This is a genomic window from Streptomyces sp. NPDC060064 (genome assembly GCF_042736455.1).
Classification (GTDB): Bacteria; Actinomycetota; Actinomycetes; order Streptomycetales; family Streptomycetaceae; genus Streptomyces.
The window spans coordinates 168,427-281,695 of sequence record NZ_JBHWWF010000005.1 but is presented as its reverse complement, the minus strand read 5'-3'; the positions used below and the strand labels follow the sequence as shown (position 1 = coordinate 281,695).

General features: G+C 68.2%; 98 protein-coding genes and 14 pseudogenes (1 of these 112 cut by a window edge). 47 read left to right on the top strand and 65 right to left on the bottom strand.

Features of this window, described 5'->3' with window-relative positions; genetic code table 11:
• On the top strand, positions 1-1,320 hold the 3' portion of the coding sequence (locus ACFWDI_RS09375; RefSeq protein WP_385302387.1) for a transglycosylase domain-containing protein. 1,056 nt of this gene lie to the left of the window's left edge; only the last 1,320 of its 2,376 coding nucleotides appear in the window; its start codon lies off the left edge, out of view; it ends in the stop codon at positions 1,318-1,320.
• Positions 1,321-1,362: 42 nt separating this feature from the next.
• Here the strand turns inward: ACFWDI_RS09375 and ACFWDI_RS09370 are convergent.
• The 3 genes and pseudogenes from ACFWDI_RS09370 to ACFWDI_RS09360 all read right to left on the bottom strand — a co-directional run.
• Positions 1,363-1,624 (bottom strand): annotated as a pseudogene (locus tag ACFWDI_RS09370) (transposase); the annotation flags it as partial.
• 207 nt (positions 1,625-1,831) lie between these two features.
• Positions 1,832-2,431 carry a hypothetical protein gene (locus ACFWDI_RS09365; protein WP_385302385.1) on the bottom strand — a complete coding sequence of 200 codons (600 nt, stop codon included), beginning with the start codon at positions 2,429-2,431 and terminating at the stop codon, positions 1,832-1,834.
• 214 nt (positions 2,432-2,645) lie between these two features.
• Positions 2,646-2,774 (bottom strand): hypothetical protein, encoded by a 129-nt coding sequence (locus ACFWDI_RS09360; protein WP_385302382.1) that lies wholly within the window; start codon positions 2,772-2,774, stop codon positions 2,646-2,648.
• A 214-nt stretch (positions 2,775-2,988) separates the two neighbouring features.
• On the opposite strand from ACFWDI_RS09360, the gene ACFWDI_RS09355 reads away from it, so the two are divergent.
• Positions 2,989-3,354, top strand: coding sequence for a hypothetical protein (locus ACFWDI_RS09355; RefSeq protein WP_385302381.1), 366 nt, complete (start codon positions 2,989-2,991; stop codon positions 3,352-3,354).
• A gap of 126 nt (positions 3,355-3,480) precedes the next feature.
• Positions 3,481-3,606: pseudogene (locus ACFWDI_RS09350) on the top strand (transposase); the annotation flags it as partial.
• A gap of 132 nt (positions 3,607-3,738) precedes the next feature.
• On the opposite strand, the gene ACFWDI_RS09345 reads toward ACFWDI_RS09350, so the two are convergent.
• A complete protein-coding gene (locus tag ACFWDI_RS09345; protein WP_385302379.1) occupies positions 3,739-4,173 on the bottom strand; it encodes an Rrf2 family transcriptional regulator in 435 nt (144 codons plus the stop codon).
• Positions 4,174-4,302: 129 nt separating this feature from the next.
• On the opposite strand from ACFWDI_RS09345, the gene ACFWDI_RS09340 reads away from it, so the two are divergent.
• Entirely contained in the window at positions 4,303-5,058 is a 756-nt protein-coding gene (locus ACFWDI_RS09340; protein WP_385302376.1) for an SDR family NAD(P)-dependent oxidoreductase, read from the top strand.
• A gap of 275 nt (positions 5,059-5,333) precedes the next feature.
• On the opposite strand, the gene ACFWDI_RS09335 is transcribed toward ACFWDI_RS09340, so the two are convergent.
• From ACFWDI_RS09335 to ACFWDI_RS09315, 5 genes are all read right to left on the bottom strand, one after another.
• Entirely contained in the window at positions 5,334-5,411 is a 78-nt protein-coding gene (locus ACFWDI_RS09335) for a hypothetical protein (RefSeq protein WP_385302466.1), read from the bottom strand.
• Between the two features lie 40 nt (positions 5,412-5,451).
• Complete coding sequence (locus ACFWDI_RS09330) at positions 5,452-5,682, bottom strand: SDR family NAD(P)-dependent oxidoreductase (protein ID WP_385302374.1); 231 nt, start codon at positions 5,680-5,682, stop codon at positions 5,452-5,454.
• Positions 5,683-5,804: 122 nt separating this feature from the next.
• Complete coding sequence (locus ACFWDI_RS09325) at positions 5,805-6,587, bottom strand: class I SAM-dependent methyltransferase (protein WP_385302373.1); 783 nt, start codon at positions 6,585-6,587, stop codon at positions 5,805-5,807.
• Between the two features lie 339 nt (positions 6,588-6,926).
• A complete protein-coding gene (tnpA, locus tag ACFWDI_RS09320) occupies positions 6,927-7,517 on the bottom strand; it encodes an IS200/IS605 family transposase (RefSeq protein ID WP_385302463.1) in 591 nt (196 codons plus the stop codon).
• A gap of 755 nt (positions 7,518-8,272) precedes the next feature.
• Complete coding sequence (locus ACFWDI_RS09315) at positions 8,273-8,620, bottom strand: transcriptional repressor (protein ID WP_385302370.1); 348 nt, start codon at positions 8,618-8,620, stop codon at positions 8,273-8,275.
• Positions 8,621-8,958: 338 nt separating this feature from the next.
• On the opposite strand from ACFWDI_RS09315, the gene ACFWDI_RS09310 reads away from it, so the two are divergent.
• Positions 8,959-9,333: a VOC family protein gene (locus ACFWDI_RS09310; protein ID WP_385302368.1), complete on the top strand. Its 375-nt coding sequence runs from the start codon at positions 8,959-8,961 to the stop codon at positions 9,331-9,333.
• Positions 9,334-10,013: 680 nt separating this feature from the next.
• Here ACFWDI_RS09310 and ACFWDI_RS09305 read toward each other — a convergent pair.
• From ACFWDI_RS09305 to ACFWDI_RS09295, 3 genes are all read right to left on the bottom strand, one after another.
• Positions 10,014-11,255, bottom strand: a complete 1,242-nt coding sequence (locus ACFWDI_RS09305; protein WP_385302462.1) for a cytochrome P450 — start codon at positions 11,253-11,255, stop codon at positions 10,014-10,016.
• A gap of 784 nt (positions 11,256-12,039) precedes the next feature.
• Positions 12,040-13,242, bottom strand: coding sequence for an IS110 family transposase (locus ACFWDI_RS09300; protein WP_385302367.1), 1,203 nt, complete (start codon positions 13,240-13,242; stop codon positions 12,040-12,042).
• A 458-nt stretch (positions 13,243-13,700) separates the two neighbouring features.
• Positions 13,701-13,886 carry a hypothetical protein gene (locus tag ACFWDI_RS09295; RefSeq protein ID WP_385302366.1) on the bottom strand — a complete coding sequence of 62 codons (186 nt, stop codon included), beginning with the start codon at positions 13,884-13,886 and terminating at the stop codon, positions 13,701-13,703.
• A 379-nt stretch (positions 13,887-14,265) separates the two neighbouring features.
• Between ACFWDI_RS09295 and ACFWDI_RS09290 the strand changes: the two genes are divergently transcribed.
• Positions 14,266-14,970: a DUF6333 family protein gene (locus ACFWDI_RS09290; RefSeq protein WP_385302365.1), complete on the top strand. Its 705-nt coding sequence runs from the start codon at positions 14,266-14,268 to the stop codon at positions 14,968-14,970.
• A gap of 505 nt (positions 14,971-15,475) precedes the next feature.
• Here the strand turns inward: ACFWDI_RS09290 and ACFWDI_RS09285 are convergent.
• Positions 15,476-15,976 (bottom strand): MarR family winged helix-turn-helix transcriptional regulator, encoded by a 501-nt coding sequence (locus tag ACFWDI_RS09285; protein WP_385302363.1) that lies wholly within the window; start codon positions 15,974-15,976, stop codon positions 15,476-15,478.
• A gap of 137 nt (positions 15,977-16,113) precedes the next feature.
• Between ACFWDI_RS09285 and ACFWDI_RS09280 the strand changes: the two genes are divergently transcribed.
• The 3 genes from ACFWDI_RS09280 (at position 16,114) to ACFWDI_RS09270 (ending at position 21,381) form a co-directional block, all read left to right on the top strand.
• The gene (locus ACFWDI_RS09280) at positions 16,114-17,649 is read left to right on the top strand and encodes an MFS transporter (protein ID WP_385302362.1); all 1,536 of its coding nucleotides are present in this window, start codon (positions 16,114-16,116) and stop codon (positions 17,647-17,649) included.
• 1,262 nt (positions 17,650-18,911) lie between these two features.
• Positions 18,912-20,246, top strand: coding sequence for an esterase/lipase family protein (locus ACFWDI_RS09275; protein WP_385302361.1), 1,335 nt, complete (start codon positions 18,912-18,914; stop codon positions 20,244-20,246).
• 481 nt (positions 20,247-20,727) lie between these two features.
• Entirely contained in the window at positions 20,728-21,381 is a 654-nt protein-coding gene (locus ACFWDI_RS09270) for a class I SAM-dependent methyltransferase (RefSeq protein ID WP_385302358.1), read from the top strand.
• 32 nt (positions 21,382-21,413) lie between these two features.
• On the opposite strand, the gene ACFWDI_RS09265 is transcribed toward ACFWDI_RS09270, so the two are convergent.
• From ACFWDI_RS09265 to ACFWDI_RS09255, 3 genes are all read right to left on the bottom strand, one after another.
• A complete protein-coding gene (locus ACFWDI_RS09265) occupies positions 21,414-21,674 on the bottom strand; it encodes a transposase (RefSeq protein ID WP_385302355.1) in 261 nt (86 codons plus the stop codon).
• 305 nt (positions 21,675-21,979) lie between these two features.
• Positions 21,980-22,453, bottom strand: coding sequence for a lamin tail domain-containing protein (locus ACFWDI_RS09260; RefSeq protein WP_385302354.1), 474 nt, complete (start codon positions 22,451-22,453; stop codon positions 21,980-21,982).
• A 788-nt stretch (positions 22,454-23,241) separates the two neighbouring features.
• Positions 23,242-24,279, bottom strand: coding sequence for a serine hydrolase domain-containing protein (locus tag ACFWDI_RS09255; RefSeq protein WP_385302352.1), 1,038 nt, complete (start codon positions 24,277-24,279; stop codon positions 23,242-23,244).
• Positions 24,280-24,526: 247 nt separating this feature from the next.
• Between ACFWDI_RS09255 and ACFWDI_RS09250 the strand changes: the two genes are divergently transcribed.
• On the top strand, positions 24,527-26,227 hold the full coding sequence (locus ACFWDI_RS09250; protein ID WP_385302460.1) for an FAD-dependent monooxygenase: 1,701 nt from the start codon (positions 24,527-24,529) through the stop codon (positions 26,225-26,227).
• Between the two features lie 283 nt (positions 26,228-26,510).
• Positions 26,511-27,338 carry an SDR family oxidoreductase gene (locus ACFWDI_RS09245; protein ID WP_385302350.1) on the top strand — a complete coding sequence of 276 codons (828 nt, stop codon included), beginning with the start codon at positions 26,511-26,513 and terminating at the stop codon, positions 27,336-27,338.
• A 58-nt stretch (positions 27,339-27,396) separates the two neighbouring features.
• On the opposite strand, the gene ACFWDI_RS09240 is transcribed toward ACFWDI_RS09245, so the two are convergent.
• Positions 27,397-28,107: an AAA family ATPase gene (locus tag ACFWDI_RS09240; protein ID WP_385302349.1), complete on the bottom strand. Its 711-nt coding sequence runs from the start codon at positions 28,105-28,107 to the stop codon at positions 27,397-27,399.
• Between the two features lie 451 nt (positions 28,108-28,558).
• Here ACFWDI_RS09240 and ACFWDI_RS09235 point away from each other — a divergent pair, with 451 nt between their 5' ends.
• From ACFWDI_RS09235 to ACFWDI_RS09225, 3 genes and pseudogenes are all read left to right on the top strand, one after another.
• Positions 28,559-28,909, top strand: a complete 351-nt coding sequence (locus ACFWDI_RS09235) for a VOC family protein (protein ID WP_385302346.1) — start codon at positions 28,559-28,561, stop codon at positions 28,907-28,909.
• Between the two features lie 399 nt (positions 28,910-29,308).
• Entirely contained in the window at positions 29,309-29,743 is a 435-nt protein-coding gene (locus tag ACFWDI_RS09230; RefSeq protein WP_385302344.1) for a VOC family protein, read from the top strand.
• A gap of 59 nt (positions 29,744-29,802) precedes the next feature.
• Positions 29,803-30,287 (top strand): annotated as a pseudogene (locus tag ACFWDI_RS09225) (AraC family transcriptional regulator); the annotation flags it as partial.
• Positions 30,288-30,561: 274 nt separating this feature from the next.
• On the opposite strand, the gene ACFWDI_RS09220 reads toward ACFWDI_RS09225, so the two are convergent.
• The 7 genes from ACFWDI_RS09220 to ACFWDI_RS09190 all read right to left on the bottom strand — a co-directional run bounded on the left by ACFWDI_RS09220 (position 30,562) and on the right by ACFWDI_RS09190 (position 39,223).
• The gene (locus tag ACFWDI_RS09220; RefSeq protein WP_385302343.1) at positions 30,562-30,828 is read right to left on the bottom strand and encodes a hypothetical protein; all 267 of its coding nucleotides are present in this window, start codon (positions 30,826-30,828) and stop codon (positions 30,562-30,564) included.
• Positions 30,829-31,848: 1,020 nt separating this feature from the next.
• On the bottom strand, positions 31,849-32,466 hold the full coding sequence (locus ACFWDI_RS09215) for a hypothetical protein (protein WP_385302341.1): 618 nt from the start codon (positions 32,464-32,466) through the stop codon (positions 31,849-31,851).
• Positions 32,467-32,776: 310 nt separating this feature from the next.
• Positions 32,777-34,459, bottom strand: coding sequence for a protein kinase (locus ACFWDI_RS09210; protein ID WP_385302339.1), 1,683 nt, complete (start codon positions 34,457-34,459; stop codon positions 32,777-32,779).
• Positions 34,460-34,980: 521 nt separating this feature from the next.
• Positions 34,981-35,838, bottom strand: coding sequence for a geranyl diphosphate 2-C-methyltransferase (locus ACFWDI_RS09205; protein WP_385302337.1), 858 nt, complete (start codon positions 35,836-35,838; stop codon positions 34,981-34,983).
• Between the two features lie 32 nt (positions 35,839-35,870).
• Positions 35,871-37,121, bottom strand: coding sequence for a family 2 encapsulin nanocompartment cargo protein terpene cyclase (locus tag ACFWDI_RS09200; RefSeq protein WP_385302336.1), 1,251 nt, complete (start codon positions 37,119-37,121; stop codon positions 35,871-35,873).
• A 178-nt stretch (positions 37,122-37,299) separates the two neighbouring features.
• Positions 37,300-38,712: a family 2B encapsulin nanocompartment shell protein gene (locus tag ACFWDI_RS09195; protein WP_385302335.1), complete on the bottom strand. Its 1,413-nt coding sequence runs from the start codon at positions 38,710-38,712 to the stop codon at positions 37,300-37,302.
• A 148-nt stretch (positions 38,713-38,860) separates the two neighbouring features.
• Complete coding sequence (locus ACFWDI_RS09190) at positions 38,861-39,223, bottom strand: hypothetical protein (protein WP_385302334.1); 363 nt, start codon at positions 39,221-39,223, stop codon at positions 38,861-38,863.
• A gap of 302 nt (positions 39,224-39,525) precedes the next feature.
• Here ACFWDI_RS09190 and ACFWDI_RS09185 point away from each other — a divergent pair, with 302 nt between their 5' ends.
• On the top strand, positions 39,526-39,933 hold the full coding sequence (locus ACFWDI_RS09185) for a YciI family protein (protein WP_385302332.1): 408 nt from the start codon (positions 39,526-39,528) through the stop codon (positions 39,931-39,933).
• Between the two features lie 17 nt (positions 39,934-39,950).
• Complete coding sequence (locus ACFWDI_RS09180) at positions 39,951-41,096, top strand: RNA polymerase sigma factor (protein WP_385302458.1); 1,146 nt, start codon at positions 39,951-39,953, stop codon at positions 41,094-41,096.
• Positions 41,097-41,426: 330 nt separating this feature from the next.
• Here the strand turns inward: ACFWDI_RS09180 and ACFWDI_RS09175 are convergent, their stop codons facing one another.
• Positions 41,427-41,756, bottom strand: coding sequence for a hypothetical protein (locus ACFWDI_RS09175; RefSeq protein WP_385302331.1), 330 nt, complete (start codon positions 41,754-41,756; stop codon positions 41,427-41,429).
• A 359-nt stretch (positions 41,757-42,115) separates the two neighbouring features.
• On the opposite strand from ACFWDI_RS09175, the gene ACFWDI_RS09170 reads away from it, so the two are divergent.
• On the top strand, positions 42,116-42,730 hold the full coding sequence (locus ACFWDI_RS09170; protein WP_385302330.1) for a hypothetical protein: 615 nt from the start codon (positions 42,116-42,118) through the stop codon (positions 42,728-42,730).
• A gap of 344 nt (positions 42,731-43,074) precedes the next feature.
• Here the strand turns inward: ACFWDI_RS09170 and ACFWDI_RS09165 are convergent, their stop codons facing one another.
• Positions 43,075-43,491 carry a VOC family protein gene (locus ACFWDI_RS09165; protein WP_385302328.1) on the bottom strand — a complete coding sequence of 139 codons (417 nt, stop codon included), beginning with the start codon at positions 43,489-43,491 and terminating at the stop codon, positions 43,075-43,077.
• A 211-nt stretch (positions 43,492-43,702) separates the two neighbouring features.
• Between ACFWDI_RS09165 and ACFWDI_RS09160 the strand changes: the two are divergent.
• Both ACFWDI_RS09160 and ACFWDI_RS09155 read left to right on the top strand, forming a co-directional pair.
• Positions 43,703-44,248: pseudogene (locus tag ACFWDI_RS09160) on the top strand (AAA family ATPase); the annotation flags it as partial.
• Between the two features lie 221 nt (positions 44,249-44,469).
• The gene (locus tag ACFWDI_RS09155; RefSeq protein ID WP_385302326.1) at positions 44,470-45,195 is read left to right on the top strand and encodes an NAD-dependent epimerase/dehydratase family protein; all 726 of its coding nucleotides are present in this window, start codon (positions 44,470-44,472) and stop codon (positions 45,193-45,195) included.
• 103 nt (positions 45,196-45,298) lie between these two features.
• Here the strand turns inward: ACFWDI_RS09155 and ACFWDI_RS09150 are convergent, their stop codons facing one another.
• On the bottom strand, positions 45,299-45,613 hold the full coding sequence (locus ACFWDI_RS09150) for a hypothetical protein (protein ID WP_385302324.1): 315 nt from the start codon (positions 45,611-45,613) through the stop codon (positions 45,299-45,301).
• A gap of 708 nt (positions 45,614-46,321) precedes the next feature.
• Here ACFWDI_RS09150 and ACFWDI_RS09145 point away from each other — a divergent pair.
• Positions 46,322-48,874, top strand: a complete 2,553-nt coding sequence (locus ACFWDI_RS09145; protein ID WP_385302323.1) for a discoidin domain-containing protein — start codon at positions 46,322-46,324, stop codon at positions 48,872-48,874.
• 369 nt (positions 48,875-49,243) lie between these two features.
• On the opposite strand, the gene ACFWDI_RS09140 is transcribed toward ACFWDI_RS09145, so the two are convergent.
• Positions 49,244-49,690, bottom strand: coding sequence for a hypothetical protein (locus ACFWDI_RS09140; RefSeq protein WP_385302321.1), 447 nt, complete (start codon positions 49,688-49,690; stop codon positions 49,244-49,246).
• Positions 49,691-50,168: 478 nt separating this feature from the next.
• On the opposite strand from ACFWDI_RS09140, the gene ACFWDI_RS09135 reads away from it, so the two are divergent.
• The 4 genes and pseudogenes from ACFWDI_RS09135 to ACFWDI_RS09120 all read left to right on the top strand — a co-directional run bounded on the left by ACFWDI_RS09135 (position 50,169) and on the right by ACFWDI_RS09120 (position 52,318).
• Entirely contained in the window at positions 50,169-50,384 is a 216-nt protein-coding gene (locus ACFWDI_RS09135) for a hypothetical protein (protein ID WP_385302319.1), read from the top strand.
• 261 nt (positions 50,385-50,645) lie between these two features.
• Positions 50,646-51,074 (top strand): VOC family protein, encoded by a 429-nt coding sequence (locus ACFWDI_RS09130; RefSeq protein ID WP_385302316.1) that lies wholly within the window; start codon positions 50,646-50,648, stop codon positions 51,072-51,074.
• Between the two features lie 460 nt (positions 51,075-51,534).
• Positions 51,535-51,708, top strand: a pseudogene (locus ACFWDI_RS09125) (IS5/IS1182 family transposase); the annotation flags it as partial.
• Between the two features lie 27 nt (positions 51,709-51,735).
• A pseudogene (locus ACFWDI_RS09120) lies at positions 51,736-52,318 on the top strand (hypothetical protein).
• A 368-nt stretch (positions 52,319-52,686) separates the two neighbouring features.
• Here the strand turns inward: ACFWDI_RS09120 and ACFWDI_RS09115 are convergent.
• Positions 52,687-53,133, bottom strand: a complete 447-nt coding sequence (locus ACFWDI_RS09115) for a GNAT family N-acetyltransferase (RefSeq protein ID WP_385302456.1) — start codon at positions 53,131-53,133, stop codon at positions 52,687-52,689.
• 378 nt (positions 53,134-53,511) lie between these two features.
• Here ACFWDI_RS09115 and ACFWDI_RS09110 point away from each other — a divergent pair, with 378 nt between their 5' ends.
• Positions 53,512-54,360 carry a YwqG family protein gene (locus ACFWDI_RS09110; RefSeq protein WP_385302314.1) on the top strand — a complete coding sequence of 283 codons (849 nt, stop codon included), beginning with the start codon at positions 53,512-53,514 and terminating at the stop codon, positions 54,358-54,360.
• A gap of 518 nt (positions 54,361-54,878) precedes the next feature.
• Complete coding sequence (locus tag ACFWDI_RS09105; RefSeq protein ID WP_385302312.1) at positions 54,879-55,256, top strand: cupin domain-containing protein; 378 nt, start codon at positions 54,879-54,881, stop codon at positions 55,254-55,256.
• A gap of 566 nt (positions 55,257-55,822) precedes the next feature.
• Here the strand turns inward: ACFWDI_RS09105 and ACFWDI_RS09100 are convergent.
• Positions 55,823-56,740 (bottom strand): alpha/beta fold hydrolase, encoded by a 918-nt coding sequence (locus ACFWDI_RS09100; RefSeq protein WP_385302309.1) that lies wholly within the window; start codon positions 56,738-56,740, stop codon positions 55,823-55,825.
• Positions 56,741-56,866: 126 nt separating this feature from the next.
• Here ACFWDI_RS09100 and ACFWDI_RS09095 point away from each other — a divergent pair, with 126 nt between their 5' ends.
• Positions 56,867-57,481, top strand: coding sequence for a TetR/AcrR family transcriptional regulator (locus tag ACFWDI_RS09095; protein WP_385302307.1), 615 nt, complete (start codon positions 56,867-56,869; stop codon positions 57,479-57,481).
• 243 nt (positions 57,482-57,724) lie between these two features.
• On the opposite strand, the gene ACFWDI_RS09090 is transcribed toward ACFWDI_RS09095, so the two are convergent.
• The 14 genes and pseudogenes from ACFWDI_RS09090 to ACFWDI_RS09025 all read right to left on the bottom strand — a co-directional run bounded on the left by ACFWDI_RS09090 (position 57,725) and on the right by ACFWDI_RS09025 (position 72,254).
• Positions 57,725-58,060: a hypothetical protein gene (locus ACFWDI_RS09090; protein WP_385302305.1), complete on the bottom strand. Its 336-nt coding sequence runs from the start codon at positions 58,058-58,060 to the stop codon at positions 57,725-57,727.
• Between the two features lie 139 nt (positions 58,061-58,199).
• Positions 58,200-58,931, bottom strand: a complete 732-nt coding sequence (locus ACFWDI_RS09085; protein ID WP_385302303.1) for a GntR family transcriptional regulator — start codon at positions 58,929-58,931, stop codon at positions 58,200-58,202.
• A gap of 103 nt (positions 58,932-59,034) precedes the next feature.
• Entirely contained in the window at positions 59,035-59,685 is a 651-nt protein-coding gene (locus ACFWDI_RS09080; protein WP_385302301.1) for a cytochrome P450, read from the bottom strand.
• A 309-nt stretch (positions 59,686-59,994) separates the two neighbouring features.
• Positions 59,995-61,260, bottom strand: coding sequence for an ABC transporter substrate-binding protein (locus ACFWDI_RS09075; RefSeq protein ID WP_385302300.1), 1,266 nt, complete (start codon positions 61,258-61,260; stop codon positions 59,995-59,997).
• A 57-nt stretch (positions 61,261-61,317) separates the two neighbouring features.
• The gene (locus ACFWDI_RS09070; RefSeq protein ID WP_385302297.1) at positions 61,318-63,639 is read right to left on the bottom strand and encodes a nitrate- and nitrite sensing domain-containing protein; all 2,322 of its coding nucleotides are present in this window, start codon (positions 63,637-63,639) and stop codon (positions 61,318-61,320) included.
• Positions 63,636-64,583, bottom strand: coding sequence for a biotin-dependent carboxyltransferase family protein (locus tag ACFWDI_RS09065; protein ID WP_385302295.1), 948 nt, complete (start codon positions 64,581-64,583; stop codon positions 63,636-63,638). Before ACFWDI_RS09065 ends, ACFWDI_RS09070 begins: the two co-directional genes overlap by 4 nt.
• The gene (pxpB, locus tag ACFWDI_RS09060; protein ID WP_385302293.1) at positions 64,580-65,194 is read right to left on the bottom strand and encodes a 5-oxoprolinase subunit PxpB; all 615 of its coding nucleotides are present in this window, start codon (positions 65,192-65,194) and stop codon (positions 64,580-64,582) included. The genes ACFWDI_RS09065 and pxpB overlap by 4 nt, the downstream gene beginning before the upstream one ends.
• 2 nt (positions 65,195-65,196) lie before the next feature.
• On the bottom strand, positions 65,197-65,976 hold the full coding sequence (locus ACFWDI_RS09055) for a LamB/YcsF family protein (RefSeq protein ID WP_385302292.1): 780 nt from the start codon (positions 65,974-65,976) through the stop codon (positions 65,197-65,199).
• A 241-nt stretch (positions 65,977-66,217) separates the two neighbouring features.
• Positions 66,218-67,483: an MFS transporter gene (locus ACFWDI_RS09050; protein ID WP_385302290.1), complete on the bottom strand. Its 1,266-nt coding sequence runs from the start codon at positions 67,481-67,483 to the stop codon at positions 66,218-66,220.
• A 493-nt stretch (positions 67,484-67,976) separates the two neighbouring features.
• Positions 67,977-68,135 carry a hypothetical protein gene (locus ACFWDI_RS09045; protein WP_385302289.1) on the bottom strand — a complete coding sequence of 53 codons (159 nt, stop codon included), beginning with the start codon at positions 68,133-68,135 and terminating at the stop codon, positions 67,977-67,979.
• Between the two features lie 8 nt (positions 68,136-68,143).
• Positions 68,144-68,461 (bottom strand): annotated as a pseudogene (locus ACFWDI_RS09040) (carboxyl transferase domain-containing protein); the annotation flags it as partial.
• Positions 68,462-68,523: 62 nt separating this feature from the next.
• Positions 68,524-68,977, bottom strand: a pseudogene (locus tag ACFWDI_RS09035) (acetyl-/propionyl-CoA carboxylase subunit alpha); the annotation flags it as partial.
• Between the two features lie 69 nt (positions 68,978-69,046).
• Entirely contained in the window at positions 69,047-69,526 is a 480-nt protein-coding gene (locus ACFWDI_RS09030; protein ID WP_385302288.1) for an ATP-binding protein, read from the bottom strand.
• A 928-nt stretch (positions 69,527-70,454) separates the two neighbouring features.
• Positions 70,455-72,254, bottom strand: coding sequence for a VanW family protein (locus ACFWDI_RS09025; protein ID WP_385302287.1), 1,800 nt, complete (start codon positions 72,252-72,254; stop codon positions 70,455-70,457).
• Between the two features lie 163 nt (positions 72,255-72,417).
• On the opposite strand from ACFWDI_RS09025, the gene ACFWDI_RS09020 reads away from it, so the two are divergent.
• Together ACFWDI_RS09020 and ACFWDI_RS09015 are read left to right on the top strand one after the other, a co-directional pair.
• Positions 72,418-72,582 (top strand): hypothetical protein, encoded by a 165-nt coding sequence (locus ACFWDI_RS09020; protein WP_385302284.1) that lies wholly within the window; start codon positions 72,418-72,420, stop codon positions 72,580-72,582.
• A 334-nt stretch (positions 72,583-72,916) separates the two neighbouring features.
• Positions 72,917-73,315, top strand: coding sequence for a DUF6221 family protein (locus ACFWDI_RS09015; RefSeq protein WP_327327992.1), 399 nt, complete (start codon positions 72,917-72,919; stop codon positions 73,313-73,315).
• A 111-nt stretch (positions 73,316-73,426) separates the two neighbouring features.
• Here ACFWDI_RS09015 and ACFWDI_RS09010 read toward each other — a convergent pair whose 3' ends face one another.
• Together ACFWDI_RS09010 and ACFWDI_RS09005 are read right to left on the bottom strand one after the other, a co-directional pair.
• Positions 73,427-74,545: a PP2C family protein-serine/threonine phosphatase gene (locus ACFWDI_RS09010; protein ID WP_385302283.1), complete on the bottom strand. Its 1,119-nt coding sequence runs from the start codon at positions 74,543-74,545 to the stop codon at positions 73,427-73,429.
• 225 nt (positions 74,546-74,770) lie between these two features.
• Complete coding sequence (locus ACFWDI_RS09005; RefSeq protein ID WP_385302281.1) at positions 74,771-75,028, bottom strand: VOC family protein; 258 nt, start codon at positions 75,026-75,028, stop codon at positions 74,771-74,773.
• Positions 75,029-75,032: 4 nt separating this feature from the next.
• Between ACFWDI_RS09005 and ACFWDI_RS09000 the strand changes: the two genes are divergently transcribed.
• A complete protein-coding gene (locus tag ACFWDI_RS09000; RefSeq protein WP_385302278.1) occupies positions 75,033-75,284 on the top strand; it encodes a hypothetical protein in 252 nt (83 codons plus the stop codon).
• A 20-nt stretch (positions 75,285-75,304) separates the two neighbouring features.
• Here ACFWDI_RS09000 and bla read toward each other — a convergent pair whose 3' ends face one another.
• Positions 75,305-76,246, bottom strand: coding sequence for a class A beta-lactamase (gene bla / locus ACFWDI_RS08995; RefSeq protein WP_385302276.1), 942 nt, complete (start codon positions 76,244-76,246; stop codon positions 75,305-75,307).
• Positions 76,247-76,398: 152 nt separating this feature from the next.
• On the opposite strand from bla, the pseudogene ACFWDI_RS08990 reads away from it, so the two are divergent.
• Positions 76,399-76,536 (top strand): annotated as a pseudogene (locus tag ACFWDI_RS08990) (site-specific integrase); the annotation flags it as partial.
• 299 nt (positions 76,537-76,835) lie between these two features.
• Here ACFWDI_RS08990 and ACFWDI_RS08985 read toward each other — a convergent pair.
• A complete protein-coding gene (locus ACFWDI_RS08985; protein ID WP_385302273.1) occupies positions 76,836-77,306 on the bottom strand; it encodes a GNAT family N-acetyltransferase in 471 nt (156 codons plus the stop codon).
• A gap of 159 nt (positions 77,307-77,465) precedes the next feature.
• Between ACFWDI_RS08985 and ACFWDI_RS08980 the strand changes: the two genes are divergently transcribed.
• The gene (locus ACFWDI_RS08980) at positions 77,466-77,759 is read left to right on the top strand and encodes a hypothetical protein (protein WP_385302271.1); all 294 of its coding nucleotides are present in this window, start codon (positions 77,466-77,468) and stop codon (positions 77,757-77,759) included.
• A 314-nt stretch (positions 77,760-78,073) separates the two neighbouring features.
• Positions 78,074-78,478, top strand: coding sequence for a hypothetical protein (locus ACFWDI_RS08975; protein ID WP_385302269.1), 405 nt, complete (start codon positions 78,074-78,076; stop codon positions 78,476-78,478).
• Between the two features lie 348 nt (positions 78,479-78,826).
• On the opposite strand, the gene ACFWDI_RS08970 is transcribed toward ACFWDI_RS08975, so the two are convergent.
• Complete coding sequence (locus ACFWDI_RS08970; protein WP_385302472.1) at positions 78,827-79,276, bottom strand: hypothetical protein; 450 nt, start codon at positions 79,274-79,276, stop codon at positions 78,827-78,829.
• On the opposite strand from ACFWDI_RS08970, the gene ACFWDI_RS08965 reads away from it, so the two are divergent.
• Positions 79,160-79,936 (top strand): AraC family transcriptional regulator, encoded by a 777-nt coding sequence (locus tag ACFWDI_RS08965; protein ID WP_385302268.1) that lies wholly within the window; start codon positions 79,160-79,162, stop codon positions 79,934-79,936. The genes ACFWDI_RS08970 and ACFWDI_RS08965 overlap by 117 nt on opposite strands.
• Positions 79,937-80,657: 721 nt before the next feature.
• Here the strand turns inward: ACFWDI_RS08965 and ACFWDI_RS08960 are convergent.
• Positions 80,658-81,254, bottom strand: coding sequence for a cadmium resistance transporter (locus ACFWDI_RS08960; protein ID WP_385302266.1), 597 nt, complete (start codon positions 81,252-81,254; stop codon positions 80,658-80,660).
• Positions 81,255-81,956: 702 nt separating this feature from the next.
• Here ACFWDI_RS08960 and ACFWDI_RS08955 point away from each other — a divergent pair.
• The 3 genes and pseudogenes from ACFWDI_RS08955 to ACFWDI_RS08945 all read left to right on the top strand — a co-directional run.
• The gene (locus ACFWDI_RS08955; protein ID WP_385302264.1) at positions 81,957-82,565 is read left to right on the top strand and encodes a hypothetical protein; all 609 of its coding nucleotides are present in this window, start codon (positions 81,957-81,959) and stop codon (positions 82,563-82,565) included.
• An 11-nt stretch (positions 82,566-82,576) separates the two neighbouring features.
• Positions 82,577-83,008, top strand: coding sequence for an ankyrin repeat domain-containing protein (locus tag ACFWDI_RS08950; RefSeq protein WP_385302262.1), 432 nt, complete (start codon positions 82,577-82,579; stop codon positions 83,006-83,008).
• A gap of 34 nt (positions 83,009-83,042) precedes the next feature.
• A pseudogene (locus ACFWDI_RS08945) lies at positions 83,043-83,222 on the top strand (IS5/IS1182 family transposase); the annotation flags it as partial.
• A 69-nt stretch (positions 83,223-83,291) separates the two neighbouring features.
• On the opposite strand, the gene ACFWDI_RS08940 reads toward ACFWDI_RS08945, so the two are convergent.
• Together ACFWDI_RS08940 and ACFWDI_RS08935 are read right to left on the bottom strand one after the other, a co-directional pair.
• Entirely contained in the window at positions 83,292-83,867 is a 576-nt protein-coding gene (locus ACFWDI_RS08940; protein ID WP_385302260.1) for a GNAT family N-acetyltransferase, read from the bottom strand.
• A 471-nt stretch (positions 83,868-84,338) separates the two neighbouring features.
• Positions 84,339-86,223: pseudogene (locus tag ACFWDI_RS08935) on the bottom strand (DUF2716 domain-containing protein).
• Positions 86,224-86,673: 450 nt separating this feature from the next.
• Here ACFWDI_RS08935 and ACFWDI_RS08930 point away from each other — a divergent pair.
• Positions 86,674-87,216 (top strand): hypothetical protein, encoded by a 543-nt coding sequence (locus ACFWDI_RS08930; protein ID WP_385302258.1) that lies wholly within the window; start codon positions 86,674-86,676, stop codon positions 87,214-87,216.
• A 483-nt stretch (positions 87,217-87,699) separates the two neighbouring features.
• Here ACFWDI_RS08930 and ACFWDI_RS08925 read toward each other — a convergent pair whose 3' ends face one another.
• Positions 87,700-88,488 carry an alpha/beta fold hydrolase gene (locus ACFWDI_RS08925; protein WP_385302257.1) on the bottom strand — a complete coding sequence of 263 codons (789 nt, stop codon included), beginning with the start codon at positions 88,486-88,488 and terminating at the stop codon, positions 87,700-87,702.
• 983 nt (positions 88,489-89,471) lie between these two features.
• On the opposite strand from ACFWDI_RS08925, the gene ACFWDI_RS08920 reads away from it, so the two are divergent.
• Entirely contained in the window at positions 89,472-89,825 is a 354-nt protein-coding gene (locus ACFWDI_RS08920) for a hypothetical protein (protein ID WP_385302255.1), read from the top strand.
• Between the two features lie 148 nt (positions 89,826-89,973).
• Here the strand turns inward: ACFWDI_RS08920 and ACFWDI_RS08915 are convergent.
• The 5 genes and pseudogenes from ACFWDI_RS08915 to ACFWDI_RS08895 form a co-directional block, all read right to left on the bottom strand.
• Positions 89,974-90,604 (bottom strand): annotated as a pseudogene (locus ACFWDI_RS08915) (NmrA family transcriptional regulator); the annotation flags it as partial.
• 148 nt (positions 90,605-90,752) lie between these two features.
• Positions 90,753-91,823, bottom strand: coding sequence for a 2,3-diaminopropionate biosynthesis protein SbnB (sbnB, locus tag ACFWDI_RS08910; protein WP_385302254.1), 1,071 nt, complete (start codon positions 91,821-91,823; stop codon positions 90,753-90,755).
• Positions 91,820-92,824, bottom strand: a complete 1,005-nt coding sequence (locus ACFWDI_RS08905; RefSeq protein ID WP_385302251.1) for a TauD/TfdA family dioxygenase — start codon at positions 92,822-92,824, stop codon at positions 91,820-91,822. Before ACFWDI_RS08905 ends, sbnB begins: the two co-directional genes overlap by 4 nt.
• A 23-nt stretch (positions 92,825-92,847) precedes the next feature.
• Positions 92,848-95,337: an amino acid adenylation domain-containing protein gene (locus ACFWDI_RS08900; RefSeq protein ID WP_385302455.1), complete on the bottom strand. Its 2,490-nt coding sequence runs from the start codon at positions 95,335-95,337 to the stop codon at positions 92,848-92,850.
• Positions 95,338-95,394: 57 nt separating this feature from the next.
• Positions 95,395-97,977 (bottom strand): Pls/PosA family non-ribosomal peptide synthetase, encoded by a 2,583-nt coding sequence (locus tag ACFWDI_RS08895; protein WP_385302249.1) that lies wholly within the window; start codon positions 97,975-97,977, stop codon positions 95,395-95,397.
• Positions 97,978-98,569: 592 nt separating this feature from the next.
• On the opposite strand from ACFWDI_RS08895, the gene sbnA reads away from it, so the two are divergent.
• The 3 genes from sbnA to ACFWDI_RS08880 all read left to right on the top strand — a co-directional run bounded on the left by sbnA (position 98,570) and on the right by ACFWDI_RS08880 (position 101,206).
• Positions 98,570-99,556, top strand: a complete 987-nt coding sequence (sbnA, locus tag ACFWDI_RS08890) for a 2,3-diaminopropionate biosynthesis protein SbnA (protein WP_385302247.1) — start codon at positions 98,570-98,572, stop codon at positions 99,554-99,556.
• A gap of 448 nt (positions 99,557-100,004) precedes the next feature.
• Entirely contained in the window at positions 100,005-100,469 is a 465-nt protein-coding gene (locus tag ACFWDI_RS08885) for a peptidoglycan-binding protein (protein ID WP_385302245.1), read from the top strand.
• Positions 100,470-100,678: 209 nt separating this feature from the next.
• Positions 100,679-101,206, top strand: a complete 528-nt coding sequence (locus tag ACFWDI_RS08880) for an HAD domain-containing protein (protein ID WP_385302244.1) — start codon at positions 100,679-100,681, stop codon at positions 101,204-101,206.
• Positions 101,207-101,596: 390 nt separating this feature from the next.
• Here ACFWDI_RS08880 and ACFWDI_RS08875 read toward each other — a convergent pair whose 3' ends face one another.
• From ACFWDI_RS08875 to ACFWDI_RS08865, 3 genes are all read right to left on the bottom strand, one after another.
• Positions 101,597-102,625, bottom strand: a complete 1,029-nt coding sequence (locus ACFWDI_RS08875) for a DUF4232 domain-containing protein (RefSeq protein ID WP_385302243.1) — start codon at positions 102,623-102,625, stop codon at positions 101,597-101,599.
• 154 nt (positions 102,626-102,779) lie between these two features.
• Positions 102,780-103,016: a transposase family protein gene (locus tag ACFWDI_RS08870; RefSeq protein WP_385302240.1), complete on the bottom strand. Its 237-nt coding sequence runs from the start codon at positions 103,014-103,016 to the stop codon at positions 102,780-102,782.
• Between the two features lie 193 nt (positions 103,017-103,209).
• Positions 103,210-103,563 carry a VOC family protein gene (locus ACFWDI_RS08865; RefSeq protein WP_385302239.1) on the bottom strand — a complete coding sequence of 118 codons (354 nt, stop codon included), beginning with the start codon at positions 103,561-103,563 and terminating at the stop codon, positions 103,210-103,212.
• A 515-nt stretch (positions 103,564-104,078) separates the two neighbouring features.
• Between ACFWDI_RS08865 and ACFWDI_RS08860 the strand changes: the two genes are divergently transcribed.
• From ACFWDI_RS08860 to ACFWDI_RS08850, 3 genes and pseudogenes are all read left to right on the top strand, one after another.
• Positions 104,079-105,062, top strand: coding sequence for a hypothetical protein (locus tag ACFWDI_RS08860; RefSeq protein ID WP_385302237.1), 984 nt, complete (start codon positions 104,079-104,081; stop codon positions 105,060-105,062).
• Positions 105,063-105,123: 61 nt separating this feature from the next.
• Positions 105,124-105,374, top strand: a pseudogene (locus ACFWDI_RS08855) (transposase family protein); the annotation flags it as partial.
• A 120-nt stretch (positions 105,375-105,494) separates the two neighbouring features.
• Positions 105,495-106,022, top strand: coding sequence for a DinB family protein (locus ACFWDI_RS08850; protein WP_385302453.1), 528 nt, complete (start codon positions 105,495-105,497; stop codon positions 106,020-106,022).
• Between the two features lie 21 nt (positions 106,023-106,043).
• Here the strand turns inward: ACFWDI_RS08850 and ACFWDI_RS08845 are convergent.
• Both ACFWDI_RS08845 and ACFWDI_RS08840 read right to left on the bottom strand, forming a co-directional pair.
• Positions 106,044-106,719, bottom strand: a pseudogene (locus tag ACFWDI_RS08845) (IS5 family transposase); the annotation flags it as partial.
• 205 nt (positions 106,720-106,924) lie between these two features.
• Complete coding sequence (locus ACFWDI_RS08840; protein ID WP_385302235.1) at positions 106,925-107,155, bottom strand: response regulator transcription factor; 231 nt, start codon at positions 107,153-107,155, stop codon at positions 106,925-106,927.
• Between the two features lie 398 nt (positions 107,156-107,553).
• On the opposite strand from ACFWDI_RS08840, the gene ACFWDI_RS08835 reads away from it, so the two are divergent.
• Positions 107,554-109,986: a SpoIIE family protein phosphatase gene (locus ACFWDI_RS08835; protein WP_385302233.1), complete on the top strand. Its 2,433-nt coding sequence runs from the start codon at positions 107,554-107,556 to the stop codon at positions 109,984-109,986.
• 97 nt (positions 109,987-110,083) lie between these two features.
• Here the strand turns inward: ACFWDI_RS08835 and ACFWDI_RS08830 are convergent, their stop codons facing one another.
• Together ACFWDI_RS08830 and ACFWDI_RS08825 are read right to left on the bottom strand one after the other, a co-directional pair.
• A complete protein-coding gene (locus ACFWDI_RS08830) occupies positions 110,084-110,545 on the bottom strand; it encodes a DUF1153 domain-containing protein (RefSeq protein WP_385302232.1) in 462 nt (153 codons plus the stop codon).
• 163 nt (positions 110,546-110,708) lie between these two features.
• A complete protein-coding gene (locus ACFWDI_RS08825; RefSeq protein WP_385302230.1) occupies positions 110,709-111,317 on the bottom strand; it encodes a hypothetical protein in 609 nt (202 codons plus the stop codon).
• Between the two features lie 1,222 nt (positions 111,318-112,539).
• Between ACFWDI_RS08825 and ACFWDI_RS08820 the strand changes: the two genes are divergently transcribed.
• Entirely contained in the window at positions 112,540-113,121 is a 582-nt protein-coding gene (locus tag ACFWDI_RS08820; protein WP_385302228.1) for a hypothetical protein, read from the top strand.
• Positions 113,122-113,269: the final 148 nt, after the last annotated feature.

Genomic DNA, 113,269 nt, shown 5'->3' with positions numbered 1-113,269 from the left:
GAGATGCTCAAAGACGGTCACCTCCCTGCCGCGGAGCGGGTCAAGTACAAGAATGTCCCGATGCCGAGAAGCGCCGCCAAGAACGGGCAACTCAGCGGGCAGATCGGCTATCTGGTAGACCTCGCCAAGTCCTACTTCCTCAGCACCAACGACCAGGGCATCGGCGCCGACGAGCTCGCGCAGGGCGGCTATGAGATTCACACGACCTTCCAGAAGGACAAGGTCGACAAGCTGAAGGCCGCGGTCAACCGGATCAAAGATGTGAGAATCGATCCGAAGAAGCGTCCTGCCACGGACACGCACGTGCAGTTCGGTGGTGCCTCGGTCCACCCGAAGACCGGCGAGATTGTCGCCATCTACGGCGGCGAGGACGCGACCAAGCACTTCACCAACGGCGCCGACGAGACCGGTGCCCAGGTCGGATCGACCTTCAAGCCGTTCGTCCTGGCGGCCGCGATGGAAACCGGTGTGCGTGACCCCCTCAAGGCCGAGGACCAGGGGCTGGATGATCGCAAGCTCGTCGATCCCGACAAGAGCGTCTACAACGGCAAGAACAAGCTCAAGATCAAGAAGTACGACGGTTCCGTCTGGACGAACGAGAAGGGAGAGGAGTGGCTGCAGACCAACGACGGCGGCGAGTCGTACAAGAACATCACCTTGCGTGAAGCCATGGTCCACTCCGCCAACTCACCCTTCGTGCAGCTGGGCATGGACATCGGCATCCCGGAGGTCAGGAGGTCGGCGGTGAAGGCCGGCCTGCTCGAGTCCTCCTTGTCCAAGTCGAACGTTCCGTCCTTCTCGATCGGCATTTCCTCCCCCAGCGCCATCCGCATGGCCGGCGCCTACGCGACGTTCGCGGCCAACGGCAAGCAGCGCGACCCGTTCTCCGTCAAAAAGGTCGAGCATGAGGGCAGGACGGTCTACGAGCATGAGGACAGGACCAAGCAGGCCTTCACCACGGCCGTCGCGAGCAATGTGACCGACGTGCTCAGGTCTGTCGTCGACGAGCCCGAGGGCACCGGCAAGAACGCCCGGCTCCCCGGCCGGCAGGTCGCCGGAAAGACCGGTACGACCGACGGCAACAAGTCGGCCTGGTTCGTCGGCTACACGCCGCAGCTGTCGACCGCCATCGACATGTACCGGCTCGACGACAACGAGAAGAACAAGAAGCGCGAATTCCTCGAGATGTACGGCACCGGTGGCCAGGACAAGATCCACGGAGCGTCGTTCCCGTCCGAGATCTGGCAGACCTACATGTCGGAAGCGCTCAAGGGCCAGCCCGTGATGAACTTCCCGGCCCCCGAGCAGATCCGGCCCTGAGGCCATCTGGGCGGCTTGGACGTCGTTTCGTTGGGTGAGTCGACGGTAGCCGATGAGTGCTGCGGCTATGCCGGCGAAGGCGGAGAAGTGTTCCGCCTTCCGCTCGTAGCGGCGGTGGAGTCGGCGGCAGCCGGCCAGCCACGGACACGGTCCTCTCGACGACCCAGCGATGACAGCCAGGTTGCTTCGAGGACTCGATGCCCTGGCGGGCGATGCGGTGCCGGATGCCGCGCGTGCGGAGCCAGCGGCGCAGGTGGTCGTAGTCATAGCCTTTGTCCGCGTGGAGTTCGGCCGGCCGTCGGCGGCGGGGCAGCCTGAGGTGGCCGCGAAGATGATCGCGGCCAGGGCCTCGCGGTCACCCGCCCGCCGTCGGCCTCCACCTTGCGGAAGCATCACCTCCGTGGGCGGCACCACCCGCCGGAACAGCACCCACAACTCGTTGGGCACCAGCCGCTCAACCAGATCGGCCATGAACTGTTCAACGGCCGCCAGCGCCAAAAGAAGCGACGTCTTACTCCCACCCGACCAGGTACCCCCGGTGCCGTACGCACCCCCCGTCGGCGACCAGCGCCGGCTTCCCCGAGTACCAGTCGGGACGCAGCGACAACTCGATGCCGTGGTCGTTCCTCGCCCGGACCCCCGGCAGGCCGGCTCCCGGCTTGCCCCGTCCGGGGGCGGGGACGTCCTCCACCGTCAGGCCCTGCGCGGACCATTCCTCGCGGAGCGCGTCGACCGCTGCCTCGTATGCGGCGCGGCTCGCTAAGTCGGGCGCCCAGGTGACAGTCGGCTGGTCACGGGTGACGCCCTCGGAGTCGCGACCGAGGTCGTCCTTGCACGAGGCGTTGGCCATCTCCTGCCGGTCCACCAGCGACGCGGGGTCCATCCCCAGCCGCCGCACTGCGCCCTCACCCGCCTCCTGCGTGAGCCTCAGGTGCTCGCGGAACGCCGCTTCCGATTTCACCCCGCCGCCCGCCACCCACGCGCAGCCCTGAGCGAGTGCCGCGAGGAGCAGCACCGGCGCCGCAGCGCCCACGATCAGTGCACCCGTGCTGCGCCGGCGGAGCGGCGCGGGGTCCGGGGAGTGCGTGGCGGGAGAGGAGGTCGGCGTCATGGGCCTATCCCAGCAGGCGGAGGGCGCCGAGCAGCACCGCTCCCGTACTCAGACGCCGGTGAGTACACAGGGCGCTCGCACCGGTCTGCCACGACCTGACGGAGTGAGCGGAAGACTGCGTCACATCCACCACCGGGAAGCAACAAGCGGGCGTTCTCCGGTCACGGTGCGCCGAGCACCTCACGCGGACTTTCCGGAAGCCTCGGCCGGGCTGTCATGGCCGGGCCCAAGCCGCCCTCCGCAACCGCATCCGCATCCGCATCCCGGTGAGCCTGCGTACGACGAGGACCACCAGCACGCCGACGGCGATGTCGAGGACATCGGCGACCACGAACAGTCCCACTGCATCCCTGCAGCCCAGGAGGAATGCCCATCTCGCGGACCACGCCTGCCTCGTGAGGCGACACACCCAGCGCGGGCGGAACCAGAAATCGTGGGCGGCACCCATTATTCGGTCACGATGGGCTCAGTCCGATAACTGACTATTTTCACGTATGGAGGAACGGTATGAATTGTGGAGTTCGCGCATAGAGAACGATGAATCTGGAGGTACCACCATGGTCCGTCTCCGTTCGGCCTCGCTGGCCCTGCTGACCGCCGCCGCATGCGTCGCGCTCCCCGGGCCATCGGCCGCGGCCTCCCCCGGCGACACCGCGACCATGTGCTCGAGCTCCTTGACGCCGTCCGGCTGGGTCGATGTGCAGTGGTGGAACAGCTGGGCGTGCGGCATCACGTTCAACCCCAATATGAAGAAAATCCAGCAGGTCTCCGGCATGCCCATCGGCTCCACCGTGAACGCCTGCGCCTCCACATTGCCCCCGGCGGGCTGGGTGCAGTTGAACCGCTTCTACAGCGGCGCCTGCCAGTACTCAGCAGTGCCCAGCCATGACCCCAACACCTGGACGATCAAACGGGTTTCCTGAGGCCGAAAGTCTCCCTCGAAGGGGAGAACGCCGGGTACACCGGCGACTTGGACAACGTTTCCTTTGGGGCTGGCGGCCGTTGGGGACAGTTCATGGCTGATCTGGTTGAGCGGCTGATGCCGGAGTCCTCAAGGCGGAGGCCCGCGGCGGGCGGGTAACCGCGAGGCCCTGGCCGCGATCATCTTCGTGGCCACCGCAGGCTGCACGTGGCGGCAGCTCACGCCGGTGTTCGGCCCGAGCCGGCAGACCTCATCGGCCACCGTCGACTCACCCAATGAAGCAACGTCATAGTGGCATAACGGTCTTTGGCGTGATTGGTTGCCAGACTGTTCGTTGGCCTGGGCATGGGTGGGGACTTGGTGATGTCAGGGCGTAACAGGGAGGCTAGCGAGGTGCCGCGAGAACGTCCCGGAGTACGTCCTCGAGCGTGACGCGGGCCAGCTCGTGTCTCAGGGTCTCCTCGATGCCCTCATAGATGCCCTGCATCGCCGGCTGGATGCCGTAACCCACCACGCATCCCTGGTCCGGGGTGGCGCGGTGCATCGCGAACAGCGGGCCGGGTTCCACTGCCTCGTACACGTCGAGCAGGGTCATCGACCCCAGCTCGCGCGCCAGCGACCAGCCCGCGCCCACGCCCCGCCGGGACTCCACGAGCCCCGCCCTGCGCAGCTCGCCGAGCAGCCGCCTGATCACCACGGGGTTGGTGTTCGCGCTGGTCGCGATCTGCTCGGAGGTGGCGACCTCATGGCCCTGGCGCTGGTAGAGGCCGATCCAGGCCAGCGCGTGGGCGGCGATGGTCAATCTGCTGTTGGCGCTCATGAACCCCTCCTCCCCGGCCGCAACGCTTCATGTTACGACGACGCAGTCGTAACAGCAAAGGTTGCAACGGACCGTCGTAACCATTAGTGTTTCGACTATCGGGAAGAGTCAATCAACGAGGTGAGAAGAATGAGCAAGCCGCTCACGGGCAAGGTCGCCCTGGTCACCGGAGGGTCGCGCGGACTGGGAGCCGCGACCGTACGACTGCTGGCCGAGCAGGGCGCCGACGTTGCGTTCACCTATGTCAGCTCCGAGAAGCAGGCGCAGGCCGTCGTCGACGAGGTGCACGGCAAGGGAGCGAAGGCCGTCGCCTTCAAGTCCGACCAGGCGGACATGAGTCGCGCGCCGGCGCTGATCGACGACGTGGTCGCGCACTTCGGCGGCCTGGACATCCTCGTCAACAACGCGGCGATCTCGGTGGAGCAGGGCCGCACGGTGGACGACCCGGACGCCGACACCGCCGCACTGGACCGGATGCACGCCACCAACTACCTCGGAGTGATCGCCGTCATCCGGGCTGCCTCCCGCGTGATCCGCGCGGGCGGCCGCATCATCACGGTGAGTTCCGGACTGGGCTCCCGGGTCGGTGCCCCGGGTCTTGCCGACTACTCGGCGACCAAGTCAGGGATCGAGAGGTACACCATGGGGGTCGCCCGGGACCTCGGGCCCCGGGACATCACGGCCAACGTCGTGGAGGCCGGACTGATGGAGAACGGCATGCAACCGCCGGACCCCGAGACCCTCAAGGCCATGGTCAGCTCGCTGTCCCTGCAGCGCGTGGGTCACCCCGACGAAATCGCCGCGGCGATCGCCTTTCTGGCGAGCCCCGCCGCGTCGTACGTCACGGGCGCGGTGCTGGACGCCCACGGCGGCTATAACGCCTGAACCGGAACCCTGCCGCGCCCCCGGAGGATGGCATCGCGCCTTGGGAGCGCGCACCGCCGACGAGCACCACCAGCACCATGGCGCACACCCGGCGTGCGGTGGTCCGCTCGTGCAGCACGACGAAGCCGACCACCACCCCCCACGGCAGAGCTCAGCGCGACCAGGAGCCCGAAGGCCGCGTAGACGCGTGGGCGAGTTTCTCGGCTTCGGCGGCGTCAACGCTCAGGCCGTGCACGGTGTTACTCATGAGTCTTTTCCTCTCAGAGCAGGCAGGTTCAGATGGCGGTGCGGCCGCCGTCGACGGCGACGGTCGCGCCGGTGACGTAGCCGGCCTTCGACGAGACGAGGAACACGACGACCTCTGCGACTCGGCGGGCTCGGCCGCGCGCTTCATCACGGTGGTCTCGGCGAGCGCGCCGAACAGGTCGCGGGCCGCGGCTCCCGGGTGTAGACCGGGCCGGGCGCAACGGTGTTGAAGCGAACGCCACGGCTGCTGTACTTGGCCGTCCAGCCCTGCTTCAGGGACGCCAGCGCGGCCTTGGTCGCGCGGTACGCGGCACCGGCGGCCAGGCCAAGACTGTCGATGTTGATCACGCTGCCCGATCCCCTCGTGTGAGCGGCCACGCAATTCCCCATGTCAGGCCACTTGAGCGTCACGTAATTCCCCACCCTCACGGTCTCGGATCCCCAAGGGGGTGGTGGTCGCGAGTGGTGGCCCGGCGAATGCTGTCGGCCGAGCATCCGTGCTAACCGCTCCGGGCCTCGATGAGGAAGCGCTGCGCGTGGTCCACGAAGGGGCCATGGCGCTCGATGAAATCGTGGAGCGCTGCCAGACGGTCGCGGTACTCATTTGCCGTGAAGCCTGGGACGATCCAGACAACCTTGCGGAGGAAGTGGACCACCGCCGCAATGTCGTGGAACTCCATCCGGAGCGCTTCCTGGCGCAGTGCCACAACGTCAAGACCCGCCGCTTCCGCGCCGGCCGCGGCCGCCATCGGGCTCGCGCCGGCTGTGGTCGCCAGCGAGGGGAGAGACCAATGGGCCGCAGCAGGCTGCGGCCCCATCATGAAGTCGGTCAGTTCACGCACGCTGCCAGAGCCCACGTGCTGGGAAAGGTACGCGCCGTTCGGGCGCAGGACCCGGCGGACCTCGTCCCAGCGGGTTACCACCGGATGACGGCTGACCACCAGGTCGAAGTGATCCGATGGGAACGGCAGGTCAGCCGTATCGTCGGCTTCAACGATGGTGCCGTTGAACTTGGCCAGATTGCGCCGGGCGATCTCCAAGTTCGGCCGCCAGGACTCCGTCGCCGCCAGGACCGGTGGGGCAACAGGGATCGAGGCCAGCACCTCTCCCCCTCCGGTCTGGATGTCGAGCGCTGCCTCGGCCCTCGCCATCCGGTCCGCAAGCAGTTTTGCATAACCCCAGGATGGACGCTGCTCGGTTGCGCGACCGGCAAACCAGGAGAAGTCCCAGCCCTCCGTCGGGACGGCTTCACCTTCGGCGACAAGATCTTCGAACCTGGACATGGGGCGAGAATGGCAGACGGCGAAGGTGCCCGCACCAGGATTTCGATGGCGCCGCGGCAGTACCGCTGCCCAGTGAGCGGTCACGATTTTCCCCATCTGGAGTGGTTTGAGCTCCACTTGATTTCGCATGCTCACTGCGACCCAAGCCGACGATCTCTACGAGCTGGTCAGTGAACGGCAGGCGGACCATCTTGGCTCGGGAGCACTGGAACTGCCCCTGATCGCACGAGCCGTCCTCTACCTTTGACTTTGGCCATCGCTCCGCCATTTACGGCGCAGGTGAAGGCCATCTCGGAACTGCTCTGACCCGAACGTGAGCATGAGTCCGCAGTGTTGTCCTCAGCCAGCAGGGCGCTGTTGGTTCTCGATGGACTGCTTGACGACCGTCAGTGGTGCTCCACCGCAGGACCCGGCGAAGTAGGAGCCGGACCAGAAATGACCGCCCCACAGGTACCGGCGCACATGCGCGTCGTACTCCTGGCGGAGTCTTCGCGAGCTGACGCCCTTGAGGCTATTGACCAGCTTGGAGAGGTGCACTTTGGGCGGGAGACGCACCGCGGTCTCGGTCACATCAAAGTCTTTGGCGACCTGACCGACCGAGCACTCCCCGCGCTCGCACAGCTCAACGATTTCGGCCTTGAACTCCAGCGTGAACGAACGACGAGGACGAGTTCTTCCCGCGCGAGCGGGGGTGGTCCGCGCTGCGAGGCGACATTCCTCGTCTTCAGCGTGGCTCCGTGAGCCAGGTCCCTGTTCTTTGGACCGACCGATCGACCGACCGACTGACGGGCTCAGACTCTGGAACCGTCTACCGTCCCCCTGGGGGACCCGGTGGCCAGGTGCCGGGGGCGGTTTGGGCCCGAGAACCGGCGGATGAGGTCGGCTCGCGAGGTGATGCCCAACTGCTGGAAGACGCGGCGCAGGTGGCACGACGATGCGTGGGCTCAGGCACAGCCGGGCCACCACCTCCTTGTTGGTCGCACCCCCGCGACCACCAGCACGATCTGCCGTTGACGGGGGATCAGATTCGTTGCCCTGCTGTCGGTTTCGCCGGCGTCCTGGTCCGCTGAACTCCCGCGGGCACCGTTGGCACGCAGCCCGGAACGGGCCCGAGCGAGCCACCGTTGTCGCGGTCGGCGGCCGGATGCGGGCGCAGAGCGCGCCGGAACCTACCGCGCGAGCCGGTGCGGAGTGGCGGTTGCCTCGGTCCACTTTCCGGAGGCGATATCGAGCTGGGCCAAGCCCCACAGGCCGAGCGTCGAGGCAAGCCCCACTCCTGGGCTCCCGCTTTGCCAACGCTGCGGGGCGCGTACCGCTGCCCAGGTCCCGGCGTCATCCGCGGGCCTGGCAGCCAGCATCAACTACGTCGCTCACGCCGCTCCCGACACCTGGAAAAATACGAGCCGGGCATGACGTGGCCCGCCCGCCAGGCTGCAAGGGTTCCTCCGGACTCGCCTCCCAGGTGGAGCAGCTCGACGGTGCAATGTGCTACGTCCAGGACCATCACCCAGTCACCGTCGCGATCAGCATCGTGAAACTGGACACTGGTGCCGCCTGCCTCCGCATGGCAGGGGCTCATTAGATGCGAGCGGAAGCGTCCGACGTCATCAGGACGCCACAGCGCTGTCCCGGCAGTCGGGGCACAAGCCCCAGAGGGTCACGGCGGCCTCCTGGGTCTCGTATTCCTACGGCAACTGTGGCTCCATACAGGGAGCCGCACCCACCGTGCACTCGACGTCACGGATGGCGCCGCAGCGACGGCACACGAAGTGGTGGTGGTTGTCGTGCTGCTCGATCTCGTAGCGAGAGGGATGACCGGGAATCTGTCCAGCCTCGTCCGCTGTATCGCTATCTGCGTCGCGCAACGGGAACTCCCGGCATTCGCACCCCGCCCGGAATACGTGCCTTCGCCACCCGCATCCACGCCGTCGCCTGAGGCCAGGCAGCCGCTGGAGCACCGGCAGGCCGGCCGGGCCTGGTCGTACGAGCAGGAGAAGGCATAAAGCCGTGAGCGCGCCGGCGAGCGGTCTCATGCGGCCCAGTTCTTGATGAATCGGGTGGGTACAGGGTTGAGAGCGTCGATGTTGGGCCGCCATCTGGCGGCGACTGTGAGCCACCGGATAGATCTCGAAGAGGGCTTCCTCCCGTGGCGGGATCGGGGGGCATCGTGGAGCGGAAGATCACCTGACGCCGTTGGGGGCCGTTCGAAGGTTTCCGCCACGCTTCCAGGGCCAGGACACCCCGGCGTCCCACTTCACGGAGGAAGAATCCGCACCTGGTGTGAGGCGGTGACCGGTAATCGCTCGACAGTGGTCTGCGGTTCCGACATCCTGCGGAGCGACAACGTGAACAGACCCCAGGGAGAAGGCCGTTGAACCCCATCATCCGCCACATCACCTTCGACTGCACCGGCGAACCGTACGAACTCGCCCAGTTCTGGAGCGCGTTGCTCGGGCGCCCGGTGTCCGACGAGGACAAACCGGGTGATCCGGAGGCACTGATCGAGGACCCGGACGGTGGTCCAGGTCTGCTGTTCGTACGGGTAGAGGAGGGCAAGACGGCCAAGAACCGAGTCCACTTCGACCTGCAGCCTACGGGGCGTAACCGGGCCCAGGAGGTCGAGCGGGCCCTGGAGTTGGGTGCCCGGCAGCTCGCGGACCGCACCCTGCCGGACGGCAGGGGCTGGGTCGTCATGGCCGATCCGGAGGGTAACGAGTTCTGCGTCGAGCGAGGAGAGCTGGGCTGACGCCTGCGCCGGTCGTACATGGCGAAGGCCCGTGCTCTGTTGAGGGAGTATGGGTCTTCCGTCTCTCCAGACCCGCACGTGCGTGGCTCGTGTCACGGGCGAAGAGCCCGGACAGCACCACACGGGAGCATGAACAAGATTCGCTGTCCCGACCAGCTCGTGCGCAGGCGCAGCTGAGCCCATTCCACGCCCAGAACGTGCTTGACTCCACCAGTTCCGCGAGAGGCATCCGCGAGCAGTGCGGCCTTGAGCGGCGCTGCGCCGCGCCTCCATGACCGAGGACAACAGCTCCTGACGCCCCGTCTCCTCCTCTTCGCAGCTGTGCCGCACCACGATGATCAGGCTCGTCATGCAGACCTTCAACGTGCCGATGGAGAAGTACCGCCAGGCCGTGATGCCAGCGATCGAGTTGTTGAGGATCGGGCCGTACAGGGCGCGCGCGGTCCTCGGTCTCCGGCCCGATCCCCTGGTCGAAAGAGCAACGACCGGTGCCGGCGGGTCTGTGCCTCCCTGCTCGACACCGGCCTGCCACCCGCCGTGCCCTGGGCCGTTCTGGCCGCGATACCTCTGCTCGCGGTCGCGCTGCTGCCCTGCCGGCCGTAGGGAGGACGGGTCCGTTCACCGGTCTCGCGAAACAGGACTTCGTCGACGGCAGTTGTCGACGGTTGTTGTCGTCCGAATCAAGCCGGAGCGGCTCGGAGCGGGCTGTCTGGGGTGAACGTGACGGGCAGGCGCTCGGGGCCGCGCAGACCGCCAGGCCGCCAGCGCAGCTCGCCGGGCGCCACGGCCAGAGCGAGGCCAGGAAGGCGGCGCAGGGCGGTGCCGATGGCGACCTGACCCTCCAACCGGGCCAGCGGCGCCCCGAGGCAGTAGTGGATGCCGTGCCCGAATGCGAGGTGGGCCTTGTCTTGCCGGGTGATGTCCAGGCGGTCGGGGTCGGGGAACTTCGCCGGATCGCGGTCGGCGATGGCGGAGGCGATCAGCACGGTCGCGCCGCGTGGAATGGTCACGCCCGCGATGGAGACGTCCTCGCGCGCGAACCGGGCGATGCCGGGGTTGACCGGTCCGTCGTAGCGGAGGAATTCCTCGATCGCGTCCGGCAGCAGCGCCGGATCGTCCCGCAGCTTCTGCAGCTGGTCGGGGTGTGCGAGCAGCGCGGCGATGCCGCCGCCGATCAGGTTGACGGTGGTGATGTATCCGGCTGCCAGCAGCAAGAAGGACATGGCGATCAGCTCGTGCTCGTCCAGCCGCTGCTCCTCGTCCCGGGCGATGATCAGCGCGCTGAGCAGGTCGTCCCCTGGCCGTGCTCGTTTGGCATCGAGCAGCTTGGTCAGGTACGAGCGCATGTGCTGCCACGCCGCGTCCACCACGGCCGGCTCCGGCAGCTCCGCTCGGCGCAGGATCATGTCGTCGGTCCACCGCTGGAAGTCGTGACGGTCGGTCACGGGTACTCCGAGCAGTTCGCTGATGACGGTGACCGGAAGAGGCAGCGCGAAGTCCTCGACGAGGTCGGCGCGACCGGCCGGCACGACGGCGTCGAGCAGTCGGTCGGTGATCGCCTGGACGCGGGGCCGCAGCTCGGCCACCCTCCGCGCGGTGAACGCCTTCGAGACCAGGCGGCGCAGGCGGGTGTGGTCGGGCGGGTCGGAGCGGAGCATGTTGCACAGCAAGGACTCGCGTTCCGGCGCGGGCAGCTGCCGCATGAGCCGGGGATCGGACGCGTCGCGGATGTCGCTGCTCAGCCTCGGGTCGGACAGAGCTGCGAGGCCGTCGTCGTACCGCGTGACCAGCCAGGCTTCGAGGCCCCCGGCGATAACGGCGCGCCGCACGGGGCCATCCTCGCGCAGCTGATGGTAGAGCGGGAAGGGGTCCGCCACGAAGCCCGGGTCAGCGTAGGGCAGAAGGACCGGCTGCTGGCTCATCATGCCTCCCGTAGTACGTCTCATGCCCCGGAAGTAGGTTGCGATCATGTGCGGCGGACTTGCCAAGTTTGATGCTATATATACCAGTGTGTAGATCCCGGGATTTCACCGCAGGAGAGGCGACACGATCGTGGTGGGCGGTGGCCCGCCGGTATGGTCCTCGGCCTACCGCTGGCCCGGGCCGGCGTGGCGGTCACGGTCCTCGAGAAGCGCGGTGACTTCCGGACCAGCCGCATGATCGCAGTCCTGGAGCTGATAGGCGAGCTACAGGTTTCTTCCAACGCCTCCGTCACGCGGCCCGCGAGTCCCACAAGGTGCGGCCGAGTTCCTGACGGGTGAGGAGGGCCTCCAAATGTTCGTGACCCAAGGCTCGCTATGTTCGTGGCCCAAGGCCCGCTCCTGATCAGGCAGGAGTGCGCGCTCCCGGGGGGTGCCCCTATCTCTTTGGTCAAGGTGGATGGGTGCTGTTTTAGGGCGTCTGGAACGATGTGCCCGTGCATGTTGATGATGAGACGGTGGCCGTGGGCGGGAACGGACCGGAGTGGACGGGTGCGGTGAGTCAGCGTCTCCGTTGCTGTGTCTGTGGTGGGTTGACTGATGGCGCCGGGGACTACGTGCTCGTCGAACTGACGGCGCAGTTCTCTGACGCGCGCCAATGGCTGGGTGCGCATGCAGAGCACCTGAACTCCGTCCTTGCAGAGGGGTTCTCCGTGGAGGTTCACGAGATGTAGGGCTGCCGTCATGGGCCTGCACGATCTTGGTTCGCAGGCAGGGCCGGTTGCCCTCACCTCGCTCCGGGTGTCCGGGGTTCGTAGAAGGTTCCGTCGCGGAGCATGGCGAACAGGACGTCGGCTCGTCGTCGGGCGAGGCAGAGTAGGGCTTGGGTGTGGTGCTTGCCCTGGGTGATCTTCTTGTCGTAGTAGGCGCGGGATGCCGGGTCGGCCAGGGCGGCGAATGCGGAGAGGAAGAATGCCCGTTTGAGCTGCTTGTTTCCTCTCCGGGATGGCTGTTCGCCGCGGATCGAGGATCCTGAGCTGCGGGTCGCGGGGGCGAGTCCTGCGTAGGCGGCGAGGTGGCCTGCGGTCGGGAAGGTGCGGCCGTCGCCGACCTCGATCAGGATCCGGGCTCCGGTCCTGACGCCTATGCCCGGCATCGACGTCAGGACCTTCGAAAGAGGGTGGGCCTCCAGGAGTTGCTCGATCCGCCCGGCCAGCAGCTTGCGCTGGTCAAGGACGGCGGTCAGCGATCCGGCCAGGCTCGGGACGATCATCGCGGCAGCCTCTGTCCCCGGAACGGTGACGGTCTGCTCGTCCAGAGCGGTGAAGATGTCCTCGACCAGCCGTTCGGCCATCCGCGGGGCCTTCGGCCGTAACAGGGTGACCAGCCGTCGCCTACCAGCCTGGCGGATCTGGGCGGGTGACCCGAACCGCTCCAGCAGAGCGAGGACCGCCGGGTGTTGCAACCGCCGCCCCAGCACCCGCTCCAGCGACGGATGGATCTGCGTCAGCAGGCCGTGCAGCCGGTTCGCGACCCGGGTGGCCTCGCCGGCCAGGTCGTCGTCGAAGCCAACGATCATCTCCAGCTCGGCGATGGTCTCGTCCTCGCCGTCGATGGCCCGCAGCGTGTGGGGCATCGCCCGGGCGGCGTCCGCGATGATGAACGCGTCCTTCGCATCGGTCTTCGCCTCGCCGGGGTAGAGGTCGGCGATTCGCCGCATCGTCAGGCCGGGCAGATAGGCGACTTCGCAGCCCATGTCGCGGGCGACCGCCAGCGGCAGGGCACCGATCGAGGCCGGCTGGTCGACCACGACCAGCACCGTTCCGTGCTTGGCCTGCAGCTTGGCGAACAGCTCGCGGAGCTTGGGTTCGGTGTTGGGCAGCCGCTTGTCGAAGGCCTTCTTGCCGGCCGGGGTGACGGCGGTGGCGTGGTGTTCGCCCTTGCCGACGTCCAGGCCGAGGAAGACGTCGATGTCGCCGGTGTCGATCACGTGCAGGCCCCTCCATCACGCTTTCGTCCGGCCTTGCCTCGGCACCGAGCTGCCACATCCACGTTACGGAGAGCTCTTCCGGCTCGGGTGAAGCCGGTGCTCAAGCCCCTCATCAGCGGTCCGTCGATGCCTCCGAGCCCGGTGACACCACCCCCCGGATCATGAACCGCAACAAGGGGGGAAGTCATGCCGGACCCGAAGGCCGGAGGCCCCATTGCGGAGCCACGAAGAAGGTAACGGGGGGCGCCGGCTCGGCGTAAGACAGGTGAGCAGCTCGGTACCGGAGTGCTGGAGCAGGTCGAAGGACCAGGTGCGCGGACTGCTCCCGCTCCAGCAACGCGACCGTTCGCGGCTGGCGATTCCTCCAGTGCCGGAGCGCCGAGAAGTCCAGCCGAGCGCCCGTGTAGATCACGGCCTCACCGTCGATGACGACGTCCTCGCCCAGCGCCGCAGCGGCATCAGCGATCTCCGGCAACGCTCCGGTGAGGACACGCCCGTTCCGGGTCCGAGATGAGCTGCGCCTTCTCCTTGCCGCCCCAGCCGGACTTCTCCTCGGGGTAATTCTTGGCGGAGAAGCCGTAGTCCAGGCCCTTGCCCTTGACGGGTGTGCCGACGTAGCGAAGTTCGAGGGTGGTGAAGTCCATGCCGCCCCGGACCCCGTGGGGAGAGCCGGTTGGGGTCGGCGGCGTTCTTCCGGTTCAGGAACTCGCCCATACTCTTGGGGTTGGGACGGGACTCGCGGATCAGGTCGTTCGCGCCGCCGCCCGGGGGCTGCTGCATGTTGGTCGACTTCGCACGCACGCCGCCGCTCGGGGCCTTCTCGACCTTGTCGGAGCGGTAGTTGTACTCCGTGACCCGGTTGGCGCCCGCGTTCTTACGCAGTTCTCCTACGGGGCAGTGTGAGCCCCGTGGCATGACACCGCCAAACCCACACCCTAGGGCTGCAACTCCTGGATGAACCAAGGACTTTGGGGATAGACACGCCGATCGCTGCCTGACAGTGTCCTGACCTAGGCTCCCCCCATGAGCCCGAACCCCCCTATCGCCTGGCGGCAGGCCACCCTCCAGATCACCCGCGTCCACTCGCCCTACCGCGCCGCCTACGACCAGCACACCATCCACCACGCGCCGGCCCACGACCCGGTCCGCGCCCGCGCTGTCGTCGCCGAACTCTCCACCGTCGCCACCGTCACCGAAGAACTCGAGCCCATACTCCGCCGGGACATGCACCACCCCCGGCACATTCGTGACCTCGACTATGTCGCCGTCGGATACTGGGGCAACATCGTCCAGATCAGCGACCCGGCCTTCGGTGAGGACGGCATCCTCTCCGCCAACCTCGACGCCGCATTTGATGCCCAGGTCAAAGCTCACCCCGAGGCCCGCATCACCGCCGTTTGTGAGATGTATTCGGCTGAGAACTACGGCAAGTACCTCGCCCATGTCCCCGGGCAGTCCCACCTCTCCGCTGACGGCTGGGACGACCAGTACGTCACCGGCAACCCCGCGCAGCTCCTGCGGGCGGTCGGCGTCAACCCCGGCGGCTCCGGGGCCGAGTACCTCAACACCGACCAGGACGAGTCCTTCATAGGCGTCGAGTACCTCAACCTCCTCGCCTGCGGCCTGCACTCCATCTACAGCAAAGAGAACCTGATGGTGTCCGTCTTCAAGGTCACCCGCGCCGAGGATGTCCAAGAGGCCATCGACGACGTCTGGCGCCGGGACTGAGGCCGGCAGGCGGCCCGGCCCAAGCGGTGGCTCGGTACGCGTCAGGGTGCCGGGGCGCTGTCGTTTCCGAGGGAGTGGCGATAGGGAAGCTTGCGCCCTCATAAAGATCTTTTAGGGGTTGGCGGCCTTCGTCGTTTCTCATGGCGTGATCGTCCGATGAACCGTGCATTTGAACTGCGGCCCGGCCGACGGGGACTTGCCCGATACGGGGCGCGATCCGGCGGCTGCCGCGTCTTCCGGCCCGGCCGCTGGACGCGACGACGGAGCAGTTGACGGTCGTCCGCACGGACGCCCCGGTAGCCGATCCCTGCGGCCGCGGCACGGGTTGTTCCTGCTGCTCCTGAACCTCCCGGCGCCGGCCTGCCCCTCGCACGGTCCAGGCCGTCGCCCGAGGGGCGAGGGGCGGGTCCCTTGGTCGCCGCCCTGCTGTACAGGGTGATGGTGACCTCGGCGTTCCGGGGAGCGGCGCGTGCCCGGTAACGGCGACCTCGAGTTCCCTGGTGGGTTACGAGTCGTGGGTGGAGCTGGACGCCGCGATGGCCCTGGACTTCGATCCCGCCGTCGTCGCTCTCTCCTTCTCCGTCGTCGGTCGCAAGCGTTCCAGCAGGGCGTAGAGCGTCGCGCTCTCGGCTTCGTCCAGGGCGTCGAGGGCGCCGTGCGTCTCCTGCATCTCCTCGCGCACGCAGCGGATGATCTCGCGGCCCGCGTCGGTCGCGACGACGTTCTTCACGCGGCGGTCTGCGGGGTCGGCTTCACGGCGGACCAGCTCGCGGGCCTCCAAGCGGTCCACGATCCCGGTGACGTTCGACGCGTCGCACACCAGCAGGGCGGCGAGGCCGCGCATCGGCAGCGGGCCGTCGAGCTGGGCGAGGACCTTGGCCTGGGTGGAGGTGAGGCCGTGGTGGGCGGCGGCCGCCGCGAAATCGCGCCACTGGGCGGTGCCGATGGCGGCCAGCAGTTCCAGCAGCTGGAGCTTGGTGGGGGCTTGTGGGGCGGTGGCGCTCATGGTTGGAGCGTACTCAAGATGCTTCACATTATCAATTATTTACTTGACTACCTTAATCATTTAGGTTTACCGTCTGCGCAAGTACTTGATGTCATCAAACATCTGCGATCTGAAGCATTGAGAAGGTCCCCACTCCCATGAGCACCGCCGCGCCCACACCCGTCGCCGACGTCCGGCACAGGAACGAGACGGTCATCGTCTTCGCCCTGAGCCTTGCCGCCATGGTCGTGTCGATGATGCAGACCCTGCCGGTCCCGATCCTGGGCCTGATCCGCAACGACCTCGGCACCTCGACCGCCGGCGTCAGCTGGGTGACCACCGCCACCCTGCTGTCCGCCGCCGTCTTCACCCCGCTGCTCGGCCGCTTCGGCGACCAGCACGGCAAGAAGCCCACCCTGGTGGCCGTCCTCGGCGTCATGGTCGCGGGCTCCGTCATCGCCGCGGTCGCGAGCTCGCTGCCGCTGCTGATCCTGGGCCGGGTGCTCCAGGGTGCCGCTACCGCGATCTTCCCGCTGGCCCTTTCCGTCCTGCGTGAAGAGGTCCGGCCGCAGAAGCTGCCCGGCGCCATGGCACTGGTCAGCGGCACGCTCGCGTTCGGCAGTGGGCTCGCACTCGTCGCCACCGGCCTGCTCACCTCCGGCGACGACGCCGACTACCGCAACGCCTTCTGGATGGCGACCGGCTTCGCGGTCCTCGCCCTGCTCGCCGTCGTCTTCCTGGTCCCCGCGACCCGGCACAAGACCGGCGGCCGCACCGACTTTCTCGGCGCGCTGACCCTCGGCATCGCCCTGCTGCTGCTCCTGCTGCCGATCTCCCAGGGCCACGAGTGGGGCTGGACCTCCGGCCGTACGCTGGGCAGCTTCGCCGGCGCGGCCGTCATGACCGCCGTCTGGGTGCTGGTCGAGCGCAAGGTGCGCGAGCCGCTCGTCGACATGGGGATGTTCGTCCACCGCCCGGTCCTTATGGCCAACCTGGCCGGCATCCTCGTCGGCTTCGGCATGTTCGCGAACTTCCTCGGCGTCTCCTACCTCGTGCAGATGCCCGAGGCGCTCACCGGCTTCGGCTTCGACGCCTCCATCCTGCGCGCATCCGTCCAGTTCCTGCTGCCCGGCGCGATCGTCTCACTGCTCACCTCGCCCGTCGGCGGCCAGCTGGTCCGCCACCGCGGCCCCCGGTACGTGCTCGCCATGGCCGCAGCATTCGGAGCCGTCGGCTTCGGCTGGCTCACCCTCGACCACACCCACACCGCCTCGGTGATCGGCGCCGGCCTCATCGTCGGCGCGGCCGTCAGCTTCGGCTACGCCGCTATGCCCGCCGTCATCATGGCGAGCGTTCCACACCACCAGAGCGGCATCGCCAACGGCATCAACTCGATCTCCCGCTCCACCGGCAGCGCGATCGGCAGCGCGATCGTCACCACGATCCTGGCGTCCAGGACCATCGAGCACCTGCCGGCTGGTGTGCCGCCGCTGCCCGCCGAATCCGGGTTCACCCTCACCTTCGGCATCGGGGCCGTCGCCTTCGCACTGGTCGCGGTGATCAGCTGGCTCGGCCTGCGCGGACAGCACGGCCCCCGGGTCGTCGAGGCGGGCAAGGCAAGCGCGGCGAACGGGCCCAGCGCGCCGAGTGCGCCCGCGGCGCAGCAGGCGCACGTGCCGGCCGACGCCGGCTGACCCCGCCCTTCCGAGGGGAAGCCAGGGCCGGGTTCGGGTGCCGTTTCGGGGTGGACGTGGTGTGCTGACCGTGGGCAGAGGCCGCCACGGCGGCGGGCAGGGCACCGCGCCCCCGCACACGGAGAGAGGCTCGCCATGGCAATCCTCATCCATGCCGTACTCCCGAGCGTCACCACGGAGCAGTACGACGTCTCAACACGAAGTTCCAGCGGCTGCCCGACATCTTCCAGGGGTGCCCCTCCTTGCCTGCGTACCGACCGGCAGCGGCCTGGAGATCTTCGACCTCCGGGAGTCCGAAGAGGACATGGCCCGGTTCGGCGAGACGATGATGCCCATCGCCGGGGAGCTGAGCTTCCCGGCGACACCCGATCAGCCCGAGGTCTCGCAGGCGCACAACTACCGGAATCTTCAGGGACTACCAGTCGTGGCTGACGACCCAGGCGTGCTATCAGTTCGAAACAGCGGTTCCGGACCAACTGAGGCAACATCCGGCATCCACTCCCCCGGGACCAATCAACCGAGATTCCCTGCATCCCCACATCTCAACTGATCTGGTCGTCACAGGTCTTGGCCGAGAGGCCAGATCGTTTGAGACGGGACATCAACCGGCATTACGTCGTAGAGAAGTCGCCTCGTCCCACGTGTCTGGTCGCTACGCGGCCAGGGCGCGGTCCCGATGGTGGGATGGATGTGGGGCCGGGCCGTGCAGGTTGGGGAGGCTCTGCGAGCGCCGCAGGTTCGCACCCAGCCGTGGGGCTCTGGCTGTCGCGATCCCGTGCGTACGGGCGTGCTCAGCGCGGTGAGCACAACCGGTCGGCGGTGCGGGGCCGGATCAGGCCGACTGCCAGGACCTGCTCGCCTCGTACCGGCATTGCGGGGTCGTCGGTGTCCGGCGACGGCCAGCACACGCCGACACGGCTGTCGTCCACAGGTTCCAGAACAGCGCTGAGCGCTCAGCGCCCGTGACGCCGATTTCGGCGACGGTTCCGTGGGCGGTGCGATGACGCCGGCGTTCGGAGTCGGCAGTCCCGGGCGAGACCGAACCGGTGTCCGGGACTCCCGACGACACACCCCCCTGACGGCACACTGAGTTACCTAACTGTTACACTCAGTCACCACGCGGGGATGGAGCCCTGAGTATGTGCCGCGGTTGGCGGCAACTCCAACGCACTGCCCTGCCCGATCGCATGTGGGCGCGGTGCAAACCGCTGTGCACGTCCATTGGCACGTCCATGAGAAGCACCCAAGCAGAGGCGGTAGTCATGGCGCAGGAAGCCAGGATCGACGTCGAGTTGACGGCGAAGCAGGATGAAGGAAAGCCCCCGGCCGAGGCGTCGGCGACGCTCGCCGGGGCGCTGGAGCCAGGCGTATGGTTCGCGAGCCCGGCACGGACGGCACGCGCCGAGGACCGGAAGCCGAAGATCTGGGAGCTGCGGTCCACTCGGCCGTACCGGCGCGAGGTGGCGACCGGCACGGCGGCGGTCTACTTGGCCAACGGGCACAACAGCCTGGAGCGGCCGTTCATCTTCGCGGACGGCTTCAACTACGGCCCCAGTGATCTGCCGGGCCTGTGGGAGCACTTCAACGCGCCCTACAAGAAGGGCAAGCCCGGCTTCCTCGACCAGCTGCTCGCCGCAGGTATCGACGTCGTCCTGGTGGGCTTCGATCAGCGTCACACCTACATCCAGGCGAACGCCGGTGTGGTGATCAGCGCCATCCAGCAGGCCATCGCGGAGCGGCAGGGCAACACCCCGCTGATCGTGGGTGGCGTGAGCATGGGCGGCATGATCACCCGCTATGCCCTCGCCGAGATGGAGCACCACGGCGTGGACCACGAGACGGAGACCTACATCTCCTGGGACACCCCCCACAACGGGGCGTGGATCCCGCTGGTGCTCCAGCAGATGGCCTACTTCTTCGAGTCCTTCCCCACCGGCAACCCCGACGCGCCCAAGCAGGCCGACCTGATCAGGAGCCCCGCAGCCCAGCAGCTGCTGTGGGCCTGGGTCGAAAATGCCAAGTACTCCGGCCCGGTCGCCACCACCAGCGAACCGCGCAAGCAGTTCCTGGCGGAGCTGGAGCAGTACGGCCAGTTCCCGATGCGGCCCCGCAAGCTGGGCGTGGCCAACGGCACCGGAACCGGCACTGGCCGCGACCTGCCGCCCGGCAAGACGGTGTTCGACTGGCGGCTGCCGCTGATCGCCGCCGCGACGGCCCGCTTCCAGCCCAGCGGCGGCGAGCACCAGCCGATCGGCGAAATGAAGGCACTGGGCCAGGTGCGCCGCGGCAACACCTCCCACGTACCCGCCCTCGACGGCGCGCCCGGCGGCAGCCTCGGCTCCTTCGGCATGATCGCCGACGCGCTCAAGGCCGAGATCCCGCAGGAATACCGCAGCGGGTGCTTCGTCCCGGCGGTGAGCGCGGTAGCGCTGGACTTCGACCCGGTCACATGGAACGTGAACCCTTACGAGGACATCGAGTCGCTGCCCGCCGAGAAGAGCATGCTCGACGAGTTCAAGTGCGACGCCGAGAACACCGAGCACAGCCAGGTCACCGAGACGCTGGCCGACTGGATCGTGGAGCGGCTCGCCCGCTGACGCCCCACGCCCGCGCACACTGATGACGAACAGTCAGAACGCGCCCGGCGGTAGCTGACCATCCCGTCCAGCAGTACGTTCATCAACAGGTGCCACGCCCCCAGGGGCGTGGCACCTGCCTCTGTTTTGCGTTACCGGCCGCGCCGTACACGCGCAGGAGGACAGCAGGTCTTCCTTGCCTTTCAGGGCGTCGGCGACGTCCTGCGCGGACGAGAGCACCATCTGCGCGGCGATGATGTCCTGGGTTGTCCATCGCCGTCACCACCGGATCAGCAGGAAGGGTGGGGAGCTTCGCCACTGCCCTTCTGTACGGCGCGGAGAAACTCCTCGATCGCCTCGGTGGACGACCACGCGGGCTCCCAGCCCAACTACTGAACTTGAATTGGTGATGTCGGGGCCGTCAAGCCTGACGGGCCGCTCCAGCCGCCTCCGCCACACGGCAGGGCGATGTTGAGAACCAGCGGGCCGGTAGCCTCCGGCCATGAGTGATCAATTGGCCCCAACCGAGGATGGCATCAGCCCGGCCAGGGGAACCGCTGGGTATGCCGAGACGGCGGACGTGCTGGCCGTCCAGTACGAAGAAGTCACCTTCGACGAAGTCCACCGCGACGTGCTGCAGCTGGTTCCTGCCGAGCCCGGCCGCATCCTGGACGTGGGCGCAGGAACCGGACGCGATGCCGCCGCGTTAGCGGCCCGTGGACACAGCGTCGTGGCTGTCGAGCCGACTACGGAGCTGCGGGCGCATGGACAGCGAATCCATGCAGATAGCGGGATTGATTGGGTCGACGACGTGCTTCCGGACCTGACGCTGAGCCAGCACACGGGCCGGTTCGACGCGGTCTTCGCCACTGCGGTGTGGATGCATCTGGACGCCGAGGAACGCCGACAGTCGATGGCCAGGATCGCCACGTTGCTGGTGCCTGGCGGCCGATTCTTCGTCAATCTACGCCACGGCCCCGTGCCCGATGGCCGCCACATGTTCGACGTGTCCGCTGCTGAGACAGTCGAGCTGGGTGGTAGATACGGCCTGCAGACGGTCCATCGCAGCAAGCGTCCCGATCTTCACGGCCGTGACAGCGTCCGGTGGAGCTGTCTGGTACTTCAGACGCATGAGGCCGCCGACTCACCCAACTGAACGCGAACTCCTGATCTCTGTCTTCTGCGTGGTCAGTCGTCGAGTGTCATGCCGGTGCCGGTGAGGCAGCCGTCGATCAGGTGGAGGCGGTACTGGATCATCTTGAGCTTTCGCTTCACTGCTCGGGTGATCTGGCTGAGGTCGACGGCGGCGAGGTTGCCGATGTCGCGCTTGACCAGGGACCAGATCCCTTCTTGCGGGTTCAGGTCAGGGGCGTAGGTGGGCAGCTGGAAGACGGTGAGCCAGTCGGCGTTCGCGGCGATGAACTCGCGCAGCGGCTTGGTCAGGTGCATGCGGACGTTGTCCCGGGTGTGTGCGAGGTCGTCGAGCTGCGGCCTCGGCGGTGGGCGCCTGACAGGCTTGAGCCGTGGCCTCATCCTCAGTCGATCGAACAGGGCCCTTCACCGCATCAACCACACGTCCCGCCACGGGAGCTGTGCGCTGCTGTTTGCTGAGCGCCGTAGCAGTTTTTCGGTCGGGTCGGTGGTGCGGGCGCTGGACGGCACGTGTGCCCGGGCAGGTCAGGCTGCCCGGGCACACGGTTCACGGAGGGTTGGATCATCCGGTGTCGACGGTCGGACGGCCCTCACCGGTTGGGTCAGTGGTGGTGGCCGCGGCCCCAGGACTCAATGTCGACGGTGCGGCCGCGGTCGTCGCGCAGAGTCGCGGTGTCGGAGCGGTCCCAGACGTAGGTGCGGCGGCCCTGGTAGAGGTCGGTGCGGGTGTCGCGGCCGGCGCCAGAGTGAATGCGGACGGTGGCGCGGCCAGGGAGGCGGACGTCGTGGAAGCGGTAGCGGTTGCCGTCCGCGTCGCGCAGAGTCCAGCCGCCGAGGTCCACGCTGCGACGGGTGTTGTTGGTGATCTCGACCCATTCGGCGTTCAGCGACCGGTTGGTGCCGATGCCGCGTCTGGGACTGTCGGCCTGCACGCCGCTGATCGCGACCTCGGAACGCTGGTGGTGCCGGCCTCGGTCGTTGTCGTCGGCCGAGGCCGGCAGGGCGACGGCGGAGACAACGGCGCCGGCCGCGAGGGCGGTCGCCGCGATACGGCGGGCGGTGCGAGAAGCAGACATAGGTGACGTCTCCTCAAGAACGGTGCTCCACAAGCCGATGAGAGCTGGTGGTGCGGTGCGGGTTCCCGGACCGTGCTGGGCCGAGGACCCAAACTCTGGGGCGCCCGTTGCGGCCGGCGGCAGGCCAACCGGCGCACGTTACCGTTTGCGGACATTTCCGTAACAAGCGCCCGTATCGGTGACGCATACGCGGCGAGCGTGACCCTGACATTCACTGTCCGCTACATCGATCCGTTCAATGATCAAAAGCAAGCCCTTGCATGCTCCGGGGCACCACCGGTTGCGCCACCCGGCACATCACCCGCTCGGCGGACAGAAACTCGGTAACGACGTTTCTGCACGTTTCTTCGCACACGCGAGACGGTGTCGCACGTACACACGACAGGAAATGCCTTCGCTCTGACAGGACCGGGTACACGCTGTTGGAGCCGGGTCCCGCCGGACTCCCGATGAGGGCGACCGAGGCGACGGACACCATTGACTGGTCAAGGGCCATCCGCGACGGCTTGAGGCTGCAATGCGACCGCTCCCGGCGGATCAGCGTGGAAGCGCACCGGCCGGACCCCCGCATGACCGTGGTCAAGCAGCGGCAAGGCCCCTCCAAGAGCGCAGGTCAGAAAGTGCTCTTCCCGCGCGAGCGGGGATGGATCGGAGCAGAGGGCGCCTACGGTTGCGCAGCCAGACCATCGGCACGCCCGGGCCGGGCGTTCCCCACGGTCCCGTCACCCCCACGCCGGGCCGCAGACGACGCGTCACGGATCCAACGACCGGCACCGTGACTGGGATGTTCAGGTATCCCTCAGGCGTGAGAACTTCCTCTGGAGCAGATCAGTGAAGATGCCGATGGGGTCGTCCCAGCCGCTGTTGACCCAGTCGCCGTTGACATTGACGGTGGTCATGTGTTTTCCGTCGCGGGTGCCGTAGGTGTAGGACCACGAACCGAAGAGAGCGCCCCCCCTGCCCCAAATCGTTTCCCCGCCGGGCAGCGTCACTGAGGAGACGCCGAGACCGTAGGTGGCGTTGGAAATCCAGCGGTGGGTCGGCACTGTGGTGAACATGTCGCGTTGCTGGTCTGGCGGCAGTATGCGGCCGCCCAGCAGGGCGCCGAAGAACTGGTTGAGATCGTTGAGGCTGGAGATCATGCCGCCCCCGCCCAGAACATGGTGGAGTCGAACTCGGTCGCGTCGTGGACCGGGGGCGTCGGGTTCGGTTCGGAACAGCTTCGTGTAGTGCCGGGAGTGTGGCCCGTGGATCCTCGGGTCGCTGCCGTGCGGCAGGTACGTCCCGGTCAGGCCGAGCGGGCGGGTGATCCGCTCGGTGATCTCGTCGGCAAGCGCCCGGCCGCCGACCCGTTCGATGATCATGCCTGCAACGACGTAGTTGGTGTTGGAGTACGCCCAGTCCGAACCTGGCACGAAGGTGGCCGGATGCGCCATGGCGATCTGCACCGGTAACTCGGGGCTGTGGGTCTCGTGACGGTTCAGTGCTTCCTGGTCATCGGTGCAGCTGAAGATCCCGCTGGTGTGGTTGAGCAGCATCCTGATCGTCACCTGGCTACCGTCGTGGTTGTGGCCGCGGACCACGCCGGGCAGCCACCGTTCCACGGTGTCGTCCAGGCTCAGCCTGCCTTCGGCCGTCAGTTGCAGCATCACGGTGGCCACGAACGTCTTGCTGATGCTGCCGATGCGGAACCGGTCCTGCGGTGAGCGCTTGCGGCCGGTTGCGGTGTCGGCCACTCCTGCCGTGCCGAACCATCGCTGGTCGCCGTCGCAGATCTCGGCGAAGATGCCGGGAAGGCCGCCTAGTTCACCGCTCTGCTCGCCCAAGAAATGGGGGGCCGGCCGACCGGCGTTCGTCGTCTCACCGGGCCAGGCCGGGGGACGCAGATCGCGGCCATGACCTGCGCGAATGCGGGTGCGTCCCGGCCCCGTCACCACGCTGCCCGCTGACGGCCCACATCCCCCCACCGCGGGCACCCGCGCCCTGGGCCTCGGTGCCCGGCTCGCTGCCCGCGCCCCGCCGGGCGACCATGAGTACGGGACCGGCCCGGGGGCCAGGCACTGGGAGGCACCCGTGGCGCACACCCAAGCAACCGACGTACTGATCGCGGGCGCCGGCCCGGTCGGACTGAGCGCGGCCGCCGAACTCCGCCGCCGCGGGGTGCGCTGCCGTCTCGTCGATCGGCTGCCGGCCCGCCTCCCCTACGCCAAGGCGGTCGGCATCCAGCCGCGCACCATGGAAATCTGGGACCGGATGGGCCTGGCCCGCACCTTTCTGGAAGCCGCCGTTCCGCTGCGCGGCCAGCTGATCTACGTCAACGGCCGGGAGCAGGCGCGGATCGACCTCGCACTGCCGCCCGAGGTGCCCTACGGATTCGCCGCGCTGCCGCAGTACGAGACCGAGCGCCTCCTGGAGGAATACGTCGCGAGCTTGGGCACGGCCATCGAACGCGACACCGAGCTGCTGTCGTTCACCCAGGACGCGGACGGGGTCACCGCCCGGCTGGGCACCGCCTCCGGCGCCGCTGAGGAGGTCCGTGCTCGCTACCTGATCGGCTGCGACGGCGCGCACAGCAGCGTCCGCAAGGGGCTGGGACTCGGCTTCGAGGGCGGGGCCCTCCCCGAGGAGTACATGCTGGCCGACGTCGAGGCCGAATGGGACCTTCCGCACGGATACGGCATACGCTCCAGCCACCGCGCCGACGACGGCTCCACCGACGACCTGCTGGTCTGCATCCCGCTGCCCGGCGCAAGCCGCTACCGCATGTCGATGCTGGTCCCGCCCGAACTCTCCACCCGGGCGACAAACCGGGCGCCCACGCAGGGCGATGGCGTAGCGCACGGCCTGGAGGGCGGCCGCGCCCCGGAGTTGTTCCACATCCAGGCCGTCGTCGACCGCCTGGCCCCCAGTCCGGCCGCCCTCTCCCGAATGCGCTGGTCCTCCGTCTTCCGCATCAGCCACCGGATCGTCGACCGCTACGCCGACGGCCGGGTCTTCGTCGCGGGCGACGCCGCCCACATCCACCCGCCCACCGGCGCCCAGGGCATGAACACCGGTATCCAGGACGCCTGCAACCTGGCCTGGAAACTCGCCCTCGTCGTCCACGGGGAGGCCGGGCCCGCCCTGCTCGCCAGCTACGACGCCGAACGCCGCCCGGTCGGCGAAGAGGTCGTCGGCCGGACCGTCCGGCACGCCACCCACGGCATCGAGACCGACCCCGACGACCCGCGGACCCTGATGCTCCGCGAGGCCCAACTGCTCGTCGGCTACCGGGGCGGCCCGCTTGCCGGCAGCCCGTACGGGCCGGCCGACGCGCCCCAGCCCGGCGACCGGGCCCCGGACTGCGCCGGCCTGACCACCCCCGTCGCCACCTACCCGCTGCGCCTGCTCGACGTCCTGCGCGGCCGCACGGGGCACGTGCTGCTTCTGTACGCGGCCGACACCGCCGACCTGGCCGAGGCCGCCGACGCGGCTGGGGCTGCCTGGGTGCGGCGAGTGCGCGGCGGCAGCCCCGGCACCTCCGACGGCCCGGACCCCGGGACCGGCCTGCAGGCCATCGCCGTCCTCGCCCGCGAAGCCGCACCAACCGCCTCCGGCACCCTGGCCGTACCCGGATACCGCGACGCGGCCGGGGAGTTCGCCCGGCTCTTCCGCCCCGACGGCCCGACCGGCTTCGTCGTCAGCCCGGACGGGCAGCTCGGCGCCCGCTTCCCACTCGCCGGCACCACAGCGGCCCTGTCCGCCTACCTCGTGGCCCTCTCCGCGCCGCCGTGAGCACCGCGGGCTGCCGCGCCGAAGGTCGCCGCGGCTGCCGGCCGCTACTGCGCCGCCGCCCGCGGCGGAACGCAGAAGCCCGTCGGCGCACGAACGTGCCCGGTAGGCAGCCCCGACTCGTCAGGCCCTGACCGTTGAATGGCGCGAATGGGCAAAAAGGGCTACGAGTTGCGTCTGAGCGCTTCAGTTGGCCCTTTAGCGCTTGATGTGGCCCCGCTGAGCGTCGGAGCTGACCCGGTAGCCGGATGACGTGACGAAACGCGGGGCCCTAACGTGGCGGATCATGAACATCCTGATCGTAGGCGGCAGTGGCTTCCTGGGCCGCGAGTTGGCCCAGCAGGCTTTGGCAACCGGACACACCGTGACGGCGACCTTCGCAACCCGCGCCGGCGACATCCCCGGGATCCACTGGCTGCCCATGGACCTACGTCGCAGCGAGGAGATCACATTGGCGCTCAGGGAGTCCCAGCCGGGCGTTGTCATCAATGCGGCGTACCGCAAGGCCGACTGGACAACCACAGCCGACGGCGCCATTTGCCTGGCGATGGCCGCCACTCAGCACGGAGCCCGGCTGGTGCATGTGTCCAGTGACGCCGTCTTCTCCGGCGCCGACGTCCGCTACGACGAATCCGCCACGCCGGATCCGATCACCCCATACGGGGCTGCGAAGGCTGCGGCCGAAACGGCGATCCGCCTGTTCGCCCCGGCCGCCGTCATCGCTCGCACCTCGCTGATCATCGGCAGCGGTGGCTCCGCGCACGAGGCATTCACCCACGATCTGGCCACCGGGCGACGAAGTGGCGTGCTGTTCACCGATGACATCCGGTGCCCCGTTCATGTCGCCGACCTCGCCCTGGCCATTCTTGAGCTGACCGTCTCCGATCATGAAGGCGTGTGCCACCTTGCAGGATCAGATGCAGTCAGCCGTCATGAGCTCGGTGTCCTGATCGCCGACCGCGATGAATTGGACGCCTCGATGCTGACCGCGGGTCGCCGCGCCGATACGGGTTCCCCGGGAGCGCTGGACGTCCGCTTGGACAGCACTCGGACGCAACGCACATTGCGTACCAACCTGCGCGGCGCCCGCGACTTCCTACGTCGCAAGCGCTGACTGGTACCTCTTTCGCCCCGACGGCATTGCACCGGCGGGCGACAGCTGAAGGCGCCGCCTACGGCTCCACGATGTGCCGCAGGTAGGCGTGCGGGTCGGCGAGATAGCGGCGCCAGTGGTCCACGACACCGAGCTCCCGCCAGGCGACCCTCCGCATGCCGTGCTCGCCGACCTCGATGATGTCCGCGCCCGGCAGGGCGGTCAGCAGCGGGGAGTGCGTGGCACAGATGACCTGGCCGCCCTCCTTCGTCAACCGGTCGATGTGCCCGATCAGTTCGAGGCACGAAGAGAACGAGAGCGCCGCCTCCGGCTCGTCCAGGACATAGAGCCCGGTGTGGAGGAACTTCCCGCGGAACGCCGCGAGGAAGCCCTCACCATGGCTGACCGATTCCGGCGAAAACCCCTCCCTGCCCAGGGCGTCCAGCGCGGTCTCGGCCCGCAGGAAGAAGCCCTTGCGGGCCGACCAGCTGGTTGCCATACGGCGCCCGCGCGCGGCCGCGTCGAACCTCATCCGCTCGCCGAGCACCGACTTGCCACGCGAGGAGGCGTAGCGCCAGTCGTGGGAGCCGCCGTAGGAGTCCAGACCGAACCCCTCCGCCAGCGCCTCGACCAAAGTCGACTTCCCCGAGCCGTTCTCACCGACCAGAAAGGTCACCGGCTCGGTGAAGCGCAGCCCTTCGTCAAGCAGCTGCCGGACGCAGGGCACCGACCAAGGCCAGGCGTTTTCGTCGTACGAGGAGAGATGGGCATACGCGCGTTCGACAATCACCCGACCAGTGTCGCCCAGGACTCAGAAGACGTACGGCTCTGCGCCCCGGCGGCCGAGCCGGCAGTCGCTCTCATCGCAGAAGACCCGGCGCACGCGGAGACGGGCGACCATCCTGAATCCACCGACGGGGAGTCGGCTGTCTGACGCCAGTACCGGCGGTGAACCCGCGCGGCAGTATGCCCTGGGCGCCCAAGCAGCCTCGGCAACGCCGCCGACCGGCGGCACAACCCACGAACAGCCGGATGTGGGGGTGCTGTGGAAGCTTCGCTCAGCGGACCGCCTGAACGCTAGAGGCCAACTGAAAAGGCCAGCGGGCCCTACAGTTGGCGGGCTGTCCGTTGTCATGCAACTCAGTCGTCGTGTCATCCAATGGAGTCGAAGGCCCTTGTACCTGAGCGTGCCAGGATGCCGGGGACACGACCGCCAGCACGTCGACGGGCAGGAGCCAGCCATGATCAGCGGTGCACATGTCATCCTCTACAGCCAGGACGCCGAGGCGGACCGTGCCTTCATCCGTGACGTCCTCGACTTTCCCGGCGTCGACGCGGGCGGCGGCTGGCTCATCTTCAAGCTGCCCCCGGTCGAGGTGGCCGTGCACCCGACCGACGGCCCGCCCCAGCAAGAGCTCTTCCTGATGTGCGATGACCTTGATTCCCAGCTCGGCGAGTTCCGCGCGCAGGGCGTCGAGATCACCCGCGCGGTCACCGAACAGCGCTGGGGCAAACTGACTGCGATCCGGCTCCCCAGCGGCGCCGAACTCCCGCTGTACGAACCGCTGCACCCCATCGCCCACAGCCTGTGACCCCACAGCACTCAGCTCAGCATGACGAATCTCAGGGTGGCCGCGGACCGTCGGTGGCGCCGCCACAACAGGGAGGCCGTCCACATCGGAATCGCTCGTAGCGGTTCGTAACAGTTCGGCCCGTCGCTCGACGCTCGGTCGTCGTGTCGTCGTGTCGTCGTATCGTCGAACATAGTCGCTGCAGGTCAAGGGCGCCGCGACCGACTGACTGACTTCGATGACACCGGTTACTCATGCGGCGAGGCCGAGAGGCCGGGGCAGATGTCCCGTCTCATGCGAATTGGCCCCTGTCTCGGGTGATCTGGTCCGTTGGCGCTACTCATGTCACGCGAGACCTCGACCCGCACAGCGATGAAACCCGGGTTCTCCGTGAACAGCACGCCCCACTACGGTGGACCGATGACGTCGATCAAGAAGTTCCAAGTCACCTTCGACTGCGCAGAACCTGAGCGACTCGCTCGTTTCTGGTGCGAGGTGTTGGGGTACGTCGTACCACCGCCACCGGAGCCTTTTGCCACTTGGGACGATTTCAAGCGCTCGCAGCCACCTGAGCAGCGGGATTCATGGTTCGCCTGCAGTGATCCCTCAGGTGTGGGCCCGCGCCTGTACTTCCAGCGCGTCCCCGAAGGCAAGGCCGCCAAGAACCGGCTGCATCTTGACGTGCGGGTCGGCACCGGACTCGTGGGTAAAGAGCGCCTCGCCGCACTTGAAGCCGAATGCGCACGACTGGTCCCGCTCGGCGCGGTACACGTGCAAACGCTGTATGCCGATGGCGTCAACGAGTCGTGCATCCCGATGCAGGACATCGAGGGCAACGAGTTCTGTATCGACTGAGGGCCGCGAACCTGTCCTCGTTCCGGCCCCATGAGCCGAGATGAAGAACCGCCCCCGCCCTGTCAGGGCGCTGTGGCACAGATCGCCGGACCAGGCGCTCGGGACGGGCGAGCCGTCCGGCCGGTTCGACAGACTACGACAAGTTCGATGATCTGGTCCTGGGTGACCGGCCGCCGGATGTGGTCTCAGGTGATCTGGTCCGGCTCCGCCAAGTGGACACGCTGCTGGTGCCCGGCGCGGTTGACATGACCGACGACGGCCCCACCGCCCGCATAGACACCGATGTCGTGGCCTGGGTTAAGGAGACCGCCCCGCACGCCCGGCGGGTGGCGTCGGTTTGTGTGGGCGCGCACCTGCTGGCGGCGGCCGGCTGTGGACCGGGGCCGGGATCAGCGCCTGCCTGGACCTGGCTCTGGCTCTGGTGGCCGAGGACCTGGGCGGGGACGTAGCCCTGTCAGTGGCGCGGCAGTTGGTGATGTACCTCAGACGCCAGGGCGGCCAGAGCCAGGTCTCCGTCCCCCTCAGTCGGCCGCGCTGTCTTCGCTGCGAGGCCCGGATCACCTCGGGGAACCGCTCGAAGGCGTCGTCGCCGATCCGGGTGCGGGTGGAACCCGGCGCGACGGCGTTGACGCGATGCCCCGCTTGCTGAACTCCTTGGCCATGTACGTCTTCTTCCGTGCCGATGGCGACGGCCTCGAGGTTTGTCGGCATCGTCCCGGCGGTCGCGTTCGTTCTGGTGGCACAGGTGACGCGACGCCGGGACAGGACGCCGGTGCCGCTCGGCGCGTCAGCCCCTGGGACCGCAAGCCCTCGGAAGGTCAGCGGATGTCGCCCCGCCAGTCCCAATGCCTCACGTCATCGGCGCGTGGCCCGTACGTCGCTCGCCCGCCGGGCCCGAAGGCACTGATTTCGGTGGGAAGAGCCGCGCCGGCGGCCAGTTGTGCCGCGCTCCATCCGGTCACATCCAGCAGCAGCCCGTCCAGCGGTCCACCCACCAGCTCCCGGTAGACGTGGCCCGGCTGGGGACCCGGATCGGGGTCCTCATGGTCCGCCCCGTACACCCGGCCCCGCATCAACTCGTCCATGCCCACCATCATCCCGACCACCACTGACAACAAGCCCCGGGAAGGCTCCCGCTCCAGCGCACGCGAGGTAAGCCGGTGCAGCCGGTTCTGGCACAGTGCCGGTATCCGCGGTACAGCGCTCTGGCCGCGGGCATCCACACATCGCGGTTTCACGCTGCCGGTCAAGGTGTGCGTGGAGTGTTCCGCGTGGCAGACGGCTGACCGGCACCGTCCGACCGGACGGCCGTCGGGTCGGCGACGCACCGCGCGGGATTCCAACTCGTGGACGCCGGCAGGTGCTGACCTCGGCGCGGCGGGGAAGTCATCATGTTGTCGACATCACCCTGTGACCTCCTCGAACGGACGGCTGCGCGTGAGCACTACCTCCACTGAGACCCCTACCGGGCGTATGCAGGGCCGCACCTGGACGGTACGGCTGACCGGCCATGCCGACCGGACGGCCACCGTGTCCTGCTCGACGGGTGCCTGCACCATGCCTGCACGGTCACGGGACGTGGCCGGGCTGCGCCGGTTCGCCGCCCTGCACGCCGCCTCGCACGCCAAGGCCGCGAGGGTACGGGCCTACGCCTCATGTCAGTGCCGCGCGGCGGAGTGTGCCGCCCACGAGGGCATGCGGGTCCACTGCTCGGGCGGAACGGTGCTGGTACTGCGACATGATCCAGCCGTGGGCCGCGTGTGGCACCTCGCTGAAGTGTGCACTGTGTGTGCGCCGTTGATGACCCACACGCGCGTCGTCGGCCTCCCCGCCCCCATGGCGCGCCCGGCCGCATCAGAATCGTTGAAGCGGCCCGAGCGGGCCGGGCAGCGTGTTCCGTCGCCCGCCGCACCGGCTGCTGTGGCAGTCGGGTTCTCCTCCCCCACCCCCGCCGGCGGGGACGATGACCCGCGTCGTGCACCTGGTCAGGCCCGGCGCGCCCAGCGGCGCTCTCCCCGGGGCGGGCAGCGGCGTTGACACCCCGGGCCCGGCGGTGATCTGCCGCCTGCCGGGCCCCGATGCCCTGCGGGAGCGGGAGCCTTGGATCAGGAGGCAGCTGCGGTGGTCTCCTCGGCGGGCCCAGGCGCAGTCTCGGTCTTGATGGCCGTGTAGTAAACGGTCGAGCCCTGCTTGGCCCGCTCGACCCGACTGCGGGCCACCAGACGCTCGGTGGTGGTGCGTACGAGGTTGTCGCTGATGTTGCGGGTCGGGTGCGTCTCGGCGAGTGCTGTGGCGATCTCGCGTGCAGTACGCGGCTCGCTCTGGCCGCTGAGGTGCTGGTGGATCAGGTCGGTGAGCGGCGGGACCGTGTCCGCGGGCTTCTGTACGGCCGTCTTCGCCGCGGACTTCTTCGCGGCGGTCTTCGTCACGGCGGTCTTCCTGGCCGCTGCGGCGGTCTTCGTCACGGTCGTCTTCTTGGCCGGTGTGGTACCGGCCGTCTTCCTGCCGCGGCGGGGTGCGGGCACGGCGGCTGCGGTCTCGTCGCCCAGGGCTGCGCTCATGCTCTCCAGAAGAGCGTGATCGGACTCCAGGGTGGCCAGTTGGGCCTGCAGTGTCTCGATCTCCGCGCGGATGCGCTCCTGTTCCGAACGGTTCCTCTCCAGATCGGCGCGCACCTTGTCGGCGTACTCGGTTTTGAGGGTGGTGTTCTCCTGTGCGGGCATGAGGGGCTCCTGACGTGTGCGTGGGGTGTTGGGGACGGACTCTACTCACCTGTCGTGAGGAATGTGTGGGGGCGACCCCACAGAATTCTCCGACGCCCGGAACGGCACACCGAAGGGTGATCCACTTGAACTATCCGCACGAAGTCGGAACTCGGGTTCGGCAGCGCGAGATTGCTGAGCCTCGACCTGTTGACCCGCATCAAGCCAGTCAACAAGGGAAGTTGTACCGGCCGGTGGCCGGCAAGGACGTAACTCCCGGGGCCTGGGCCGCGCTTGTCGGCCACTCCGCCTGCGCGTAGCCGACGGCGGGTCAGCTCTCGGCCGGCATCACCCGCGTCACCTTGCCCTTGAGATCGGCGTCCAGGTAGCCCGTGGCGTAGTCGTCGGCGAGGTAGACCGCCAGGCCGAGAGGGGTGTGGAAGGTTTCGTCGGCGGGCCGGACCACGAGGTAGCGCATGGTCGGCTTCTTCACGTTCAGGTCCTTCTCCGCCCTTCTCAGCAGGGCGGGGACGACGTCCCAGTCGAAATCGTCCAGGCTGAACGGGCGGTCGCCGCCCGACAGCGTGCTGCTGATGATGCCCTTCACCACTCCCTCGCCGACGCGGTAGGTGTAGCTGTCGTACCGCGTGTTGCTGCCCTTGACCATGATGTCCACGGACACGTACTCCGGGTAGACTGTGAGGTCGGACGCACGGTCGGTGCCCGTCGCGGCCTTGATCTCCTTGACCGCCGTCCGGATGCCTTCCGGTGTCAGCAGATCTTTCTTCGCGACGGAGTTCGAGGGTGCGGAAGTGGGCGTGGGAGTCGGTGTCCGCGATCCGGTGACGTAGGAACCACCTGGTGAGTTCGACGCCGTGTCGCCACCCTGCTTGTTGCCGTCCGGCAACAGGGCCCACACCAGGACGCCGATCAGTACGGTGCCTACGACGGACGTCGCGACCGCGATCCGGTGCTTCCCACGGTTCGGCCGGTGCGGAGTCTGCCGCGTCGGGCCCGCTGGGTAGGGAGTCGGCGGCCCTGCCGGTCCCGGCACGGCATGCTGCGGAGTCGGCTGTCCGAAGCCTGGCGGTACGGACGGCCCGGTCGCCGCTCCCGGCGGAGGCGTCAGCCGGTACGACGTGGGCTCGCCGGTCCCCCTCGGAGCGCTCGGGCCGCCCTCCACGGCAGCCGCGAGCATCCGGTCGACGGTATCCGGGTCCGGCCGCGCGGCCGGGTCCTTCACGAGTACGGCGGCCAGCACCCCGGTCAGGGGCCCCGCCCGGCGAGGCGGCGGAAGCTCCTCGCGGAGGACGGCCGCCAGCGTCGCCAGCGTTGTCGCCCTGCGCAGCGGATTGTTCCCCTCGACGGCGACGTACAGCATCATCGCCAGCGACCACAGGTCGGAGGCGGGCCCGCCGTCGTCGCCGGAGATCCGCTCGGGGGCCATGTAGTCGGGCGTGCCAATGATGGACCCGGTCGCGGTCAGGACGGTCGACTCCCTGATCGCGGCGATGCCGAAGTCGGTGAGCACCGGGCGGCCGTCCGGCCGCAGCAGCACGTTCGCGGGCTTGACGTCCCGGTGCTGGATCCCGACGTCGTGTGCGGCCCGCAGCGCGGCCAGCACCTCTCGCCCGAGCCGGGCGGCCTCGACGGGCGCCATCGGCCCCTTGTCCAGCCGGTCCTGGAGCGATCCGCCGGTCACCAGCTCCATGACGAGCCACGGGTAGGCGAGCCCACCGTCGTCCACCACGTGGTGGATAGTCACCACGTTGGGATGGTCCGCTCGGGCGAGCGCCCGCGCCTCCCGCAGTACCCGGGCCCGCAGCATCGCCGCCGCCTCCGGGTCGTACTCCGCAAGCCCCGGATCGGACGGCCGCACCTCCTTGAGTGCCACCGCCCGGTCCAGCACCAGATCACGCGCCCGCCACACCATCCCCATACCGCCGCCACCGAGCCGCGCCTCCAGCTCGAAGCGTCCATCGATGACCCGTCTGCCGGATTCCCCGTCGCTCATGGCCGGGAGCCTACGAGACGCCGGTGACACCCTGCAGACCGGGCACCGATCATCGGCCGCCGGCAGCATCTGCCCATGGCGCACACCAGCGTCACCCGACGCCATCGGCTGCGCGCTGCCAAGGGTCGGCAGCGGCTCGAAACTACGGCGAAGGCAGGCGAGGCTCCCTGGCCCCCCGGCAGGCCACCAGCCGCCACAACCACCCAGAACAACCACAAAACCCCAGCAAGAACCGAGACCACACACGTCGAGGCCCCTGCCTCTACGCTCGGCACGCCAGGCGGGCAGGACCGGCTCGATCAACTCCCGGCGGGCATCGGACAGATCACTGGGACAGCTGCGATGTCCGAGCATGTTCGAGCAGTACCGGCGAGCCTCGCGGCAGTGCAGGGCGCAACCAGCGGTTTATGGGAGCGTCTTGGGATCAGACAGGAGCGAGGCCTCATGGACTGGTGTGAACAGGCTCTCCCCTGGGGGCCGGCCGAGGTGCCGGGACCAGGCGGCTCGGTGACCGGCGCGGTTCAGACCTTGTCTGCTGCGACCAGCAGATACTGGAAACTGCCGTCCTTGTAGGCGTCCAGGAAGGCCTTCTCGATGCCGGTGGCCAGGGGTGACTTGGCGCGCAGTTCCCAGTAGGGGATGGTGGCCGCGGTGAGGTCAATGACGCTGACGGGGACGAGGCGGTTGGCGGCCATTTCCTTGAAGTAGCTGCTGCGGGGATGAATGCTGCAGATGTAGTGGGCGTTGATCTCGCTGACGGCCCGGGACGGCAGTCCGTAGGCGTCGTTGTAGCAGCCGGTGATAGTGACGTAGCGACCGCCGTGCTTGAGGAGCCTGGCGTATTCGGGGAACAAGAGGGCCAGGTCCACGTACATGGTGCTCTCGTTGTTCCAGATGGCCTGGAAACTGTCGCTCTCGAAGCCGCTGTGGAGCATGTTCTTGAGGTGGAAGCGGACCTTGTCCTCTACTCCGCGTTCCTTGGCCTGGCCGTTGGCAAAGGCGACCTGGGTTTCGGAGATGGAGACGCCGTCGACGCGACAGCCGAAGCGGCTGTGGGCGACGAAGCTGCTGCCGCCGCGGCCCGAACCGGAGTCCATGAGGCGGTCCGCAGGGGTGATGTCGCCGAGGTGGGTCATCAGCAGGTCGGCCTGGGCGCATTCCAGGCGATGGAGCTCGGCCGTGAGGCGTTCCTGGCGGGTTTCCTCGGGGCCCTCGAGGACGGACCAGTCCACGTCGCCGATGCCGTAGTGGTGGTGGTAGATGCCGTCGACCTCGCCCAGGCGGAGGTTGACGGGGTTCTTCTCCTCGTTCCAGTAGTTGGCGACGGACTTCTGGTAGAGGCTGCGCAGGGGATGGGTGGCGGTGCCCTGGACAGTCATGGCTTCTCCTTTTTGCAGGTTTCTTTACGGGTTCAATTCGCGTGCTGGTAACGGGCGCTGGTCGCGTGCCACTGTTTGCTGCCGCCCATCCACGCCCACAGACCGGCCAGGTAGCGCCGCAGCTGGGGGGAGCCGGCCGCTACCAGGACGGCGCAGTCGGCCTCGACGGTGTGCATGAGTTCGTCGTGGATGGCTGCCGTACGGTCGACGGCTTCTTGGAGGGAGCAGTTGTCCTCGGCGGCGATGAGGTTGGGCAGGTTGGTGTCCCCGGGGTCTTCCTTGGCCATCGAATAGAGGTCGTTGAGCAGGACGTTGGCCATCCCCGCGTAGAGGTAGGTGCGGCGCACGGTGGGGTCGGCGAACTCGTGGGCGGGCAGTTCGTAGCCGCCGACCGGGTCGATCAGCACCATGCAGGGGTAGAAGGCGTTTTCGTAACGGTGCAGGAGGTACTCCCACACCGCTGGCTTGCGCCCGCTGCTGCGCCATTCGGCTTCTTGCCCGTATCCGACGAACATGACGGCGAGTTCGTGGCGCAGACGTGCCACTTGGGTGGTGCTGGCGATCTGGGACAGGTGGGCGAGGCTGGATCGGAAGGCGCGCAGGACGGGCTGCCGGTGAACGAGTTCTTCGAACTGCGCGAGGTAGCGGGCGGGGAGGCGGACGGGGTCGACCACCGCGTGGGCCATCGCGAGGCGGGCGCCCAGGAGCTCCGGCTCTGTGTCGTCGCCCTCGTCGACCCAGTGGTCGTCCACGGACCATTCCGCGAGCCCGCAGCGGGCCGCCGCCAGCAGGCGGTCGGGGTCGTCGCAGTCGGGATGCGCGAGCATGAACAGGCGCCCGAACTGATGCGAGCGCAGGCGTTCGAGGCGGCCGGTGAAGATGCCGATCTCCGCGGCCCAGTCGACCAGACGGTTGTTGACCTCCTCCCCGAGGGCGGGGTCGTCACGCACCGCGTCGGGGCAGTACAGGGGCGGGATCCGCACCGCCGTGTCCTGGCCGGCCGAGGGGTCTTGCGTGGCGGACGGTGGGACCTCGTCCTGTGGGGCGGACTGCGCCACTTGCGACGCCGTGGACAGGGTGAGGGAGCGGATGGCTCGGGCGGCGGCCGTGCCCAGCCCGGCGGGGCCGGCCAGCAGGCGCTCAAGCGTGACGTACGAGGGCGGGGCCGGCAGGGCCTGCGCGGTCGTACGGGGTGTCGGGGCCGTGGGGAGGACTGGTGGGTGGGTGGCCGGCGGCCCGTTCCATGTCCACGGGGGGACGCCGACGCCACTGGTTCGGGTCATACGAGGAGTGCCTTTCGGATGAGGCAGGTGGGCGCGCCTGCTGGTGGCCGGGCGTGCGCGGTATGCGGGGCATGCCTGCGTGGGGCGTCATACGTGGGCGCAGGCGTGAGCGGACGCGGACGGCGTGCGGCCGGCCGCGCCGGGGCAGCGGGGCAGTTGGGGTGCCCGTCAGCTGCGGTCAGCGCCAGCGGCCGACTTCGACGTTCTCCAGGATGCCGAGAGCGTCGGGGACCAGGATCGCGGCCGAGTAGTAGGCGGTGACGAGGTAGGAAATGATCGCCTGCTCGTCGATGCCCATGAAACGCACCGACAGGCTCGGCTCGATCTCGTCCGGGATCCCCGACTGCCGCAGCCCGATCACGCCCTGGTCGTCGTCACCCGTGCGCATGCACAGGATCGAGGTCGTACGAGCTTCACTGACGGGGATCTTCCCGCACGGATAGATCGGCACACCGCGCCAGGAAGGGATGCGGTGGCCGCCGATGTCCACCCGCCCCAGGGACAGGCCGCGCTTGTTGCACTCGCGGCCGAACGCGGCGATGGCCCGGGGGTGGGCGAGGAAGAACTTGTTGCCGCGCCGCCGCGAGAGCAGCTCGTCCATGTCGTCGGGACTGGGCACCCCGTCATGGGGATGGAGTCGCTGCGCGTAGTCGCAGTTGCTGAGCAGCCCGAACTCCGGGTTGTTGACGAGCTCGTGTTCCTGGCGCTCGCGCAGCGCCTCGAGGGTGAGGCGGAGCTGCTGCTCGGTCTGGTTCATCGGATCGTTGTAGAGGTCGGCGATTCGGCTGTGGATTTTCAGGACCGTCTGCGCGATGGAGAGCTCGTACTCGCGCGGCTTGGGCTCGTAGTCGACGAAGGTGTGGGGGATGAGTGGCTCGCCCACGTGTCCGGCCGCGAGGTCGATCGCCGCTTCGCCGTACCTGTTGGTGCGCTGCTGCGGGAGCGCCGCGACGGTGTCCAGGTGGCTGCCCAGCGACTGGGCGCGTGCGGCGAGGTTGTCGACGTCCCTCTTGGACAGCACCAGCACCGTGCAGGCGGTGGTGGCGCGGAACGTGCACTCCCAGGCCGGCTCCGTTTCGGTCAGACACTGGTCGCCGAAGTAGGCGCCGTCGGCCAGGAATCCCAGGACGGCGTCTCCGCCGTACGGTCCGGTGCCAACTTTGTCGACGCGGCCGTGCGCCAGCAGGAAGACGCGGTCGTTCGCGTCGCCGGCACGGGCCAGCACCGTGCCCGGCGCGCAGTCGACCTGCTCGCAACGACCGGCCAGCTCGCCCAGCACAGCCTCGTCGCCGTACCCCCTGAGCGCAGGCAGCTCCCCCAGCTCTGCCGGGATGACCGAGACCCGCCCGCCGGTCTGCACGAACGTCACCCGCCCGTCACCCACGGCGTAGCTCAGCCGCCGGTTCACCCGGTAGGTTCCGCCCTGCACATCCACCCACGGCAGCATCCGTAGCAGCCACCGCGAGGAGGTCTCCTGCATCTGCGGAACGGACTTCGCGGTCGTCGCCAGGTTCCGCGCGGCGGACGTCGCCAGACTCTGTTGCTCGGACGCTTGCGCTTGCACGGCTTCCCGGTCGGCTTCAACGGTCATACGGGATCCTCAGCTCTCCTGTAGGTGCCGACTCACCCTCCTTCTTCATCACTTCGCCTGTCATCACACGAAAGAAGGCGAATGCCCCTTTCCCGTCCGGGGTAGCCAGGCAACCGTGTCGTTTCTTCGCACAAACGTCCACATTCGGTCAATCGCTGCCGGCGCCGTAGGTGATCTCGGCGCGGGTGGAGTAGCTCGAGAACCGCGTCCGCATCAAAACCGGAACTCGTACCGAAGAGGCGCCTGAAAAACGACTCTCGCGCGGGTTCCGGCTCTTCGGGGTCCAGGATTCTGCGAACCCGCGTGCCTCCGATCGAGCCATCTCCAAGGTGCGCACCGGCGTGCCGAAAGACGGGGCGTCGTGCAGGGTCTGGTGGTGCCGGCCGTGGCCGACCGCGACCACCCCGCAGTCCGGACAGCCGGTCGGATCAGCGTCGGACTCGACGTCCAGCACCACCAGACCCTGTCCACCGCCGACGTCGGGATCGCGGGTGACGTCGAGGGCGCGCATGCCCTCCACGCCGAACAACTCATCGGTCCGAGCGCACCACGACGCGTCAGGACCACACGTGCAGTGACGCACGCGAGGCCTCCTCTTGATTCAGTTGCTCGGTCGCTGCTGATCTTGGAAGGCCTCGCTCCGTCTCGCCCTCGCGCCACGGCGTGGACGCGGACACCATGAGACGGCTCATCCAGGCTCATCGACGAGATTCTTAAAAAAGTTCGGACGGCGATGTCGAGAACCCGTGACCGGCTCCGTCCCAGCATTGAAGGCGACCACAATGGGTCGTACCAGCACCGAGGAGAGACACGATGGCCAAGTACCTGCTGCTCAAGCACTACCGCGGCGCCCCGGCGGCGGTCAACGACGTGCCCATGGACCAGTGGACGCCGGAGGAGATCTCGGCCCACATGCAGTACATGCAGGACTTCGCGGACCGGCTCGAGAAGACCGGCGAGTTCGTCGACGGTCAGGCGCTCGCCCCCGAGGGGACGTTCGTCCGGTACGACGGCGAGGGGCGCCCGCCGGTCACCGACGGACCGTTCGCCGAGACCAAGGACCTCATCGCCGGCTGGATGGTGATCGACGTCGACAGTTACGACCGCGCCGTCGAGCTGGCCGGGGAACTGTCGGCCGCCCCTGGGAAGGGCGGGAAGCCGATCCACGAGTGGCTCGAGCTGCGCCCGTTCTACGGCGTGTCGCCCACCATCACGGAGTGACCTCTCAGGTGACTCAGATGAACGAGGCCCTGCTCCGTAGCCTCACGCCGAGCGTGCTCGGCATCCTCGTCCGCCGCGGAGCCGATTTCGCGGCGGCCGAGGACGCCGTGCAGGACGCGCTGGTCGAGGCGGTCCGCGTCTGGCCGGCCGACCCCCCGCGGGATGCGAAGGGGTGGCTGGTCACCGTGGCCTGGCGCCGGTTCCTCGACGCGACCCGGGCGGAGGCCGCCCGCCGCCGGCGTGAGGACCTCGTCGACGAGGAGCCGGTGCCCGGGCCCGCACCCGCGGTGGACGACACACTCCAGCTCTACTTCCTGTGCGCCCACCCGTCGCTGACGGCGTCGTCCGCGGTCGCGCTCACGCTGCGCGCCGTCGGCGGGCTGACCACCCGTCAGATCGCCCAGGCCTACCTGGTGCCCGAGGCGACCATGGCCCAACGCATCAGCCGGGCCAAGCGCACCGTCTCCGGCGTGCGGTTCGACCAGCCCGGCGACGTCGCCACCGTGCTTCGCGTCCTCTACTTGGTCTTCAACGAGGGCTACTCCGGCGACGTCGACCTCGCTGCCGAGGCCATTCGGCTCACCCGGCAGCTCGCGGCCGCGATCGACCACCCCGAGGTGGCGGGGCTGCTCGCCCTCATGCTGCTCCACCACGCCCGGCGCGCCGCCAGGACCGCGTCCGATGGCAGCCTGGTGCCGCTCGCCGAGCAGGACCGCGGCCGGTGGGACACTGAGTCGATCGCCGAGGGCGTCGAGATCCTGCAGGCGGCCCTCGCCCGCGACCGGCTGGGCGAGTTCCAGGCCCAGGCCGCCATCGCGGCACTCCACGCCGACGCGCCCACCGCCGAGGAGACCGACTGGGTGCAGATCGTCGAGTGGTACGACGAGCTCGCGCGCCTGACCGACAGCCCGGTCGTCCTGCTCAACCGCGCGGTGGCCGTCGGCGAGGCCGACGGGCCGCGCGCCGGCCTGGCGGCGCTCGTGGCGCTGGACGACTCACTGCCCCGCCACGCCGCGGTGGCGGCGTACCTCCACGAGCGCGACGGCGACCTTGCGACGGCGGCACGGCTGTACGCCGAGGCGGCTCAGAAGGCACCCAACCTCGCCGAGCGCGACCACCTGACGCGCCAGGCCGCCCGGCTCAACGCCCGCCGGTGTCGCTGACGGTCGCGCTCGGATTTTCCCGTGACACTTGGCGCGGCCCCGTGGCCAGAGCGGTCGCCTCAAAGTGAGTAGGCGGGTCGAGACCAGCTGCACGACGCGTTGCCGGCGGGGAACCTTGGCTGCGACGACATACGCGCTGGAGGCGTGGTGTGTCAGTAGACCTGCCCGCTGAAGTGCCCGCTGAAGTGCCCGCTGAAGTGCCCGGTGAAGGTGACCCATCTGCGATGGTTCGGCTGGCTGAAAAGCGGCTCACCCAGGCTTATCCACGAAGAGTCGGTTTGAGCGCGCATGGCCGCCGTGATGCTGGGCATCACGGCGGCCATGGCGTCATCACGGCACCGTGAACCAGCAGACGTCACCGGAGTCGGGCAACCGGGACTGCGGCTGAACCTCTGCCGCAATCCGCGCCAGGACCTCGGCTTTCTCCATTCGCCACGGCAGGAAAGGCTCCCGCGTCGACTCCGTCAGATCGCCCGCCAGCGCTCCAGCGTCATACAGATCGCCGACGATCCGCAGGAGCAACGTGAGCTGTTCCTGGAACGAGGCACCGCGTCCGAGGAGGCTGCCCACGGACCCGCTGATGACCGAGAAACCGAGCCAGTCGTCGTGAGCGTACTGGATCGCATACTCCAGCTCGTGGCGATATGCGTCCTGGTTCACCGTGACTCAGTTCTCATGCTGCGCGATATGGAATCGCTTCTGGCGTCAACACCGACTCGCCCTGGAAGCGACCGGCAATTGCCGGACTGGCACCGGTAACCTACCGCCGGTCGCCAGCCAGACGGGCACTGCGGGAGAACGCCCGACGGCGCGTGGATTGCGTGGCTCGGAGCTGCACTGTGAGCAGCTGGCTGATCACGCCCTCAACACCTCGCCGCTGGCACGGCGACAGGGGTGCGGCCCCCTCGCGAGGTGATGATTCGGCTCTGGCAAGATCGTGCGGCAGATCGAGGGTCTGGCCGCGTGAGCGAGCTGCCCCGGCCGGACAACGGGGAATTCAACGGGGAAAGTGAGATGAGATGCGTACGTGGACTCGTGCCATGCCGGCGGCGGTGGGTGCTCTGGCGGTGGGCTTGGCACTGACCGGCTGCAACGACTCGGGGTCGAGCAAGAGTCGGGCCGGCTCCGGCTCCCACGCGTCCGACTCCGGTTCGGACGCGTCGGACGGCAAGAAGACCTTCCGTCTGGGTGAGGCCAGCCCGGAGGAGGAAAGCGACATGCAGAAGTCGTCGGGCGCCAAGTACACGGTCACACCGACCAAGGTGCAGACCGGCACCAAGGCCGACATGGACAACTCCGGGCTGAAGAAGGACTCGAAGGACGGCCCGCAGATACCCGTCTACGTTTGGTCGACGCTCACTCACAAGAGCGGCAAAGCCATGGAGATCGGCGACATGGACGACGACCTCGTCGTCAAAACGGTCAACGGCCGGCGCACCCGTGCCCTCATCGTCCTGATGGGCGAGGCGAAATGGCCCAACTGCCCAGCGCCGGACACGGACAAGAAGCTGAGCGCGGGCCAGTCGGAGAAGATCTGCAGCGCCTTCCTCATCCCGGAGGGCCAGAAGGCAACCGCGGTCGAGCTGACCCAGGGCTTCTACAAGGAACCGCTGGAGTGGCCGGTCACCAACTGACCGGCCCGCCTGTAGAGGCGAGGGACAGCGCGGCCCCTTCCACCTCGGCGGGGCCGCGCTGTCGCTCGCTGCGTCAGGCCGGCTTGAACGCAGCCCGCGCCCACCTCGCCGAGCACGGCAATATTCAACCCACAGAAGTACGTCACCAACGGCCACGTCCGCAGGCTTCGCCCCGCTCGCTTCGTCGCAGAAGCTCCGCCTCGCCGCCCGAGGGTGCTGGGTGGTGGGCCTATCATCCCCGCGGGTGCGGGAGCAGTGGCGGCCGACGACGGCTGCCCCTGATCCGGGCCACCCCAGGGGCCCGACACCAGTGGCAGGGCCCTTGGGGACGATGCCAGAGAGCGTCAGGCCCCGGCCTCAGTGATGTTGACCATCCAGCCGATCTCGAACTTGTCCGTACACATGCCGAAAACGTCGCCCCACATCTGCTTCTCCAGCGGCGCCGACACATTTCCCCCGTCGGACAGCTTCTCCCAGTAGCCGCGCAGCTCATCGGCGTCGTCGCCGCTCAGACTCACGGCGAAGTTGTTGCCGGGCTTGCGCTCCATGCCGGGAGGGTTGTCGGCACCCATGAGCGTGAAGCCGCTCGGGGTCTCCAGCTGGCCATGCATGATCTTGTCGGCGTACCCGGGCGGCGCCTCGGAGCCGAAGTCGCCGAAGGTGTGGACCGTCAAGGTGCCGCCGAAGACGTCCTTGTAGAACTCCATGGCTTGCTTGGCGTCACCGGCGAAGCTGATGTACGGGTTGAGTCGAGAGGCCACAGCGCCATCCTTTCGTGATGGTTTGTCAGGACTGCACAGTAGCCCCGGTCGACCCCCGCCGTCGTGATCTCCATCGCCTTCTGGACGCCTTCGATCCCGCTGCACCCGCCGGCCACCTACATCCTGTGGGCGGCCGAGCTCGCCGGGGCTATGGGGCAGTTCGGTCATCTACCCTCTCAAGGCCTTGATCGCTGCCGCACGGAGGATTCGCATGACCTTGCATCCGGTACCCATCGACCGCGAGCCGGCTGCCGGGGCTGTTCTGCTGACCGGCATTCCCGGGAGCGGTAAGTCCACGGTGGCCGCTGCGCTGGCTGCCCGGCTTGGGATGTCGGCTCATGTTGAGGTCGATGCCCTCCAGCAGATGATCGTCAGCGGTGGCCAATGGCCCTCGCCGACCGGGAACGCGGAAGCCGACCGGCAGATCCTCCTGCGGGCTCGCAACGCGTGTCTTCTGGCTGACAGCTTCGTAAGGGCGGGCTTCATCCCCGTGCTCGACGACGTCGTGGTCCGCCGTTCCCACCTTGACTTCTACCGCACGACGTTCACGGCCAAGCCGCTCCACATCGTCATCCTGGCTCCGGGCCCGGTGACAGCGTGGCAGCGCAACCAGGCGCGGCCGAAGGTCTTGGCTACGGACTGGGCTCCCCTGGACGCGGCGATGCGCGCAGAACTCGAGCTGGAGGGAACCTGGATCGACAACGCGGCGCAGACGCTCGAAGAAACGGTTGAGGCGGTCCTGTCCCTGACCGGCCTGGCATCCACTTCCGAGCGGATCAAGCTCTTTGGTGATCACCGGGTGGCGCGTGGGGATCTGACGGGTACACAGTGGGTTCGGCTGGAGCCGTTGTTACCCAGGGGCGTTGCGGTGTACATCGCGTACGAGAAACCCGACCTCGGCGCGGCGATCGGAATCGGCGCTGTCATCGTGCGGCAGGGAATATCGGCTCGGTCGTGCGGCAGGCCTTCCGCACAGAGGTGAGCCAACTGGTCCTGCTCGATCGCGTTCCGCTTCAGCAAGAGGCAGCAAACGAGGTGGTCCACACCGTCGACCTGCGAGATGCCCCCGCCGTAGAAGCCGCGCTCTCGGGTGCGGATGCCGTGCTCCACCTGGGCGGGCTGCCGGATGAAGCACCGCTGCCCGACCTCCTGGAAGCCAATGTGCTGGGTACCCACCATGTCCTGGAAGCCGCCCGGCGCACGGCGATTCCGCGTGTAGTGCTGGCCAGCAGCAACCGCGTGACCGGGTTCTATCCCACAGCGCATCTCACCGGCCCGCAAGAACCGGTGCGCCCGGATGGCCTGTACGGGGTGAGCAAGGCAGCCATCGAGGCCCTGGGACAGCTCTATGCGGACAAGTTCGGCCTCTCCGCGATCTGCCTGCGCATCGGCAGCTTCGAGGAGGCCCCCACCGAGCCCCGCCACCTCGCGACGTGGTTGAGCCCGCGGGATGCCGTCGGCTTCAGCAGGGCCGCACTCACCGCCCCTCTCTCCACTCGCTTTGCCACCGTGTACGCCGTCTCCGCCAACACCCGCCGCTTCTGGGAACTCCCCACGGAATCCGAACTGGCCTACACACCCGCCGACAACGCCGAAGTTCACGCAGCACACATCACCGACGCCCACGTCCCTGCCGACTCCGCAGCTCCGCAAGCCGGCCCGTACGCCCTGCCCGAATTCACGTTGAAGCACATACAGCCCTGATCTGACCTTGGCAGGCGTCTGCGGCACGGGGCAGAGACGGCCTTCGTCCACAGAATGAGCACGGCTACCGGTCCCGCGCTCATCAGTCTCGGCACCCTCTGGCTCACCCGCCGCTGACCTGAGCCCCGCTCCAGCCGGCGCCGGCCAAGTGCCGGCCTGAGCAGCGCCACGACGTGACCTGCGTCAGGTTCAATGCCAGTACGAGGGCTCGCCCCCCTGGCTGGTCGGTGGAGAGCCTCCACACGCACAACACGACGAACACCGGCACGATCAGCAGGAGGCATCCGCATCCGGTGAGCTGCTCACGCAGGTGGGGTTGCCGCCCTTGACGGGTATCGGTCCGCCAGCTCGGGTCGACGGATGCTGTGCCGTTGTCGAGGGCATCAGCCAGGTGCTGCACATCGTCGTAGTGATACACCCGGCATGCGCTCGGTCCCCACGTGCCGTAGCCCGTCCGCGTCTCGCACCGTACACCGTGAGCTGCGGCGACCTCGTGGACGCAGCTTTGACGCATGCGACAGACCGCCGCGACTTGTCGGGCTCTCAGCCAAGCACGGCCGTAACTCTGCTCCTCCGCCGTCATCCACGCCCCCGTATCTCCTGGAGGGAGATACCCAGTTGCCGGCGCGATGAGCCCGAAAGGCGAAAGTAATCCAAAACCGCCACGACATGCGTGAATCCGTACCGCGCCGCAGGCAAGCGGAGACCACCCCCTCGTGCGACCGGCCGCGGCCGCCACCGAGCACTCGGGCAGGTGCCAGGTCTCGGTGATCCCCCTCCCGTCATGACCGCCATTGTGCGGATGTTGTCTCCGCCGAGCCCGGCCTGGTAGTCGCCGCAGTCGACTCATTGGGCTTGGGGCCGGTCAGTGGAAGAGCCAGTCACCGTCCTTCCGGGGGCGGTACAGCGCAGCCTGCCACCGTCCTGCCTCACCCGGCCAGAGGATCGTCCAATCGCGGCCCAGAACGGGCTGAACCTCTTACGACGAACACCGCTTGACGCCGCTCACGCCGTGGCTGTCCATGATGACCGCAGAGTCTTTACAACCCTCGGGCGTGCTGCCATGGTCATGTCCCACGTGGCGTCGCCGCGGAAGGCGACGCCCTGTTCGTGGGGGGACGTCGACATGATCCGTGGCTTCGCACCGTTGCGTCTCCGGCGACTGTCCCGGTTCAGATCCCGGAGCCTGATCCTGCCGGCCCTGACCGCAACCCTCGCGGTTCTCCTCCCCCTCCTCATCTTCGGCGGCAGCGCGAGCGCCGGACCGGGACAGGCTCTGCCCGCGGCGGACCCGACGTCCCCACCGCCGGCCCCGCACCACCAGGCCGCCCCCGCCGCCGCCATGGAGCCCGCCGCGCCCACCCTGCCCCGCGACGGCTGGACCGCGACCGCGAGCGACCACGAGACGGCAAGGGGCGACCACAGTCCAGCCCGCGCCCTGGACGCCGACCCCAACACCATGTGGCACAGCAAGTGGACCGCCCCGGCGACCGCGTTGCCGCACAGCATCACCATCGACATGAAGAAAACGGTGGTCGTCTCCGCGCTGGTCTACCAGCCGCGAGCCACCGGCATCAACGGCCGGGTCGGTGAGTACGCGATCCACCTCAGCGCCGACGGAGCCGCGTGGGGTGCTGCCGTGGCCACCGGCACCCTGGCCGACGACATCACCGTCAAGACCCTGAGCTTCGCGCCCAAGGGCGCCCGCTACATACGCCTGACCGCGACCACCGAGGCCGGCAGCCGCGGCCCCTGGACCAGCGCCGGCGAGATCAACCTGCTCGGCGATCCGGGCACCACCGCATCCGTGGTCGATCTACCCCGCGACGGCTGGACCGCGACCGCGAGCGACCAGGAGACGGCGAAAGGCGACCACAGAGCCACCCACGCCCTGGACGCCGACCCCGACACCATGTGGCACAGCAAGTGGACCGCACCACCGGCCACCGCGTTGCCACACAGCATCACCATCGACATGAAAACGGCCCGCCCCGTCTCCGCCCTCTCCTACGAGCCCCGACGCACCGGCGTCAACGGCCGTATCGGCGCCTACACCGTCACCACCAGCACCAGCGGCACCACCTTCAGCACTCCGGTGGCGAGCGGCACCTGGAAGGACGACGACACGTTGAAGGGCGCCACCTTCACGCGTACCGTCACCGCGCGCTATGTACGGCTCACCGCGACCACCGAGGCGGGGCGCCGCGGGCCGTGGTCCTCAGCGGCCGAGATCCGGGTCAGCGGTCCCGCCGACCCCGCCGCCCACGGCATGTGGGGCAAGGTGACGGGCTTCCCGCTGGTCCCCGTCGCCACCGCGGTGCTGCCCAACAACAAGATGCTCGCGTGGTCCGCGTACGGCGTCGACCGCTTCGGCGGCAGCAACGGCTATACCCAGACCGCGATCATGGACCTCGCGACCGGCCGCGTCACCCAGCGCCGCGTGGACAACACCGGGCACGACATGTTCTGCCCCGGCATCGCGGTGCTCGAGGACAGCCGGGTCCTGGTCACCGGCGGCTCCAACGCCAAGCGCGCCAGCATATACGACCCCGCGACCGACGCATGGACCTCGACCGCGGACATGAACGTCGCACGCGGCTACCAGGCTATGACGCTCCTTTCCACCGGTGACGCCTTCGTCCTCGGCGGATCCTGGAGCGGCGGCAACGGCGGCAAGGGCGGTGAGGTCTGGTCCTCCGCCAACGGCACATGGCGCAAGCTCAGCGGCGTCCCCGTCACCACGACCATGACCGCCGACCCGCGCGGCCCCTACCGCGCCGACAACCACCAGTGGCTGCACGCCACCTCGATGGGACGCGTGTTGCACCTCGGCCCCAGCAAGCGGATCAACTGGATATCCACCAGCGGCAACGGCAGCATCACCGCGGCCGGCACCCGCGCCGACAGCCCGGACGCGATGAACGGCAACGCGGTCGCATACGACATCGGCAAGCTGCTCACCCTGGGCGGCGCTACTGCGTACGAGAACGTGAAGGCGACCAGGCGCGCCTACACCGTCGACCTCAACGGGGGCGGTACGCCGGTCAGCTCCCGCACCGGCGACATGGCCTACGCCCGCGCCTTCGGCAACAGCGTCGTGATGCCGGACGGCAAGGTCGCGGTCTTCGGCGGCCAGTCCTACCCGGTCCCGTTCAGCGACGCGACCTCGGCGATGACCCCCGAGATCTGGGACCCGGCGACGGGCAGGTTCACGCGTATGGCGTCGATGGCGGTGCCGCGCAACTACCACAGCGTCGCCAACCTGCTGCCCGACGGCCGCATCTTCAGCGGCGGCGGCGGCCTGTGCGGCGCCTGTGCCACCAACCACGCCGACGGGGCGATCTTCACCCCGCCCTATCTCCTCAACGCCGACGGCACGGAGAAAACCCGGCCCGTCATCAGTGGCGGCGTCCCGGCCCACGCGGCCAACGGGGCGGTACTCGCGGTGACCACCGACTCGGAGGTCACCTCGTTCGCGCTGGTCCGGGCAGGCGCAGCGACCCATTCCACGGACAACGACCAGCGCCGCGTGCCGCTCACCCTCCGCCAGACAGGCACCGGGGCCTACGAGGTCACGGTGCCGGCCGACCCGGGCGTGGCGCTTCCAGGCACATACTTCTTCTTCGCGCTGAACGCCCAAGGAGTGCCCAGCAAAGCCACCATGCTCAACCTGCGCTGACGCCGAGCGTCCTCAGCGTCCTGAGCGCCTGTTTGCGATGGCGTTTTGCCGCTCGTGGTACTGACCGGTTCACTGGCCGCCGAACGGACCATCGCTGGCTGATGAACGCCCGTCGCAACGTCCGCGATCACGAACGGCCGCCGCAGCACTCGGACGCTCACCTCAATTGGACACTCATCACCGTGATGACCAAGCACCTGACCCGCAAGAAGTCCCCCGGAGCTGGTCGCCGAAGACCCCAGCCCACCAGCTGAGGCGTCCTTTGAAGTCGTGACTACGGGCAGACTTCACGACCACGAATGTCGGGCGAGAGGGACGGCGCGAGCGACCTAACGTTTTTCCGCTTCGGACGAGAAGCAGAACCCCTCTTCATCCGATCCTCGTGTAGGTCAGGTCGAAGTCCGTCCTCCACGTCTTACCGTCCTCCGCGATCTCCCATCGGCCAGCGATCGTGTTGCCGTCCTCGGAGAAGGTGCCGGTGAATCGCTGTGAGAAGGGCTCCCCGTCTCGCCATAGCTTCCACACGCCCCCGCCAAGGCTCATTCGGTAGACGCGCTGGACGTCGCGCTCGTCGGTGTAGAGCTGGTAGTAGGTGTCGCTCATCCCATCGCAGCCGATCACCGCGACGCCGTCGGGGGCCTCGGGCAGGTCCACGTGCCGCCGCTGGATCAACAGGGGCACGCCGTCGACCCACTCAAAGGCGACCCGCGCCCCACCGGGCCAGGGCGGCCCGCCGGGTGGTCCAGCCTCCATGGTCCATTCGCCGATCAGTGCCTCCAGGCGGTCCCTCGCCACCGTGTTGATGGACTCGCTCATCGCTTCTCCTTTCGCCGAGTTGCCAATAACGACCTCAAGGGGCCCAGGAACTCATCGGTGCTCGCGGTAACGGCGCAGGGTTTGCCGAAAGTGTCGATTGCCATCCGTGGCCCACCACCGCTTCTCGTCCGAAGTGCCGGCCCGTCCGGCCGGTCGACTGCACAGTTTTCCCCGCTATGGAGAGGAAAAATGTCGCAATGAGCGTCTGACCGTTCAGTTCCGGCCCGGTGCGACGCCTACCCGGGTGCCCGGCTCATTCCGGTGCTCGGCTCAGCTGTACACCCCGAACTCGTACAGCGAGTAGCCGTAGTCTCCGCGACCCCGTTGTGGTGGCAGAAGCGAGGGTGGACAGCAGTCCGGCCAGACCGATGAACCGGGTGTGCTCACCGCGGCCGCCCTGCCCGCGGTGACGACCAAAGTGCGCACACCACCAACAGCCTGAACCCGGGCACGGTGCGGGTTGGTCGTCTGGATCGGCTTGCTGCTGGATGGTTGCGCGGGCTCTGTCGGCCGCCGTGGTGAAGGCGCCTCGGATCCGCAGGAGCTGATCGTCGGTCAGTTCCAGGGCCTCCAAGTCCGCCCTCAGCCCTCGCCCGCCGGAAGCGTCGGTGCCGACAAGGCGTACGGCAACCGCAAGACCCGCGCCTACCTCGGCACCGTCACCGCCGCCCGCCTCATCTGGCTCCGCCCGTGACCGAAGCGAAGGATTCCAGCGGCGGCTCACCTGCGGCCGGAGCACAGCCAAGGAACCGCGTTGCCCCAGCCCATGATTGGCCACTAGGGTCGGTCGGGTGACTGCCGGGTCGGCCATGGGCCATGCACGAGTGAGGTTCCCGGCCTCGGCGTGAGCGCGAGGCGGGCAAGAGGCCCGCCCACTTCTCCGCGTCTTTGCTTCCGGCGCCCGCGTACGGCGCCCCGTCCCAGCAATTCCCAAAGACCCGGAGACACATCACCGATGCCACACGACCAGCAGTACCCGCACGAAACCGAGCTGTCGGCGACCGCCGTCCAGCTGAACCACACCGCCATCTACGCCAGAGACCGGCACCTGTCGGCCGAATTCATCGCCGCGATCCTGGGGCTGAAGGTCAGTGCTCCGTTCGGGCCGTTCCTGCCCGTCGACCTCGGCAACGGCGTGACGCTCGACTACTACGAGAAGCGGGACGAGCCGATCCAGTCGCAGCACTACGCGTTCCTCGTGCCCGACGCGCAGTTCCACGCCATGATCGCCCGTCTGGAGGCGGTTGGGGTCACCTACTACGCCGACCCCAGCCACACCGAACCCGGCCGGATCAACCGTCTTTTCGGCGGTCACGGCGCGTACTTCGACGACCCGGACGGCCACAACATGGAGATCATGACTCGGCCCTACGTCCGCCCCTAGCAGGCCGCCCGGCGTCGGTCCGTCGGGCACTCCTTGCCAAGTGGCTCTCCAACTTCGTGGCCCGGGCCAACGCCTGGGCCAGCGGGGTGAGCCGCTTGGCGGGGAGGGGACGAATACTTGACCAGGACGACGAGCTACCTGATCGAAGAGACACGTCCTCGCCACCAGACCGCGCCCGTCAGAACTCCCGTCCGAAGCAGTCGCCGATCCGCCTCGTGCGACCCACGCCGCCGGGGTCGCCGATCGCCTGGAGGGCCTGCGGGCTCGGCGGCTTGGCAAGCGTGACTATTGCGGTTAACCGGCTGCTGCGGTCTTGCACGCAGAGCCGGCCCGGGCCGTATGTGTGGCCGGGCCGGTCTGGCTTCTTCGGGAGGCGCCGGGGCTTTGCGGCGTGACGAGGGATCAAGGCAGTCGTCCCGAGCCCCGCCGCCCAGCGAGCCCACCGCAAACGACGCGCCACGGCGGCAGACCGCCCACCTTCGACCGCGAGGCATACAAGCAACGCAACACAGTCGAACGGTGCATCAACCGCCTGAAACAATGACGAGGCATCGCCACCCGCTACGAGAAAACCGCCACGGTCTACCGGGCCGGACTCCACCTCGCAGCCATCTTCCTTTGGTCCGCACGCTGATCAGAGCGCCACTTAGCATCATCTGCCATGAACACTCTGATCGTGACCGTCGGGCTGGCACTCGTCGGCTACTTGGCGACTTACCTCAACGGTGTGCGACTGGCACAGCGGCAAGCTCGTCTGGCGCGCATCAACCTGCAGTTGAGCGACTTCTACGGGCCCTTGTTCGCGCTGATGGAAGCCAATAGCAGGACCTACGACTCCTTCTCTGAGAGATATGCCCGACCCGACGGCCGCGATCCCTTCGATCACGACATACCCCCCCACGGAGCATGAGCTCGCCGAGTGGCGTACGTGGGCCACCACCGTCTTCATCCCCAACATTCAGGCGATGCGCGACGTGGTGGTCACCAAGGCAGATCTCCTCATCGAGCAAGAGATGCCCCCGGTCCTGCTCCAGCTCTGCGCGCACGTCTCGGGCTACGAGATCACCGCTGCACGATGGGCACAGGGCCGCTACGAAGAGCACCTGTCGGTCATATCCTTCCCCGGCCGGGAGCTGAGGGACTACACCCGCGAAAGGTTCAGGCGGCTCAAGAAGGAACAGGCGGTTCTGCTCGGCCACACCGCAACCGAGAGACGTCGGGCCAGGCTGCTCGGCCGACGGTGATGAAACCAGTCAGCGGCCGTGAGCCGTCACTGCACTGGCCATCATCTATTTCCGGGCGGCAGCACGATGATCCCAACGAAACGCCCTGGCGCTGTGAGACGCCTCGACCACACCGGTGGGGTTGGTGCTCGACTCAGCGGGGAATCTGCTCCCAGCTCTCGTCCTGCATTTGCCCGGCTCCGGCCTGCCGTCCTCGCTTTCTGCCTCGCCGGTGCTGCAGCGCGGACTCGCAGCGCGCGGTCCACGGCGTGCCCAACTCCTGGACCAGATCACCAAGGTGGGAGCAGGAGATGCCGGTGAAGGCAGGATGCGACAATGCCGCACGGACCCATACGGATAGCACATCCCATGAACGCCCACAGTCCTCTTCACGTTCCGAGGGCAGCGCCCGCACCCGGCAGTCGCACCATGTGGATATCGATCGGGTCCTGAACCTCCACAGTGAACCCGTGGCGCTCGTACAGCCGCCGGGCGGCGCTGCCCTGCAGGACGTTCAGGCGGACGAGCACGCCGTCGACATCGGTCCGGTCCAGCAGTGTTCGCAGGACAGCCGAACCGAGCCCTTGTCCCTGGATACCTGGGGCGAGATAGAAATGCTCCAGCCACTGCCCGTCCTCGGCCGGCCGCAATGTGACGCAGCCCGCGAAGGCGCCATCGGCCAGGACGACCGACGTGTGCTGCGGGGAGAAGGAATCCCGCAGCCGCTGCCGGACCCGATGCTCGTCGAACCGACCCAACCGCTCCAGGTCCAGGCGCATCACCATGGCCCGCAGCTCCGCGATCGCCTCGACATCTGCACGTTCCGCGGGGCGCATGGCCCATTCAATGGGCCGGTCCGACTTGAAGCCAGGCACCGCCTGGCCCGCCTGTATCTCGTGCGCCTCTGTTCTCGCATCCACGGCTGGATTATGTCAGTGGGGCGCTGTGACGACGTGCGCAGCAAGATCGATCACCGGCCACTCACGAGCAGTCCTTATCGCGCACCACGTCGCCTGCTCTTGCGCGCCTCCTTGAGCGGGAGGTGGAAACGCAGACGGTAGATCATCCTGCTCCTCTCACCGACGCTGCCGAACCCACGGCCGTCCGCGACGCCGCGTGCGAGTGGACCCGGATGCGGGCCGGAACCTGGGCCTGACCTGCGGGCTCACGAGGCGGACGGTCCGTTGTCAGCGGGGCCGTGCATCATGGGCGCCATGACACAGAGCACCGTCAACGCGCTGCACACGCTCGCCCGCGAGCACCTGCCCGACGACATCGCCGAGCGGTGGATCGGCCTGCTGCGTCCGGGTCTGCGCCTGGAGAAGGCCACGGGTACGGATCCAGCCGTCGGCCGGCTCGGCGGCTTGCCGGAGCTACCGGAGATCGAGGAGTGGCCTGTGTGGGAAGGGCACGGCCCGCTCTCCTTCATCGCTTCACTCGACTGCGCCGCGCTCCCCTCCGCCGCCCTCGACATCGCCCTGCCGCCAGACGGCACGCTGGCCTTCTTCTACTTCGACGGGCAACTGGACGAAGGCTGTGCGGTGGTAGCGCCCCATGAGCCCGACAGCTGGGCAGGAGCGCGCGTGCTGTACGTACCGGCGGGCGTCCCCGTCGCCGAGCGGGCGGCGCCGGAAGGAATTCAGCCGTACCCCGAGGTACCGCTGACGGCGCGCGTGGAGACGACGGCACCGTACCTCTGGCACCCGGTGGTCTACCGGGAGTTCGCGCCGATGCCGGACGACCACCCGGTGTGGGACGAGGACTTCCAGGAGGCGCTGTGGGACCACTCCGAGGGCACGGAGCACCGCGTCGGCGGCCACGCGCACCCGGTGCAGGACGAAGTGGAGGCCGAAGTCGCCCGCGGCGCCCTGGGCAGCCCGCCGTGGACTGACCCCCGCATCAAGGACGAGGCCCTCCGCTGGGTGCTGCTCGCTCAGTTCGACACCGACGACGACGCCGACATGATGTGGGGCGACTGTGGTGCCCTCTACTGGCTCATCCGTCCCGAAGACCTGGCCGAACGCCGCTTCGATCGCGCGATGTTCACCTGGCAGTGCGGCTGACGCGAATCCACCCGCCGTGGCCGACCGGTGCGTCAACCCCCCTGCTGCCGGATGAACGGGCATGACCGCGCGGCCAACGTCCTCCGCGGGTTGGGCAGCTCATGCTGGTGTCCCGGATTCTGGCCCGCGACCGGCTTCGGCCCCGGCGCCGACAGCAACGGCTCGTTCAGCGACCGCAGTTCATCAGAGACGATCCACGGACGAGACTCCCTCTTCCCCACGACCAGAACAACGAGCAGACAAGCCGACAGCCACACCCGTCGCGGCTTCTGTGAGGACCTCTAAGCGCGAAGGTCCGACCACGGTGCTCCTTCACTCTGGACGAGCCCGGCGAAGCGGTGGGTCAGTGGTGGGAGAACCCGAAAGTAACCCGCCGACACCAGCGCGGCGCTTGCGGTCGGCGTCGGCTCGGCGGCCGACCGCGCCTCGGACGTGCCTGAGACGACGCACCGACCGGCGGCTACGCCGGGCACGGTCGCCGCGCACCGCCGATCTCCCGCCCGCTAAGGTGACGCGCCATGACGACCTTTGAACACTCAGCTGCCGGGCCCGCTTCCCCTTCGTTCGCTGTGCACATTCCGGACGCCGAACTCGAGGTCGAGCCGCTCGACCCCGATCAGATCGTCTCCGGGGAGCCAGTCGTTACCGGCAGGGTCCTGTGGGAGTCCGAAGACGGCAAGCAACTGCGCGGCATCTGGCAGATCACGCCGGGCGTGGTCACCGACACCGAGGCCAATGAACTGTTTGTCGTCGTGAGCGGGCGCGCCACCATCGAGGTCGAGGGCGGCGACACGCTGGAGGTCGGGCCGGGGGACGCGTGCGTCCTGCGCGAGAGGGACCGTACGACGTGGACGGTGCACGAGACGCTGCGCAAGGCGTACCACATCAGCTTGTGAGGCCCCGCGCGGCGAGGTCGCCGCAGCAGGCCAGGCGCCCACCGCATCCCCGCCCGTTCCCTCTTGAACGCCTGGTGACCTCGGAGTCCGACCTGTCCACACCGCCCGTCGTCCGAGCACGGCGACGGCTTCGACCTGTCCGGCGACTTCGAAGACGTAGCAGCCGAGGTCGGGAGACTCGGCGACGCACCGGGGGCCGGCACGGCGGGTCAGCAGCGCGCACGTCCTGTTCCTGGCGGAGGCGTCATACGCGCAGTTCCAGACGGAGCGTCACGATCCTCGCATGGCGGGTTCGACTGGCAGGCGGCGCGAGCACACTGATGTGATCGGCGGCGGTGCTCGCTCCGGCGTTGCCGGGCGCAGCCGCCCGGCGACTCGCCGACGCGCGCGAGGAGTCCCATCCCCGCACTCGTTGGTCTTGGCCTGACGCCGAAGACACCACCTGCGCTCAGCGGGCGAGCGGCACCGCGTCCGCAGAGCCGCCGTTGCCACGCAGTGACACCCCGACACTGGCCACGGTGACCGGCCGCGGTCGCGGTCCCGTGGCCCATCGGCTCCGATGGTGGTCAGCCGACGGAGTCCATGAAGCTCAGCATTTGGACATTGATCTGCTCTGCGTGGTCAATCTGCGGTCCATGGCCGGTGTTTGAGACGATCTCGGCGCGGGCGCCCGGTATCAGGCGCGGGACGCGCTCCACTTGCCGCTGCGGGTGCACGAGGAGGCTTCGCTTGCCGAGCAGCAGGTAGAACGGGGTGCGGATGGTGCGCAGTTCGTCCTCCATGAGAGGAAGCGGAGCCGGGCGGCGTATGCGGTAAGCGCGGACGCCGGACCTGATCATCGTGCGCAGCTCGGGCACGACGAGGACCGGCTGCTCCAGCCAGGCTGCCAGGCGCGGGCGTAGCGCCTTGGGTGCGAAGGTCGCGAAGAGGCTGGCGAAGATCCATACGAAGAAGCGGAGACCCACCTTCTCCAGTCCGCCGGGATCGAGCAGAGTGACCGAGGCAAGGCGATCGGGCCTGCGGTGCGCCTGGTTCAGGACGAGCCATCCGCCGTAGGAGGAGCCGACGAGGTGGACACGGTCCAGGCCAAGGCCGGCCAGCGTCTCGTCCAGCCACTGTGCGGCACGTTCGGGTTGGTGGATGGGTTCGCGCTGCACGCTGCGGCCCGGGTCGCCGGGGGTGTCGATCGCGTAGACCGGGCGTTCGGCGCTGAGCGCGGCGGTGTTCGGGTACCACATGGCGGAGCAGCTGCCCGCCCCGTGCACCAGGACGATCGGGGTGCGGGACTGGGCAGCGGGGTCCGTGGGGCCGTACCGGTAGACGTGCGTGGTCCCGAAGCGGGTCTCCACGTCCATCTCCGCAATCGCGGCCGGCCCCAGGGCGTAGACCGCGTCGCAGGCCGCGAAGTAGCGGTCACGCAAGACGTCGTTCACATAGCGGCCGACATCACGCTGGGTACGGGCGCGGGTCGTGGTCTCGGGCACGGTGGGCCACCTCCAGGAGTATCCGTTCTTCGTGATACGACCGTATCATAATGGTGGTACGGCCGTATCATGAAGATGGCCCGACAAGGCTTCAGAGCAGAGGAACCGACGAGCGGAGACCCGGCTATGCCCAAGCGCGTGGACCACGATGTACGGCGCACCGAGATCGCCGAAGCACTCGTCCGGGTCGCCGGGCGGCGCGGATTGCACGCCGTGGGGATGCGCGACGTGGCCGCAGAGGCGGGGATCTCGCTGCGACTGGTGCAGTACTACTTCCAGACCAAGGAGAAGTTGCTGCTCTACGGGCTGCAACACCTGGCCGGAGGATTCGGCGAGCGGGTCGCCGCCCGGGTTCGGGCCGCCGGGGACGACCCGGGGCCGCGCGCGATGATCGAAGCGCTGCTGATGGCGTCGTTGCCGACCGACGAAGAGAGCCGCACCTTCCACCTCGTCTACACCTCGTACGCCGTACTGGCCGTCACGGACCAGACGCTTGCCGCGCAGCCCTTCATGGACAACCCCAATGCCGCCGAGGACACCGTGGCCGGACTGCTGCACAAGGCCAAGGACGCCGGGCTCATCGGCCCCGATGTGGATGCGCGTGCAGAGGCGATCAGCCTGCTCGCCATGTCGGCGGGACTTGGCACCAGCATCCTGGTCGGCCAACGCAGCCCGGAGTCCGCCGATACGGTGCTGGGCTACCACCTGGACCGGCTTTTTCAGGGCGGACGTAATGACTGAGGCCCGGGCAGGCGCCTGCCGCTGACGCCGGCGACACAGCGGACACCACGTCACGCACCGTGCTGCTCGGTTTCCCGCTGAGCACACCTTCAGTTCGTCACCCGAAGGCCGGATTCACGGGGTTGCGGCTCGCGATAGCGGGCTCCAGCAGGCTGCCGATTGGTCTCTCTGCTGCACGGCCCTCGTTCTCGCGACCGCCTTCCTGCTGTCCCGGCGAGCACGAGCATGGTCACGGAGCCCCACTCATCTGACGAAGACAGGAGCACCGCCGCCGCCGTCGTCACTCACGACCGCCAGGAACACGACCAGTCCCACTATCAGAACGATCAACACCAGACAGCACGGTACCGAGGACGGCGCCTTGAGGGGTGGCTGGGCTGCGACCTGCGCGGCCACTCGTCGTACGTCGCCGGCGTGGTACCACATCTTGCTGGCATACCCCGTCGTGGTCATCCAGCTCTTCGAACGGACCCGCACCCCATGGGCCTGCGCATTCACGTACACCGACTGAGTACCGACGCCCGGCCACAACGTGCTCACCTGGCGCTCCGTCAGCCAGCTGTCCTCCTCGTCCTCCATACTCAGCCCCTCCCCCAGCGGCTTGTGACATGTTGCTATGAACTGTCCCATGTTGAGAGGGAGTTCGTCCGCCCATTGCCGCCCGTGACATCGATGGGGTGGCCCCTATAGGGAGATACCAGGTGACCTGGTGTGGAAGTCAGGACGGATTGGGTCCACCGGCGGCCGCTTTGGCGGGCTTGTACGCGCTGATGATCTCGTTCTCCGCGTCGGTGAGGTATTCCTTGAGGATCTGCTCTGCGGCGGCCGCGTCGCGCGCCTGGAGCACGGCCAGCATTTTGCGGTTACGTCGCAGGTAGGGCTCATGGAAGGTCCGGGGATCTTCCATCACGTGAAAGACGAGGCGCAGTTCGGCGAGGACCTGCTGCATGAAGTCCTCCAGGCGCGGAGAGCACGACAGCGCGACGATCGCCTGGTGGAAGTGCATGTTCGCGGTCCCGACGTCTGCCCAGCGGCTTTCCTCGGCTGCGCGTTCGCCTTCCTCTGCGGCGGCGCTGAGTGCCTGCAGCACCGAGTCGGGGGCCGTGGGGAGACTTCGGACCGCGGCCGTCTCGATGAAACCCCGGACGCGGTAGAGGTCGACGGCATTTTCTTGGCTGACGGTCCGCACGAAAACGCCGCGATTGAGTTCGTGGTCCAACAGCTTTTCGTGCGCCAGCAGCCGGAATGCTTCGCGGAGGGTGTTGCGTGACACCCCGAGCGCTCCCCCGAGCGCTTCCTCGGACAGACGAGTGCCCGGAGGGAGGAGCCCTTCCATAATTCGGTCACGCAAGATGCCCGCGACCCGCTCCGCAGTGCTGCTGCGTCCGAGAAGAAGCTCCCGGTCCTTACCCAGCGCGGCCGTCAGTGCTCCCAGAGCGTCGGTGCTCACTCGATCTCCTCAGTGCTCATCTTCCCCTCCCAGTATCCACGGACACTGTGGAATTGTTCAACATGTAAATTAACCTCACATAGGATGCCGACTTTGAGGTGTTTCAGGAAGGCGGCCCAGGCGATTTTCTGTTCGCGGACCGCAGTCGGACAACGACCCGCAGGGGCGCACGGAACGACAGGAGGCCAAGGGTCGAGGGTGGCGCGTCCTTCTCGAGCTGGGCCCGCGGAAGGACAGTGGCCGCCTCGCGTAGAGCCACTTCCGCTTCAGCAAGCGCCGGCCGGGCCCCGGGACAGCGGTGCGGTCCTGCACCGAAGGACAGGTTCTGGCGGACGTTCGAACGGTACGGGCACAGGTGATCCGGATCGGCAAACACCTCGGGATCGGACCCGGTACCCATGAGCATCAGCAACAGTCCAGCTCCGGCCGGAACGGTAACGCCGGACAATTCCACCTCCTCCCGCGTGATGCGGCGCCAGGTCGTGATGGGCGGCTCACGGCGAACGACCTCCTCCACCCAGGCTCGTGCGAAGCCGTCCTCGGCGGACGCCCGGGCCCATGCCTCAGGGTTGCCTGCCGCCGTGCGCAGCACAGTGGAGATCAGCCGGCCGGTCGTTGACTGGCCTCCAATGACCACGAAGAAGCATGCCGCCACGGCCACGCGAAGATCCAGAAGGGCGCCGTCCGGCCGATCGCGCAGAGCCCGGATCAGTCCGCGTGCGCCGGCGTTATCGGTGACCTGTGCGACGAGCATCGGTAGAAGTCGGCTGTCTGCTTGGCCAGGAAGAACTGGTGTCCTCGAATGTCAGCGCGGGAAGCAGCGTGGATGGGGCGCCGAGCATGATGACGGCGCGGGCCATGGCCGCGCGCATCCGGTATTCGGGCGGCAATCGCGCGTAGCTCATCGCTGCACTGACGGTGGTGCCCACTTCGCCCTCCCGACCAGGACCGGGGGGAGGGGCGGCCGTCGGCCGTATGCCTTGTGCATGGGTAGCTCCTGATCCTTCGAGGCCTGGTGGTCCGGCTGACGGCTGCCGGCAATGTGTCCTGGGGGCGTCGTGTTTCACTCGCCACGGTGGACCGGCCATCGCACAGCGCTCTTTGCTACGTCGTCGGGGTAGACGACGTGGTAGCGGCCGTCTTTGAACTGCTCGATCGCCCCGCGGGCTCCGAGGTTTTGATGCTCTTCGTCGAAGTAGATGCCGTCCCACGGCATGATCGTGTCGCGTCCTGGAATGTGCAGACCGGTCAATGCCGTACGGACCTCGTCCGGGTCGATGGAGCGAGCCTCGTCGATGGCCTGCGCGATGGTCATCACCGCAGTGAAGGCACGGGCCGCGACATCGTCCATGGGGGTCTTGTAGGTCCTCTCGTAGAGATCAGCGACTGTTCTGGCGGTCGGATTGCGCTGAGCAAGGTCTCGGGACCACACAACGCGGCTGAGGACGCCGTCCGCGTCACTGCCGGCTTCTTCGAGGTAGGCGGGGCTGGTGAAGCCGGCGCCGAACGTCAACAGCGCAGGCGGGTGGTAGCCAAGGTCATCCATGGCCGACGTCAGACTCTTGGCCTGCTCGGTGTAGGCGAGGGCGAACACCGCGTCGGGTCGGGCCGCTGCCAGCTTCCGTACCGGTTCCCTCAGGCTGCCCTTGGAAGTGCGGATAGGGACGTCCGCGACGATCTCGCTATCGGTCTGCGAAAGGAGGTCCTTGATGGTGTTGGCACCGTCACTCCCGAACCGGTCGGTGGTGTGCACGATGGCGAGACGGCGGATGGGCTGGTCCTTGGCACGCTGCTGTTTGAGCAGGGAGAAGAACATGCGGCCGAAAGTTGCGTCGGTCGGCCCAGTGCGGAAAAACCATTCGCGGCCTCGTTGTGTGAGCGACGTTGCGGAGGACTCTGCGTTGACGAACGGAACGCGGAGTTGTTCGGTGCGGTCGCTCGCGGCGAGAGTGACGGCGGACTCGTAGCCGCCGCTGAGCGCTGCGGCGTTCTTCTTCAACAGCGTGTCAACTGCGCCGGCCGCTCGCTGGGCGTCTCCCCCGGTGTCCTCAGTGACGACCGTGATGCGGGCGCCGTTGAGGTGCGGCAGGCCGACCGCCTTGGCCAGAGGCAGGGCCAGGCGGGGCATGGCGGTGTTGATGACGGTGGCGGCGAATTCCGCGCCGCGGCGGGCGCTGACGCCTGCGGAAGCGTCCGGCCCGGTCAGCGGCGCCAGATAGCCGATCGTAATCGCTGCGGAGCTGGTCATTTGGTCGGGATCGCTGCTGCCGGTGCATGCCGTGGAGACGAGGAGCACAGCGCAGGCCAGCAGGGGGCGCAGTGGGTTCATACGGTGTGAGCCTTCTGAGGCAGGGGCGAGGGCGTACCGGCTGGGCTGGGTTCCGGTTCAGGCCGGGCCTGGGTCGTTCTCGTCGTTGAAAGCGGCTTCGTCTTCGACCCAGCGGCGGTGCTCTCTCCATGCCTCCTGCGAGGAGAAGGCGGGAGCGGCTGCGTCGCTCGTGTCCGGAGCGTTCGGCGACGACGGGCAAGGCGCGGGGGGTTGCGTGGGCTGGGCCGGCGGGGAGGGCGACCGGGTGGCCTGGCGGGGTACGCCGGCATGACGCGGCTGGGCCTGCGGACCAGGGGCCGGCTGCCGGTGCGACAGCGGCTGCTGAGGGGTGTGAGGGACGATCAGGGAACCGGGCAGGAGGACCGTCGCAACGGTCTTGGACTCGTCGGGTCGGGCAAGCCGAACCTGGATTCCGTGCTTGGCGGCGAGTTGTCCGACGACGAACAGGCCCATGGTGCGCACGACTTCCGGGCCGATGGGCGGGGGCGTGGCGAGCCGCTGGTTGAGGGTGCGCAGGAGGTCGGGTGCCATGCCGATGCCGTGGTCCGTGATGAGGACCACGGTGTCCTGCCGACGGCCGGGGTTGATGTAGCAGGTGATGGTTACCTGCGCGGACGGCCGGGAGAACACCGTGGCGTTCTCCATCAGCTCGGCGAGCAGGTGGACCACGTCCACGACGGCTGGGCCCGCGATCGCCACGTCGGGGACCTGCCGGGGCATGACGATGCGGGTGTACTGCTCGACTTCCGAGCTCGCCGCCAACAGTGTCTCGACCAGCGGCACGTGGTTCTGTCGTCCGCGTCCGCTGTCAGAGCCGCCCAGGACCAGCAGGCCCTCGCCGGTGCGCAGCATTCGGGTGGCGAGGTGGTCGAGTTTGAAGAGGCTGTTGAGGCGATCGGGGTCAGCTTCGGTCTGCTCCAGGGTGCCGATTTCGCCCAGGAGGCGGTGGACGAGTGTCTGGCTGCGCCGGGACATATGCACGAACATGGCGTTGACGCTGATACGCAGCGCGGCCTGGTCGGTGGCGAGCTTGAGGGCGGCATGCTGGACGGCCTCGAAGGACCGGGCGACTTCGCCGATTTCGTCACCGGAGGTGACACCGGTGGGTACGGCCTCGATGTCGCTGAGGTCGTCGGGCGCGGCTTGCCGCAGACGCTCCTCGATGGCGGGCAGCCGGTGGTCGGCGACTTCGAGAGCCGAGGTACGAAGCCGGTGCAGCGGCCTGGTCATGGCACGGACAACCGTCAGGGAGACGGCAAGCGCGGCGATGAGAGTGGCCAGGAGCTCCAAGGCCGCGTGGAGGGCCTCTTGTTGCTGGGTGTCGGTAAGGCGGTCCGCGCGTGCGGTCAGGTCATCGAGAGTGCGCTCTTCCACCTTTCGCATGAGCGCCAGCTTGTCGGTCGAGGCTTTCCACCACGTGCCGGCCTTCAGGCCGAGGCGGTCGGCGTCGGCGAGTTCCGTGACGCGGTCCTGCATGTGCTTGGTCGCGACGACCGACGTTCCCTTGACCGTGTCGGCGTACAGGGTGCGCTGATTGCTGGTCATCGAGGCGAGGAACTGGTCGGTGGCCTGTTGCCGGGGCGCGGCCAGTCCGGTGTACTCCGGGGCCTGTCCCACCTGGAAGTAGCCCGTGGTCAGGGCGCTGCCGAGCTGTGCACGTTCCTGACTGGCGTATTCCGTGGCGCGGGCTATGAGGTCGAAGCTGCGGATGTCGCGGATCAGCGCCTGCCCCCCGGGCTGGGTGGCCAGACCGGATCCCATGTCGAGGAGGTTGGTGACGGCGGCCGTGTACTGCGCGAGGATCGAGCTCTCGGTGAGGCTCGCATTCCGGGCTGCGGCCCGGATCGAGGGCAGGCCGCGTATGTCCGCCAGTGTTCTGTCGAGCCGGAGTTGGAGAGAGCGGTCGCCATCGCTGTCGATGCTCTGGGCAGCCCGTGCATAGGCGCCGGCCACACGGTCCACGACCTTCTGCTGGGCCCCGACGTCGGCGGCGCGAGTCTTGCGTCGGCCGGCGATGAAGCAGGCCGTCAGGTCACGTTCGGTCTGCAGCGCGGACACCAAGGGCAGGGCGCGCTGCTGCAGCCGGGCCAGCGTGGCCAGTCGGCCGTAGTCGTTGGCTTGGCCGATGGAGTAAGCGACGGTACTGGCGACCAGGGCTACGGCGAGTGTGGTGGGAATCAGGACGGCCGCGGCGAGTTTGCCGCTCACGGGCCAGTCGCCAAAACGAGCGAGACGGAGCAGCGTGCCGCGCTGGGGCAGCTGCCGTTCGGTGCGGCGGCGTGCCCGCGAGGATCGGGGCTGGTCGCCGGAGTCCGATTCCGTGGTGGGCGTGTCTGTGGATATGTGGCGGGAAGCCGCGTTGGATCCTCGTGGCGTCACTGCGGAAGGCTCTCGGTGTGTGGCTCGCGCCCGCGGGCGGCGGCCAAGGGGCGAACGAGGAGGGCCCTGCGCCTCCCCCGGCTGGCCCTGTGGGGGCTGAGCGGGCGGAAGCTGACGCTCTGTCCAGGACACAGCTGCGCGGCCCGGTCGAGGTCGTGGTCGGCGATCACGGCGATGACGGGGTAGCCGCCGGTCACGGGGTGGTCGGCGAGGAAGAGCACGGGCTGGCCGTTGGGCGGGACCTGCAAAGAGCCCAGGGCGGTGCCCTCGGAGGGCAGTTCGCGATCGACGGCTCGCTTGAGTACCGGTCCCTGCAGACGGGCGCCGATGCGGTTGCTGTCTGCACTGACCTGGTAGGCAGTGGAGTACAGCGTCTTCATCGCCTCGAGGGTGAACCAGTCGTCCCGAGGGCCGGGCAGGACTTCGAGTGTGGGGTGCTCGGGGAATGGCGCGGCGGGGGCGAAGTCGACGGTGGGGAAGCTGCTCGGAGGGGATCCGACGGGTAGTCGGGTGCCGCCTGCGAGCACGGCGGGGCCGATGCCGGAGAGCGTGTCGGTGGACCGGGAGCCGAGGACTTCGGGTACGTCGATGCCGCCGCGTACGGCGAGATAGGTGCGCAGGCCGTGGGCGGGCAGGCCGATGGTGAGCTGCTGACCGGGGTGCACGATGACGGGGCCATTGGCTGCGATGGTGCGTCCGTCCAGGGTGGCGGGGCACGGAGCACCGGTCAGAGCAATGGTGGTGAGCGTGTGGAAGCGGACGCTCAGGCCTCCGTAGGTGAGCTCGAGTCCGGCTGCGTTTTCGGCGTTGCCCACCAGGCGGTTGGCCAGCCGCAGGCTGCCGCGGTCTGCGGCGCCCGAGGTGCTGACACCGAGGGAGGCGTAACCGTGGCGGCCTAGGTCCTGCACGGTGGTGAAGGGGCCGGGCTTAAGGATTTCGATCATTTCGACACCTGGACGAAGCGCACGGCGCGGCCGGGCAGGAGGAGGGCGGGCGGGGTTCTGCTCAGGTCCCACATCACTGTGGGGGTGTGGCCGATGAGGTTCCATCCGCCTGGGGATTGGCGGGGGTAGATGCAGGTGAAGCGGTCGGCGATGGCGACGGCTCCCGCAGGGACCTGGGTGCGGGGCACGCTGCGGCGGGGAAGATGCAGGAGCGGGTCGAGCCCGCTGATGTAGGCGAAGCCGGGGGCGAAGCCGCCGAAGGCGACGGTGTAGGCAGCTTCGGTGTGGCGTTGGATGACTTCGTGAGTGGTGAGGCCGGTCAGCTGGGCTGTCTCGGCCAGGTCGGGCCCGTCGTACCCGACCGGGATTTCCAGCGCGTCCTGGTCGGCGTGCCGGGCGGTGGTGGCCTTGCGGGAGCTGACTGCCTGGGCGAGGGTCTCGCGTGTGGTGATGGCGGGGTCGAAGACGATGAGCAGGGTATGGGCCGCGGGGACCATTTCGACGATGCCGGCTTCGGGTTGGTCGCGAAGGCTGTTGTGGAGGCCGAGGACCTGTTCCAGGTTCTCGAGCTCGATGAGCAGGCTTCGGCTGCCGGCGGTCAGGAGGCGCATGGTTAGTGCGCCTCTACGAACGGGCTGAGCGTGACGCCCGCTTCGAGTAGTGCCCTTTTCACTTCGCGGGCCATCTCTGCGGCCCCGGGGGTGTCTCCGTGGACGCACAACGAGCGGGGGGTGAGGGTGACGGTGGTGCCCAGCAGGGACGTGACCTTGCCGTGAAGCACCATGGTGGTACAACGCGCCACCACGGCGTCAACGTCGTGCAGGACGGATCCGGGGATGTCGCGGGGCACGAGGCGGCCCTGTTGGTCATAGGCCCGGTCGGCGAAGGCCTCTGCGACGCCGGTGAGTCCGCGGGTGTGGGCTGCTTGCAGCACGCGCGAATCCGGCAGCCCGAGGACGGCAAGGTGGGGATCGTAGCGGTGTACGGCCTCGACCAGGGCGGCGGCTTGTTCGCCGTCGACAGCGACGGTGTTGTAGAGAGCACCGTGCGGCTTGACGTAGCTGACCCGGCTGCCGGCGATCCGGGCGAAGCCGTCGAGGGCGGCGATCTGGTAGATGACATCGTTGATGAGGTCCTCGGGAGCCACGCGCATAGCCCGGCGGCCGAAGCCGGCGAGGTCGCGGTAGCCGACGTGGGCGCCGATCGCGACCCCGTTCCCCGCGGCCTTCCGGCACACCCTCCGCATGATGTTGGGGTCCCCGGCGTGGAAGCCGCAGGCGACGTTGGCGCTGGTGACGATGTCCAGCAGGGCGTCGTCGTCTCCCATCGTCCAGGCCCCGAATCCTTCGCCCAAATCGCAGTTGAGGTCGATAACCGGTGGGATAGCTGCCATGGCATTTCCTTTGCGAGGCTGACCGTGGGGCCGGGCTGTTGGTGCGTGCAGGTCAGGCGAGACGGTCGGCGGCTTACGTGTGGGTAGGGAACTTGTATCTCGCGGAAGGTGCGCTGTGAGGCGTGCCGCCTCGCGGAGCGTGTCACCGTCGGACCATGGGCCCTCCTTGGAGCGGGGTTCCTGCGTTGAGGCCTGCTCCGGTTGCGCCGAGGCCCCCAGGCACAACCGGAGCAGGGGCCTGTCAGGTCAGTTCGCTGCCCCGGGTCTCGGGCAGGCCCAACAGGGCCAGGACTGCGATTGCGTAGCCGGCTGCGCCGTAGATGAGGGCGTTGCCCACGCCGCCGCCGGAGGAGAAGCCGACAGCTGTGGGGAAGAATGCGCCCAGGGCACGGCCGACGTTGTAGGTGAAGCCCTGGCCGGTGCCGCGCACGGCACTTGGGTAGAGCTCGGACAGGTAGGAGCCGAAGCCGGAGAAGATCGCGGACGAGGTGAAGCCCAGGGGGAACCCGAGGATCAGCAGGAGGTTGTTGGAACCTTCCGGGATGTGCGTGTAGGCGAAGATGAGGGCGGCGCTGAGGATGCCGAACAGCATGATCGCCTTCTTGCGGCCCAGCAGGTCGGTGAGGTAGCCACCGCTGACATAGCCAAGGAATGCGCCGCCGATCAGGGCGAACAGGTAGCCGCCGGTGCCGACGACAGTGAGGCCGCGTTCGGTCTTGAGGTAGGTCGGCAGCCACGTGGCCAAGGTGTAGTAGCCGCCTTGGACACCGGTGGCGAGCAGGGTCGCGAAGACCGTCTTACGTGCCAGTCCATTGGTGAAGATGCCCGACAGCTTGCCGCTCTTCGTACGTACCCGGCGCTGGGAGAGAGGGGCGTCTTCGACGCCGCGTCGCAGGTAGACCAGCAGCAGGGCGGGCAGGGCTCCGGTCCAGAACATGATGCGCCAGGACCAGTCACCGTTGACGTTGTCCAGGACGATGGTCGACACCACGACGGCCAGGGCCCAGCCGACGGCCCAGGAGCTCTGGATGAAGGCGACAGTGCGGCCGCGGTAGCGCGAGGACGCGTACTCGGCCACCAGGATCGCGCCGGAAGCCCACTCGCCTCCGAAGCCGAGCCCTTGCAGCGCACGGAAGGTCAGCAGCATCTCGTAGTTGGTGGCGAAGCCACACAGCACGGTGAAGATCGCGTAGGTCGCGACGGTGATCATAAGGGTGCGCACGCGGCCCACCCGGTCGGCGAGAACGCCGGCGATGACGCCACCGAAGGCGGAGGCCACCAGCGTGACGGTGGTCATCAGCCCGGCCTCGGCCGTGGTGAGGTTGAAGTAGGCCGTGATGGCCACCATGCTCAGCGGCAGGACCTGGTAGTCGTACGAGTCCAGAGCGAATCCGCCGAAGGCACCGGCGAAAGCCTTGCGGCCCTTGGGGCCGAGCGCGCGGAGCCAGGCAAAGGCCCCGGCTTGCTCCTCGTCGGATGGTGTGGTCGATCTCGACACTTCAAGCATGTCGCACCTCGCGTCAGGGGGAAGAGCGGCGGCTGGCGATCTGTTCGCGGCCGGCTGGGGAACGGGTCGGCGTGGCTGAATCCACATGCCCGGTGCGCTGGCGGACGGTGGAAGGTCTTGCTCCTACGCCTCGCTCTGCCCTCAAGCTAAGGGTTGTTGAACAATCCTTCAAGGGGACTGTCGGATTGTTACCTATGCTTTGACTTGCGAAAGCGGAAGACCTCCCCCATCGCCATCCGTAGATGCGCGGAGCCCAGGATGAGTCGCCGAATGACCTTGTTTACGCAGGCCAGTTCGGAATTCCTCCAATGATGCGAAAGCCGTGTGGGCGGGGCATCTCTTGGGCGGAAAATACGGTTTCCGTCGTTCGCCTGCCGAGATCTGCGTTCTTCGCAGTCACAACTCAGGATGCCGCCAAATTCGTCGCGACGGTCCGCACAGAGCGTCCGGTGGGCGAATACGCCCAGGTGTTGCCGGTTACACAGAGCCGCCCCTATCGAAGCCGGGCGGAGATGCGCCAGGCGAGCGGGTGTCGCGGACTGAGGCCGTGTCCGTACGTGCGGGGCCTCCACGCGGAGACCACGGCGCCCGGGGCGCCTGCGGCGCCGGCCGGCTCAGGCGCGGCGGCGCCCAGGCCCGAAACGAGTGCCATCACGACGGCTAGTTCCTCTGGCGCGGGCTGCCCGCGCAGCACCTTGACGGGAGACGGCATGGTGCTCCCCTCGAGGCGGTTGGGGTGTCCAGTGACAGCTGGAGCGGAATGTTCCCGTGTTTTTTGGGCGGCAGCGATTCACGCTTGTTGCGCAGCGCCCGCAGCCCTCGGGCGACTTGCTGCCGCGTCTGCGCCGGCACGATCACCGCATCGATGTGGCCGCGTTCTACGGCGATTTCGGGTCCCAGAACGGTGTTTTCATAGTCGGCGATCAGCTGGGCCGGGGTGCCCTCCACGTCCGTCGCTACGGCAATCTCACAGTCGCGCAGAGCGTTAACACCTCGTTGCGCGCCCATCATTGCGATGAAGGGTTCGGGGTGCCGTGCAGTTCCGGAGCGAAATTGGCGTCGCGTACAACCTCGCGGTGAAACGGGACAGCGGTGGCCATGCCATCCACCTGAAACTCCGACAGGGCCCGGAATGCGCGCTCCAGGGCCTGCCGGCGGGGTGGCGCCGGTGACGATCAACTTGGCCAGCAGGGAGTCCCAGGCGGGGCCGATCGCCGAGCCTGCCTCGACGCCGGAGTCCAGGCGCACTCCTGGGCCGCCGGGCGGAGACCATGTGGTGACCGAGCCGGGGGTAGGGAGGAACCCCCGACCCGGGTCCTCACCGTTGATGCGGAACTCGAAGGAGTGTCCGCGCACCGGTGGGTCTTCGTAGCCGATCTCTTCGCCGTCGGCGATGCGGAACATCTCGCGCACGAGGTCGATGCCCGTGACCTCCTCGGTCACCGGGTACTCCACCTGCAGGCGGGTGTTGACCTCGAGGAAGGAGAGGGTGCCGTGCGATGCGGACTGCGATTTCTCCGCGGTTGGCGATGAGCACCTTGCGCACAATGGTGGCTTTCTTCTTTAAGCGGCGTCGGGTATACAGCTGTCGCCGCACGGGCCGACCAGCTGCGTAAGGGAGGTCTCGAAGCAGGCCCACACCACGTGCCCTCCCTGCAGGTGATGGTGGCCCCAGGTGCTGGTCACAGCATCGACCAGGAACAGCCCTCGGCCGTGACAGAAGTTCTCGGGGCATTCGTCGACGGTGAGATCTCCGCTCCAGCCGGAGCCGTGGTCGCCGACTTCCAGCGCCAGCAACCCGGAGCCGTCTTCGTGATCGATCACATGCAGGCTGTGCCAGATCGGGCCGCTGCCGTGCGTGACGGCATTGGTGACCAGCTCAGAAACGACCAGTTCGGCCTCGTCGGTCAGGCCTGTCAGGCTCCAGGCCTTGAGCTGCTCTGCGATCTGCCGACGGGCGATTGCCGGGGCCTGCATCGTCGGCCTGGGGGCCCATGTCGCGGCGAGCTGAGCGGTGCTTCGTGCGGTGGCGACGGGGGTCATGACGTGCTCCCCAAATGATCAAGTAGGGGGAATGAGGATTGCCGGGAGGAGGACGGCGAGCGTCCGAGGCGGCGGATGACCGCAGAAGCAATGTCGCTGTGGCGATTCCCTCAATCTAGCTATTGTTCAACAATCCTGCAATACCCCAATCCTTGGATATGATATGAGGTTGATTCCCGGGGCGAACTGACACCCCTCACCGGCGTACGCCGCCGCTCGGCCAGTGGACTGCGGCTACGGCCGGGCCGCCGGCGGCCGGCCGGATCACACTGCACGCTCACGTCCGGGCGGGGCGGGCTGGTCTGCCCGCACTGCGGAACAGCCTCTGAACGCGTTCGCGGCCGGTTGTGCGGCGCCAGACCGACACGGCGATGCGCGCGAGGCCGGTGGTCATCGAACTACTACTGGTTATTGCGGTTCCGCTGCCCCAACGCCGACTGCGCGCTGCAGGCGACAGCGGCGGGCCGCGGGCGTCTACTCGGGTGGCCGCGGCCGCTCAGAGGCGTCGCTCCACCAGGGCGCATACTCCTGCTCCGGCTCGCGCCATGAGGCCCGGTTGATCGGGCCGCCCGCTCTACGCCCTGCGGCGGGCCCCGCTCCGCCGTCCGGCGCGTACCGCTGGTCGAGGGCGCGCAGTGTGGGGCGGGTCCGGTGTTGTTGCACTCGGGAAGCGGAGGTCGAGTGCGCCGTTGAGCGTGCGCTCCCAGAAGCCGAGCAGTGGGACGATCCACTCCTTGTCCCCCGCGCTGTCCTGCACGGAGATCTCTTCGAGCAGGGCGATCTCTTCTGCTCCTCGATGGCCTGCTGTACATCCGGATCCCCCCCCAGCGAGCCGGCCAGCTCGAAGCCGCCCTGCCATTGAGCTGACAGGCCCGACCGTAGCCCGACACGGACGGCGCGCTTGTGTGGCGGACCCAGCGGACTCGAATCAGCCGAGGGGGGCGCGGTCGCTCGTTGCCGTTGCGCGCGATGCGTCCGATCGTCCCGCCGCCGCTGCGGTGGCCGGTTCCTCCGGGGTGCACGTGACCTTGTCGCGAGGCGTGTAGTGGGTCTGGAAGTCTTCGCGCTTGATTTCCCGGCCGTCCTGCACGAAGACGCGGCCGACGGAAACGTCGAACCCCTGGAGTGGGCTCTGGACTTCGCACTGCGGGCCGCTGCCTGTGCGCGTGCCCGGCGGCTTGATGTTGGTGCGCGGCCCCTTGGTCGCACGTATCTCGTCGTACTTCTTCGTGCCCAGGAAGGTGATGGTCACCGACGTGTCAGTGGATTCGGCCTTGATGTAGAGGGCGTGACCAGAATCGTTGATCCAGCGGAGGTCGAGGGTGCCCCACGCGACCGTGGCCTCGCGGCCCTCGGGGTAGCGCTCGATGTAGAAGGAGTGGGCGCCGTGCTCCATGGGCTTGACGCCCGCGAAGAACAGGGCGTTGAACATGGTGGTGGCGACTGCGGAGACGCCACCACCGGGCGACTTCACGAACTGACCATTGTTGATCATGATGCCGTCGACGAAGCCGTTGTCCTTCGTGCGCTCGCCGACCGTGCGGTTGAAGCTCCACTCCTGTCCGGGGAGGACAACCGAGCCGTTGATGAGCTGCACCGCACGGCCGATGTTGGTGCTGCGGTAGGGGGCGGCCGGGAACGCGACGGTGAAGGAGGAGACCTTCTCCTTGATGCCGAGCCGCTGGACCGATGCACTCGTGAGCTTCGGCTGGACCACTGCGGAGGCGATCTCGCCGGTGCGGGCCGGGCCGGAGCGGGTCAGCAGGGGCATCACGGCCTCGCCGAGCGCCTTCGCGGTGACATGCCGCCCGACACTGCTGTCCTGGGCCACCACCACGCGGTCGTCGGCGTCGAGACGGAGCGCGGCGTCCCGAGGGCCCGGGGAGGCGTCCCGCACCGGGCTGGAGACAGCGGGGTCGGCGAACAGCCCGTTGGAGTCGAGGCTCGGCACGAGGCGGTTTCGGCTGTCGGGCTTCATCGTCAGATGCTTGCCGAGCGTGGCGGGGGCCATGGCTATGCGTTTGTCGGCGAGGGTCAGCATGACGGGGCCGGACATCGCGGGCTGGGCGAACTCATTCATGGCTCGCTCGGTCTCGTGCGGGCCGATGCGCGGCTGCAGCTGCCTCACCGGTATCGCGACGGGGGTGGCATGCGTCGCGTTGCGGTAGCCGTGGCGGATGGTGTCCAGGGCCTTGTCCGCGATCACGGTGACGCCGGTGACCGGAGTGACGGCCTTCGCTCTGCCCTTCTCGAACGATATGGCCCCGTCACGCACCTGCCGCTTGGCGGCCGCGGCGATACGGTCTATTCCCGCCCGGCCCTTGTGCTCGTCCACACGTAGCACCGGCTCGACCTCCCGGCCGCCGGAGGCGAGGAGCCTGCCGATCGCTGTCACCGGGTCGGATCCGGCGCTCGCGGCACGGTCGACGGTCGCTGCAGTGTCGAGGGACAGCCCGAGCGCGCCGGGATCGGCCTTCTCGATACGGTCACCGATCTTCAGCGCGACCGGTGCCGCGAAGACCGGTCCGAGCTTTCGGTGCAGGAGCCGCTGGGCCTCCGCTCGGCCCATTCCGCCGATGTCGACACCGCGCACCCTTGTGCCCTCGGCGATGTCGTCGCCGGCCACGAGCCCAGCGACGTAGAGGCCACCCAATCCGAGCACGACAGCCCCACCTGCGACAGGCAGAACCATCCGCCAGTTGACGGTTCTGCTGCGTGCGCGTCCCATGTCTCTCCCTGTAGCGCCGACGGGCCGGAAAGGTGCGGTTTGGCCAGCCAGAGCCAGACCTGCACAAGCGAATTCGCACACAATAGTCCGCAAAATAGACGAAATCGGAGAAATGTAATTTCCGTCACGATTGAGGAATGCACGGTCGAGTCGGAACCGGGAGGTGCCCTCAACAACCCCCGGAGCCCGCGAGCTGATCGACAACCTCACGGACAACGCCGGCCTCCCGGCCGGTCCCCGGCGGATCGCGATTGGATGCGCCGACGGCATCCGCGAGCTCGTCGATCGCCAACTGCTGCTGAATCTCGTCAACAAACACTGTCGCTGAAAGTGAACGAAGCCAAGCGTCCTGTCACCATGCTCCGAGGCAGAACCTTCTACGAGTCACGCACCCCAGAAGCAACGCCGCATGACCCACGCAGGCTTGACGAAGGAAACAGAGACACCCCCCCCGCTCCCCTGCCCTGCTCCCCTCATGGGCGGACAGCCGCTTGCGTGACCGGTCACCGGCGCCCAGCGGGCAGTGCCGCAGGTAGGTCGGCCTCGTGGTCGGCCGTGCGTCGGCGGCGGGGAGCGGATGCGGGCTGGATCACGAGGTCCAAGGTCCCCCAGAATGACTGCGCAGTCCCCGCATAACTCGTCACGAGAGGAAGCGCCGTCGCATGGCCGGCAACGCAGACATGGTGTCCTTCATCGAAGCGCGGCTTGCCGAGGAGGAGCAGGTCGCGTGGGACGCCGGTGGCGCGAGCTGGAGGTGTCCGGCGGATGTTCCAGGAGAGGTCCACGACAGGACGTCCGGCATAGCGTTCACGGTGAGAGGAGCCGGCTACGACCGACACATCGCGCTCCAGGATCCGGCTCGTACGCTGGCCCGCATCGAGACCAGTCGCGTCCTGCTCGGCGAGTACGTGGAGGTGGCGGACCGGGACGCCGACCGGCCGGACGACGACTTCGCCTCCGGCCGTGCCGTCGGACTCGGCTTCGCGGTGCGGCAGCTGGCCGCCGAGTACGCCTGGCACCCCGGATACAAGGCGAAATGGCTCCCCCGGTTCATCCGGTAGCGCTCGTAACAGGTGTGAGGAGTCGAGCGCATCGGCCGCCACGGTTTCCCGGCTGTGGCGGTCGCTGCTTGGCCGGAGTGTCCCGGCGGGCGCCCCACCGCTTCCAGCCACCTACTCCGGGTGCTCCTGCGCCCGGGTGTTCAGGCACCGCACGGCGAGGGCCGCGATGTCGTCGTCGAGCCTGCCGCCGCTGTAGTGGAGCAGGTCCCTGTGAAGCCGGTCGAGCAGCTCGCGGGGCGGCGCCGGGCGTTGCCGCCGCATCCAGTCCGGCAGCGGGAAGAACTCGCCAGTGCGGTCCCGGGTCTCCGTTACGCCGTCGGTGTAGAGCAGCAGCTGGTCGCCCGGGGCCAAGGCGACGGTGTCGACAAAGTAGCGGTCTCCGATGAGCGTCGCGAGGTTGAGGGGCGGCGAGGGGGTGGTGGGCTCCAGGACGCGGATCTCCCCGCGGTGCACAAGCAGCGGCGGGGGGTGCCCACAGTTGAGAAGTCTGACGTGGCCGGTGCCGTGCGGGATCTCGGCGAGAATAGCGGTAGCAAAGCGCTCCGGCAGGTCCTGGGCGGGGAACGCGTCGCTGTGGCGGGCGATGCTGATCTCCAGGCGATGGACGATGCCCCTCAGGTCGGGCTCGTCGTACGCGGCCTCCCTGAAGCAGCTGATCACCGCCGCGGCCGCCCCCACCGCGGGCAGGCCCTTGCCCCGTACGTCGCCGATGAGCAGCCGGACCCCGTACGGCGTGTCGGCCGCCTCGTAGAAGTCGCCGCCGATCCGGGCCTGCTCTTGGGCCGCCAGATACAGCGACTCGATCTCGACGCCCGCGATGCGGCGCGGCAGGGGGCGTAGCAGCACCTTCTGGGCTGCATCGGCGACGAGCCGGACGTGGAAGAGTGTCTCCTCCCGCTGGAGCCGGACGTGGCTTGCATATGCGGCCGCCAAGGTGACCGCGACGATCGCAGCCGCCGTGTACGGCGTCCCCAGGTCGGTATAGAAGAAGCTGAGGCCGATCATGACCAGCAGGCAGAACGTCCCCAGCAGGATCGTGGGGAGCACGGGCCACATCGCAGCGGCGAGGGCGGGTGCAGCAGGCAGGAGGCGGCTGAATGCGATCTCCCTCGGTGTGGAGAACGCCAGGCCGGCGATGAGGACGGTAAGGATCACGGGTGAGAGCCGGGCAGCGTCCCACCGGCCGCCGTAGGGAAGACGACGGCTCCGGCGCCGTCCGGACGTGATCACAAAGTGCATCATATAGACCTGAAACGGTTCGAGCTTAAAGGGATCATGCACTCATCTTGATCTTTGACCTTCGCTGTCCTCTGCCACCGGGCTTGGACCGATCGCCGTTGACCTTGGACCGGACACTGGGGGACGGAGCTGTTGCGTTCTCGCCGTGACACTCAGCGGATCACGAGCGCTTACAGACGAGCCGGCCAGAACACCACTCGATCGACGTGATACTGCCTACGCGGAGTGCTCGACGTACTCGAAGATGACCCCGCCGGGGTGTCGCACGGTGACGTTGCGCCCGGTCGGCACCTGGTTCGGGCCGGAGATGATCTCCCCGCCGTGCGTGTCCAGGAGCTTCTTCAATCCGTCCAGATCGTCGACGAGCACCGTGCTCTGGACGTCCCGATACGGAGCAAGCGCCTTGTCGGTGCCGGCAACGAGCAGGAAGCCGCCGATGCTCGCGACTTCCACGTCGCCGTAGGGGAACCGCATCCGGGTGTCCTGGCGACAGCGAGGGATCCGCGCCACCATCCCTGACAAAGCTGACCAGACCCGCAACCGAAAGAATCTCGGCTCCCGCGGCGGCCGTCCGCCAGAGTTCGACCCGGGGGACTACAAGGCTCGGCACGCGGTCGAGTGCGGTATCAACCGCATCAAGCGCCACCGTGCCGTGGCCGCCCGGCATGACGAGCTTGCCGTGCGCTACGAGGCGACCGGGCTGGTCGCAGCCCTCAACGAGTGGCTGTGACCAGCACTTCCGCAACGACCCTAGGCGAGTGCCGCCGCCAGCAATGCGGCGGTCCTGGCCACCAGCGGATGGTCGGCCGGCGCGTCTTCCTCGTGTTTGGTCGTCAGGACGGCCATCACGATCGGTGCGCCGTCCGGCGGCCAAGTGATGCCCACGTCGTTGTTGCCGCCGTACCTCCCGCCACCGGTCTTGTCGGCCACAATCCAGTCGGCGGGAAGGCCGGCGCGGAATCTGTCGCCGCTGGTCGTGTTGGCGAGCAGCCAGCCGGTGAGCCGTTCCCGGTCCTGGGATGTGAGCGCGTCGCCGAGCGTGAGGCGCGCGTAGGTCCGGCCGATGACGCGGGGGGTGGTGGTGTCGGTCACGCGCCGTGGTTCCGCCGAGTTGAGTTCGGGCTCCCATCGATCGAGCCGGGTCTTGCCGTCCCCGATCGAGCGGCAGAAGCGGGTGATGGCGGTCGGTCCCCCCAGCTCGCGGAGCAGCAGGTTTCCCGCGGTGTTGTCGCTGTGGCAGATGGCGGCGTCACACAGCTCCGCGACGGTCATGCCGCCTGCGAGGTTCTCGGCCTTGCCGGTGATCGGGGAGTAGCCCGACTTCTCGACGTACTCTGCGGTGTACCGGATGCGCTTGGCCAGGAACTCGCCGTCGTGGTCGAGGTCGCGCAGAACGGCCGCGGCGGCGATCGTCTTGAACAGCGAGCACATCGGGAAGCGTTCGTCCGCGCGGTACGCCACCATCCTGCCCGTGCGCATATTGCGGGCGAACACGCCCAGACGGGCGGAGTGCTGCTGCTCGAGCTCCCTCAGCCGCGAGGTGATGCCGTCATCCCCGCCAGGTAAGGCGTATGCCGTCCCGCCGAGGGGCAGGGCGACGGAAAGTGCGGTGCCGGCGCCGAGAGCGAGTGCGGTGCGGCGGGAGGGGCGTGGTCCTGTGGTGTGCAAGGCGTTCCCTTCTGAGGCGATCATGACGTACTTCAACACGCGCCGGCGGCCCGGCTGGTTTCGCTGCGGGTGTGACCGTCCTGGCGCAGCGCCGGTGGGCTGCGTGCCCCACGGCCCGTGGGACGGGGCCTACGAAAGTGGCATGTGACCAACGCTCTCGCAACAGGCCCTCACCTCACTGCCACCCCGGGCCAGGGAAGGTCGTCAGTCTTCGGGACGTGTGCCCGGACACCGGCTTCGCCCGGCTTTCATACGGGCAGGCCCGCGCGCTGTTCGACGAGCACACAGCCGTGCGCGGGCCGGGCACGGGCTTCGGGAACGCAGCCCGCGCCCCCGCGCCGTCTCCGCCGGAATCGCCCCGGCCCTGCTCGGCTGCATCGACACCCGTACCCGCTCCATACGACGACGTCGGCCTTCAACACCACAACTGGGCCTTGTCCACGGAGAGGATGTGGGCACGCACCGACCTCTCCGCACTGTTCAGCGGACACGGGTCGAGCGAAATCAGAGAGCGCTTATCGCTGACGACCAGGAGCAGTTGGCGATCAGTCCGCCCGAGAACGCGGGTGAGAGTCTTGCGCGCGGCTGGTTGCCTGGTGCGGCCGGGCGCCTGTCACGGACGCCAGTACAGCGAGGGGTCTGGGTGGTCGGCGAAGCCGAGCGCACGGTAAAGAGGCTCACCGTCGGGAGAGGCATACAAGTCCACTCGGGCCACCCCGCGTTCCCGGAACCAGTCGAGCAGGCCCTGCATGATCGCGCGGCTGTGGCCGCGCCGTCGGTACGCCGGATCGGTGACCACGCCGATCACGTGTCCGATCCGGCCGTTGCGCAGGTGCGGACCGGGCAGCCGTTGCTCGATGGTGCCGATGCCGCAGGCGGCGAGGCCGTTGTCGCCGTGCACAACGAGGATCCGCACGGCGTCCGCTGTCACCTGTTCCTTCAGCACGGCGGCTAGGGTGTCCCGCCAGTCGTCGTCTGCTGATGAGGGGTTGAAGAAGTCGCCGCCGAGCGTGTCAAACAGCAACGCCCGCATGCGTACGAGCTCCGCGACGTCATCCTCCGCCGCCTGCTGCACAAGTGACATGTAATAAGCATAGAGTGGATTAGGGGCTTACGTCGACCTGGTTTGAGATGTGTCGTCGAATGACTCGCGGTACTGGAGGTTCGGAAGTGGGCACTCGACATCTGGTGGCGCATCGCCTTCGCCACGGTCGCCCTCGCGACCGCGGTGGGCGCTGTCGAGGTGTTCTTCAACTGGCGTGCCCGATGGCAAGTGCTGGAAGAGGCGCAGTACCGCCTCATAAAACAGGGCGACGAACTCGATTTCCTGCTCGCACGCACAGCCGTCACTGAACTCAGCCACGCGGCACTCAACCCCCTCTTCACTCGATGGCAGTTCGTGTGGACCGACATCAACCGACGCCGGATGGAACTGCGTCCCGGTGACGCGCTGGTGGGCCCATCGGTCGCACCAAGGCGACGAAGTGCGCGGGCAGTTCGCGCGCGAGACGCGGCGCAGTGCGGACGCCAGCAGTGAGGCCTCCGGAGACGAAGCCCAGCCACCCGACGCACGCCCGTGGCGGCCCGGTGACCAACCGGGCCGCCACGGCATGGGCAGTGTTGGAGCGTCAGAGTCAGTCGGCCGTGCCCTGGTCGGGCTACTGGGGCGGGAAGTGCCGGGCTGTCCGGGGGCGGCGTGGGACATGCCGCTGACCAGCCCGGACAGGGCGGGCCTGTCCGGGACAGCCCCCTGCCCTTGTTCCGCCCCGCCGAACACCAGCATGCTCCTGGCATTCCGACGGACATCTCCGTCGGCCACTCCCCAAGCTCAAGCGAAAGGTGTGTACAGGCATGCGCAGGACTGCGTTACGAAGCACGGCAGGCGGGGCACTGGCGGTACTGGCGCTGATGGCCGCGACCACTCAGGCGGAGGCGAAGGTGGCCGACCGCGGCTGGTCGGCGAGCAACAGCTTCGCCCGCGGCAGCGGCTACATCGACGAGAACAACAACGGCTTCAGCGTCAGCGGCTCAGTGACCGACTACGCCGGCAACCCGTCGACGTCATATGTCTACGTGAGCTGGCAGGAGTACAACCACGGCGCCTGGACGACCGTCAACCGCCAGGCCAGTGGACGCGCGACGAATGGCACGACGGCCGGCATCTCACTCTCCCGAACCACACCGTACGACGTACGCCGCATTCAGGTGACGGTCTGCACCTCGGCGGGCAACTGGTACTGCGGCAGCCCCGGTTAATACTGCAAGACCGTGGCCGCTGAGACAGAAGAACGGCCGGGAGTTGCCGGAGGAGACCGGGCACGGTTGCCCGACCGGATCCAGCAGCTGCTGCATACCTGCGACAGGGACGCCGGACGAGGTGCTCGATGACGCGCGTGAGTACGTCATCGAGCACCTCGGCATACTGATTCTCGCCCCTGGTGCCCTGGTGAGCTGGTGAGCTGGTACGTCTCACTGGCGGTCCTCGTTGATCTCGCTCGATGCCTGGCGCGCTCCCCGCAGCCCACCGTTGGCCTGGGCACCAAAATGAGTCCAGCGGCTGGGCACGGGAGCGCGACAGTCGGCACGTACAGCACGACGAAGCCGCTACTGTGCAGGCCATCCGATCGCGTTGAAGACTGCGACGGGGTCCAGGTAGTCGCGCCAGTGCGTGACTTTGCGGTCCTTGAGCCTGCCCGTGACCTTCTCAATGTCGTCATTCGGCCGGGAACCGTTGCCCGAGATGATGGTCCCCGTCAGCCAGCGGAGCATCACGGCGTAGTCGGCGGGTACGAAGCCGGCTGCGATCGCACCGCCGATCCATGCGTCAGGGTCGATGTCGTTGTGGGTGACGGGTCCGCCGGTCACGTCGGCGATGATGTCGGCGACCTCGCTGACCGTGAGCGACTGAGGCCCGGTCGGCGCGTACTGCGCGCCGGCATGGGCGTCAGGGTCGACCAGCGTCTCGACCGCGACCGCGGCGATGTCCGCGGCATCGACGAAGGCTTCCGCGCCGCCGCGGGTCGGTACGGTGATGACACCTTCGATGACCGGCACGTGCGCGACGGACGCTCGGACGACCCACAGGCCACGGTGTTCCTGTGTGGCGCCTACCGGTTTTCGGGGGACATTGGCCGCGGCCTGCTCGATGCGCTGCCCCAGGTGCTGCCACTCTCGGCGGCCGTCGGCGATCCCCTGCGCGACGTGATTGGCCTGCTGTCCCGTGAGCTGGCTTCCCCTGAGCCAGGTCAGCCCACTGTGCTGGACCGGCTCCTCGACATACTTCTGGTTCTTGCCATCCGTACCAGTTTCCGTCAGAGCACCACCGCACCTCGCTGGTACCGGGCGTCGGCAGATTCCCGGCTGAACGCAGCGTTGCAAGCCATACACGAGGATGCCGGGCGCCCGTGGTCGGTCCCCGAGCTTGCCGAGATCAGCGGACTGTCCCGGGCGGCCTTCGCACGAACCTTCCGAGACGCGCTCGGCCAGACCCCGATGCAATACCTGACGGATTGGCGAATGACCCTGGCCCGCGACTACCTGCGCAACGGCGAGCTGGGCCTGGCGAAAATCGCCAACGTGATCGGCTACGGCTCGCCCTACGCGTTCGCCGCAGCCTTCCGGCGCCATCACGGAGACCCGCCCGGAGCATGGCGGCAACGGGAGTTGACCCGCACCAGCAGTCCGGTAGCCGGCGACCGCATCCACCTCCGCTAACGCCCGCACGCCTCAGCCTCACCGGTCGGTTCGGACGTCGCCACACATCCAGCCGCCACGACCACCAACACGGCGAACCTGATTCCCTCTTGGCAGCCTCTGTGTAGCGGGTCGGCCGGCTCGGGGTTGTTCGACTGTCCTGGCATCTGGTCGGAGCCTGGGCGGAAGTCCTCTCGCCAGGGCGGTGCGGATGGTCGTTGTGGTGGTGGTCGCGTGGGCGCCGGACGGATGCCTTCGGCGAACACGGCGTTGATGCCTCCGCAATCAGGTAGGCGTACAACTGGCGAACAGAGGTGACCGGCTGCTTTCGTTTCCCGGATCCGCCAGGCGGACATCCGCGAGAGCGGGGCGAAGTCCTTGGCCCGGGCCTCCGCCCTCTCCTCCATCTGTCGGGACGAGGGTTCACCGTTCTCCTCTCAGACCCGCCTCAGCGTGGCCGCGAGGTCGGCAGGGGTACGTACCAGCTTCAGGCGGGGCGCATCCGTCAGACGGTGGCTACGCCCCGACCGGCTCGCCTTCTTCCACAGCACCTCGATCTCGTCGACGCCCATGCCTCAGGCAGCCGCTATGTCCCGGGCCACTGGCAACGACGGCCTTGTGCGGCTTCGGCCCGCTGAATCGTCGTCACCGGGCGGCATCTCCCCGGTGTTGAGGCTCTTTGACATTCCCCAGCTCTTGCTCTGCCAGGGCAGACCTGCTCGCCGAAACTCCCCACCCGGCACTACAGGCCGAAGGCGCCACCCTCGATGAGGATGAGCAGGCCGATGGCGATCAGGACCAGTGGCAGCAGGATGTGGCCCCACCGGCTGAGCGCCTTGGCGATGACGGGACGGGTGGCGAAGAACCGGCCTGCGAAGCACCACACGCCCACCAGGATCAGGAAGACGACGGCGTACACGCTCATTCCGCCGACGCCGGCGGTGGCGAATACGGGGACGTAGACGCCGATGTTGTCGCCGCCGTTGGCGAAGGTGACCGCGGCGACCTCCAACGCTTTGGGACCGCCCTCGGCCGCTTCTTGCTCGTCGTCCTCGTCACCGCGGTGCTTCCACGCCTGCCAGGCCGCCTTCAGGCCGAGCGCCAGGGGCAGCAACCCCAGATAGGGGATGGCCGACTCGGGCAGGAAGGTGGCGCCGAACGCGGCGGCGACGGCGACAGCGAGGATCGCGGCGAAGCCGAGGTACTGGCCGATGACGATCCAGCGGGCGGAGCCGGGGTGTCCGGCGCCCTGGGCGAAGAACAGGGACAGGATCAGGATGTCGTCGATGTTGGTGACGGCGAACAGCCCGGCTGCCTGCCCGACGATGCCCAGGTTCACAGGCGCATTCCCCTCTTCACACAGTTGCCCGGCGACAGTACCCGGCGCCCGCCACCCCACCGTTCGTCGGGCACACCGCACCACCCGTTGAAGGTGAAACGAAGTGGGGAACATGAGCGTCCCTGGGGATGGTCCTGCTGGCACAGATGCCAGCGTTGGCGGCGTCACTACTACCAACTGCACTGTCACGGTCAGGCAGAACCAACCGGCAGGTACGCCACCCAATGCCCGGCAGGTGCAGGCGTCCGGCCTCTTCGTGGTCTACGTGGTCCGCCGCCCGTACGGGCCACACCGACCATGGCGCCCGCCCAATCCGCGCGGCACAGCCGGGAAGGCTTCGCGTCTCATTCTCAACCGGCCAGTTACTCCGATGGGTTGAAAATCATGTTTCCCACCCGGCGTGCCGGGAGCATGGGAGGGGCTGACGGCGGTGTGGTGGTTGGGTGTGCTCCCGGCGACACCCTCCCAGACACGAAAACAGGAGCCTGCTATGGCACGCGTGACCGCGGCACAGGCCGCAGCCGACCGGATGACTTTGCCGGCGCGGGCAGCTCAGGGAGCCGGCACCTGGCGTCCGCAATCGCACTAGCCTTGGCCGCCGGAACCGCCACCCTGTCACCACTGGCCGGATTGGCACACGCCCAAGGAGGGGCTCCGGAGATTCTCCGATTCCCCGCCCGGTCGTCCGACATCGTGGCCGACATGCTCGCCGGCCTCTTGCCCGACGAATGGCCCCTGCAGCGGGCCCTGGACGTCCTCGCCCGGCACCAGGTCTACGACAAGCTGCTGAAGCACCCCGAGGCCAAAGGCGCCTGGTACTTCACCCAGAAGCCGTCGCGTACCAGCGCCCGGCAGAGCGTCGACATCGCCACCGCGATCACCGGACGGATATCCGGCGAGCCCATCCCCCGCCTCGCCACCACCTGGCTGCCCGCCCTCGACAGCGAATGGGCGCTGGAACAGACCGTCAGCAACATCGGCGAGACCTTCGAGCACTACCTCGCCCGGACCGTCGGTGCGCTCGTCAACCCCATCAACATCCGGCTCGAAGAAGCCCACGCCGAGATCCGCCTGCCCGCCACCAGCGGCAGGCACCTGCGCCACGGCGTCCACACCCCGCAAGCCCTCGCGCGCCTCAACGCCGGCGGTACCTCCCGCCGGCGCGAGGTAAGAAGCGGGGTCGGCCGCCGACTTGGACACGACGGCAGCGGATCAACATACAGTGGCGGGCCGTTCGCTACGCAGCGACCGTGGTCGTCGCCGCCATCAACGAGTGGATATAAGTGGCCCCGCCGCGTACCCAGTCGCTAACCTCGGCACCCATGAACCAGCGGAAGCGGAAGAAGCTCTCCCGACACCTATTCGTAGCAGTCTTGATGGGCGACACCATCCGTGTGAAGGCGCTTCTGCGGGCTGGGACCGACCCGAACCGAGCGGACAGCGAGGGCGCCACTCCTCTGTATGTGGCATCCGTGAACGGAGAAGCGGAGATCGCCCGCCTGCTCCTGGCGGCCGGGGCCTCTCCGGACACCGAGAGCAGCGGACTCGGCTCGGAAGGCACGCCCCTGTGCGCAGCCGCATGCTGGGGACACACTGAAACGGTGCGCGAATTGTTGACGCGCGGCGCCGATCCGAACCTTCGTGAAGATCACGGCACGGGCCGCTCACCAATCAACTGGGCGATCGACGGCCCCCATCCCGAAACCGTCGCTCTCCTCACCACAGCGGGAGCAACCCCCGCGGGAACCACATAGCATCGCCGTTCGTCATCAGGGCTCCAGCCAGTTCGGCCGGCCTCCCCTGTTCGACGCAGGGACCTATCGAGGCCGTAATGTGGTCGAGCGGTGCTTCGTGCGGTTGAAGCAGTTCCGGGCCGTCGCCACCCGGTTCGACAAGCTCGCCGTCCGCTACCGTGCCGGCGTGGTCATCGGGTCGCTGATCCTGTGGCTGAGAGATGCCGGAGCCTGAGCGAACGAACAGGCGAGTGGGGCACAAGAGCCTGCCCTGGCGCCGCTCCGGATCTCCCGCCCGTGCCCGTCAACAAGCCTCAGCGGCAGTCAGCGTCTTTGCCTGACGGCGAGTCAGTCGCCAGATCTGAACTTCGCCGGTCTCGGCCGGGGCGAGGCGCTCGGCGGGGCGGCGGAGGTGCTCGGTAAAGCCGAGGCGGGCCGGGACGGCGCCGCTGGCAAGGTTGGCCGGGTCGTGGACGACCTCGACATAGTCGATGCCGGGAAGGCGGAAGGCCTGTTCGACCAGGGCGCGGGCGGTTCGGGTGGCCACGCCACGGCCGGTGGTGGCCGGGTGCAGCCAGTAGCCGATCTCGCGGCTGCTGTCCGAGGTGTCGTCACGCCGGAACAGTCCGCAGGCGCCGACGATGGCCCCGTCCAACACGATCGCGTAGGTGAACTCATCACCGCTCACCCAGCTCTCCGCGCGGCCGGCCAGGAAGTCGGCGGTCCTGGCCAGGCTGTGCTCAGCAACCCAGGGCATCCACGGGCGCAGATGCTCCAGCGACTCCTCAATGACCCGGAAGAGCTCCGGAAGGTCCGCCTCGCCGTTGAATGCGCGCAGCTTGAGGTCGTCCAGTTCGATCACCTGCTGTGGAAGGTCCATGCCGGGAGGATCGTATGCAGCAGCCACTGTAGGCAACGGGATTTTGAAACACGCTCCAGTGTGCCGATCATGGGTTTTCGACTGCTGACCAACCACTCCTGAACGTCGCAGGGGCCAACCATCGCTCGTCGTCACCCGACTGAGCCCGAGCGGTCGCACAGATGCACCCCGGCTGTTCTCGTCGCGCCGTACGCCATCGACCAGGGTCCTGGCGACGACGGGAAGTCCTACTGTTCGTGGTGAGCGGTGCCCGGGTGATCCGGGTGGCGCCTTTCCCTGCCGGAGGAAGTAGGCGCCCTCATTGACGCGGGACAGGCGCACGTCGCCTTTCGCGCGGAGGGGTGCGGACACTGATCCGCGCGGTGCGCGGGCCGTTCGTGAGCAGGAGGTTCAGTAGCCGATCGGCTCGTGTCAGCGCTCCGTCATGCTGAGCGCCTCACATGGCGGCTCGCCGTGCGGCGCGCCGAGGCGTCACGCAATTCGGTGCCCCTGGGCCGGAGTCGGTCCCCTCGTCGACTCGTACGTCCAGACGTTGCCGGTGTTACGGCCGCCGCGACGCATCACCGTGCCGAGGACGGCCGTGAGGTCGTCCTCGATCTCGGTCAGGAGGCCGGCACCGAAGACGCACAGAGACTCCTCCCAGGGGTGCCAGAAGGTGCCCATGCGCAGGTCACGGGTGAGGAGTTTGTAGTACTCGCCTTCCCAGCGGGCGGCGCCCGGCCACGTCGGCTGACCTGGGCCTCCGACGCGGGCCGGGTCGAAGCGGTATCCCTGATGCCACCAGCTGACCGAGAAGAGCGGCTCGTCGGGGCGGAGGCGGGCGCGCAGCCCACGTTCGACAACGGCCTGGAGGCGCTTGACCCGGTGGTCGTCGGGGAGGTTGCGCATCAGCCGGTGGATATGGCGAGTGTCGCTGATGTCGCCAACGTGCCAGGTGACGGAGTCCGGTGGCTCCTCGATGCCGGGGTAGTAGGTGTAGCTGGGCTTGAAGGCGAAGCGGGCCTCGAAGTCGTCGCAGAGCGCGTCGTGTTCCCGGTCGTCGGCAGCAAGCGGCCTTCGCTGCCCGCCCGGCGGTTCGTGCCGGGCCAGGTCCTCCAGCAGTGCCGACGACGCATCCGGATTGGCCGCCACCTTGGCGACGACCCGGACTCCGTGCCGGTCGACCATGGCGCGCAGCTGGGCTTCGGAGAGGCCCGGGTGCGGCGCGATGGACTTGACCACCTTCGCGTCCGGGTCGGCGGCCAGCGCGTCGCGGATCACAGCCGGCAGATCGCGTCGCTCAGCCAAGAGCATCCGCACGGCCGGATTCGGCGACTCTGCCAGCTCCTTGACCTCGGCGGGAGAGGCAACGGCGATTCGCGGCAGGAGGGTTGAGCCGATCTTGGTAGCGCCGGCCAAGTGGGTCAGCACGTCGAGCGGCACATGTGGGTTGTGTGCGAGCCTGCGCTGCACGTCGTGGCCACGGTCGGTGGCCAGCGCGCGGATCAGGGCGTCGTCGATCGCGGGATTCTCGGCGAGGTCGGCTCGAACACCGGGTCGGGGATCAACGGCGAGCCGTCCGCACACCTCCACCGGCAGGTCGCGCCGGGCGGCGAGCGCCCAGCGCAGCAGCATCGAAGGATGGTCGGCGAAGCCGACGACGGCTTCGGGCGGTGTGGCCGGATTCCACAGCGCCATCTGCTGCATCTCGTGCACGGTGGACTGGTGGGAGCCGTCGCAGGAGGCGCCGGACCGCAGATCGCAGTCGATCCGCGGGCACAGCGGATCGTGCACGAACGGCGTCTCTTCGCGGTCGCAGACCAGGCACCACTGCGCCGGAGGCAGCCCCCTTGCCGGTGATCAGTGCCGCCAGCACGGCCGGTGGCGTCGCTTCGTTGGCCGCCACCGCGCGGCGGACCTCGGCATGCGGATGCCCCGCAAGTCGGGCAGCCATTTCCGGCGTCGTCCACAACGCGAGCTCCGCGACGACCCGTACGTCCGAGTCGGCGGCGAGGGTCTCCACCACATCAGGCGGGAGGTCCGAGCAAGCGGCCAACTTCTCCCGGCGCTCGACGACTGGGTCTGCCGCGAAGAGGCGTGCCCACTCCGGGCTGCCGACACGCTCGCCTAGCAGGGCGAGCGCGGCGTGCGGCTGTGCCACGGGATCGACGTCGGCGGCGGTCAGCCGGCCCTCGTACGCAAGCCGCACAGCGGTCTCCTCAACGCTCGCGGCCAGCGCAACCGCCTGCGCATGGCTGAGGTCCGCGCGATCTGCGAGGTCCGCGGCAATGTCTGCGTCCGCGACGACGATCAGCCGGTCGACCAACTCGGACGGCAGGGCCACGTTGGCGGCGAGCCCGCACAGGACATGGTTCACAGGGACATCCTGCCGGGACCGTGATCGAATCGCTCGTGGATTTCGACGCGGCGATCTTTCAGCACGTGGGCTCGGTCGGGGTCGGCGGCATCACCGTCCGGTGCCGGCCGCCCACGATCCTTCTTCCTGCCTCGCTGGGGGCCCGCCGCCGTCCCTGTACGCGGTTGGGAGGAACTGTGCTTGCTGTGGCGGGAGTTGACCTCACGGTGTGGAGATCGCCGGTGCGCCGGATGAGGTCGACCGGCTGACCGCAGCGCTGAGCGGTGCGGCCGAGCTCAGGCCGGTGCGCATCTGACAGCAGGCCGAGTGTCCCGCCGGTGCGGGCCCGCAGTCGCACGGCGTGCACCCGCAGCGGCGGAGGAGATAGGCGCCGTTCCCGGCAGTCCCAACGGGCCCCGGTCGTATCGGTGTTCGCGCCCGCGACGGCGGGGCACGGGTCATAATCTGCTGGTGGAAACCGAACACGGGGTGCATCTGACCAGCCGGAACGGCCCGATACCGGAGCTCGATCCTCCGGTACCGCCCTGGCCGGTGTGGCGGGCGGATTTTCCCGTCACCGCCCCGGCCGGACACCCCTACCTGCTCGCCACGGTGCGGATGACTGTTCCCTCCGGCAGACACTGGCAGCGCCACCGGCTGGTCGAAAACCATGAACTGCACACCCGCCTCGTCCCCCTGCTGGGCACTTTGCCGCTGAGTCACTCCTTTCTGCAGGAGCCGCACGGCGGACAGCAATGCCGCTTCCACGACGTCGCCGTGAAGGTGTGGCAGGACAGCGACCCCGACCGCTGGCCCAACACCCTCTACCGCCGGCTCGCCGCCGAGGACGGACAACGCCGGGGACTCGGTGAAGTCACCGTCACCCTCCGCCTCGAAACCCGGGACGGACACGTCCACCAGGCAGCCCGGACCATCAGCGAATGCAACGTACGCGCCGACGGCCGCCTCATACTCGCCCAACTCCCCCACGACCCCCTGCCCACCAGTACCTGACCCTGCTCTCCGGCCTTGCCGGGGAATTGGGCCGTAGCTGCGTGGGAGGAAGGGCGGGCTCCCCGTCTTGGTGCACACCTTGGCGCAGACCCGGCCGGATTCAGCCGGGGCCGTGGGGCCCCTCGGGGACAGCTGCAGCGCACTTCTGAACAGGTCGGGTGAGCTGGACCGGGTCCTGGACGAGGCCCGGGCCGAGGAGTCCACACGGGATGCCATCCGTTACCCCACGACTACGCCACCCGCCCCGATCGCACACCACGCAGGACCAACTGACGTCACCGAGAAACGGGCCTGGCGGCAGACACGCGGCTACCAAGACCTCAAGGGCCATCTGGCATTACCCGGCAACTGGCCGTGCCGCTCGACAGCCCGTCCGGCGTCGTCCGTTGCTTCCTCATTGGCCGCTCAGGCACAGACTCCAGCGAGCGGGACCTGGCCTTCGCTACAGGATGCTGGTGCCCTGCGCGGAGTCGGACCCGTCGCCTACCGCACCTGTGCTCGGTCGGTCACGAACCAGTCGAGCGCCGCAGTCAGCTCCGCCGGCTTCTCCACCGGCAGTTCGTGGCCTGCGTCCACCATCCGGATCAGCGCGTCCGGGTAGTCCTTGGCCATCCGAAGCATCTGCGCGACGGGCAGCTGGATGTCGTGGTAGCCGTGCACCAACAGCGTGGGCGTGCGGATCTCGCCGACCCGGTCGAGGACGTCGAAGGCCCGCATGGCGGCGTAGCACGTCATGACCACCTCCTGCGACGTGGCCGAGGAGGCCCGGATGTACTCGCGAATCTCCTCGCGCGGGTAGCCGGGGGCAAAGGCCCGCTGGATGTTGGCGGCGACGAACAACTTGAACGGCACCAGCGTCGATGCCGCCATCAGCAGGCCCCTCCCCCGGCTGTAGGTCATCCGGCTGATCGAGTTCACCAGTACGAGGCGCTCGATCCGCTCGGGATGACCGAGGGCGAGGGTCTGCGCGATCATCCCGCCCATGGAGTGGCCGACGGGTATGAACCGGTCGACCTTCAGGTGGTCGAGGAGGGCAAGGACGTCCGCGGCCAGCTCTTCGATCGTCCGCGCCCCCGACCCGCTGCTCTCGCCGTGCCCGCGCAGGTCGAGCCGTATGACCCGCCGCTTCGGGGCGAAGTGTACCGTCTGGTGGTCCCAGCGGTGCCGGTTGGCCGTCCAGCCGTGGATGAACACCAGGGGCACGCCGTCACCGTCACGGGGGCCCTCGTCGTCGTACATCAGTGCTGCGCCGTCGAGAGCGAGCTGCGGCATGGGTCGTTGCCTCCTGAGGTGTGGTCGGGGTACGGCCGGATGCTGCCTCCGGCCGCCCCGGAAGACGTCCGTCACCGCCGCTTGCCGAGGAAGTCGAAATGTGCCCGAACACATCGAGGGCGGCGCCCCGGCCGAGGAACGTGTCGGGGTGACCGTAGCCGGGAATCTCGGTGTACGCCACGTCCAATTGCGGCTGCCGCTGGGCGAGTACCTCGTGGCAGAGTTTCTGGGAGTCCAGCCACAGCCCGTTGTCGCTACCTGCGAGCAGCAGGACGGGGGTGTCCGGTACGGCCGACCGCGTCCAGCACGTTGGGCGGCAGCGCCCCGTAACGGTGGTCTCCGTCGTGCTGGCGCGCCTACGCTCCGGGCCGGCTCGATCCGGCGCAGATGCGGCAGGATCCACAACGGCGCGGGGCCGAGCAGCTCCGCGAGCCGTTTGTGGGTGGCCTCGGACAGGTACTCGTGCACGAACAGCGAAACGCCGGTGTCCCACGCCGAGTTGTGTCGCTGACGCTGATCGATTTCGCCTGGGTCGTGGTCTGCTCCTGAGGCGTTCGCAGGAAGTCTGGCCGCCAGGGCCGCCGTGGGGCGACGGTAGTTGTAGTGGTTCTCCCAGTCGCGCAGCTCGTCGTTGAAGGCGCGATGATGACCCCGTCGAGGAGCCGGTAGAACTCTTCGGCATCGATCCGGTGGGAGCGTTCGACCTTGCCGTTCAAGTGAGCGGTGGAGCACAACGGTTGGCCCCACGCCCTGATCTGTGGGTCTCTGAACAGACCGTGACAGTGCTCGGATCTGACCGGGACAAGATATGGAAATGGCTTTGACCAGGCCGGACAACGTGCGGCTGTCCGGGACAGCCGTTTGTCATTGCCCTGCTCCGGCAACAGCAGAAGGCTCGTCGCTGACCGGTCAACCGATGAACCCTGCTGAACTGCGGGGCCGGACGCAGTCCAGCTGAATCGGATCTGAAGCGAGGAGAGTTCATGCGGTTCCACCAGACTGACCGCGGCACGCTGCGGGGGAAGATCAGCCTCATGGCGGCATCCGGAGTACTCGCGGGTGTCGGCTTGCTGGGAACGGCTGCGAGCACCCACGCTGTGGAGAGCGGGGCGTCAGGCGCCAGCGCCGTAACCTGCAGTGTCGGGGTCGGCCACACCGCGGTATGGGCGAGGTGCAGCGGCACCGGTTATGCCCGACTGAGCTACTGGTGCAAGACCACACCGTGGGGCGACACCTGGCAGCTGAAGCGCACGGGCTACGAACGAGTCAACGGCTCGCACACCATCAGTCGCGAGTGCGCGTACGAGGCAGCCAGCCCAAGCTGGGACGCGCGCTGACGACAGAGCAACCTGGCCAGGCTCTATGCCTGTCACGCTGCACCTCAGCCCGTACGATGAGCTCGACGGTGGGCCACGCACAGCTCGGGCCTACAACAAGGCGGACCCCAGCGGCGATAGCGCACTCAACGCCGACAAGCGGGGTGTGTCACCTGAAGGCCCCGATGTTCCGTGCCGCCCACTCGGCGAAGGTCCGGGGTGGGCGGCCGAGAACCTGCTCGACGTCGGGGCCGATCCGCTGCTCGGCGGGGTTGGGCTCGCCAAGGATGTCGAGGGTGGTCTCGACCACGGGCTCGGGCATGAACTTCAGCATCTGCGCGCGGGCCTCGTCCCGGGTCTGCTCGATGAATCGGATCGGCTCGCCGAGCGCGTCGCCGATGGCTTCGGCTCGCTGCCGGGGCGCGCTGAGGGCAGGCCCGGTCAACTCGTAGACCTGCCCGGCGTGACCGTCCTCGCTCAGGGCTGCGGCGGCGACATCGGCAATGTCGGCCGGGTCGATGGTCGGCAGGCCGATGTCACCGAACGGCGCGGCGATCGTCCGTCGGGCACGGACCGGCTCGACCCAGGCGTACGCGTTGGAGTCGAAGCCACCAGGCGGCATGATCGTCCAGTCCCATGCCCGACTGCCGGACGGCGTCCTCGAAGGACCGCCCCATGCCCCCATGGGATGCCGACTGCGGTCGGGTTGCAACTCCTTGGGAGGAGAGCAACACGACCCGTCCGACTCCGCCGGCTTTCGCGACGTCGAGGATGTCCTGCGGGCTCAACAGATACACACTCGACATGAGAGCTGATCGTCTGGTGGCGACGCTGCTGTTCCTGCAGACGCGCGACCGGGTGCCCCTGGCCGAGGTGTCAGCGGAACTCGAGGCGGCCGAACGGACCCGCCGTTGGCTTCCTCCTTCGCGGCAGGGTGCTGTGGGCCGGTTATCCGTGCCGGCGCAGGTCGTGGAAGAAGTCCTCGATGACGTGGAGCTGCCCGGAGCGGGCCGTCTCGTCGTAGACGTATTTGCCGACGGCGAGGTCGAGTACGCCGAGGCCGAAGGGTGAGAACACCAGTGGCCGGTCTGTGGGGGGTGTCACTCGTCCGGTCATGACGTCGTCAAGTGTGCCGTGGAGGAAGTCGCGGTTGCCGGTGAGCTGTTCGGCCAGGTGCGGAGAGGTGTTGGCTTTGAGGCAGTGTTCGACGTCGTCGACGATGTTGGTTGAGGCGAGGATGATCTCGGGTGCGAGGTCGCGCAGGGACACGTGCAGGACCAGGGGGTTGTGGTCGAACCAGGCCGGGTCGCTGATGTGCGGCTCGCCGGCGATGGTGGCGAAGACGACGAGGTCGCTGGAGCGGATCAGTTCCTCGGGGCTGTCGTGCACGGTGATCTGTCCGGCCGTGCCGGTCTGTTGGAGGTAGTCGCGGAAGCCGGCGGCGCTGTCGGGTGACAGGTCGTGGACGCCGGTCTCGTCGAAGGTCCAGCCGGTGCCGGTCAGGAAGGTGTGGATGTAGCGGGCGATCAGGCCCGTGCCGAAGAAACCGATGCGGGTGGGCCGTTGCCGGTTTCGGGTGAGGTGGTCGGCGGCGAGGGCAGCCGATGCGGCGGTGCGGGTGGCGCTGATGATGGAGCTTTCCAGGCAGGCGAAGGGGTAGCCGGTGTCGTGGTCGTTGAGGATCAGGACTGCGGAGGCCCTGGGAATGCCGGCCTGGACGTTGTCGGGGAAGCTGGAGATCCATTTGAGACCGTCCACCCGCACTTGCCCGCCGATCGAGGCGGGCAGCGCGATGATCCGGGAGGAGGGGCGGTCGGGGAAGCGCAGGAAGTAGGAGGGTGGGTTGACCGACTCTCCGGCGGCATGCAGCTGGTAGGTGGCCTCGACGAGGTCCACGATCTGCTTTTCCCGGTCCTGCAGGGCGTGCTGGACCTGGGCGCCGGAGATCACTGCGAACGGTGGCACGGTGTGCGGCTGGGACATGGCGGGCTCCATTGCGGTGGAACGGACGGTAGTCATCCGGCGCTTACCTCGGTCGTCGGCGGGCACTCGGACAGGCGCAGCGGCTCGGCCATCGCGACGAGTACCTCGCGTGGTCCTTGGAAGGCCTCCCTGCTGTGCGCGGTGCGCACATTGTCGACGAGCATGACGTCGCCGGCCTGCCACGGCTCGCGGGTGGTGTGGGCCGTATAGGTGTCGTTGAGGAGCTGGATGATGTCCGGGCCGATGGGGTCGCCGCCTCCGAAGTGAGTGTTGAAAGGCAGTCCCTCGGCGCCGTGGACGTCGATGAGGTATTCGCGGATTTCGGGTTCGATCGTCCATTCGTTGAGGAAGGCGATCTGGTTGAACCAGCAGCGGCGGCCGGTGACCGGGTGGGCCGTCACGGCGGGGCGGCGCTGGCGGGTGCGCAGGCTGCCGTCGGGTTGCCAGGCGAATTCGATGGCGCCTGCGCGGCAGTAGTCCTCGATGGCGGTCCGGTCGTCGGTGCCGAAGACCTCGGCGCAGGGGGCGCCGATCTCGTCGTTGTAGCTGCGGGTGAGCAGCCAGCCTTCCTGTTCGAACCGGTGGACCAGTTCGGGCGGCAGTGCCTCGAGCACGGTAGGGGCGTCGGCGATGGCGGTGGCTCCGCCGGTGGTGGGTGCGGTCACGCAGGCAAACAGCATGAGGCCGGGGGGATGAAGGGTGTAGCTGAGCTCATGGTGCATGCACATCGGCTGGTTCGGCGGCCAGGTCGAGGAGGAGTACACGCCCGGGGTGTAGGTCTGGCGGGGGGCGAATGCTTCCTTGTCGGTCATCAGGGCGGGGGCCAGGCGGCGGAGGACGGCGCCGGCCTGGTCCGCGTCGCGGAGCTGCAGGCCGCGGATGAGGAGCACGCCGTGTTCGGTGACGAGGGAGCGCAGGTTGTGGCGATGTTCGGCCGCCCAGCCTGGCGCGTCGTCGGGGGCGTCGGTGTGCAGGATCGCGGGTTTGCCGGGATGCAGGTCCACGTTGAGCAGGCACGCCGGGGTCGGGTACGGCACGGTGCTCTTCCTTTCGATGTGGTTCAGGAGGAGGCCAGTAGTTCGGTTGCGTGTCGCTGGGGTCTGTCGTCGACCAGTTGGGCGAGGTCGGCGAGGACCGGGTGGCCGGTGACGTCCTTGGGGGACACGGCGCGGTCCAGGGCAATCGCAAGCTTCACCGCCGACAGTGAGGTGCCGCCGCGGTCGAAGAAATGGTCCCGCCGTCCGATCCGGTCCTGCGCCATGCCGAGCACCGTCGCCCAGGCGGCCGCCAGCCGCTGTTCGGTCGGCGTGGCCGGCGGCTCGTGATCGTCCTCGCCGGTGCCGAGTTCCAGGGCGAGCGCGCACAGCTTCTTCTTGTCGATCTTGCTGTTGGCGGTCAGCGGCAGACTCTGACGCCAGTGGAAGGACGCCGGGACCATGTACGCGGGCAGTGAGACGGCCAAGCGGTCCTGCAGGATGCCGGGCTCGAGGGGCTGGGGGCTGCAGTAGAAGGCCGCCAGGTGCTTGCTCTGGTCGGCCCGTTCGACCACCACCACCGCGCCGTCGCGGACATCGGGGAGGCGCAGCAAGGTGTTCTCGATCTCGCCGATCTCGATCCGGAACCCGCGGATCTTGACCTGGGCATCGCGGCGGCCGAGGAACTCCAGCTTCCCCGAAGGGTGCCAGCGGCCGTAGTCGCCGCCGAGGTAGAGCCGCATGCCTTCGCGGTGCGGATCGGCCAGGTAGGCCGCCTGGGTGCGTTCGGGGTCGTTGATGTAGCCGCGGCCGACACAGACTCCGGAGAACGCGATCACGCCGGGGGCGCCGAGCGGTACAGGTGTGAGATGTTCGTCGACGACGTAGATGTGCACGTTGTTGACCGCGCGGCCGAGCAGGATCCGGTCCGGCACCCGGTCCATTACCTCGTGGTTGGTGTCGTCCGAGGTCTCCGTCAGCCCGTAGGCGTTGACCAGCCCGATCCCGGGCTGAGCGGTGAACCAGCGCTCGGCGAGCTCCTTCTTCAACGCCTCGCCGGTCACCGAGACGCACCGCAGATCGGGCAGCGTGCGGGGGTGCCGTTCGAGATCGGACAGAACGGCATCGAGATACGACGGCACGACCTGCAGCACCGCGACCCCACCGTCGATGATCTTGTCGAGGAAGCGGGGGACGTCCAGGATGACTTCCTGCTCGACCAGCAGGGTCCGCCCGCTCACCAGCAGCGCGGAAACCAGCTGCCACAGCGAGATGTCGAAGCACTGCGGCGCGGTCTGGGCCACCACCTGCCCCTCGCCGATCCCCAGATCGTCGATCTTGGCGTAGAGGTGGTTGAGCATGCCCGCGTGCTCACACATCGCCCCCTTCGGCTCGCCCGTGGAGCCGGAGGTGAAGTAGATGTAGGCGAGCTGGTCCGGGGCTACGTCGATGCCGGGATCACCGTCGGGATGGTCCTCCGCGTAGGCCGTGTCGACGAAGAGCCTCTGCACCTCGGGCAGCGAGTCGAGGGCCTGGTCGAGGGTGGTGGTGCTGCCGGGTTCGGTCAGCAGCAGGCCGCATTCGGCGCGGGCCAGTGTGGTCGCGATGCGCCCGGCCGGGAAGTGCGGCTCGACGGGCAGGTATGCGCCGCCGGCCTTGAAGACCGCGAGGACGGCGGCCAGCCAGTTGAGGTTGCGCTCGGTCACCACCGCGACGACGCCTTCGCGGCCAAGGCCGCGGGCCAGCAGGGCGTGTGCCAGCCGGTTGGCGCGGGCGTTGAGCTCGCGGTAGGTCCACTGCTTCTCGCCGTGCACGGCTGCGACGGCATCCGGATGTGCCCGCACCCGCTCCTCGAACAGCTCGTGCACCCGGCGGTCCGGCAACTCGCGGCGCGGTCCGGCCAGCCCCTCGAGCTGGAAGCGCAGTTCCTCGTCGGACAGCAGGCTCTGCCGCCCGTGCCCGGCATCAGGGTCGGCGGCGATCAGTGCGAGGGCGGTGAGGTGGTAGCCGGCGATCCTGGCGGCGCAGTCCGCGTCCAGCACGTCGGTGCGGTAGCGCAGCCGCAGCGCGAGTTGGTCGCCGTCCTGTGAGATTCCCACCTCCAGCACGGTGTCCTCGGCGAGGTCGCCGCCGCCTCCGGTGAGGTCGAGCACGGTTTCGAACGGCGCTTGGGTCAGGCCCAGTTCGCGCCTGAGGTCATCGACCGGGAAGTCCTTGTGCGCCAGCAGTTCCGAGGCGACCCGATGGGAGTTCAGCAGCAGCGCCCGCCACGAGTCAGGTGCGGTGGTCAACCGACACGGCAGCGGTCGGCTGGCGTCGGCGTCGGCGACGTAGCCGGTGGTGATCTCCTGCTCGCCGGACAGCGCCGAGAGCACCTTGGCATGCGCCGCCAGTAGTACCGAACTGAGCGGCAGTGCCAGCTCGTTCGCCAGTCGGTGCGACGCCGTCATGATCTCGTCGGGGACTGTCGTCTTGTACTCCCCCACGCCGTTCACGGGGTTGAGGGTCCAGCGTGGGGCGGGGGTGAAACCGCCGGCTGTCAGTACGCCGCGCCAGAACTCCCGGCCGGCCTCCATGCGAATCGGTTGCGTTCCCATTGGGTCTTTCCTCCGCTTGTTGCTGTTGCCGCGGTGTCAGTTGCCGGCTGCCGTGGCGGCGCATGTGTCGTTGCTGCCTTGGCGGGCCGGCAGATGAGCCTTGTTGTCCCGCATTTCCCGGGCCGGGTTTCCGCCCCACCCGGTGTGCTGGGGGATTTCCTCGCCCTTCATGAGGAAGGAGTCGGGGGCGAGCACAGCGCCGTCGCCGATCGTCACGCCGTAGTGGACGAAAGCACCGACCCCGAGGGTGCAGCCGGAGCCGATCGTGCTGCGGTCGGACTTGAAGGCACCGTCCTCCTGCGAGTGGCACTGGATCACGGTCCCCGCATTCAGCGTGCTGTCGTCGCCGATGGTGACGAGCGTCCGCTCCGGGAAGAAACAGCCATCGTCGAAGACCCGCTTGCCGAGCCGGACCCCCAGCAGCCGCCAGATCACGTTCTTGAAGGGGGTGCCGTTGAAGACCTCGACGTAATCGACCGAAGCCATCTTCCAGAAGCGTTCATGCCGCCAGAAGGCGGGCTCGTAGATCGAGCAGTACAGCGGTTTCAAGGCCTTGAATCCCGTGGCGGCCCGTTCGATCAGTGCGAAGTAGACGACGGTGAACAGGAGGGTAAGGACACCGGCCAGCGCGATCACCGACGCACCGAGCGAGGGGTAGAGGTCCGAGGCGCCCATGGCGATGAGGGTGATCACGAAGAGATGGACCCACCGCGCCAGCAGGTACAGCCCCGCGGTGCCGGCATTGTGCTTGTTCTTGGCGGCGAGGCGGCGGTGAAGCTCGTCGCCGCTCTCCAGGTGGTTGAACTTGTTGTCACGCTCGACCGTGCGCGGGATCTCGAAGCTGGGCGAGCCCAGCAGGCCGACGCCCTCCCGCACCGGTCCGTCGATCGGGACCATGACCTTCGTCGCGAGCAGGCAGTTGTCGCCGGTCTTGCCCTGCGAGGGATAGGCGACCCGGTTCCCGAGGAAGTTGCGGGGCCCGATCGACACCCGGGACACGCGGAAGGACGTGCTCGAGAAGTCGGCGTTCATGATGGACAGCCCGTCGGCGACCATGGTTCCGCTGCCGACGGAGCTCAGATACGGACTCTCGTGCTTCACTTCCGTGCCGAAGTTCGACCCGGTCTGCTCGACGCGGGACAGGTCGTATCCGAGGTAGCGCAGATAGTGGACGATGCTGGAGCTGTCCCCGAAGAGCGTGGCGAAGAACTTCCTGTTGGTCATGAGGGCGATCGCCCGCTGGATTCCGTAGTGGAAGCCGTACAGCGGATAGGCCTTGTCCGCCTTGATGGCGAGGTTCAGCACGCGCGGCACCGTGCCCACGACGAGGAGGCCGGCGAGCGCAGCGCCGAAGAAGAGCACGAAGGAGGCGGTCAGGGCGTCGAGGTAGAACGTCCAGCTCGTGAAAGCCGCAGGCTCCGGGTTCAGCAGCGCATGGAACTGTGGGACTTCGGCGCGCAGTACGCTCACGCCGCCCATCGCCAGCGGCAGGTACACAACCAGTGTGTTCAGCAGCTGCAGGATGCTGTAGACGGCCCTTTTGGAGGTGCCGCAGTCGGCGGGGTCGACTGCCCGGTAGTCCACCTCGGTCCGCTGCGCCGGGGACCCGTGCCGGCGCTCGCCGTCCGGCACGACCTGCCCGGCGTGCAGGGAAGAGGCGTGGCCCAGCTGGGCCCCGTCGCCCATCGAGGTCTCGATGTCGAGCACCGTGTGCTCGCTGACAAGCACGTCCTTGCCGAGGGTGACCGTGCCGGTCTGGATCAGGCCGGCGTGGGCGCGGTAGCAGGAGAAGAGCACGTCCTTGCGGACGACCGTGTCGTCACCGATGGTGAGCAGGTCGGTGCACACCGGAATCGCGCGGGAGAGGATGGTGACGCCTTTGCCGATCCGCGCGCCCAGTGCCCTCAGGTACAGCACGTAGAGCGGTGAACCGGCGAACAGGCGCAGGGGGCTGGTGCGGATCAGGGTCTTGACGACCCAGAAGCGCAGGTAGCCCAGGCTCCACACGGGGAACTCCCCGGCATTCCAGCGGCCGATGAGTACCCACTTCGCCAGGACTGGAAGAGTGCACAGTCCCAGGAAGCTCGCGCCGGCGAACAGGACCGACCGCAGATAGGCGTCGAGCAGACCGGAGCCGGCGGAGATCCACTCGCAGCCGCGGACGGCGACAAGGGCGGTGAGGTAGGAGTATCCGAGGAAGATCAGGAGCTGCAGCGTTCCGCAGAGGACATAGCGCAGCGTGCCGGCGGGTGCCGGCACCTCAGTCGGTACCTCGGCCGACGGCGGGGCCGGCGGCGGGACGGGGGCGGGCGCGGCGTCGGTGAGCGCGGTGGCCAGCGTTCGGATGGTGGGGTTTCGATAGATGTCCTTCATCGACACCGAGGGCAGGTCCGCCCGCTTTCTGACCCGGGCACAGAACTGGGCCATCACCAGGGAGTCGGCGCCCAGGTCATGGAAGAAGTGGCTGTCGAGGTGCACCTGCTCGACGTGCACGATGCCTGCCAGCACCTCGGCCAGGACGCTCTCGGTGCCGGTCGTCGGTCCGGTGTACCCGGCGTTGTGGATGGTCGAGATTTCAGCCGGATCGGCCGTCAGGACCTCGATGGATTTCCCTGGCACGTGAGCTCCTTGAGTGCGTTTCGATCAGCGTCGGTCAGTGCGGACGGATTCTTGAGTCCCGCCTCTCCAGTAGGCCCGGCCGGGGAGTTCCTGTCCTGCCCCTGGATTTCGGGGCTTGACGCAGCAAACCGGCCTTGGTAGCCGGCCGCTGCTGCCGGTCTTCGCCTTGTGTTTCCTTGCGTTCCGGTGCGTCGCCTGGCTTACGACCGCGTACACGGGCAGCCGTCTCACCGCGCGACAATCGCCCAGCGATAGCGCTGACAGCCCCTCCGGCCCGGGCGATCTGCCGAGCCGGAGTACGCCGGCAGGGAGGCCACGGCAGGCCGGGCACAGCCGTAGCCACGGTTCACCTGAAGCCGCAGATGACCCGGTGCCGGCGATCTTTCACCCCCGACCCAAGCACGACCAAAGCCGCCTATTCACGAGCCGGTGTGTGTGTCAAGTCCCGAATTTCGGTGGCATGACAGGACCGCCCCGATTCGGGCGTACTGGAGGTGTTCCGGCGAGTGACATCTCGCCGGCGAATTCTTCCCTGAGCCGCGCCGAGACGGATGAGCGGCATGCGGCGCTCCGCCACAGTTAGGAGGCGATCATGCCCGTCATATCCGTTCCGCAGGACTTCAACGAGGACGAGCTCTACGTCGACCTTGAGGGGATTTTCGGGCACCCGCTGTTCCTCAAGTGCGAGGGCTTCAATTTCGCCGGCTCGATCAAGCTCAAGGCCGCCACCGAGATGGTCGAGGCCGCCGAACGCGACGGCCTGCTGACCCCGGACTCGGTCCTGGTCGAGTCGTCCTCGGGCAACCTGGGTGTGGCCCTGAGCATGATCGCAGCCAGCAAGGGCTACCGGTTCCTGTGTGTGACCGACTCCCGCTGCAACCTGGCGACCAGGTTGATGATGGAGGCCCTGGGCAGCCAGGTCCACGTCATCACCGAGGCCGACCCGGCCGTCGGCTTCCTCGGCGCGCGCATCGACCACGTCCGCGCTCTGTGCGCCTCCGACGACCGCTATGTGTGGCTCAACCAGTACACCAACCCCAGCAACGGCATGGCCCACTACCGCAGGACCGCCCCGGCCATCGCCCGGCAGTTCCCGGACCTGGATGTGCTGTTCGTCGGGGCCGGCACCACCGGGACCCTGATGGGCTGCGCGCGCTACTTCCGCGAGTGGCACCGGCCGGTGCGCATCGTGGCCGTCGACAGCGTGGGCTCGGTGACCTTCGGGGGCGCCCCGGGCCGGCGGATGATTCCCGGCCTGGGCACGAGCAGGCGCCCCCCGCTGCTGGACGAGACCTACATCGACGATGTGGTGTGCGTGACGGAGGCCGACACCATCCAGACCTGTCACCGGCTGGCCAGGCGTGGGTTTCTGTTCGGGGGTTCCACCGGCACAGTGGTCAGCGGCGCGATGGACTGGCTGGCCCGGCAGGAGGGACGGGAGCTGACCTCGGTGGCCATCGCCCCGGATCTGGGTGAGCGATATCTGGAGACCATCTACCAGAGCAACTGGGTGCAGGACCTGTACGGCGAGGACGTCCTCGGCTCCCAGACGCTGACCACGGCATCCCAGGCGGCCTGACCCCCTTGCGGCAACCGCGCCGCGCCGCACCCGGGCGGTGTGAGCCGGTGCGGTGGCCGGGGCCGCTCCCAGGGGCGGCGGAGGTCTTCGGCGAGGGCGCGGGTGAGGCGGAGCTGGGTATGGGCAGCGGTGATCAGCTAGCGGGCAGCCTTTTTCGGCCAGCTCTCACTGCGGACTGAGCTGAATTCCGCAGAAGGCGTACATCCGTTGCCGCTACTGCAGCTGATGGAGACGGATGTCAGCTCCTGGATGAGTGAACGTCAGCGCAGAGGGCGACGACAGCCAATTCGCCGAGCGGTAGCTTCTGTCCGTACCGCGCTGACGCGGGCAGGTCTACCACGACCATGATCGCATCTGCGCACACCAAGAGAGGGTGACACCGACTCGACCGATGATGAGCGCGCCAGCCGCGCCAGGTGCCGCCCTAGACTCGAAGGGGGAACGACGAATGCGACCGAAGGCTTTAACGAGGACACTCGTCGGTGTCACTGCCGTCGTCGGAATTGCCGCCGGAAGCCTGGCGAGTGCGGGCGCCGGCTTCGCGGCGTCCGCGCCGACCTCGATGCCGGCGGCGAGCTCCGAGGCTGTCGTCCCGCTCGCGGTGGTCAACCTCGGCCTGAGTACGGCGCAGGCCAAGAACGTCCAGTGCTGGCTGAAGGCGAACTGGGGATACACCGGCGCGCTCGACGGGCAGCTGGGCACCAATAGCTGGAAGGCGTTCCAGCGCAACCTCAGGGCGTACTGGGGCTACACCGGCGCGATCGACGGAATCGTCGGAAGCGGCACGGTCAAGGCGTTGCAACGCCTGCTGAAGGACAGCTGGGGCTACACCGGCGCGATCGACGGGGACCCGGGACCGGGGACCCAGGCCGCGTTCAAGCGCTTCGCCAATGCCTGCAGCAGCTGGTGTTGAGCGACTCTCGATATGAGCGCGTGGGCTTGTTCTGTACGGTCTGACCTCGAAAAACGTCCCGAACGGTGTCACTCAGCCGGGAGTTCGGCAGGCGGAGACGGCGGTCCTGGCTGTGATCCTTCGTGCTGATCCAGAGCGCGGGTTTCACTGGCCCCAAGACCGCCGTCGGCCAGAAGCCGCCTATCAGGACGAGCCGCTATCGTGCAGCAGTGACCGGTACTGCACAGCCTCCACTGCTCTTCCTCGATGTCGACGGACCACTCATTCCCTTCGGAGCGACGCCGCAGCAGTACCCAAACGGCTATCCGACCTATCCGGTCCCCGAACCGCAGGACGCCAACGCGAATCCGTTGCTGGCCAGGATCAATCCGGCGCACGGGCCCCGGTTGGCGGCGCTGCCGTGCGATCTGGTCTGGGCCACGACGTGGATGGCCGACGCGAATGAACACATAACCCCGCGGATCGGCCTGCCACAGCTGGCATTGGTGATTTGGCCGGAGTCGTCCGACCAGGAAGGGCAGGACGAGCGAGACGGACTGCACTGGAAAACCCGCGCCCTCGTCGACTGGGCAGCCGGACGCTCATTCATATGGGTCGACGACGAGATCACCGACACCGATCGCGCCTGGGTATCCACGCACCATCCAGGACATGCTCTGCTCCATCGCGTCGACCCCCGCCAGGGCCTCACCGAATCGGACTTCGTCACTCTCGACGAGTGGTTGCGCAGGACTTAACAGGCACCCCGCCGCTCGGCGGCTTAAACCTGCCCGAGTCAGCTTGTCCGCGACACGCCGAACCCCCGAACTTCACAAGACTCTTCATCACCTTCTGTGAGCGGACCGGCGCGCTCGATGTTCCCGAGAACTGATTCAAGATCAGTTCGGTTGAGCAAGCCTGCTCGTGGACGCAGTCTGTTCCATAGGCGCGCCCGCAGAGTCCCTGCGGTCCGCGCTGACGGCGCGGTCCCACGCGGCTTCGGCACCGTCCACCTCGCCTCCGAACTCACCGCGACCGCCATGGGCTTGCCGTGAACCGTGCCGCGCGCGCCGACACCACGCGCCCCTTGATCCCGGCGGTCACGAGCATCGTCGTGAGCAGGATAGTCGCGGGCGGTCGCGGGCCCTTCACGGTTGCGCGGGGACGGCGGACAGGGATGGAGGTTCAGGCGACTGCGTGCCGGACGCGCCGCCGGTGACCGGCCCATTCGTCTCGTCCTTCTTCCAGGGGCCGACACCGAGCTTCCCCGTCGTGCCCAGGTCGAGCTCCGGGATCACCATCACCGGGTCGGCACCGGGCTTCTCCCACACCCTCACGTAGGGGGCGTTCACGGGATTGCCGACACCGGCTTCTACGGTGTTGCGCCAGACCAGACCGGCGTAGGCGCGCTCGCCGGGCTTCAAGACCAGCGGCTGTGGCACGCCGTCGGCTCCGGTGCCGGTGGCGACAGCGCTGCCGCCATGGAGGATCTTCACGCTGTTGACGGGCTTGTGGCCCTCGTCGAGGAGTTGGAGCTGCGGGTAGCCGTTGAGCCGGGTGGTTCGGGTGCCGCAGTTCTCCAGGTGGAGACTCACGACGCGGAGTCCCATGGCGGCATCGCCGTCATCGGCGTACACGCGCACTCCCGAGGGCGGGCAGGGGCCCCCTTGAGAGGGTGCTTCGTCGGCGGGGACGCTCCTCACCTCGGCGATCTGCACGCGTACATTGCCGCGTGGGTCCGAGGGAAGTCCGCCCATGGCGACGGTGCGCTTCACGGTCTGACCGGGCTTGACGGACGGCACTGTCTGCTTCGTACTTGTCAGCGCCTCTCCGGAATCCGACAGGAACTCGAAGGCGATCGTGTAGGTGAAGGGTTCGGTCTCGTGGTTGGTCACCTTGAACTCGGCGCAGGCACTGGCGCCGCCGCTCGAGCCGGTGATCTTTACTCCGTCCTTCTCCAGACCGGAAGGGTCTCCAGGCAGGGCCGAAGTGCCGGGCGCGCCCGGCGTGTCGGAGGCCTGAGGCCCGCAGGAGGACTTGCCGGGAAGATCCGGCGTGTCAGACCCCTGCGTCTGCTTCAAGCCGGCGCTCAGCGAATCGCCCTTCTGCGATCCGCAAGCCGTGAGCAGCAGGACGCCGGCGACGACGATGGGAAGGGTGAGGGAGTCGCTACGCATTCACCAAGTCGATCAGGACTAGACCACGCCAGGCCGTGACGGAAGCCACACTTCCAGTAACAAGCCGGTCACAGGCGAGCGAGCAGTGCGGACGGGAGCGTACGACCTTCCCCGCGATTGGGGCCAGGGCATGGTGGCGGTTCGACCTCGGGTTTCACGCGTGGGCAGAGCCGGAGCTGTTCAGCGATGCCCTCGGTGCGCATCGCAGTGTGGTAGTGCGTCCGGCCCGGCAGCACCGGACGGCGAACCCGCGTTCGGCCAGCAGCGGCCTGATCCCTCCGATTGCCCGGCCGATCGTGGAGGACCCGACCTGATGGATCACGCCGAGGGCCTCGTGGGTCAAACCGGTGCGCAAGTGGACCAGGGTGACCAGCAGTCGGTCGGTGAACACCAACTCGCATTTTGGGCCCAGCGCCGGCCTGGCGCCTCCCACCGCGGCGCGAGTTCGGTGACAAGCTCGCCAAGGTGTCCCGGCGACAGCCCGCAGAAGGCGTAATGGGACATGGCCGCGCGGGCCTGACCAAGGTTCACACCTCCACAACCTAGTGGGCCACCAGCACGTCACCGCCTGCGTGAAGACGCGGTCAGGCGGGCTGCCACAGCTCGACCCGATTGCCCTCAGGATCGGTGACCCAGCCGAATCGACCGACACCCTCCATGTCCTGCGTCTCTTTTGCCACGTCCGCTCCCTTGGCGCGCAATTGCGCGAGCATCGCATCCAGGTCGCGGACCCGGAAGTTGAGCATGGTCTGCTGGGCGCGGGACCCGAAGTAGTCGGTCTCGGACTCGAACGTCGCGAACACCGTCATCCCGGCTCCCTGACGCCACAGGCCCAACTCATCGGCGTCCAGGCCCAGGCATTCGCGATACCACGCGCCCAGGGCGGTTGGGTTGGCGGCCCGCATGAAGTATCCACCGATTCCAAGCACACGTTCCATGCCGCTATCTTGCCAGGACGGCGATCGGGCGTGGTGGCACCACACCATCGCCCGCTTCACACCCCGCCGTCTCAATCGCGGGGGAACTCGATACCGATGAGAACCGGTTCGTCCCCGAGCTCGCCAAGATCCCGCGCGAACCTGGCGGGAGCTGACCTCGGTGACCATCGGCCCCGGATCTGAGTGAGCGGTACCTGGAGACCATCTACCGGACCAACTGAGTGCAGCGTCTGCACGGCGAGGACGTCTTCGGCTCCCAGGCGCTGACCACCGCATCCCGGGCAGCTGCCCCCCGGACACGGTGAAGCCCTCGCACATCGCAAAGACCGAGCGGCACAGGCCCATCTGACGACGTGCCGGTTGTCCCTCGCACGGGACGTGGGTGTCCCGGTCCTCACTGACCTGTGCCACCCGTCGCCTCCCCCGGGTGGGGGAGGTGGATGCGTCCGGCGGAGGATGTGACCCGGCGGGTAAGGCCGGAGGCTGGGATTCCTGCTGATGGAAGGGGAGTTCGGGTGGAGCGCTGGGATCGGGTCGGGCGGAGCGCGGCGTATGGGGCGGCGCTGGCGTTGTCGCCGTACTTGCTGATCAAAGTCTCGTGGGTGGTCGGCGCGCTGATGGGCGTGCTGCCGATCGGTGATGGGTTCGGCTTGGCGGAGTGGGTGGTGCTCAACACCGTCACGGTTGGTATGGCAGTGATCGGGATCGCACTGGCGCTCGCTTTGGTGCGGCCGTGGGGGATGCGGATACCGGGGGTGCTGGTCGCGTTCTGTTCCTGGGCGGGATCGGGGTTCCTCGTCTCGGTGCTGCCTTTCGTTCTGTTCAGTGCGCTCCGGGGCGGCGGCTCGCAGGAGGGCGGGGGCAGCGACGATCCGGCCATGCCGGTCTGGGAGGCGGTGCTGGTCCAGTTCAGCTTCGTGGGGATGGGGCTGGGGTTGGCTCTTGCGGTCCCGGTGTATCTGCGGCGCCGCTGGCCGGATGCGTTCATCGGGCGCGTCGGTGACGGTCCCCGTACGGTGCCGCCGTGGGCGGCTGTCGTCGGTGCCGCGGTCGGACTGGTCTGGATCTACTGGGCGGTCGGCGGCACGTTGGGAATTGCCCACCCGGCCGAGCGGAACACCGACGGGTACGTGTTGGCAGCTGTTTGGGGGTTCTGGGCACTCGCCGGAGCCGCCGCCATCTGGATGGGCGCCGGGGCACGTCCTGCCCGGTTGCCGCGCTGGCTCCCACTGGCGTTCGGGTGGGTGGGGTCGGGCTCACTGTTCGCGTGGAGCGCCTGGAAGCTGCCCCTCATGCTGTATGTAGCGATGACGGATCCGGCCGATGTCACGCCGCCGGAGAACCCCACCGTCGCGGTGGCGGTGCATCTCTGCGCTGTGGTGGCAGGCGCGGCGATGATGCGGACCCTCGTCCGCACGCGTATCCGCGACGCCGAGTCCCCTGCCCCTGCCCCTGCCCCTGCCCCTGCCCGAGGTTGCCATTCGACTCGAGGGCTCTGAGTGCCTTAGACGGGCGAAGGCCGCCCCCTGAAGCACCGGTCGAGGGTGAGATGATCTTGATGTGGCTGGTGTGATCACGGCCTCGGAGCCGTCTTGGACATCCCCGTTCACCGGGCTGAGCCCGCGCCTGTTCGGCAGGCTGGTGGCCATGCTGCGGCGGGAGGGTACGGACGCGGTCCGCAAAGGGCCGGCCGTGGAGCCTTCCGCTGGAGGACCGGGCTCTGTTGGTCGCGGCCCACTGGCGCACAAAACTTGACGATGCGCCAGATCGCCCCGCAGTTCGGGGTGTCCAAGTCAGCAGCGGCACACCTCCGGGGCCGTGTCCGACGGATCACGCTGGGTTCTCGTCGCCTGGCACGGCGTCTCGCTGCCTCGATTGCCGTACTGTCGCGCCCTGTCCCTAGTCGGTGGCCCTGTGCGAGGGTGACGCGCATGGGTACGACTCTGGACGGGCGCCGAATTCCGCCCCCGCACGCCGATGAACGCGCCATGCTGGAAAGCTGGTTGGAGTTTCACCGTGCCACGCTCACGCTGAAGTGCGAGGGACTCGACGACCATCAGCTACGCCTGGCTTCGGCTGCACCGTCGCCGATGACGCTGTTGGGTCTGGTCCAGCACATGGCGGAGGTTGAACGCAACTGGTTCCAGCGGGTGTTCGCCAGACAGGATGTGCCACAGGTGTACGCGGAGGGGAAGGGGGATGGTTTCGCGCTCGCCCCAGACCGCGGGATCGACGAAGCTCTGGCCGTCTGGCGAGCAGAAGTCGCACGGAGTCGCGAGCTGATCGCCACCTCCTCACTTGACGACTCCGGCAAGCTCTCGGACCAGGAGGCCCGGCTCGTCGGGGACCAGGAGCTTTCGCTGCGCTGGATCCTGGTCCACATGATCGAGGAGTACGCGCGCCACAACGGCCATGCGGACCTGCTCCGGGAGCGTATCGACGGTGCCACGGGCGCCTGATGGCTGACAGGCAGATTCAGGGCGGAGCCATAGCCGGATCGCTGCGATGGTGACGGTGCCGTGGTAGGCGTAGGCGCGCTTGTCATACCGAGTTGCCACGGTATGGAAGCCCTTGAGATTGTTAATCGTCCGCTCGACTTCGTTCCTGCGTTTGTACGCAGCCGGTCGAAGCCGGGCGGGCGATCACCGACAGAGCCACGGGCCAGGCGGTGTCGGGTTTGGTCCTTCTTCTCCGGGACGGCGCGGATCTGGCGTCTCCGCAGGTAGGAGCGTATGCGGCGAGAGGCGTACGCCTTGTCCCCCGCTGATCGCGTCCGGTCGGGTGCGGGGGGCCGCCGCCCTGACGGGACACGCGGATCCGCTCGACGACGACCTCGAAGACGGCGCCGTCGTGGGTCTGTCCCGGCGTGACGAGCAGGGCCAGTGGGCGCAGTCCGCCCTCGCAGACCAGGTGGCTTTGCTGGCCAGGCCGCTCGCGCGAGCGCCCGAGTCCCTCGTCCTCGCGGTGCTGGGCCGGGGCCCCTTTTTTGCCCCGCCTGCCGGGGCGGTCTTGCGGGCGTCGGCGGCGTGCTGGTGAGCGCGGCAGGAGGTGGAGTCCACGCCGACCTGGCTCAAGTCCAGCCGCCCCTCGGCCTCCGCATCGGCCTGGATCGCAGCACGTTCCGATCCCAGGTGGCGCCGACCAGCGCCGATGACGGCCGGGCGGCGGGCCGGGCGAGGCCCGTGGCGATTACCCGGTCCGGAGCGGTGTCACGGCTCTGGCGTGCCGCTGCTTACTGGGCCGGGCCGAGGTGGGGACTCGGCCCGGCCCAGTAGGCAGCGGTCGTGCAGCGCGGCGTATGCCGGGGACGAACGGGCGCCGGGTCGCCTTCTTGGCGGATTCTCGCTCGGGCAGCCGGGCGTCACAGTCCCAGGGAGATGGCCAGTCGGGTGAGTTCGGCCGTGCTGTTGATGTTGAGCTTGGCCCGGATACGGCGGAGATAGGCGTCGACCGTGTGCTTGGAGAGCCCCATGTGGCGGGCCGTTTGCAGGTAGGTGCGCCCTGCGGCGATATGTCGCAGTGTCTCCCGCTCACGCGGGGCCAGCGTAGGTGTGGGGGCTTCGATGTACGGCGTGGTGAGTGTGAGGCTCATGGGATTTCCTCCGACGGATCGGCTCGGTCATCACTGCTCACACCCTCGGAAGCAGGGGACATATGCCTGAATACGGCTATTTGTCCGCTTTCAAAAAGCGTGCCCGGGCAACTTCATGACGGTGTCCGCCGACTGTCACAGGCCTGTCACAGGGCACGCCCACAGGCGCGCCGTGCACGATCACTTTCCGAAGACCCCCTTTTCCGCCTCCGCCGGCGGGGGCGGGCGGGCCGGGCCGTCATTTGAGCCGCCGGTCACCTCCTCTGGCATCGCCGGCGGCCGGGGCCTGGGGCAGGGCCCCTCCTGACAGCGTTGGATTGGTGCTCCGTGCCCCTCGGGATCATGCTTGTCAGGAGGGCCCCGGCCGTGCAGGTTCCCGAAGGGCGAGATGAGCGGCGATGGAGCGACTTCCCACCCCTCCTGGTGAGCGGCCGGACGAGTCGGACGCCTCCCCCGAGTCGGCATACACGGCCACGGCCACCGTCAATGAGCAGGGCATCGTGACGGGGTGGAGCGAGGGTGCCCAGCGGCTGCTCGGCTACGTGCCCTCGGAGGTCGTGGGGCAGACCGCCGCCCGGCTGCTCGCCGATGACGTCGGCGAGACTGCCCGGCGGGATGCGGCCGGGCGGGAGAGGTGGAGCGGCACCGTGGCGCTGCGGCACCGGGACGGCCACCGGCTGGAGCTGGGACTGCTCGCGCATCGCCGGACGACGGACGGCCCGGTCACCGAGTGGCTCGTGGTGTCCGCCGTGGTGGGCAAGCCCCGCACGCCCGGGAGCGAAGCGCTGAGGGAATGGACGTTCACCCAGTCCCCCGACATCCTGGCGATCTTCGATGCGGACCTGCGGCTGGTACGGGCGAACACCGGCATGGAGCGCGCACTTTCCCTCACGGAGGCCGAGATGCTCGGGCTGCACCTGCCGGAAATCGCGCCGTATCCCGTGAGCGACGAGGCCGAGAACAAGATGCGCCTGGCGCTGGAGACCGGCGAGCCGCAGTACGTGGAGGCCTACATCCGCCCCACGGGTGTCAGCCCGGATCGCGGCTGGTCGACCTCCCTCGCCCCGCTGAAGGACCCCGACGGCCGGGTGCGCGCAGTGTGCCTGGCGGCGCACTCCAGGTCCGGGGAGTACGTCGCCCGGCAGCAGATGCTCCTGCTGAACGACGCCGGCGCCCGCATCGGCACGACCCTGGACATCGCACGCACCGCGCAGGAACTGGCCGACGTCGCCGTCCCCCGGCTCGCGGACTTCGCAGCCGTCGACCTGCTCGACCTGCCCCAGCACGGCGACCAGCCACCCTCCGCCCCTCCGGCAGGGCCCATCACCATGTGCCGCACCGCTGTGCGGTCGGCCCTCGAAGGGAGCCCGGAGTCCCTGGCCGCGGTGGGCGAGACGACCACCTACCCGGCGCTCTCACCGGTGGCCGAGTGCCTGGCCCAAGGCCGTAGCGCCCTGTACGAGGTGACCGACCCCGCCATCGCCCGGTGGGCGGCCCAGGACCCCGGAGCCGCCTGGATCCGCGAGGTGGGCACACACTCGGTGATGGTGGTGCCGATGCGCACCCGCGGCATCACGCTCGGCGTGGCCTTCTTCAGCCGTCACCAGCGCCGGGAGCCCTTCGAACCGGACGACCTGCTGCTGGCCGAGGAGCTCACAGCCAGAGCGGCGGTCAGCATCCACAACGCCCGCCGGTACACCCGCGAGCGCACCACCACCATGACCCTGCAGCGCAGCCTGCTCCCGCATACGCTGCCCGACCAGGCGGCACTCGAGATCGCCTCCCGCTACCTGCCCGCCGGTACCCAGGCCGGCGTGGGCGGCGACTGGTTCGACGTGATCCCGCTGTCCGGCGCGCGGGTGGCCCTCGTCGTGGGCGATGTGGTCGGCCACGGCATCCGCGCCTCCGCCACCATGGGCCGGCTGCGCACCGCGGTGCGCACCCTGGCCGACGTCGAGCTGCCGCCCGACGAGCTGCTCACCCACCTCGACGACCTCGTCATCCACCTGTCCGCCGACGAGGGCGGCACGGAAGGCGCCGCCGAAACCGCCGGAGGCATCGGCACCACCTGCCTGTACGCGGTCTACGACCCGGTCTCCCGCCGCTGCACCCTCGCCCGGGCCGGCCACCCCCCGCCCGCCGTGGTCACCCCGGACGGCGCCGTCTACTTCCTCGACGTCCCGGCCGGCCCGCCGCTGGGCCTGGGCGGCCTGCCCTTCGAGACCATGGAGACCGAACTGCCCGAGGGCAGCCTCATCGCCCTTTACACCGACGGTCTGCTCGAACCCCGCCACCACGACATCGACGAAGCCCTGGACAAGATGTTCGCAGCCCTCGCTCACCCCGCCCCGACGCTGGACACGGTCTGCGACAGGGTCCTGACGGCCATGCTGACCCATCGCCCCGATGACGACATCGCCCTGCTCATCGCCCGCACCCGGGTCCTCCACGCCGACCGGGTCGCCGCCTGGGACCTGGTCTCCGACCCCGCCATCGTCGCCCAGGCCCGCAAGAACGCCACCGACCAACTCGCTGCCTGGGGACTGGACGACGCCGTCTTCATCACCGAACTGACGGTCAGCGAACTGGTCACCAATGCCATCCGGTACGGCCGACCGCCCATCCAGCTACGGCTCATTCACGCGGACAGCACCCTGATCTGCGAGGTCTACGACTCGAGTAATACCGCCCCGCACATGCGACGCGCCCGGACCTTCGACGAAGGAGGGCGGGGCCTGCTGCTGGTCGCCCAGCTCGCCCAGCGCTGGGGCACCCGGCACGCCCCCATCGGCAAGACCGTCTGGGCCGAGCAATCCCTTTCCGGGGGCTGAGGACCATCCAGGCGCGATCAGACGGCACCCGCAGCGGGAGGGTCCGCGTGAGGGGGCCTGGTCGTCGGCTTCTCGGTCGGCGTCCGTTGGCGACGCGTCAGGAGGGGAAGTCCTTTCCCATCAGCGCGGCCCAGTCGCCGGCGAGGTACTGCCGTTTCCAGGCGTCGATCTCGTGTGCCGACATCTTGTATTTCTTGGCGGCCTCGGCGTTTGTCGTGGGTCCGTGCAGTACGACCATCACGATCCGTACCTTGTCCGCCAGCGTGAGCTTTTCCTTCGGCTTGTCCGGCAGGTCCTCGAACCGGGTACAGCCGTGCGTGCCGGGCTTGCCGGGCTCTCCCGGCTGGCCGGGGGCGCCGCCCTTGCCGCTATCGCCACCCTTGCCGCCGTCACCGCCGTTGCCACAGTCCGCGCCGCCGACGAGGTGAGCGACCTTGGCCCGGTGGCCGAGACCTGTCGCGGCGTTGTGCGGTGCATGTGCGGCGCAGGCGACGCCGGCGGCAAAAGCCAGTGAGGCCGGCGCCAGGATGAAGCGACGTTGCCAGAAACTTCTGGGCATGGGAAGTCCTTAAGAATTGGTCCCGGTCCGGGAGGTCTTCGGGGGGCCGGAGCCCGACGGGGTGGAGGCCTCGGGCCTCCACCCCGTCGGGGTGAGCCGTGGCGGCCCGGACGGAGTGGGCCGTCCGGGCCGCGGGGTGTGACGGTCGGGAGAAGCCGCCGTCTTAGGTGGCGTCGCCGCCTGCGCCGCCGGCGCCGCCCACGACACCACCAGCACCGCCGTCACCACCAGTGCCGCCCTGCGTGGTGCCGGCTCCGCCCTTGCCGCCGTCACCGCCCACGACACCACCGGCACCGCCGTCACCACCAGTGCCGCCCGTGTCGCCCTTACCGCCCGTACCACCGGCGCCGCCTACGACACCACCGGGACCGCCGTCACCACCAGTGCCGCCCGTCTTCTTCGGGGCGTCCTTCGGGGCGTCCTTCGGGGCGTCCTTCGGAGCGTCCTTGGGGTCATCCTTCGGAGCGTCCTTGGGAGCGTCCTTCGGGTCGTCCTTCTTGTTGTCGTGCTTGTTGTCCTTCTTGTTGTCGTGCTTGTTGTCCTTCTTGTTGTCGTGCTTGTTGTCGTGCTTGTTGTCGTGCTTGTTGTCGTGCTTTTCCACGTGAGCGACGAGGCTCACCGCCGGCGAGGCCGGCATCGGGGCCGCCATCGCGGAAGAGGCCGGCAGGATGGCGACCCCGGCCATGAAAGCGCCCGAGGCAAAAAACGCGGCAAAGCGCAGGTTCCGACGCTTGGGACGGGCATCGCTGTGGGTGGGAACGTTACGAGTCATGGTTTTCTCCTATTGATATAGAATGGATTCTTTTTAAAGGGGAAGATCCTAGTAAGGACTTCCGCCTTACCGTGCTGCCTCGTTTTCCCTTCCGGTGAGGCCGCACTTCAAGTAGGCCCGGGCGACGCAGCGCGGTCACGTTCCGATAAGTCGTGGCTTGACGCAGCCGTAGGCGTCGGGTAAAAGCGCGCAAAAGGTCGGCCGATGGGCAGCGGTCGGCCATTCTCCGACCCCACATCGGCCGGCCCGGCAACACGCGCACCGTGACAGCCCACCCCGCGCGGCGAGGCCCATCGACAGCCGCATCCGTATGACGGCACACCACCGCTCACCTCGGCGGCCCGCGAGCGCCGCTGCCGCGCCCTGCGAAGCCGCACGCAGCCGCCCCACTCGGCGCGAGCACCACACGATGCATACGGCAGCCCTGCCGCGCGGGCACCTGCGCCATGCTCCAACTGCCCTCCTCCTGCGACGGTTTCACGCAGCCGAGCTTCCAGGACGGAGGGTTCTGACACCGCGTCACAAGCGGGGCCCGTCTATCGCCGCGCCCTACCTGCACCCATCCGCAGCGCGAGGACGAGGCCACGGCCGCGCGGGGACGCGGGCGCACGCCGGACCGTCCCCCTAGGCCGTGTCCGCGAGAACGAAACCGTCATGGCAGTCAGAGCCCCCGGCCTGAACGACTGCGCGAGGGCCTCGGTGCGGCGACAAGGCCACGGGCATCGGCCGCCCAGGCCTGAAGTGCTCCCGGCCATGGCCTCGCCGAAGAGGGGCGAGGTGCCTCACTGCGGCAGCCTTGCCTGCACCTCGCGTCGGTTTGGTTCCGCTTGTGGTCCGCGCAGCTGATCGCGCGGCCTGCGTCGTCGGCGTGGATGCAGTAGTCCTGTTTTGTCATGGCCGTTGCAGATGCCGGCGAGCGCCGGTAGCACGTCGCCCTCGCCGAGGACCAGCGCCCCGCCCGTGCAGTCGTCAACGCGGCCAGTGCTTTTTACGGGCAATTACCCGATGTCTTCGACTGCGTCAAGCCACGACTTGTCGGAGCGTGACCAGGCTGCGCTGCTCGGGCCTACTGGAAGTGCGGGCCCACCGGAAAGGAAACGGGCGGCACATCCGTGCTACCTACCGAATTCCCGGGCCACACGTCATGAATCCGCCCAGAGGAACCGAGTTCTTGCTCATTCCCACATTGGTGAGAGCACGCAAAAGAGGGACATAGATTTTTATGAATGACACCATCTGGACGCGTCGTCTGGCCGTTGTCGCCACCTCCGCCCTCCTGGGCGTCGGCGGTGTCCTGATACCGGCTTCCGCAGCGTTTGCAGCGCCGACAGCGCAAAGCGTGGCGAAATCGGCAGTCACCACAGACCGCAAGGACCACAAGGAGCAAAAAGGCCACAAGGATAAAAAGGACCATAAGAAGGACCACAAGGGTCACGACGATCTTTGCCGTCCCGGTGATGGCGGAAACGGCGGGAACGGCGGCAACGGCACGGGCACCGACGGCACTGTCTGTACGGCGCCGGGCGGTGCCGGCACTGGAGGCGCCGGCGGTCGCGGCGGCAACGGCCGCTGCGGCGGCAACAGCGGCAAGGCCGGCCGTGGTGGCGCCGGCAGCGGCGGCAAGGGCGGTCCCCCGTGTCCCGACGCGCCCAAGCCGCCCAAGGACGACACCGGCAGCTCCTCCGCTCAGGACGCGCCCAAGCCGCCCGCGCCGCCCGCCCCACCCGAGCCGCCCAAGGACGACACCGGTAGCTCCTCTGCTCAGGACGCGCCCAAGCCGGCCGGGGATGTCATCGTCAAGTGACGTGGGAAGACACCGGAGGTAGATGACGTACCAAGGCTTGTGAAGCGCTCGAGTCGTGGGGGGGGGGGCCCGCGGGGGGGGGGGGGCCCGGGCGGGGCCGGCCCCCCCCCCCCCACCCCCCCCCCCCCCCCCCCCCCCCCCCCACCCA

What these genes read in the sequence shown, in the direction of transcription:
- ACFWDI_RS09365 (WP_385302385.1), bottom strand. Translation starts at nt 2,431, where the DNA reads ATGACGCCGACCTCCTCTCCCGCCACGCACTCCCCGGACCCCGCGCCG.
- ACFWDI_RS09355 (WP_385302381.1), top strand. Translation starts at nt 2,989, where the DNA reads ATGGTCCGTCTCCGTTCGGCCTCGCTGGCCCTGCTGACCGCCGCCGCA.
- ACFWDI_RS09345 (WP_385302379.1), bottom strand. Translation starts at nt 4,173, where the DNA reads ATGAGCGCCAACAGCAGATTGACCATCGCCGCCCACGCGCTGGCCTGG.
- ACFWDI_RS09340 (WP_385302376.1), top strand. Translation starts at nt 4,303, where the DNA reads ATGAGCAAGCCGCTCACGGGCAAGGTCGCCCTGGTCACCGGAGGGTCG.
- ACFWDI_RS09325 (WP_385302373.1), bottom strand. Translation starts at nt 6,587, where the DNA reads ATGTCCAGGTTCGAAGATCTTGTCGCCGAAGGTGAAGCCGTCCCGACG.
- ACFWDI_RS09315 (WP_385302370.1), bottom strand. Translation starts at nt 8,620, where the DNA reads ATGAGACCGCTCGCCGGCGCGCTCACGGCTTTATGCCTTCTCCTGCTC.
- ACFWDI_RS09305 (WP_385302462.1), bottom strand. Translation starts at nt 11,255, where the DNA reads ATGAGCCAGCAGCCGGTCCTTCTGCCCTACGCTGACCCGGGCTTCGTG.
- ACFWDI_RS09295 (WP_385302366.1), bottom strand. Translation starts at nt 13,886, where the DNA reads ATGGACTTCACCACCCTCGAACTTCGCTACGTCGGCACACCCGTCAAG.
- ACFWDI_RS09290 (WP_385302365.1), top strand. Translation starts at nt 14,266, where the DNA reads ATGAGCCCGAACCCCCCTATCGCCTGGCGGCAGGCCACCCTCCAGATC.
- ACFWDI_RS09285 (WP_385302363.1), bottom strand. Translation starts at nt 15,976, where the DNA reads ATGAGCGCCACCGCCCCACAAGCCCCCACCAAGCTCCAGCTGCTGGAA.
- ACFWDI_RS09280 (WP_385302362.1), top strand. Translation starts at nt 16,114, where the DNA reads ATGAGCACCGCCGCGCCCACACCCGTCGCCGACGTCCGGCACAGGAAC.
- ACFWDI_RS09275 (WP_385302361.1), top strand. Translation starts at nt 18,912, where the DNA reads ATGGCGCAGGAAGCCAGGATCGACGTCGAGTTGACGGCGAAGCAGGAT.
- ACFWDI_RS09270 (WP_385302358.1), top strand. Translation starts at nt 20,728, where the DNA reads ATGAGTGATCAATTGGCCCCAACCGAGGATGGCATCAGCCCGGCCAGG.
- ACFWDI_RS09265 (WP_385302355.1), bottom strand. Translation starts at nt 21,674, where the DNA reads ATGCACCTGACCAAGCCGCTGCGCGAGTTCATCGCCGCGAACGCCGAC.
- ACFWDI_RS09260 (WP_385302354.1), bottom strand. Translation starts at nt 22,453, where the DNA reads ATGTCTGCTTCTCGCACCGCCCGCCGTATCGCGGCGACCGCCCTCGCG.
- ACFWDI_RS09245 (WP_385302350.1), top strand. Translation starts at nt 26,511, where the DNA reads ATGAACATCCTGATCGTAGGCGGCAGTGGCTTCCTGGGCCGCGAGTTG.
- ACFWDI_RS09235 (WP_385302346.1), top strand. Translation starts at nt 28,559, where the DNA reads ATGATCAGCGGTGCACATGTCATCCTCTACAGCCAGGACGCCGAGGCG.
- ACFWDI_RS09230 (WP_385302344.1), top strand. Translation starts at nt 29,309, where the DNA reads ATGACGTCGATCAAGAAGTTCCAAGTCACCTTCGACTGCGCAGAACCT.
- ACFWDI_RS09220 (WP_385302343.1), bottom strand. Translation starts at nt 30,828, where the DNA reads ATGGACGAGTTGATGCGGGGCCGGGTGTACGGGGCGGACCATGAGGAC.
- ACFWDI_RS09215 (WP_385302341.1), bottom strand. Translation starts at nt 32,466, where the DNA reads ATGCCCGCACAGGAGAACACCACCCTCAAAACCGAGTACGCCGACAAG.
- ACFWDI_RS09210 (WP_385302339.1), bottom strand. Translation starts at nt 34,459, where the DNA reads ATGAGCGACGGGGAATCCGGCAGACGGGTCATCGATGGACGCTTCGAG.
- ACFWDI_RS09205 (WP_385302337.1), bottom strand. Translation starts at nt 35,838, where the DNA reads ATGACTGTCCAGGGCACCGCCACCCATCCCCTGCGCAGCCTCTACCAG.
- ACFWDI_RS09200 (WP_385302336.1), bottom strand. Translation starts at nt 37,121, where the DNA reads ATGACCCGAACCAGTGGCGTCGGCGTCCCCCCGTGGACATGGAACGGG.
- ACFWDI_RS09195 (WP_385302335.1), bottom strand. Translation starts at nt 38,712, where the DNA reads ATGACCGTTGAAGCCGACCGGGAAGCCGTGCAAGCGCAAGCGTCCGAG.
- ACFWDI_RS09190 (WP_385302334.1), bottom strand. Translation starts at nt 39,223, where the DNA reads ATGCGCGCCCTCGACGTCACCCGCGATCCCGACGTCGGCGGTGGACAG.
- ACFWDI_RS09185 (WP_385302332.1), top strand. Translation starts at nt 39,526, where the DNA reads ATGGCCAAGTACCTGCTGCTCAAGCACTACCGCGGCGCCCCGGCGGCG.
- ACFWDI_RS09180 (WP_385302458.1), top strand. Translation starts at nt 39,951, where the DNA reads ATGAACGAGGCCCTGCTCCGTAGCCTCACGCCGAGCGTGCTCGGCATC.
- ACFWDI_RS09170 (WP_385302330.1), top strand. Translation starts at nt 42,116, where the DNA reads ATGCGTACGTGGACTCGTGCCATGCCGGCGGCGGTGGGTGCTCTGGCG.
- ACFWDI_RS09145 (WP_385302323.1), top strand. Translation starts at nt 46,322, where the DNA reads ATGATCCGTGGCTTCGCACCGTTGCGTCTCCGGCGACTGTCCCGGTTC.
- ACFWDI_RS09140 (WP_385302321.1), bottom strand. Translation starts at nt 49,690, where the DNA reads ATGAGCGAGTCCATCAACACGGTGGCGAGGGACCGCCTGGAGGCACTG.
- ACFWDI_RS09130 (WP_385302316.1), top strand. Translation starts at nt 50,646, where the DNA reads ATGCCACACGACCAGCAGTACCCGCACGAAACCGAGCTGTCGGCGACC.
- ACFWDI_RS09115 (WP_385302456.1), bottom strand. Translation starts at nt 53,133, where the DNA reads ATGCGCCCCGCGGAACGTGCAGATGTCGAGGCGATCGCGGAGCTGCGG.
- ACFWDI_RS09110 (WP_385302314.1), top strand. Translation starts at nt 53,512, where the DNA reads ATGACACAGAGCACCGTCAACGCGCTGCACACGCTCGCCCGCGAGCAC.
- ACFWDI_RS09105 (WP_385302312.1), top strand. Translation starts at nt 54,879, where the DNA reads ATGACGACCTTTGAACACTCAGCTGCCGGGCCCGCTTCCCCTTCGTTC.
- ACFWDI_RS09095 (WP_385302307.1), top strand. Translation starts at nt 56,867, where the DNA reads ATGCCCAAGCGCGTGGACCACGATGTACGGCGCACCGAGATCGCCGAA.
- ACFWDI_RS09090 (WP_385302305.1), bottom strand. Translation starts at nt 58,060, where the DNA reads ATGGAGGACGAGGAGGACAGCTGGCTGACGGAGCGCCAGGTGAGCACG.
- ACFWDI_RS09080 (WP_385302301.1), bottom strand. Translation starts at nt 59,685, where the DNA reads ATGCTCGTCGCACAGGTCACCGATAACGCCGGCGCACGCGGACTGATC.
- ACFWDI_RS09075 (WP_385302300.1), bottom strand. Translation starts at nt 61,260, where the DNA reads ATGAACCCACTGCGCCCCCTGCTGGCCTGCGCTGTGCTCCTCGTCTCC.
- ACFWDI_RS09065 (WP_385302295.1), bottom strand. Translation starts at nt 64,583, where the DNA reads ATGATCGAAATCCTTAAGCCCGGCCCCTTCACCACCGTGCAGGACCTA.
- pxpB (WP_385302293.1), bottom strand. Translation starts at nt 65,194, where the DNA reads ATGCGCCTCCTGACCGCCGGCAGCCGAAGCCTGCTCATCGAGCTCGAG.
- ACFWDI_RS09055 (WP_385302292.1), bottom strand. Translation starts at nt 65,976, where the DNA reads ATGGCAGCTATCCCACCGGTTATCGACCTCAACTGCGATTTGGGCGAA.
- ACFWDI_RS09050 (WP_385302290.1), bottom strand. Translation starts at nt 67,483, where the DNA reads ATGCTTGAAGTGTCGAGATCGACCACACCATCCGACGAGGAGCAAGCC.
- ACFWDI_RS09045 (WP_385302289.1), bottom strand. Translation starts at nt 68,135, where the DNA reads ATGGCACTCGTTTCGGGCCTGGGCGCCGCCGCGCCTGAGCCGGCCGGC.
- ACFWDI_RS09030 (WP_385302288.1), bottom strand. Translation starts at nt 69,526, where the DNA reads ATGACCCCCGTCGCCACCGCACGAAGCACCGCTCAGCTCGCCGCGACA.
- ACFWDI_RS09025 (WP_385302287.1), bottom strand. Translation starts at nt 72,254, where the DNA reads ATGGGACGCGCACGCAGCAGAACCGTCAACTGGCGGATGGTTCTGCCT.
- ACFWDI_RS09015 (WP_327327992.1), top strand. Translation starts at nt 72,917, where the DNA reads ATGGCCGGCAACGCAGACATGGTGTCCTTCATCGAAGCGCGGCTTGCC.
- ACFWDI_RS09005 (WP_385302281.1), bottom strand. Translation starts at nt 75,028, where the DNA reads ATGCGGTTCCCCTACGGCGACGTGGAAGTCGCGAGCATCGGCGGCTTC.
- bla (WP_385302276.1), bottom strand. Translation starts at nt 76,246, where the DNA reads ATGATCGCCTCAGAAGGGAACGCCTTGCACACCACAGGACCACGCCCC.
- ACFWDI_RS08985 (WP_385302273.1), bottom strand. Translation starts at nt 77,306, where the DNA reads ATGTCACTTGTGCAGCAGGCGGCGGAGGATGACGTCGCGGAGCTCGTA.
- ACFWDI_RS08975 (WP_385302269.1), top strand. Translation starts at nt 78,074, where the DNA reads ATGCGCAGGACTGCGTTACGAAGCACGGCAGGCGGGGCACTGGCGGTA.
- ACFWDI_RS08965 (WP_385302268.1), top strand. Translation starts at nt 79,160, where the DNA reads ATGGGCGTCAGGGTCGACCAGCGTCTCGACCGCGACCGCGGCGATGTC.
- ACFWDI_RS08955 (WP_385302264.1), top strand. Translation starts at nt 81,957, where the DNA reads ATGCTCGCCGGCCTCTTGCCCGACGAATGGCCCCTGCAGCGGGCCCTG.
- ACFWDI_RS08950 (WP_385302262.1), top strand. Translation starts at nt 82,577, where the DNA reads ATGAACCAGCGGAAGCGGAAGAAGCTCTCCCGACACCTATTCGTAGCA.
- ACFWDI_RS08940 (WP_385302260.1), bottom strand. Translation starts at nt 83,867, where the DNA reads ATGGACCTTCCACAGCAGGTGATCGAACTGGACGACCTCAAGCTGCGC.
- ACFWDI_RS08925 (WP_385302257.1), bottom strand. Translation starts at nt 88,488, where the DNA reads ATGCCGCAGCTCGCTCTCGACGGCGCAGCACTGATGTACGACGACGAG.
- ACFWDI_RS08920 (WP_385302255.1), top strand. Translation starts at nt 89,472, where the DNA reads ATGCGGTTCCACCAGACTGACCGCGGCACGCTGCGGGGGAAGATCAGC.
- sbnB (WP_385302254.1), bottom strand. Translation starts at nt 91,823, where the DNA reads ATGACTACCGTCCGTTCCACCGCAATGGAGCCCGCCATGTCCCAGCCG.
- ACFWDI_RS08900 (WP_385302455.1), bottom strand. Translation starts at nt 95,337, where the DNA reads ATGGAGGCCGGCCGGGAGTTCTGGCGCGGCGTACTGACAGCCGGCGGT.
- sbnA (WP_385302247.1), top strand. Translation starts at nt 98,570, where the DNA reads ATGCCCGTCATATCCGTTCCGCAGGACTTCAACGAGGACGAGCTCTAC.
- ACFWDI_RS08885 (WP_385302245.1), top strand. Translation starts at nt 100,005, where the DNA reads ATGCGACCGAAGGCTTTAACGAGGACACTCGTCGGTGTCACTGCCGTC.
- ACFWDI_RS08875 (WP_385302243.1), bottom strand. Translation starts at nt 102,625, where the DNA reads ATGCGTAGCGACTCCCTCACCCTTCCCATCGTCGTCGCCGGCGTCCTG.
- ACFWDI_RS08865 (WP_385302239.1), bottom strand. Translation starts at nt 103,563, where the DNA reads ATGGAACGTGTGCTTGGAATCGGTGGATACTTCATGCGGGCCGCCAAC.
- ACFWDI_RS08850 (WP_385302453.1), top strand. Translation starts at nt 105,495, where the DNA reads ATGGGTACGACTCTGGACGGGCGCCGAATTCCGCCCCCGCACGCCGAT.
- ACFWDI_RS08840 (WP_385302235.1), bottom strand. Translation starts at nt 107,155, where the DNA reads ATGAGCCTCACACTCACCACGCCGTACATCGAAGCCCCCACACCTACG.
- ACFWDI_RS08835 (WP_385302233.1), top strand. Translation starts at nt 107,554, where the DNA reads ATGGAGCGACTTCCCACCCCTCCTGGTGAGCGGCCGGACGAGTCGGAC.
- ACFWDI_RS08830 (WP_385302232.1), bottom strand. Translation starts at nt 110,545, where the DNA reads ATGCCCAGAAGTTTCTGGCAACGTCGCTTCATCCTGGCGCCGGCCTCA.
- ACFWDI_RS08825 (WP_385302230.1), bottom strand. Translation starts at nt 111,317, where the DNA reads ATGACTCGTAACGTTCCCACCCACAGCGATGCCCGTCCCAAGCGTCGG.
- ACFWDI_RS08820 (WP_385302228.1), top strand. Translation starts at nt 112,540, where the DNA reads ATGAATGACACCATCTGGACGCGTCGTCTGGCCGTTGTCGCCACCTCC.